Source organism: Streptomyces sp. NPDC043176 (assembly GCF_056436715.1).
This window is the reverse complement of record NZ_JBWKCA010000008.1, coordinates 114,205-227,484: the sequence shown is the minus strand read 5'-3', so window position 1 is coordinate 227,484 and position 113,280 is coordinate 114,205. Positions and strand designations below refer to the sequence as shown.

Annotated in this window: 102 protein-coding genes, 1 tRNA gene and 1 pseudogene (2 of these 104 cut by a window edge); 59 read left to right on the top strand and 45 right to left on the bottom strand. The window is 73.2% G+C overall.

Features of this window, described 5'->3' with window-relative positions; all coding sequences use genetic code 11:
* The 8 genes from hisB to AC067A_RS16090 form a co-directional block, all read left to right on the top strand.
* Positions 1-524: the 3' portion of an imidazoleglycerol-phosphate dehydratase HisB gene (gene hisB, locus AC067A_RS16125; RefSeq protein ID WP_017238764.1), read on the top strand. Its footprint begins 70 nt before the window's first position; the window shows 524 of its 594 coding nt (coding positions 71-594); its start codon lies off the left edge, out of view; it ends in the stop codon at positions 522-524.
* A gap of 2 nt (positions 525-526) precedes the next feature.
* Entirely contained in the window at positions 527-691 is a 165-nt protein-coding gene (locus AC067A_RS16120; RefSeq protein WP_367825727.1) for a hypothetical protein, read from the top strand.
* Positions 688-1,335 carry an imidazole glycerol phosphate synthase subunit HisH gene (hisH, locus tag AC067A_RS16115; RefSeq protein ID WP_478620141.1) on the top strand — a complete coding sequence of 216 codons (648 nt, stop codon included), beginning with the start codon at positions 688-690 and terminating at the stop codon, positions 1,333-1,335. The genes AC067A_RS16120 and hisH overlap by 4 nt, the downstream gene beginning before the upstream one ends.
* A 2-nt stretch (positions 1,336-1,337) precedes the next feature.
* Positions 1,338-2,075 (top strand): bifunctional 1-(5-phosphoribosyl)-5-((5-phosphoribosylamino)methylideneamino)imidazole-4-carboxamide isomerase/phosphoribosylanthranilate isomerase PriA, encoded by a 738-nt coding sequence (priA, locus tag AC067A_RS16110; RefSeq protein ID WP_478620138.1) that lies wholly within the window; start codon positions 1,338-1,340, stop codon positions 2,073-2,075.
* Positions 2,072-2,485, top strand: coding sequence for a RidA family protein (locus AC067A_RS16105; protein WP_478620136.1), 414 nt, complete (start codon positions 2,072-2,074; stop codon positions 2,483-2,485). Before priA ends, AC067A_RS16105 begins: the two co-directional genes overlap by 4 nt.
* Positions 2,482-3,237, top strand: a complete 756-nt coding sequence (gene hisF / locus AC067A_RS16100; protein WP_478620133.1) for an imidazole glycerol phosphate synthase subunit HisF — start codon at positions 2,482-2,484, stop codon at positions 3,235-3,237. Before AC067A_RS16105 ends, hisF begins: the two co-directional genes overlap by 4 nt.
* A gap of 118 nt (positions 3,238-3,355) precedes the next feature.
* Positions 3,356-3,943, top strand: a complete 588-nt coding sequence (locus AC067A_RS16095) for an ArsR/SmtB family transcription factor (protein ID WP_478620130.1) — start codon at positions 3,356-3,358, stop codon at positions 3,941-3,943.
* A 12-nt stretch (positions 3,944-3,955) separates the two neighbouring features.
* Positions 3,956-5,197 carry an MFS transporter gene (locus AC067A_RS16090; protein ID WP_478620127.1) on the top strand — a complete coding sequence of 414 codons (1,242 nt, stop codon included), beginning with the start codon at positions 3,956-3,958 and terminating at the stop codon, positions 5,195-5,197.
* A gap of 115 nt (positions 5,198-5,312) precedes the next feature.
* Here AC067A_RS16090 and AC067A_RS16085 read toward each other — a convergent pair whose 3' ends face one another.
* A complete protein-coding gene (locus AC067A_RS16085; RefSeq protein ID WP_478620124.1) occupies positions 5,313-5,948 on the bottom strand; it encodes a TIGR03085 family metal-binding protein in 636 nt (211 codons plus the stop codon).
* A gap of 84 nt (positions 5,949-6,032) precedes the next feature.
* On the opposite strand from AC067A_RS16085, the gene hisI reads away from it, so the two are divergent.
* From hisI to lgt, 11 genes are all read left to right on the top strand, one after another.
* A complete protein-coding gene (gene hisI, locus AC067A_RS16080) occupies positions 6,033-6,383 on the top strand; it encodes a phosphoribosyl-AMP cyclohydrolase (RefSeq protein ID WP_478620123.1) in 351 nt (116 codons plus the stop codon).
* Positions 6,384-6,394: 11 nt separating this feature from the next.
* The gene (locus AC067A_RS16075; protein WP_478620120.1) at positions 6,395-7,885 is read left to right on the top strand and encodes an anthranilate synthase component I; all 1,491 of its coding nucleotides are present in this window, start codon (positions 6,395-6,397) and stop codon (positions 7,883-7,885) included.
* Positions 7,886-7,899: 14 nt separating this feature from the next.
* Entirely contained in the window at positions 7,900-8,550 is a 651-nt protein-coding gene (locus AC067A_RS16070; protein WP_478620118.1) for a TIGR02234 family membrane protein, read from the top strand.
* A gap of 136 nt (positions 8,551-8,686) precedes the next feature.
* A complete protein-coding gene (locus tag AC067A_RS16065; RefSeq protein WP_478620116.1) occupies positions 8,687-8,941 on the top strand; it encodes an HGxxPAAW family protein in 255 nt (84 codons plus the stop codon).
* A gap of 77 nt (positions 8,942-9,018) precedes the next feature.
* On the top strand, positions 9,019-9,576 hold the full coding sequence (locus AC067A_RS16060; RefSeq protein ID WP_478620114.1) for a DUF2752 domain-containing protein: 558 nt from the start codon (positions 9,019-9,021) through the stop codon (positions 9,574-9,576).
* Positions 9,577-9,725: 149 nt separating this feature from the next.
* Positions 9,726-10,535, top strand: coding sequence for an indole-3-glycerol phosphate synthase TrpC (gene trpC, locus AC067A_RS16055; RefSeq protein WP_471168899.1), 810 nt, complete (start codon positions 9,726-9,728; stop codon positions 10,533-10,535).
* A gap of 7 nt (positions 10,536-10,542) precedes the next feature.
* On the top strand, positions 10,543-10,824 hold the full coding sequence (trpM, locus tag AC067A_RS16050) for a tryptophan biosynthesis modulator TrpM (protein WP_478620109.1): 282 nt from the start codon (positions 10,543-10,545) through the stop codon (positions 10,822-10,824).
* A 480-nt stretch (positions 10,825-11,304) separates the two neighbouring features.
* Positions 11,305-12,543 carry a tryptophan synthase subunit beta gene (gene trpB, locus AC067A_RS16045; protein ID WP_478620106.1) on the top strand — a complete coding sequence of 413 codons (1,239 nt, stop codon included), beginning with the start codon at positions 11,305-11,307 and terminating at the stop codon, positions 12,541-12,543.
* On the top strand, positions 12,540-13,361 hold the full coding sequence (gene trpA / locus AC067A_RS16040) for a tryptophan synthase subunit alpha (RefSeq protein ID WP_478620104.1): 822 nt from the start codon (positions 12,540-12,542) through the stop codon (positions 13,359-13,361). The genes trpB and trpA overlap by 4 nt, the downstream gene beginning before the upstream one ends.
* Before the next feature lie 63 nt (positions 13,362-13,424).
* Positions 13,425-14,246 (top strand): DsbA family protein, encoded by an 822-nt coding sequence (locus AC067A_RS16035; protein ID WP_478620101.1) that lies wholly within the window; start codon positions 13,425-13,427, stop codon positions 14,244-14,246.
* 84 nt (positions 14,247-14,330) lie between these two features.
* On the top strand, positions 14,331-15,326 hold the full coding sequence (gene lgt / locus AC067A_RS16030; protein ID WP_478620099.1) for a prolipoprotein diacylglyceryl transferase: 996 nt from the start codon (positions 14,331-14,333) through the stop codon (positions 15,324-15,326).
* 63 nt (positions 15,327-15,389) lie between these two features.
* On the opposite strand, the gene AC067A_RS16025 is transcribed toward lgt, so the two are convergent.
* The 7 genes from AC067A_RS16025 to AC067A_RS15995 are packed head-to-tail and all read right to left on the bottom strand — an operon-like array spanning position 15,390 to position 23,335.
* Positions 15,390-16,226: an HpcH/HpaI aldolase/citrate lyase family protein gene (locus AC067A_RS16025; RefSeq protein WP_478620096.1), complete on the bottom strand. Its 837-nt coding sequence runs from the start codon at positions 16,224-16,226 to the stop codon at positions 15,390-15,392.
* Positions 16,223-17,461, bottom strand: a complete 1,239-nt coding sequence (locus AC067A_RS16020; protein ID WP_478620094.1) for a CaiB/BaiF CoA transferase family protein — start codon at positions 17,459-17,461, stop codon at positions 16,223-16,225. Before AC067A_RS16020 ends, AC067A_RS16025 begins: the two co-directional genes overlap by 4 nt.
* Positions 17,458-18,378 carry a ribokinase gene (gene rbsK, locus AC067A_RS16015; protein WP_478620092.1) on the bottom strand — a complete coding sequence of 307 codons (921 nt, stop codon included), beginning with the start codon at positions 18,376-18,378 and terminating at the stop codon, positions 17,458-17,460. The genes AC067A_RS16020 and rbsK overlap by 4 nt, the downstream gene beginning before the upstream one ends.
* Positions 18,375-19,796 (bottom strand): ADP-ribosylglycohydrolase family protein, encoded by a 1,422-nt coding sequence (locus AC067A_RS16010; RefSeq protein WP_478620089.1) that lies wholly within the window; start codon positions 19,794-19,796, stop codon positions 18,375-18,377. Before AC067A_RS16010 ends, rbsK begins: the two co-directional genes overlap by 4 nt.
* A complete protein-coding gene (locus AC067A_RS16005) occupies positions 19,793-20,974 on the bottom strand; it encodes an ADP-ribosylglycohydrolase family protein (RefSeq protein ID WP_478620087.1) in 1,182 nt (393 codons plus the stop codon). The genes AC067A_RS16010 and AC067A_RS16005 overlap by 4 nt, the downstream gene beginning before the upstream one ends.
* Positions 20,925-22,340 (bottom strand): ADP-ribosylglycohydrolase family protein, encoded by a 1,416-nt coding sequence (locus AC067A_RS16000; protein ID WP_478620084.1) that lies wholly within the window; start codon positions 22,338-22,340, stop codon positions 20,925-20,927. Before AC067A_RS16000 ends, AC067A_RS16005 begins: the two co-directional genes overlap by 50 nt.
* A complete protein-coding gene (locus AC067A_RS15995; RefSeq protein WP_478620081.1) occupies positions 22,340-23,335 on the bottom strand; it encodes an ADP-ribosylglycohydrolase family protein in 996 nt (331 codons plus the stop codon). Before AC067A_RS15995 ends, AC067A_RS16000 begins: the two co-directional genes overlap by 1 nt.
* A 253-nt stretch (positions 23,336-23,588) precedes the next feature.
* Between AC067A_RS15995 and AC067A_RS15990 the strand changes: the two genes are divergently transcribed.
* The 3 genes from AC067A_RS15990 (at position 23,589) to AC067A_RS15980 (ending at position 30,930) form a co-directional block, all read left to right on the top strand.
* A complete protein-coding gene (locus AC067A_RS15990; protein ID WP_478620078.1) occupies positions 23,589-24,317 on the top strand; it encodes a VIT1/CCC1 transporter family protein in 729 nt (242 codons plus the stop codon).
* Between the two features lie 600 nt (positions 24,318-24,917).
* Positions 24,918-29,477, top strand: coding sequence for a glutamate synthase large subunit (gene gltB / locus AC067A_RS15985; RefSeq protein ID WP_478620075.1), 4,560 nt, complete (start codon positions 24,918-24,920; stop codon positions 29,475-29,477).
* Entirely contained in the window at positions 29,470-30,930 is a 1,461-nt protein-coding gene (locus AC067A_RS15980; RefSeq protein WP_478620073.1) for a glutamate synthase subunit beta, read from the top strand. Before gltB ends, AC067A_RS15980 begins: the two co-directional genes overlap by 8 nt.
* Positions 30,931-31,063: 133 nt before the next feature.
* Here the strand turns inward: AC067A_RS15980 and AC067A_RS15975 are convergent, their stop codons facing one another.
* A complete protein-coding gene (locus AC067A_RS15975; protein WP_478620070.1) occupies positions 31,064-31,516 on the bottom strand; it encodes a hypothetical protein in 453 nt (150 codons plus the stop codon).
* Complete coding sequence (locus AC067A_RS15970) at positions 31,513-31,839, bottom strand: hypothetical protein (protein ID WP_478620067.1); 327 nt, start codon at positions 31,837-31,839, stop codon at positions 31,513-31,515. Before AC067A_RS15970 ends, AC067A_RS15975 begins: the two co-directional genes overlap by 4 nt.
* A 462-nt stretch (positions 31,840-32,301) precedes the next feature.
* On the opposite strand from AC067A_RS15970, the gene AC067A_RS15965 reads away from it, so the two are divergent.
* The 4 genes from AC067A_RS15965 (at position 32,302) to AC067A_RS15950 (ending at position 36,481) form a co-directional block, all read left to right on the top strand.
* Entirely contained in the window at positions 32,302-33,021 is a 720-nt protein-coding gene (locus AC067A_RS15965) for a vWA domain-containing protein (RefSeq protein WP_478620064.1), read from the top strand.
* A 111-nt stretch (positions 33,022-33,132) separates the two neighbouring features.
* Entirely contained in the window at positions 33,133-33,513 is a 381-nt protein-coding gene (locus tag AC067A_RS15960; RefSeq protein WP_478620061.1) for a VOC family protein, read from the top strand.
* A 178-nt stretch (positions 33,514-33,691) separates the two neighbouring features.
* A complete protein-coding gene (locus AC067A_RS15955; protein WP_478620059.1) occupies positions 33,692-34,312 on the top strand; it encodes a TetR/AcrR family transcriptional regulator in 621 nt (206 codons plus the stop codon).
* 399 nt (positions 34,313-34,711) lie between these two features.
* The gene (locus tag AC067A_RS15950) at positions 34,712-36,481 is read left to right on the top strand and encodes a DEAD/DEAH box helicase (protein WP_478620056.1); all 1,770 of its coding nucleotides are present in this window, start codon (positions 34,712-34,714) and stop codon (positions 36,479-36,481) included.
* Here AC067A_RS15950 and AC067A_RS15945 read toward each other — a convergent pair.
* Positions 36,406-37,308 (bottom strand): tyrosine-protein phosphatase, encoded by a 903-nt coding sequence (locus tag AC067A_RS15945; protein WP_478620053.1) that lies wholly within the window; start codon positions 37,306-37,308, stop codon positions 36,406-36,408. The genes AC067A_RS15950 and AC067A_RS15945 overlap by 76 nt on opposite strands.
* Positions 37,309-37,686: 378 nt before the next feature.
* On the bottom strand, positions 37,687-38,193 hold the full coding sequence (locus AC067A_RS15940) for a MarR family winged helix-turn-helix transcriptional regulator (RefSeq protein WP_478620050.1): 507 nt from the start codon (positions 38,191-38,193) through the stop codon (positions 37,687-37,689).
* A 115-nt stretch (positions 38,194-38,308) separates the two neighbouring features.
* On the opposite strand from AC067A_RS15940, the gene AC067A_RS15935 reads away from it, so the two are divergent.
* A complete protein-coding gene (locus AC067A_RS15935) occupies positions 38,309-39,709 on the top strand; it encodes an MFS transporter (protein ID WP_478620047.1) in 1,401 nt (466 codons plus the stop codon).
* A 122-nt stretch (positions 39,710-39,831) separates the two neighbouring features.
* On the opposite strand, the gene AC067A_RS15930 is transcribed toward AC067A_RS15935, so the two are convergent.
* Together AC067A_RS15930 and AC067A_RS15925 are read right to left on the bottom strand one after the other, a co-directional pair.
* Complete coding sequence (locus tag AC067A_RS15930; protein WP_478620044.1) at positions 39,832-40,395, bottom strand: nitroreductase family protein; 564 nt, start codon at positions 40,393-40,395, stop codon at positions 39,832-39,834.
* A gap of 60 nt (positions 40,396-40,455) precedes the next feature.
* A complete protein-coding gene (locus AC067A_RS15925) occupies positions 40,456-41,925 on the bottom strand; it encodes an ankyrin repeat domain-containing protein (protein WP_478620041.1) in 1,470 nt (489 codons plus the stop codon).
* Positions 41,926-42,127: 202 nt separating this feature from the next.
* On the opposite strand from AC067A_RS15925, the gene AC067A_RS15920 reads away from it, so the two are divergent.
* Both AC067A_RS15920 and AC067A_RS15915 read left to right on the top strand, forming a co-directional pair.
* Entirely contained in the window at positions 42,128-42,427 is a 300-nt protein-coding gene (locus AC067A_RS15920; protein ID WP_478620038.1) for a hypothetical protein, read from the top strand.
* 349 nt (positions 42,428-42,776) lie between these two features.
* Entirely contained in the window at positions 42,777-42,995 is a 219-nt protein-coding gene (locus AC067A_RS15915; protein WP_478620035.1) for a hypothetical protein, read from the top strand.
* A gap of 53 nt (positions 42,996-43,048) precedes the next feature.
* Here AC067A_RS15915 and AC067A_RS15910 read toward each other — a convergent pair whose 3' ends face one another.
* Complete coding sequence (locus AC067A_RS15910) at positions 43,049-43,933, bottom strand: hypothetical protein (RefSeq protein WP_478620032.1); 885 nt, start codon at positions 43,931-43,933, stop codon at positions 43,049-43,051.
* 161 nt (positions 43,934-44,094) lie between these two features.
* Here AC067A_RS15910 and AC067A_RS15905 point away from each other — a divergent pair, with 161 nt between their 5' ends.
* Complete coding sequence (locus AC067A_RS15905) at positions 44,095-44,880, top strand: S1 family peptidase (protein WP_478620029.1); 786 nt, start codon at positions 44,095-44,097, stop codon at positions 44,878-44,880.
* A gap of 549 nt (positions 44,881-45,429) precedes the next feature.
* Here AC067A_RS15905 and AC067A_RS15900 read toward each other — a convergent pair.
* Positions 45,430-47,232, bottom strand: a complete 1,803-nt coding sequence (locus tag AC067A_RS15900; protein WP_478620026.1) for a glycoside hydrolase family 35 protein — start codon at positions 47,230-47,232, stop codon at positions 45,430-45,432.
* 79 nt (positions 47,233-47,311) lie between these two features.
* On the opposite strand from AC067A_RS15900, the gene AC067A_RS15895 reads away from it, so the two are divergent.
* From AC067A_RS15895 to AC067A_RS15870, 6 genes are all read left to right on the top strand, one after another.
* Positions 47,312-48,199, top strand: coding sequence for a helix-turn-helix domain-containing protein (locus tag AC067A_RS15895; protein WP_478620024.1), 888 nt, complete (start codon positions 47,312-47,314; stop codon positions 48,197-48,199).
* A gap of 11 nt (positions 48,200-48,210) precedes the next feature.
* A complete protein-coding gene (locus AC067A_RS15890) occupies positions 48,211-48,525 on the top strand; it encodes a chorismate mutase (RefSeq protein ID WP_017238715.1) in 315 nt (104 codons plus the stop codon).
* Positions 48,525-49,511 (top strand): asparaginase, encoded by a 987-nt coding sequence (locus tag AC067A_RS15885; RefSeq protein ID WP_478620020.1) that lies wholly within the window; start codon positions 48,525-48,527, stop codon positions 49,509-49,511. Before AC067A_RS15890 ends, AC067A_RS15885 begins: the two co-directional genes overlap by 1 nt.
* Before the next feature lie 245 nt (positions 49,512-49,756).
* Entirely contained in the window at positions 49,757-52,243 is a 2,487-nt protein-coding gene (gene pepN, locus AC067A_RS15880) for an aminopeptidase N (protein ID WP_478620017.1), read from the top strand.
* A gap of 206 nt (positions 52,244-52,449) precedes the next feature.
* Complete coding sequence (locus tag AC067A_RS15875; protein ID WP_478620015.1) at positions 52,450-53,928, top strand: pyridoxal phosphate-dependent decarboxylase family protein; 1,479 nt, start codon at positions 52,450-52,452, stop codon at positions 53,926-53,928.
* On the top strand, positions 53,925-55,340 hold the full coding sequence (locus tag AC067A_RS15870; protein ID WP_478620012.1) for a lysine N(6)-hydroxylase/L-ornithine N(5)-oxygenase family protein: 1,416 nt from the start codon (positions 53,925-53,927) through the stop codon (positions 55,338-55,340). Before AC067A_RS15875 ends, AC067A_RS15870 begins: the two co-directional genes overlap by 4 nt.
* A gap of 105 nt (positions 55,341-55,445) precedes the next feature.
* On the opposite strand, the gene AC067A_RS15865 is transcribed toward AC067A_RS15870, so the two are convergent.
* The 3 genes from AC067A_RS15865 to AC067A_RS15855 form a co-directional block, all read right to left on the bottom strand.
* On the bottom strand, positions 55,446-55,853 hold the full coding sequence (locus tag AC067A_RS15865) for an SgcJ/EcaC family oxidoreductase (RefSeq protein WP_478620009.1): 408 nt from the start codon (positions 55,851-55,853) through the stop codon (positions 55,446-55,448).
* A gap of 7 nt (positions 55,854-55,860) precedes the next feature.
* On the bottom strand, positions 55,861-56,472 hold the full coding sequence (locus AC067A_RS15860) for a hypothetical protein (protein WP_478620007.1): 612 nt from the start codon (positions 56,470-56,472) through the stop codon (positions 55,861-55,863).
* Between the two features lie 262 nt (positions 56,473-56,734).
* On the bottom strand, positions 56,735-58,534 hold the full coding sequence (locus AC067A_RS15855; RefSeq protein WP_478620004.1) for a bifunctional metallophosphatase/5'-nucleotidase: 1,800 nt from the start codon (positions 58,532-58,534) through the stop codon (positions 56,735-56,737).
* Between the two features lie 157 nt (positions 58,535-58,691).
* Here AC067A_RS15855 and AC067A_RS15850 point away from each other — a divergent pair, with 157 nt between their 5' ends.
* The gene (locus tag AC067A_RS15850; protein WP_478620001.1) at positions 58,692-59,375 is read left to right on the top strand and encodes an SIMPL domain-containing protein; all 684 of its coding nucleotides are present in this window, start codon (positions 58,692-58,694) and stop codon (positions 59,373-59,375) included.
* A gap of 146 nt (positions 59,376-59,521) precedes the next feature.
* Complete coding sequence (gene pyk / locus AC067A_RS15845; RefSeq protein WP_478619998.1) at positions 59,522-60,949, top strand: pyruvate kinase; 1,428 nt, start codon at positions 59,522-59,524, stop codon at positions 60,947-60,949.
* Positions 60,950-60,952: 3 nt separating this feature from the next.
* On the opposite strand, the gene AC067A_RS15840 is transcribed toward pyk, so the two are convergent.
* Together AC067A_RS15840 and AC067A_RS15835 are read right to left on the bottom strand one after the other, a co-directional pair.
* Positions 60,953-61,729: a helix-turn-helix domain-containing protein gene (locus AC067A_RS15840; protein ID WP_478619995.1), complete on the bottom strand. Its 777-nt coding sequence runs from the start codon at positions 61,727-61,729 to the stop codon at positions 60,953-60,955.
* 111 nt (positions 61,730-61,840) lie between these two features.
* A tRNA-Leu gene (locus AC067A_RS15835) sits at positions 61,841-61,915 on the bottom strand.
* A 111-nt stretch (positions 61,916-62,026) separates the two neighbouring features.
* Here AC067A_RS15835 and AC067A_RS15830 point away from each other — a divergent pair.
* On the top strand, positions 62,027-62,683 hold the full coding sequence (locus tag AC067A_RS15830) for an ANTAR domain-containing response regulator (RefSeq protein WP_017238705.1): 657 nt from the start codon (positions 62,027-62,029) through the stop codon (positions 62,681-62,683).
* Positions 62,684-62,773: 90 nt separating this feature from the next.
* Here AC067A_RS15830 and AC067A_RS15825 read toward each other — a convergent pair whose 3' ends face one another.
* The 9 genes from AC067A_RS15825 to AC067A_RS15785 form a co-directional block, all read right to left on the bottom strand.
* Entirely contained in the window at positions 62,774-63,490 is a 717-nt protein-coding gene (locus tag AC067A_RS15825) for an ABC transporter ATP-binding protein (protein WP_478619992.1), read from the bottom strand.
* Entirely contained in the window at positions 63,487-64,599 is a 1,113-nt protein-coding gene (locus tag AC067A_RS15820) for an ABC transporter ATP-binding protein (protein ID WP_478619990.1), read from the bottom strand. Before AC067A_RS15820 ends, AC067A_RS15825 begins: the two co-directional genes overlap by 4 nt.
* 5 nt (positions 64,600-64,604) lie before the next feature.
* Positions 64,605-66,344 carry a branched-chain amino acid ABC transporter permease gene (locus AC067A_RS15815; RefSeq protein ID WP_478620435.1) on the bottom strand — a complete coding sequence of 580 codons (1,740 nt, stop codon included), beginning with the start codon at positions 66,342-66,344 and terminating at the stop codon, positions 64,605-64,607.
* Positions 66,345-66,349: 5 nt separating this feature from the next.
* Positions 66,350-67,282 (bottom strand): branched-chain amino acid ABC transporter permease, encoded by a 933-nt coding sequence (locus AC067A_RS15810; protein ID WP_478619987.1) that lies wholly within the window; start codon positions 67,280-67,282, stop codon positions 66,350-66,352.
* Positions 67,283-67,395: 113 nt separating this feature from the next.
* Complete coding sequence (locus AC067A_RS15805; protein WP_478619984.1) at positions 67,396-68,634, bottom strand: branched-chain amino acid ABC transporter substrate-binding protein; 1,239 nt, start codon at positions 68,632-68,634, stop codon at positions 67,396-67,398.
* Positions 68,635-69,103: 469 nt separating this feature from the next.
* Positions 69,104-69,529: a hypothetical protein gene (locus AC067A_RS15800; RefSeq protein WP_478619981.1), complete on the bottom strand. Its 426-nt coding sequence runs from the start codon at positions 69,527-69,529 to the stop codon at positions 69,104-69,106.
* Positions 69,526-70,410 (bottom strand): trypsin-like serine protease, encoded by an 885-nt coding sequence (locus AC067A_RS15795; RefSeq protein WP_478619978.1) that lies wholly within the window; start codon positions 70,408-70,410, stop codon positions 69,526-69,528. Before AC067A_RS15795 ends, AC067A_RS15800 begins: the two co-directional genes overlap by 4 nt.
* A 366-nt stretch (positions 70,411-70,776) precedes the next feature.
* The gene (locus AC067A_RS15790; RefSeq protein WP_478619975.1) at positions 70,777-71,280 is read right to left on the bottom strand and encodes a PaaI family thioesterase; all 504 of its coding nucleotides are present in this window, start codon (positions 71,278-71,280) and stop codon (positions 70,777-70,779) included.
* An 82-nt stretch (positions 71,281-71,362) separates the two neighbouring features.
* Positions 71,363-73,645, bottom strand: a complete 2,283-nt coding sequence (locus AC067A_RS15785; RefSeq protein ID WP_478619972.1) for an FdhF/YdeP family oxidoreductase — start codon at positions 73,643-73,645, stop codon at positions 71,363-71,365.
* A 136-nt stretch (positions 73,646-73,781) separates the two neighbouring features.
* Here AC067A_RS15785 and polA point away from each other — a divergent pair, with 136 nt between their 5' ends.
* Positions 73,782-76,502, top strand: coding sequence for a DNA polymerase I (polA, locus tag AC067A_RS15780; protein ID WP_478619969.1), 2,721 nt, complete (start codon positions 73,782-73,784; stop codon positions 76,500-76,502).
* A gap of 481 nt (positions 76,503-76,983) precedes the next feature.
* Positions 76,984-78,183 (top strand): serine hydrolase, encoded by a 1,200-nt coding sequence (locus tag AC067A_RS15775; RefSeq protein ID WP_478619966.1) that lies wholly within the window; start codon positions 76,984-76,986, stop codon positions 78,181-78,183.
* Between the two features lies 1 nt (position 78,184).
* On the opposite strand, the pseudogene AC067A_RS15770 reads toward AC067A_RS15775, so the two are convergent.
* Positions 78,185-79,096: pseudogene (locus AC067A_RS15770) on the bottom strand (DUF4184 family protein); the annotation flags it as partial.
* 63 nt (positions 79,097-79,159) lie between these two features.
* On the opposite strand from AC067A_RS15770, the gene AC067A_RS15765 reads away from it, so the two are divergent.
* The 3 genes from AC067A_RS15765 (at position 79,160) to pgfA (ending at position 82,207) form a co-directional block, all read left to right on the top strand.
* Positions 79,160-80,911, top strand: a complete 1,752-nt coding sequence (locus tag AC067A_RS15765; protein ID WP_478619963.1) for a lytic transglycosylase domain-containing protein — start codon at positions 79,160-79,162, stop codon at positions 80,909-80,911.
* Positions 80,912-81,068: 157 nt separating this feature from the next.
* Positions 81,069-81,209, top strand: coding sequence for an SPW_0924 family protein (locus AC067A_RS15760; protein ID WP_478619960.1), 141 nt, complete (start codon positions 81,069-81,071; stop codon positions 81,207-81,209).
* Positions 81,210-81,220: 11 nt separating this feature from the next.
* A complete protein-coding gene (pgfA, locus tag AC067A_RS15755; protein ID WP_478619957.1) occupies positions 81,221-82,207 on the top strand; it encodes a cell envelope lipid trafficking protein PgfA in 987 nt (328 codons plus the stop codon).
* On the opposite strand, the gene hrpB is transcribed toward pgfA, so the two are convergent.
* Together hrpB and AC067A_RS15745 are read right to left on the bottom strand one after the other, a co-directional pair.
* Positions 82,191-84,755, bottom strand: coding sequence for an ATP-dependent helicase HrpB (gene hrpB, locus AC067A_RS15750; RefSeq protein WP_478619954.1), 2,565 nt, complete (start codon positions 84,753-84,755; stop codon positions 82,191-82,193). The two genes, pgfA and hrpB, sit on opposite strands and share 17 nt — an antisense overlap.
* Positions 84,756-84,823: 68 nt before the next feature.
* Entirely contained in the window at positions 84,824-85,654 is an 831-nt protein-coding gene (locus AC067A_RS15745; protein ID WP_478619950.1) for a class I SAM-dependent methyltransferase, read from the bottom strand.
* Positions 85,655-86,000: 346 nt separating this feature from the next.
* Here AC067A_RS15745 and rpsA point away from each other — a divergent pair, with 346 nt between their 5' ends.
* Positions 86,001-87,512 carry a 30S ribosomal protein S1 gene (rpsA, locus tag AC067A_RS15740; protein WP_478619947.1) on the top strand — a complete coding sequence of 504 codons (1,512 nt, stop codon included), beginning with the start codon at positions 86,001-86,003 and terminating at the stop codon, positions 87,510-87,512.
* A gap of 145 nt (positions 87,513-87,657) precedes the next feature.
* Here the strand turns inward: rpsA and AC067A_RS15735 are convergent, their stop codons facing one another.
* Positions 87,658-88,605 carry a right-handed parallel beta-helix repeat-containing protein gene (locus AC067A_RS15735; RefSeq protein WP_478619944.1) on the bottom strand — a complete coding sequence of 316 codons (948 nt, stop codon included), beginning with the start codon at positions 88,603-88,605 and terminating at the stop codon, positions 87,658-87,660.
* Between the two features lie 232 nt (positions 88,606-88,837).
* On the opposite strand from AC067A_RS15735, the gene AC067A_RS15730 reads away from it, so the two are divergent.
* The 3 genes from AC067A_RS15730 to AC067A_RS15720 all read left to right on the top strand — a co-directional run bounded on the left by AC067A_RS15730 (position 88,838) and on the right by AC067A_RS15720 (position 91,163).
* Positions 88,838-89,776, top strand: a complete 939-nt coding sequence (locus AC067A_RS15730) for a PAC2 family protein (RefSeq protein ID WP_478619941.1) — start codon at positions 88,838-88,840, stop codon at positions 89,774-89,776.
* A 200-nt stretch (positions 89,777-89,976) separates the two neighbouring features.
* Entirely contained in the window at positions 89,977-90,591 is a 615-nt protein-coding gene (coaE, locus tag AC067A_RS15725; protein WP_478619938.1) for a dephospho-CoA kinase, read from the top strand.
* A gap of 203 nt (positions 90,592-90,794) precedes the next feature.
* Positions 90,795-91,163, top strand: a complete 369-nt coding sequence (locus AC067A_RS15720; protein ID WP_478619935.1) for a tetratricopeptide repeat protein — start codon at positions 90,795-90,797, stop codon at positions 91,161-91,163.
* Positions 91,164-91,176: 13 nt separating this feature from the next.
* Here AC067A_RS15720 and AC067A_RS15715 read toward each other — a convergent pair whose 3' ends face one another.
* The gene (locus AC067A_RS15715) at positions 91,177-91,446 is read right to left on the bottom strand and encodes a DUF6343 family protein (protein WP_478619932.1); all 270 of its coding nucleotides are present in this window, start codon (positions 91,444-91,446) and stop codon (positions 91,177-91,179) included.
* A gap of 120 nt (positions 91,447-91,566) precedes the next feature.
* The gene (locus tag AC067A_RS15710) at positions 91,567-91,899 is read right to left on the bottom strand and encodes a hypothetical protein (RefSeq protein WP_478619929.1); all 333 of its coding nucleotides are present in this window, start codon (positions 91,897-91,899) and stop codon (positions 91,567-91,569) included.
* A 187-nt stretch (positions 91,900-92,086) separates the two neighbouring features.
* On the opposite strand from AC067A_RS15710, the gene AC067A_RS15705 reads away from it, so the two are divergent.
* The 3 genes from AC067A_RS15705 (at position 92,087) to AC067A_RS15695 (ending at position 97,088) form a co-directional block, all read left to right on the top strand.
* Entirely contained in the window at positions 92,087-94,909 is a 2,823-nt protein-coding gene (locus AC067A_RS15705; protein WP_478620432.1) for a DEAD/DEAH box helicase, read from the top strand.
* Positions 94,906-96,177, top strand: a complete 1,272-nt coding sequence (locus AC067A_RS15700; protein ID WP_478619926.1) for an SWIM zinc finger family protein — start codon at positions 94,906-94,908, stop codon at positions 96,175-96,177. The genes AC067A_RS15705 and AC067A_RS15700 overlap by 4 nt, the downstream gene beginning before the upstream one ends.
* Before the next feature lie 128 nt (positions 96,178-96,305).
* Entirely contained in the window at positions 96,306-97,088 is a 783-nt protein-coding gene (locus AC067A_RS15695) for a chaplin (protein WP_478619923.1), read from the top strand.
* Positions 97,089-97,135: 47 nt separating this feature from the next.
* On the opposite strand, the gene AC067A_RS15690 is transcribed toward AC067A_RS15695, so the two are convergent.
* The 3 genes from AC067A_RS15690 to AC067A_RS15680 all read right to left on the bottom strand — a co-directional run bounded on the left by AC067A_RS15690 (position 97,136) and on the right by AC067A_RS15680 (position 99,590).
* Entirely contained in the window at positions 97,136-97,825 is a 690-nt protein-coding gene (locus AC067A_RS15690) for a DUF2293 domain-containing protein (protein ID WP_478619920.1), read from the bottom strand.
* A 25-nt stretch (positions 97,826-97,850) separates the two neighbouring features.
* On the bottom strand, positions 97,851-98,309 hold the full coding sequence (locus AC067A_RS15685) for a hypothetical protein (protein WP_478619917.1): 459 nt from the start codon (positions 98,307-98,309) through the stop codon (positions 97,851-97,853).
* Positions 98,310-98,378: 69 nt separating this feature from the next.
* Positions 98,379-99,590 carry a pyridoxal phosphate-dependent aminotransferase gene (locus tag AC067A_RS15680; RefSeq protein ID WP_478619914.1) on the bottom strand — a complete coding sequence of 404 codons (1,212 nt, stop codon included), beginning with the start codon at positions 99,588-99,590 and terminating at the stop codon, positions 98,379-98,381.
* A 91-nt stretch (positions 99,591-99,681) separates the two neighbouring features.
* Between AC067A_RS15680 and AC067A_RS15675 the strand changes: the two genes are divergently transcribed.
* Positions 99,682-100,332 (top strand): winged helix-turn-helix transcriptional regulator, encoded by a 651-nt coding sequence (locus AC067A_RS15675; protein ID WP_478619911.1) that lies wholly within the window; start codon positions 99,682-99,684, stop codon positions 100,330-100,332.
* Between the two features lie 162 nt (positions 100,333-100,494).
* Here AC067A_RS15675 and AC067A_RS15670 read toward each other — a convergent pair whose 3' ends face one another.
* Complete coding sequence (locus AC067A_RS15670) at positions 100,495-100,857, bottom strand: MerR family transcriptional regulator (protein ID WP_478619908.1); 363 nt, start codon at positions 100,855-100,857, stop codon at positions 100,495-100,497.
* Between the two features lie 26 nt (positions 100,858-100,883).
* Entirely contained in the window at positions 100,884-101,636 is a 753-nt protein-coding gene (locus AC067A_RS15665) for an SDR family NAD(P)-dependent oxidoreductase (RefSeq protein WP_478619905.1), read from the bottom strand.
* 74 nt (positions 101,637-101,710) lie between these two features.
* Here AC067A_RS15665 and AC067A_RS15660 point away from each other — a divergent pair, with 74 nt between their 5' ends.
* Positions 101,711-102,361 (top strand): nucleoside/nucleotide kinase family protein, encoded by a 651-nt coding sequence (locus AC067A_RS15660; protein WP_478619902.1) that lies wholly within the window; start codon positions 101,711-101,713, stop codon positions 102,359-102,361.
* A gap of 181 nt (positions 102,362-102,542) precedes the next feature.
* On the opposite strand, the gene AC067A_RS15655 is transcribed toward AC067A_RS15660, so the two are convergent.
* On the bottom strand, positions 102,543-103,469 hold the full coding sequence (locus tag AC067A_RS15655) for a carbohydrate kinase family protein (protein ID WP_478619899.1): 927 nt from the start codon (positions 103,467-103,469) through the stop codon (positions 102,543-102,545).
* Positions 103,470-103,519: 50 nt separating this feature from the next.
* Positions 103,520-104,551, bottom strand: a complete 1,032-nt coding sequence (locus AC067A_RS15650) for a pseudouridine-5'-phosphate glycosidase (protein ID WP_478619896.1) — start codon at positions 104,549-104,551, stop codon at positions 103,520-103,522.
* 275 nt (positions 104,552-104,826) lie between these two features.
* Between AC067A_RS15650 and AC067A_RS15645 the strand changes: the two genes are divergently transcribed.
* From AC067A_RS15645 to AC067A_RS15630, 4 genes are all read left to right on the top strand, one after another.
* Positions 104,827-105,183 carry a cupin domain-containing protein gene (locus AC067A_RS15645; protein WP_478619893.1) on the top strand — a complete coding sequence of 119 codons (357 nt, stop codon included), beginning with the start codon at positions 104,827-104,829 and terminating at the stop codon, positions 105,181-105,183.
* A gap of 285 nt (positions 105,184-105,468) precedes the next feature.
* On the top strand, positions 105,469-106,806 hold the full coding sequence (locus AC067A_RS15640) for a discoidin domain-containing protein (RefSeq protein ID WP_478619891.1): 1,338 nt from the start codon (positions 105,469-105,471) through the stop codon (positions 106,804-106,806).
* Positions 106,806-108,110 (top strand): MFS transporter, encoded by a 1,305-nt coding sequence (locus AC067A_RS15635; RefSeq protein ID WP_478619888.1) that lies wholly within the window; start codon positions 106,806-106,808, stop codon positions 108,108-108,110. Before AC067A_RS15640 ends, AC067A_RS15635 begins: the two co-directional genes overlap by 1 nt.
* 4 nt (positions 108,111-108,114) lie before the next feature.
* Positions 108,115-109,104: a TolB family protein gene (locus AC067A_RS15630; protein ID WP_478619885.1), complete on the top strand. Its 990-nt coding sequence runs from the start codon at positions 108,115-108,117 to the stop codon at positions 109,102-109,104.
* A gap of 155 nt (positions 109,105-109,259) precedes the next feature.
* On the opposite strand, the gene AC067A_RS15625 is transcribed toward AC067A_RS15630, so the two are convergent.
* The gene (locus AC067A_RS15625; RefSeq protein WP_478619883.1) at positions 109,260-110,546 is read right to left on the bottom strand and encodes an MFS transporter; all 1,287 of its coding nucleotides are present in this window, start codon (positions 110,544-110,546) and stop codon (positions 109,260-109,262) included.
* A gap of 166 nt (positions 110,547-110,712) precedes the next feature.
* A complete protein-coding gene (locus AC067A_RS15620) occupies positions 110,713-111,279 on the bottom strand; it encodes a methylated-DNA--[protein]-cysteine S-methyltransferase (protein ID WP_478619880.1) in 567 nt (188 codons plus the stop codon).
* 267 nt (positions 111,280-111,546) lie between these two features.
* Between AC067A_RS15620 and AC067A_RS15615 the strand changes: the two genes are divergently transcribed.
* Positions 111,547-112,446: an MHYT domain-containing protein gene (locus AC067A_RS15615; protein ID WP_478619878.1), complete on the top strand. Its 900-nt coding sequence runs from the start codon at positions 111,547-111,549 to the stop codon at positions 112,444-112,446.
* A 71-nt stretch (positions 112,447-112,517) separates the two neighbouring features.
* Positions 112,518-113,280, top strand: partial view of an excinuclease ABC subunit UvrB gene (uvrB, locus tag AC067A_RS15610; protein WP_478619875.1) — the start only. 1,367 nt of this gene lie beyond the right edge of the window; 763 of the gene's 2,130 nt are visible here — the first part of the coding sequence; the start codon lies at positions 112,518-112,520; its stop codon lies off the right edge, out of view.

Genomic DNA, 113,280 nt, shown 5'->3' with positions numbered 1-113,280 from the left:
GCACCGGAAAGGTCGACGTGTCGACCGGGGTCGGCTTCTACGACCACATGCTCGACCAGCTCGGCCGGCACGGTCTGTTCGACCTGACCGTCAAGACCGACGGCGACCTGCACATCGACTCGCACCACACCATCGAGGACACCGCGCTCGCCCTCGGCGCCGCCTTCAAGCAGGCCCTCGGCGACAAGGTCGGCATCTACCGGTTCGGCAACTGCACCGTCCCGCTGGACGAGTCGCTCGCCCAGGTGACCGTCGACCTCTCCGGCCGCCCGTACCTCGTGCACACCGAGCCCGAGAACATGGCGCCGATGATCGGCTCGTACGACACGACGATGACCCGGCACATCTTCGAGTCCTTCGTCGCCCAGGCGCAGATCGCGCTGCACATCCACGTCCCGTACGGGCGCAACGCCCACCACATCGTGGAGTGCCAGTTCAAGGCCCTGGCCCGCGCGCTCCGCTACGCCGCCGAGCGCGACCCGCGCGCGGCCGGAATCCTCCCCTCCACGAAGGGCGCGCTCTAGTCGTGAACGGCCTCTCCACCATCCTGATCGTCGTCGGGCTCTTCCTGCTCGGCGGCATCTACTCCTTCGTCAAGCAGCAGATGCCCAAGGGCGTGATCGTGCTGGTCGCCCTCGGCGCCGCGATGTGCCTCGGCGCCGGCGTGCTGCGGCTGGACGTGTGGGCATGAGCGCGGCCTCCCCGAAGAAGGTCGTCGTCTTCGACTACGGCTTCGGCAACGTCCGCTCGGCCGAGCGCGCGCTCGCCCGGGTCGGCGCGGACGTCGAGATCACCCGCGACTACGACAGGGCGATGAACGCCGACGGACTCCTCGTCCCCGGCGTCGGTGCCTTCTCCGCCTGCATGAAGGGCCTCAGGGAGGCCCGCGGCGACTGGATCGTCGGCCGCCGCCTCGCCGGCGGCCGCCCCGTCATGGGCATCTGCGTCGGCATGCAGATCCTCTTCGCCCAGGGCATCGAGCACGGCGTGGAGAGCGAGGGCCTCGACGAGTGGCCGGGTACGGTCGAGCCGTTGAACGCCCCCGTCGTCCCCCACATGGGCTGGAACACGGTCGACGCGCCCGCCGACAGCCAGCTGTTCGCCGGCCTCGACGCCGACGCCCGGTTCTACTTCGTGCACTCCTACGCGGTGCGCGAGTGGACCCTGGAGGTCGGCAACAAGAACATCCGCGCTCCCAAGGTCACCTGGGCGACGCACGGCGAGCCGTTCGTCGCGGCGGTCGAGAACGGCGCCCTCTGGGCGACCCAGTTCCACCCCGAGAAGTCCGGCGACGCCGGAGCCCAGCTCCTCACCAACTGGATCGGAACCCTGTGACTGTGTCGTCCGACAGCGTGCTCGAACTCCTCCCCGCCGTCGACGTCCGCGACGGCCAGGCCGTCCGGCTCGTCCACGGCGAGTCCGGCAGCGAGACCTCCTACGGCTCCCCCCTGGAGGCCGCCCTGGCCTGGCAGCGGGCCGGCGCCGAGTGGCTCCACCTGGTCGACCTGGACGCCGCCTTCGGCACCGGCGACAACCGCGACCTGGTCCGCCAGGTCACCGAGGCCATGGACATCAAGGTCGAGCTGTCCGGCGGCATCCGCGACGACGCCTCGCTCGCCGCGGCCCTCGCCACCGGCTGCACCCGCGTCAACCTCGGCACCGCCGCCCTGGAGACCCCCGAGTGGGTCGCCAAGGTCATCGCCGAGTTCGGCGACAAGATCGCCGTCGGCCTCGACGTGCGCGGCACCACTCTGCGCGGCCGCGGCTGGACCCGTGACGGCGGCGACCTGTACGAGACGCTGGCCCGCCTCGACTCCGAGGGCTGCGCGCGGTACGTCGTCACCGACATCGCCAAGGACGGCACGCTGCAGGGCCCCAACCTGGAGCTCCTGAAGAACGTCTGCGCGGCCACCGACAAGCCCGTCGTCGCCTCCGGCGGCGTCTCCTCGCTGGACGACCTGCGGGCCCTGTCCGGCCTCGTCCCGCTCGGTGTCGAGGGCGCGATCATCGGCAAGGCGCTGTACGCCAAGGCCTTCACCCTCGAAGAGGCGATCGCGGCGGTGGCTGCCGTATGACCGACTCCGTGCGCAAGGTCGTCACCGGCGTGCCCTGGGAGGAGCAGTTCGGCTACTCCCGCGCGGTGGAACTGCCGGGCGGCCTGGTCCTGGTCTCCGGCTGCACGTCGGTGGTCGACGGCCAGATCGCCGACGGCGGGCCGTACGACCAGGCGATCAACTCCTTCGACGTGGCCCTCGGGGCGCTGAAGCAGCTGGGTCTGGGTGCCGAGCACGTCGTCAGGACCCGGATGTACCTCACCCACGCACGGGACGTGGAGGAGGTCGGCCGGGCCCACAAGGAGCTGTTCGACGCCGTCCGCCCCGCCGCCTCCATGATCATCGTCTCCGGCTTCGTCGACCCGCGCCTGGTCGTCGAGGTCGAGGTCGAGGCGTTCCGCCCCGGGGGACAGGGAGGCGGTGCCGCATGACACTCGCCGTACGCGTGATCCCCTGCCTGGACGTGGACAACGGACGGGTCGTCAAGGGAGTCAACTTCCAGAACCTCAGGGACGCCGGCGACCCCGTCGAGATGGCCAAGCTGTACGACGCCGAGGGCGCCGACGAGCTGACCTTCCTGGACATCACCGCCTCCTCCGGAAACCGGGAGACCACCTACGACGTGGTGCGCCGCACCGCCGAGCAGGTCTTCATCCCGCTCACGGTCGGCGGCGGCGTCCGGTCCGCCGAGGACGTCGACAAGCTGCTGCGGGCCGGCGCCGACAAGGTGGGCGTCAACACGGCCGCCATCGCGCGCCCCGAGCTGATCCAGGAGATCGCGGAGCGCTTCGGCCGCCAGGTGCTCGTCCTGTCCGTGGACGCGCGCCGCACCGAGTCCGGCTCCTTCGAGGTCACCACGCACGGCGGCCGCCGGGGCACCGGCATCGACGCCGTCGAGTGGGCGCACCGCGCCGCCGAGCTCGGCGCGGGCGAGATCCTGCTCAACTCGATGGACGCGGACGGCACGAAGGACGGCTACGACACCGAGATGATCGCGGCCGTGCGCAAGCACGTCACGGTGCCGGTGATCGCGTCCGGCGGTGCCGGCAAGCTCTCCGACTTCGCGCCGGCCGTGGCGGCGGGCGCGGACGCGGTGCTCGCGGCCTCCGTCTTCCACTTCGGCGACCTGCGGATCCCGCAGGTCAAGGAAGCGCTGAGGGAGGCGGGCCACCCAGTCCGCTGACCGGAGGTCCCGCTTCCGGGAAGGGCCCCCGCGGGGGCCCTCTCTCTTCCCCGAACGTGCAGGATTTTTTGTGCAAATTATGTTGCGCAAGTTTTCCTTTGTATCTACGGTCGTGGACATGACCTCGCAGGAGAACCGCCGCATCGACGACCTCGGCACCCTGAAGGCCATCGCGCACCCCCTGCGCATGCGCCTCTACCGGGCCCTGTTCGTGGCCCGCACCGCCACCGCCTCCCAGCTCGCCGAGCAGGTCGACGAGGCCGTCTCGCTCGTCAGCTACCACCTGCGCAAGCTCGCCGAGCACGGCCTCATCGAGGAGGCCGAGGCGCAGTCCGCCGACGGCCGCGAGCGCTGGTGGCAGCCGAGCTCGTACGGGGTGAGCATCCGCGACGAGGACGTCCGCGACAGCCCGGAACTGCTCGCCGCGAGCGACGCCGTCGGCCGGACCCTCGACGAACAGCGCACCGAGCTCCACCGCCGCTTCATGAACGAGCGGCTCACCTGGTCCGACGCATGGCGCTCGGCCGCGATCAGCTCCGAATGGCTGCCGCGCCTCACCGCCGGCGAGCTCGCCGCCCTGGGCGCGGAACTCGACGCGCTCCTCGAGAAGTACGACCAGCGGGCGCGCGCCGCCGAGGCCGCCGGCGACACCGAGGGCCGCGAGAACGTCGCCGTCCACCTCCACGGCTTCCCCTACCGAGGCTGAGGGGCGACGACCATGACCACGACCGCGACCGCCCCTGCCGCCGCAGGCCGCCCCGCCCACCGCAGCCCCCAGGTCCTGCGCTGGCTCGGCGCCTACACGGCCTCCACCCTCGGCGACAGCGTCTACTACCTCGCCCTCTCCTGGACGGCCGTCAGCAGCGGCACCCCCGCCCAGGCCGGGCTCGTCATGGCCGTCTCCGCCGTGCCCCGCGCACTGCTCCTGCTCGTCGGGGGAGCGATCGCCGACCGCCTCGGCCCCCGCCGGGTCGTCATCGCCTCCGACGCCGTCCGCGCCCTGGTCGTCCTCGGCCTCGCCGCGACGCTGTTCCTCACCAGGCCCGGCCTCGGGGCGCTCGCCGCCGTCGCCCTCGTCTTCGGCGTCGTCGACGCCCTCTTCCTGCCCGCCGTCGGAGCCCTGCCGCCCCGCATCGCCGACCACGACCAGCTCGCCCGCGTCCAGGGCATGCGCGGCCTCGCCCACCGGCTCGGCGCCGTCCTCGGCGCCCCGCTCGGCGGGCTCGCCGTCGCCCTCGGCGGCGCCGCCACCGCCTTCGGCATCGCAGGGATCCTCTTCGCCCTGTCCCTGCCCCTGCTCGGCGCGCTCGAGCTCCGCCCGCTGCCGCACGAGGAGCGGGCGCCCGGCAGCACCGCCCTGAGCGACCTCGCCGCCGGTCTGCGCCACCTTCGCGGCCACCGGACGCTCGGCCCGCTGATGATCGTCGTCCTCCTCGCCGACCTCGGCTTCGCCGGCCCCCTCAACGTCGGCCTCGCGGTCCTGTCCGACCAGCGCGGCTGGGGCGCCGCCGGCATCGGCTGGGTCCTCGCCGGCTTCGGCACCGGCGCCGGCAGCGCCTCCCTGCTGCTGACCGTCAAGGGCCGCGTCCCCCGCGCCGGCGCCGTCATGGGCTGGACCATGGTGCTCGGAGCCGTATCGATCGGCGCCCTCGCCCACGTACCCGGGTTGGCCCTCGCCGGCCTCGTCGCGGTCTCCATCGGCCTGCTCGCCGGACTCTCCGGAGCCCTCTGCAACGCCCTCGTCCAGACCGAGTGCGACCCCGCCTACCTCGGCCGGGTGAGCGCCGTCTCCAGCCTCGGCAGCCTCGGCATCGCCCCGCTGAGCTTCCCGGTCACCGGCGCGGCCGTCGGCCTCTGGGGCCCCGGCCCGGTCTTCGTCGTCAGCGCGGCGGTCTGCACCCTGTCCGGCGCGTACGCCCTTCTGGTCCCTGCCCTCCGCCGCGCGGAACTGCCGAAGTAGCCCCGAACCGCCGAAGCGGCCCGCTCCGCCGAGTAGCCCCGAACCGCCGAAGCGGCCCCGAGTGGCCGAGTGGCCCCGCGTGGCCGGGTGGCCCCGCTCCGCCGCAGCGGCCCGCTCAGATCCCCAACTGCTTCGTCTCCCGCAGCCGCTCGATCGCCTCCGGCTCCCCGTCCAGGGCCACCTTCGCCGAGTCCTGGCGCCCGTACAGGTACATCACGAGCTCGCCCGGCTCCCCGGAGGCCGTCACCACCGGGGTGCCGCGGTGGGCCACCACCGTCTGCCCGTCCGGACGGCGCAGGACCAGGCCGACGGGGGCCTTGCGACCCAGCAGGCGGGCCATCCGCTCCAGACGGGACCAGAGGGCGTCGGCGAAGACGGGATCCAGCTCGCGCGCCGACCACTCGGGCTGGGCCCGCCGCACGTCCTCCGCGTGGACGTAGAACTCGACGACGTTCGCCCCCTCGTCCACCTGCTTGATGGTGAACGGGGAGAACCGCGGCGGCCCCGTACGGATGAGCCGGATCAGCTCCTCGTACGGCTTGTCCGCGAACTCGGCCTGCACCCGGTCCTGCCGCTCCCGCAGCGCCGGTACCAGGGAACCGGCCGCCGCGTCCGGCCGCCGCTCGCGCACCACCACGTGGGCCGCGAGGTCCCGGGTCCGCCAGCCCTCGCAGAGCGTCGGGGCGTCCGGGCCCGCCGCCTCCAACAGATCGGCGAGCAGAAGCCGTTCACGTTTCGCATGGGTCGACATGCTCGCCAGCGTACGACCGGGACGCCCGGTCCGCCCAGTGGACGCCCGGCCGGACACCGCCCCGGACCACGGCACAATGACGCCATGAGCAGCAATCTCGACCCGGCCGTCTCCGCCCGGCTCAAGCGCAGCCCCGACGGGCTCGTCCCCGCCATCGCCCAGCAGTACGACACCGGCGAGGTGCTGATGCTCGGCTGGATGGACGACGAGGCCCTGCACCGCACCCTCACCACCGGCCGCGCCACCTACTGGTCCCGCAGCCGCCAGGAGTACTGGGTCAAGGGCGACACCTCCGGCCACGTCCAGCACGTCAAGGCCGTCGCCCTCGACTGCGACGCCGACACCGTCCTCGTCAAGGTCGACCAGATCGGGGCCGCCTGCCACACCGGCACCCGGACCTGCTTCGACACCGACGTGCTCCCCGTATCCCAGTAAGGTCTGGCGCCATGGATCTCGAGACGTTCCGCAAGCTGGCGGCCGACCGCCGCGTCATCCCCGTCAGCCGCAGGCTCCTCGCGGACGGCGACACCCCGGTCGGGCTCTACCGCAAGCTCGCCGCCGAACGGCCCGGCACCTTCCTCCTCGAATCCGCGGAGAACGGCCGCTCCTGGTCCCGCTACTCCTTCATCGGAGTCCGCAGCGACGCCACCCTGACCGTCCGGGACGGCGAGGCCCACTGGCTCGGCACCCCGCCCGTCGGCGTCCCCACGGACGGCGACCCCCTCGACGCCCTGCGCGCCACCGTCGAAGCCCTCCACACCCCCCGGGACCTCTCCGCCGGGATGCCCCCCTTCACCGGCGGCATGGTCGGCTACCTCGGCTACGACATCGTCCGCCGCCTGGAGCGGATCGGCGAGCACGGCCGCGACGACCTGGAGCTCCCCGAGCTCACCATGCTCCTCACCAGCGACCTCGCCGTCCTCGACCACTGGGACGGCTCGGTCCTGCTGATCGCCAACGCGATCAACCACAACGACCTGGAGACCGGCGTCGACGAGGCGTACGCGCACGCCGTCGCCCGCCTCGACGCCATGCAGGACGACCTCGCCCGCCCGGTCGCCACCGCGCCCACCGCCCTTCCGGCCTCCGAGCTCCCCCGGTTCTCCGCGCTCTGGGGCGGCCCGGCGTACCAGGCCGCCGTCGAGGACATCAAGGAGCGCATCCGCGCAGGCGAGGCCTTCCAGGTCGTGCCCTCGCAGCGCTTCGAGACCCCCTGCGCGGCCTCCGCGCTCGACGTCTACCGGGTCCTGCGGGCCACCAACCCCTCCCCGTACATGTACCTCTTCCGCTTCGAGAACGGCTTCGACGTCGTCGGATCCAGCCCCGAGGCCCTCGTCAAGGTCGAGGACGGGCAGGCGATGGTCCACCCCATCGCCGGCACCCGGCACCGCGGCGCCACCCCGCAGGAGGACCACGACCTCGCCGAGGAACTGCTCGCCGACCCCAAGGAACGCGCCGAGCACCTGATGCTCGTCGACCTCGGCCGCAACGACCTCGGCCGGGTCTGCGCGCCCGGCTCGGTGGAGGTCGTCGACTTCATGTCGATCGAGCGGTACTCGCACGTCATGCACATCGTCTCCACCGTGACCGGCCGGGTCGCCGAGGGGCGGACCGCCTTCGACGTCCTCACCGCCTGCTTCCCCGCCGGCACGCTCTCCGGAGCCCCCAAGCCCCGCGCGATGCAGATCATCGAGGAGCTCGAACCCTCCCGGCGCGGCCTGTACGGCGGCTGTGTCGGTTATCTCGATTTCGCCGGCGACGCCGACACCGCCATCGCCATCCGCACCGCCCTGCTCCGCGACGGCACCGCGTACGTGCAGGCCGGAGCGGGTGTCGTCGCCGACTCCGACCCCGTCGCCGAGGACAACGAGTGCCGCAACAAGGCCGCGGCCGTCCTCCGCGCCGTCCACACCGCCAACCGGATGAACGACAACTGAGGACGTAGGGGATAGTGGGGTACGTGAGTGCCGTACCCGTACCCCAGCCCCGGGCCGCCCGCGCGGCCGTCCCCACCGGCGGCCGCCGCAGCCTGGCCGCGGCCCTCCTCCTCGGCGCGCTCGGCGCCACCGTCGTCCTGATCTCCGCCGGCCAGATCTGGGCCGAGGGCACCGCGTCCGTCGGCGGCGGCAGCGTCCCCGTAGAGGCCGACGGCGGCGCCGTCACCGGCGTGCCGACCGCGCTCGCGATCGTCGGCCTCGCCGCCCTCTTCGCGGTCTTCGCCGTCCGCCGCACCGGCCGCACCCTCGTCGCCGCGCTCCTCGCGCTCAGCGGCGCCGGTGCCGCGCTCGCCGCGGTCCTCGGCGCCTCCGACAGCGCCGCCCTCGACGCCGAGGCCGCCCGCATCAGCGGCGACACCGCCGCCGCAGTGGCCGGCCTCACCCACACCGTCTGGCCGTACGTGACCGCCGCCGGCGCCGCCCTCATCCTGCTCGCCGGCCTCTTCGCCCTGCGCTTCGGCAAGAGCTGGCCGGCCATGGGCGGCCGCTACGAGCGCTCCGCAACCCCGCGCGGCGGCCGCACGGCACCCGCCACCGACCCCGACCGGCCCGAGGACCTGTGGAAGGCCCTCGACCGCGGCGAGGACCCCACGCACGGCGGCTGACAGGAGGACCGACCGCGACGCGTGATCGTCCCGGCACCCCCGATTCATCCTCGCGTGCCCACGTGCGGGACAATGAGCGCCGAGTGTCCGCGCACGCGAGACCTCACCATCGAGCAACTGCAACGAGGAGCAACTCATGGCGGGCAGCGCCCACGGACACACCCCGGCCGCCTGGACCGGTGTCATCATCTCCTTCATCGGCTTCTGCATCGCCGGCGTCTTCATGGTGGCCGCCAACCTGCCCGGTTTCTGGGCCGGCGTGGGTGTCATCCTCCTCGGCGGCATCGTCGGCGGCGCGATGAAGCTGGCCGGCCTCGGCATGCCGAAGGAGTCGGCGGCCGTCGCCGCCGCCCGCGAAGCGGCCACCGAGACCGCGCGGGCCCGTTCCTGACGCGACACGACGCACCCGAGGGCGCAGTCCGGCCGTGCCGGGCTGCGCCCTCGCGCGTCACGGGCGAGAATCACCGGGTGGACACGCACCCGACGGCCGGCGCCGCGACCGACGCTCCCCCCACCCGACCGGGTGAACCCACCCCACCGGGGGGCCCCGCAGCGGCGGGACCCGGGAGCGGGTGGCCCGGGAACGGGTGGTCCGCAGGTCCGGGTGATGCCGGGCCGGCGTCGTCCAGGCCGCTCGCGCGAAGGCTGCTCGCCCCGGTCGGGACGCTCGCGGGGGTCGCCGCCGCGTTCGCGTACGTCGGAGCCGTCGACCCCAACGAACCCGGGCACTACCCCGTCTGCCCGCTGCTCCGCTTCACCGGCCTGTACTGCCCCGGGTGCGGCGGACTCCGCAGCGCCCACGCCTTCGTCACCGGCGACCTGCCGGCCGCCCTCGGCGCCAACGCCCTGGCCGTCGTCGGCTACGGACTCTTCGCCGTCGTCATGGCCCTCTGGCTGATTCGTGCCGTCCGCGGGGTGCCGATGCGCCTCGCGATCGCCCCGGTCCGGTGGTGGGGGATCGGAGCCGTCCTCGCCCTCTTCACCCTGGTCCGGAACCTTCCCTTCGGCTCCGCGCTGGCCCCCTGAGCCCCGCCACAGGGCGCTCGGGGACCCCGACGGGAGTCCCAGCAGATGGGACGCCGCTCCGGCCGATGCGATTCCGGAGCCGTCCTGCGGATAGGATCGAAGTGGCTGAACCTGTTTCATCATCACCGTCCCGGAAGGGGGCCCCTCGCGTGAGTGTGCTCGACGAGATCATCGAAGGCGTACGCGCCGACCTCGCAGAGCGACAGGCGCGGGTCACCCTCGACGAGCTCAAGGAGCGCGCCGCCAAGGCGCCGCAGGCCAAGGACGGCGTCGCCGCACTGCGCGGGGACGGCGTCAAGGTGATCTGCGAGGTCAAGCGCTCCAGCCCGTCCAAGGGCGCACTCGCCGCGATCGCCGATCCGGCCGGACTCGCCGCGGACTACGAGGCGGGCGGCGCCGCCGTCATCTCCGTCCTCACCGAGCAGCGCCGCTTCGGCGGCTCGCTCGCCGACCTGGAGGCCGTCCGGGCCCGGGTCGACATCCCGGTCCTACGCAAGGACTTCATCGTCACCGCCTACCAGCTCTGGGAGGCCCGGGCGTACGGAGCGGATCTCGCGCTCCTCATCGTCGCCGCCCTGGAGCAGGAGGCACTCGTCTCCCTCATCGAGCGTGCCGAGTCCATCGGGCTGACCCCGCTGGTCGAGGTCCACGACGAGGACGAGGTCGAGCGCGCCGTCGACGCGGGCGCCCGGATCATCGGCGTCAACGCGCGAAACCTCAAGACCCTCAAGGTCGACCGCTCCACCTTCGAGCGCGTCGCCCCCGAGATCCCGGCGCACATCGTCAAGGTCGCCGAGTCCGGCGTCCGGGGCCCGCACGACCTCATCGCGTACGCCAACGCCGGCGCCGACGCGGTCCTGGTCGGCGAGTCCCTCGTCACCGGACGCGACCCGAAGGCCGCCGTCGCGGACCTGGTCGCCGCCGGCGCCCACCCGGCCCTGCGCCACGGCCGGAGCTGACCCCGCCATGACCCCCGTCCGCGCCACGCCGACCGCCCAGGGCCCCGCCCCGGGCGGCCCGGTCGTGCCCGCGGACGCCTCGGGCCGTCGCGGCCGGCTCCGTACCGCCGCGGCCCCCGTCTCCAAGCACGCCCCGCTGGCCAGGGGCTGCCGCCCGCGCGGCTGCCGCGCGCCCGCCCGCCGAGTCCACGGCCGCCGGGTCCGCTACGTCATCGGCTCCGAGCCGGGCCAGGTCAACGGCATGCGATGGCGCCCGCGCCTCGCGCGCACCTCTCTCCCCTCCGCCTAGCCACCCGTGGGCCCTCGCCCACGCCCTTGTGAGCCCGCGCCCCACCGTCGTGTGGGCCTTCGCCCGCTGCCGTGTGGGTGATCGTCCCGCTGGGCGGGACGGGTGGGCACACGGGACGGCGCCCTCGGCGGCGCCTCCGCCCCTCGTGCCCGGGCCCGCACCTTTGCGGCGTCGCACACCGGGCGCGGGTACAGGCCCGGAAGCCTGGGCCCGGCAAGGGGCGCCGCCCCGCTGTGCCCACCCGTTCCGCCCCAGCGGAACGACCGCCCACCACGGGCGGGGCACAAGGGCGGGCACCGCCCCGGCGGACCGCTCACCACGGGCGGGGCACAGCCCGGAGCGGCGGGCACGAGGGTGGGCACCGCCCCCGGCGGAACCGTCGCCGAGAACGTGGCGGGGCCGTACGCGAGGGGCTCGCGCGCATAACGTGACCACCGACCACACGTATCCCGGGGCGCCCGCCCCGCGAGGAGCATCCGCATGTCGAGCGAGTTCTTCATTCCGGACCTGGAGGGCCAGGTCCCCACCGTCGAGGGCTACTTCGGCGACTACGGCGGCAAGTTCATCCCGGAGGCCCTGGTCGCCGCCGTGGACGAGGTCGCCGTCGAGTACGACAAGGCGAAGGCGGACCCCGAGTTCGCGCGCGAGCTCAACGACCTGATGGTCAACTACACGGGCCGCCCGAGCGCCCTCACCGAGGTGCCCCGGTTCGCCGAGCACGCGGGCGGCGCCCGGATCTTCCTCAAGCGCGAGGACCTGAACCACACCGGCTCGCACAAGATCAACAACGTGCTCGGCCAGGCGCTGCTGACCAGGCGCATGGGCAAGACGCGGGTCATCGCCGAGACCGGCGCCGGACAGCACGGCGTGGCCACGGCCACCGCCTGCGCCCTGTTCGGCCTCGACTGCACCATCTACATGGGCGAGGTCGACACCCAGCGCCAGGCCCTGAACGTGGCCCGGATGCGCATGCTCGGCGCCGAGGTCATCGCGGTGAAGTCCGGCAGCCGCACCCTCAAGGACGCCATCAACGAGGCGTTCCGCGACTGGGTCGCGAACGTCGACAGGACGCACTACCTGTTCGGCACCGTGGCCGGCCCGCACCCCTTCCCCGCCATGGTCCGAGACTTCCACCGGGTCATCGGCGTCGAGGCCCGCCGCCAGATCCTGGAGCGCGCCGGACGCCTGCCCGACGCGGCGATCGCCTGCGTCGGCGGCGGCTCCAACGCCATCGGCCTCTTCCACGCCTTCGTACCGGACGCCGGCGTGCGCCTGATCGGCTGCGAACCGGCCGGCCACGGCGTCGAGACCGGCGAGCACGCGGCCACCCTCACCGCCGGCGAGCCCGGCATCCTGCACGGCTCGCGCTCGTACGTCCTCCAGGACGAGGAGGGCCAGATCACCGAGCCGTACTCGATCTCGGCCGGACTCGACTACCCCGGCATCGGCCCCGAGCACGCCTACCTCAAGGACAGCGGGCGCGGCGAGTACCGGGCCGTCACCGACGACGCCGCCATGCAGGCGCTGCGGCTGCTCTCCCGTACCGAGGGCATCATCCCGGCGATCGAGTCGGCGCACGCCCTCGCCGGGGCCCTGGAGGTGGGCAAGGAGCTCGGCAAGGACGCGCTGCTCGTCGTGAACCTCTCGGGGCGCGGCGACAAGGACATGGACACGGCCGCCCGCTACTTCGGGCTGTACGACGGGGAGGGCTCCAAGTGACGACCGGGAACATCCAGCTGCTGAGCGACACCCTCGCCAAGGCGAAGGCCGACAACCGGGCCGCGCTCATCGCGTACCTGCCGGCCGGCTTCCCGACCGTCGACGGCGGCATCGCGGCGATCAAGGCGGCCTTCGACGGCGGCGCCGACGTGGTCGAGGTGGGCCTCCCGCACAGCGACCCGGTCCTCGACGGGCCGGTCATCCAGACCGCCGACGACATCGCCCTGCGCGGCGGCGTCAAGATCGCCGACGTCATGCGGACGGTCCGCGAGGCCCACGAGGCCACCGGGAAGCCGGTCCTCGTCATGACCTACTGGAACCCGATCGACCGGTACGGCATCGAGCGCTTCACCGAGGAGCTCGCCGCGGCCGGCGGCGCGGGCTGCATCCTGCCCGACCTGCCGGTCCAGGAGTCCGCGGTCTGGCGCGAGCACGCCGACAAGCGCGGTCTCGCCACCGTGTTCGTCGTCGCGCCCAGCAGCAAGGACGAGCGCCTCGCCACCATCACGTCGGTCGGCTCCGGCTTCGTCTACGCCGCCTCGCTGATGGGCGTCACCGGCACCCGCGAGTCGGTCGGCGAGCAGGCCGCGGACCTGGTCCGCCGTACCAGGGCCACCGCCGAACTGCCGGTCTGCGTCGGGCTCGGCGTCTCCAACGCCACCCAGGCCAAGGAGGTCGCCGGCTTCGCCGACGGCGTCATCGTCGGCTCCGCCTTCGTGCAGCGCATCCTCGACGCGGACGGCGACGAGGCCGCCGGACTCGCCGCCGTAAGGGAACTGGCGGGCGAACTCGCCGAGGGTGTCCGCCGCGTTTCGTAACCCGTATGGGTGGATCTGAGACCGGGGAGGCACGTACGTGCCTCCCCGGTTCGTTCCTGAGGCGTGAGCGAGAAGAACCGTGGTGACGGTAACCGGAGCGCGCGGGAGCGCCTCCAGCAGCAGCGCGAGCGCGACAAGGCCCGCGAGAAGCAGCGGCGCGTCCTGATCGTGTCGGCGGCGGTGGTCGGAGTGCTCGGCCTCGCCGCGGTCGTCGGGGTGATCGCCGCCAGCGGCGACAAGGACGGCGGATCCGACAAGGCGGGCCCGGTGGTCGCGCCGACCGGATCGATCGAGGGCGACAAGCCCGCGATCCCCACGGGCCGGACGGACGCCCCCTCGACGCTCGCGATCTGGGAGGACTTCCGCTGCCCCGCGTGCGCCCAGTTCGAGAACGTCATGCGGGGCGCCATCCACGAGCTGGAGGCCTCCGGCGCGCTCAAGGCCGAGTACCACCTCGCCACCCTCATCGACGGGAACATGGGCGGCAACGGCTCGCTGCGCGCGGCGAACGCGGCCGCGTGCGCGCAGGACGCGGGGAAGTTCACCGCGTACCACGACACGCTCTACACCAACCAGCCCCCGGAGACGGACGACGCCTTCGGGAACAACGACAAGCTGGTCGAGCTGGCGGCGAAGGTGCCCGGGCTCGACACGCCGGCCTTCCGCAGCTGCGTCCAGGACGGCACGCACGACAGCTGGGTCGTGAAGTCGAACGAGGCCTTCCAGAACGGCGGCTTCCGCGGCACGCCCACGGTCCTCCTCAACGGCGAGTCGATCTTCCCGACCAAGGGGAACGAGCAGATCTCCCCGGAGAACCTGAAGAAGTGGGTGGCCGAGGCCAACAAGGGCAAGAAGCCCGGCACGGCCTCTCCCTCGGCCGGCTGAGCCGCTCCCGGCGGGGTTAGTTACCCATACGTTGCCGGGTGGGCTGCCGTCCCGCCCGCCCGGCAGGGTAGCGTCGGTCCTGCCATGGACCTTGCCTACATTCCCAGCCCGTCGACCGGCGTGATCCACCTCGGACCGATCCCGCTGCGCGGCTATGCCTTCTGCATCATCATCGGTGTCTTCGTCGCCGTCTGGTACGGCAACAAGCGCTGGATCGCCCGGGGCGGCACCGCCGGCACCGTGGCCGACATCGCCGTCTGGGCGGTGCCCTTCGGCCTCGTCGGCGGACGCCTGTACCACGTGATCACCGACTACCAGCTGTACTTCAGCGAGGGTGAGAACTGGGTCGACGCCTTCAAGATCTGGGAGGGCGGCCTCGGCATCTGGGGCGCGATCGCGCTCGGCGCCGTCGGCGCCTGGATCGGCTGCCGCCGCCGGGGCATCCCGCTCCCCGCGTACGCCGACGCCATCGCTCCCGGCATCGCCTTCGCCCAGGCCATCGGCCGCTGGGGCAACTGGTTCAACCAGGAGCTCTACGGCCGGCCGACCGACCTGCCCTGGGCCCTGAAGATCACCGAGGGCACCAACCGCGAGGCCGGGCTCTACCACCCGACCTTCCTGTACGAGTCGCTCTGGTGCGTCGGCGTCGCTCTCCTCGTCATCTGGGCCGACCGCCGCTTCAAGCTCGGCCACGGACGGGCCTTCGCGGTGTACGTCGCCGCGTACTGCGCCGGCCGCGGCTGGATCGAGTACATGCGCGTCGACGAGGCGCACCACGTGCTCGGCCTGCGGCTGAACGTGTGGACGGCGATCGTCGTCTTCGTCCTCGCGGTGGTCTACATCGTCGTCTCGTCGCGCCTGCGGCCGGGCCGCGAGGAGATCGTGGAGCCGAGGGCGGCCGAGAAGGACGCCAGGGCCGCCACGGAGGTCACGGACGCCACGGACGAGAAGTCCGGGCAGGACGCCGCCGCCGCGGACGGGCCGGTGGACGGCGAGTCCGAGGACACCACCCCGCACGAAGCCGCCGACAACGAGGAACACGGTGCCGACAACGGCGCCGGGTCGGCCGCCAAGGGCTGATCCTTCCGCTGCCGAGAGGGCCGCCGGGACCGACAGGTTCCGGCGGCCCTCTCGCGTGCCGGGTCAGACGGCGCGGGACGCGAGGGCGAGGACGCGGTGGGCGCCCTCCACCACCGCGGCGTCGACGAACCGGCCGTCGGGCAGGGCCAGGGCGCCCTGGTCGGTCACGGCCGCCGCGACGACCTCCCGCGCCGCGTCGACCTCCTGCGCGGTGGGCAGATAGGCCCGCTCGATGACCGGGAGCTGCCGGGGATGGATCGCCGCCCGGCCGAGGAAGCCCATCGCACGGCCCCGGGCGCAGCCGGCGGCCAGGGCGTCCAGGTCGCCGATGTCGGGGTGGACCGACTGGGCCGGGGGCGGGAGGGCGGCAGCGCGGGCGGCGACCACCACCCGGCCGCGCGACCAGTCGAGTCCGGCGTCCTCCCGCACCCCCAGGTCGACGCGGAGGTCGGCCTCGCCGAGGGCGACGCCGCGCACGGCCGGGTGGGCGGCGGCGATGGCGTACGCGTGCTCCACGGCGAGGGCGCTCTCCAGGAGCGGGTAGAGGGGGAGGCCGGGGGCCAGGCCGGCGATCCGGTGGATGTCAGTGGCGTGTGTCACCTTGGGTACACGGAGACCGCGGAGGCCGGGGAGGGGGGCCAGGGTGGGGATGTCGCGCCAGGAGTGGACGCGGACGTGCACCGGGACGGGGTGGGCGTCGGCGAGCAGATCGGCCGTGGCGTCGAGGGCGTACGCCTTGCGGTGCGGGGCGACCGCGTCCTCCAGGTCGACGATGACGACGTCGGCGCCGGACGACAGGGCCTTGGCGACGACCTCGGGCCGGTCGCCGGGGGCGTACAGCCAGGTGAGGGGCGTGCGGGTCCGGGCGAGACGGTCGACGCCGACGGTGCCGCCGCTCATACCGCACCCCGTTCCCGCAGGTCGTCGATCTCGGCGGGGGTGAGGCCGAGTTCGGTGAGGACGTCGGTGGTGTCCGCGCCGTGGGGACGGCCGGGCCAGCGGATGGCTCCGGGGGTCTCGGAGAGCCGGAAGAGGACGTTCTGCATCTTGATCGGGCCGAGCTCGGGGTCCTGCACCTCGGTGACCGTGCCGAGGGCCTGGTACTGCGGGTCGGTGACGACGTCCCGGACGTCGTAGACGGGGGCGATGGCCGCCTCCGCCTTCTCGAAGGCCGCCATCGCCTCGTCGCGGGTGTGGCGGGCGATCCAGGAGCCGACGGCCTCGTCCAGGACGTCCGCGTGCGCCGCCCGGCCCGTGCCGTCGGCGAACCACGGCTCGTCGATCAGCTCCGGGCGGCCGACCAGACGCAGCACGCGCTCGGCGATCGACTGGGCGGAGGTGGAGACGGCGACCCAGGAACCGTCGGCGGTCCGGTACGTGTTGCGCGGGGCGTTGTTGCGCGAGCGGTTGCCGGTCCGGGGCTGGACGTAGCCGAGCTGGTCGTACCAGAGGGGGTGGGGTCCGATGACGGAGAGCATCGGTTCGATGATCGCCATGTCGACGACCTGGCCGCGGCCGGTCGTGTTCCTGGCGGTGAGCGCGGTCATCACCGCGTACGCGGTGGCGAGGGCGGCGATCGAGTCGGCCAGGCCGAAGGGGGGCAGGGTGGGCGGGCCGTCGGGCTCGCCGGTGATGGCGGCGAAGCCGCTCATGGCCTCGGCGAGCGTGCCGAAGCCGGGACGGTGGGAGTACGGACCGAACTGGCCGAAGCCGGTGACCCGGGCGAGGACCAGCCGCGGGTTGACGGTGGAGAGCTCCTCCCAGCCCAGACCCCAGCGCTCCAGGGTGCCGGGGCGGAAGTTCTCCACGATCACGTCCGCGTCGGCGGCCAGCGCGAGCAGGGTGTCGCGGCCGCCGGCGGACGACAGGTCCAGGGTGATCGTCCGCTTGTTGCGGCCGAGGACCTTCCACCAGAGACCGACGCCGTCCTTGGCGGGGCCGTGCCCACGGGACGGGTCGGGCTTGCGGGGGTGCTCGACCTTGACGACGTCGGCGCCGAAGTCGCCGAGCATCATGGCCGCGAGCGGGCCGGCGAAGAGGGTGGCCAGGTCAAGGACGCGCAGCCCGTGGAGCGGCGCTCCGTCGGTGGGGGAGGCGGGGCTCGCCGGTGTGGCGGCCGGTGCGTGGACGGTCATGCGGAGTCGACCTCCAGGATGTCGGGGGAGAGGAAGGCCGCCTCGATCTCGACGCGGTACGGCATCGAGGTCGACGCGCCCTCGCGCTGGACGGAGAGCGCGGCGGCGGTCTGCGCCCAGGCGAGCGCCTCCGGGGCGGGCCTGCCCTCGCCGAGGGCGACCGCGAGGGCGCCGACGAAGGTGTCGCCGGCGCCGGTGGTGTCCACCGCGCGGACCCGGGGGGCGGGCACGGTGACCGGCTCGGCGTCGCGGGCCGCGTACAGGCTGCCGGCCGCGCCCAGGGTGATCACCACCTCGGGGACGTACCGCAGCAGGGCCTGGGCCGCCGCGTGGGGGTCGGTGAGTCCGGTGAGGGTGGCGGCCTCGTGCTCGTTGGGCACCAACAGGTCGGTGGCGGCGAGGAGTTCCGGAGGGAGCGGTTGGGCCGGGGCGGGGGTGAGGACCGTGCGGACGCCGAGCCGGCGGGCGGTGACGGCGCCCTCGACGACGACGGGGAGGGGGAGTTCGAGCTGGAGGAGCAGTGTGTCGGCGGTGCCGATGAGGGCCTCGTCGCCGTGGCTGAGGGAGGTGACGGCGCCGTTGGCGCCGGGGACGACGACGATCGCGTTGCCACCCTCGTCGTCGACGACGATGTGGGCCGTGCCGGAGGCGCCCTCGGCGGTGCGCAGGAGGTCGGTGTCCACCGCGCAGTGCTCCAGCGTGGCGCGGAGCCGTACTCCGAAGTCGTCCGCGCCGACCGCGCCGATCATCGCGACCTCGGCGCCCGCGCGGGCGGCGGCGACGGCCTGGTTGGCGCCCTTGCCGCCGGGGATCGTGCGGAACGCGCGGCCGGTGACCGTCTCGCCGAGGGCTGGGGCCCTCGGCACGTAGGCCACCAGGTCCATGTTCGTGCTGCCGAGCACGACGATGCTGGTCATGGGCGTACTGCCTCCGTGTGTGTCAGTTCGGCCAGCGTGTCGAAGCCGATGCCGTCGAAGGACGGGACCGACGTCGCCAGTCGGTTCTTGAGGGGAGTGGTCCACCGCTCCGGCAGCCGGTCGGGGTGCCCGGCCAGGAGGCCGGCGACCGAACCGGCGGTGGCGCCGTTGGAGTCGGTGTCCCAGCCGCCCGACACCGCCGCGCAGATGGTGCGGGAGAAGTCGCCGTCGCCGTGGGTGAGGGCGGCGGCGAGCACGGCGGCGTTGGGGACGGCATGCACCCAGTGGTACCCGCCGAGTTCGGTGTGCAGCCGGTCCACGACGGCGTCGAAGTCGGGTGTGGCGCGGGCCGTCGCGATGCCCAGCCGGACGGCCGCCGCCAGCCGCGAGCGCGGCGGGATCACCGCCAGGCCGGCGTCGAGCGCCCGGTGCACGTCGGCGGTGCCGGCCGCCGCCGTGGCCAGGGTCGCGGCGACGAACATGGCGCCGTACACCCCGTTCCCCGTGTGGGTGAGGGCCGCGTCCCGGTAGGCCTGCTCCGCGGCGGCCACCGCGTCGCCCGGGTGGGTCCAGCCGTGCACGTCGGCACGGATCTGGGCGCCGATCCACTCGCGGAAGGGATTGCGGTGGACGGCGGTCAGCGGGGGTTCGATCCCGTCGAGGAGGTTGCGGTAGGCGACGCGCTCGGCCGTGAAGGTGCGGCCCGCGGGGAGTTCGTCGAGCCAGAGGCGTGCGACGTCGGTGGTGGTGAAGCCGCGGCCGTGGCGCTGGAGGAGGAGCAGGTTGAGGAGGGGGTAGTTGAGGTCGTCGTCCTCGGGCATGCCGTCGATGTTCTCGGCCAGCGAGCAGGCGGCCGAGCGGCGGTTCCAGGGATGGGCGGCGAGCAGCTCCGGCGGGACGCCGCGGGCGGTGAACCAGGTGGTGAGGGGCCAGTTGCCGGCGGCGCGGGCGAGCGCGCGGATGGCGGGGAGGGGGAGCTTCTCGACGGGCTTGCCGAGGAGACAGCCGGCGGCGCGGCCCAGCCAGGCGGCGTGCAGGCGGCCGAGGAGCGCGGCGTCCGGCGCCGTGGGCCCGACGTCCCGTGGTGCCGCGGGCCCACCGCCCCGTGCCGCGGGCCCGGCACCCGGTGCCGTGGGGCGGCCGGTCGCAGCCAGGGCCCGGATGCCGGAGAGCGAGGCGGGCTCCCGCTTCGCGAGGGGGGAGGGGAGGGCCGCCAGGGCGTCCAGGAGGTCCTCGGCCAGGAGACGGAGGTGCGGGCGGGAGGTCTCGGAGGCCCCGGCGGACTCCGGGGCCGGCGGGCCCCCCGCCGCCGTCCAGCGGGCCGCGAGGGCGCGGGCGTCGCGGCCGTCCTCCGCGGCCTGCCGCAGTTCGTGGCCCACCAGGTCCTCCGGCTGGACCCAGGTCAGGCGGAGGCTCACCGGTCCGCGCTCGTCAGCGTCGCGAAGGCCGACTCGTGGGCGCGCCGCAGCGCGGTGTCGCGGGCGAAGATCTCGCGGGCCACCGTGGTCAGCGCCCTCGCCGGGGCCTGCAGGTCGAGTCGGCTGGCCTCCGCCACCCGCTTCGCCCACTCGGGGGGCACGGCGGACTCGCCGTGCAGGGCGCCGACGATCGCGCCGGCCATCGTGGCGATCGAATCGCAGTCACGGCCGTAGTTGACGGCGCCAAGGACCGTACGCCGGAAGTCGCCCTCGCCGACGAGCAGCATGCCCAGGGCGATCGGGAGTTCCTCGATGGAGTGGAGGCGGGAGGGACGGCGGGCACCGAGCGAGGGGGAGCGGTAGTCGGGGCCGACCGAGTCGAAGGGGGCCACGGCCCTGCGAAGGGGGGTGAGGGCGGATTCGAAGTCCGTGTGGCCGTCGGCGACTTCGGCGACCGCCTCGATCGCCGCGCGCGTTCCGTCCTTGGCGAGCGAGAGGGCCGCGCCGACCACCGAGGCCGGGGTGGCGCCCGGGGAGCAGGCCGCCGCGACGGCGGCCGCGAAGACACCGGCCGCCTCCCGGCCGTACGAGGACTGGTGGGCGCCGGCGAGGTCGATCGCCTCGGCGTAGGCGGCGGCGGGGTGGCCGGCGTTGACCAGGCCGACGGGCGCCATGTACATCGCGGCGCCGCAGTTGACGACGTTGCCGGCGCCCGCCTCGCGCGGGTCGACATGGCCGTAGTGGAGCCGGGTCACGATCCACTTCTCGGCGAGGAAGATCCGCTGGAGCGGGAGCGCCTCGGCCTCCAGCTCGGGGATCCAGACGGGGGAGCCCATCAGTTCGGGCACGAGGTGGTCCGCGACCGCGTACGCGTCGAGGTGGCCGCGGACCTTCTCGTACACCCTGATCAGGGCGTGGGTCATCAAGGTGTCGTCGGTGACGTGCCCGTCGCCCTTGTGGTACGGGGCGATGGGGCGGGCGGTGCGCCAGTCGCCGCCGTTCCAGGGGCCGACGATCCCGGTGACGCGGCCGCCGTGGCGTTCCAGGATCTGTTCCGGCGTGTAGCCCTCGACGGGGCCGCCGAGGGCGTCGCCGACGGCGGCCCCGACGAGGCTTCCGGTGATCCGGTCATCCAGTGTGGGTCCGTCCGGCGCGAGCACGTCCTGTGTGGGTGTCATGTCGGAATTGTCCACCTGGGATGTCCGGTTCCGTGGCTCCGAGCAGCCCGGCGAGTTCCACCAGGTCCGTACCCGCGAGCCTGGGGAGCGCGCAGCCCGCCAGCGTCCGGCAGGCCTCCCGCCAGCTCGGCGGGACCGAACGGCCGCCGCCCAGCGCGCCGGTGAGCGCGCCCGCGAGCGCCGGCGCCGAGTCGGCGACCCGGGAGAGGCAGGCGGCGGCCGGTACCGCCGACGTCATCTCGCCCCGGGCGGCGGTCGCGAGGGCCAGGGCGACGGGGACGGTCTCGGCGGCGGCGATGCCGTAGCTGTAGACGTGGTCCACGATCTGGTGCTCCAGGAGCGGGACCAGCTCGAACGCCGAACCGGCGGTCTCGGCCAGCTTCAGCGCGTGCCGGGCGTTGCGGCCGATCTCGGTGACCGGCGGGAGTTCGGCGATCGCCGCCCCGACGGCCTCGTCGACCGACGCCCCGCCCAGCGCCGCCGCGACGGCCGCCGCCGTCGCGCGGGCGCCGTGCACGCCGTCGCCGTCCTGCGTGTACCGGGCGTCGAACTCCGCGAGTTCGGCGGCGGCGCGGGGGTCGCCGGGGTGGACGACCGCGAGGACCGCGGCGCGGACGCAGGCGGCGTCGTCGAAGAAGTGCGGGTTGTCGTGACCGGTGGCGGGCGGGCGCAGACCGGTGGCGAGGTTCCCGAGGCCCGCGCGGACCGAGATCCGGGCGCGGAGGGGGAGCACGGCCGACTCGACCTCGGGCGCGCGCTCGGCCGCGGCGGCGACCTGGCCCGCGAGGGCGTTCCACGCCAGGTCCACGGCGGCCCGCAGCCGGCGCTCCGGGGGGAGGCCCGCGAAGACCGGTCCCGCCGAGGCGAGGACCGCCTCGGCCGTGAACACCGCCCACTCGGCGTCGTCCGATGGGCCGAGACGGAGCGGCTCGGGGGGCTGGTTGAGGGCGATGGGCACGGGGAGGGTCGTCGTCGCGTTCTGCTCCGCGAAGGTGTCGAGTTCGCGGGTCAGACGGCGGGTCCACTCCGGCATGCGGGCGGCGCGGTGGCGGGCGGCCGGCCATCCTGCGGCGTCGCCCGCGGCGATCCCCAGGAGGAGGCCCTCGACTGCGTCGCGGGCGGGGCGGTGCGGGGCCTCGGGGCGGTGCGGGCCCTCTTGGGGGCCGCCCCATGAGCCGGTGCCGCGGACGGGGGCGGCGGGAGGCGCGTCCTGTGGGACACCGAGCACGGGGCCGGGTCCCGGCGACGCGGGCTGTGCCCACCCGCCCCGCCCTGGGGGGCGATGGTCCACAGCGGGGTCGGGGGCGGTGTCGGCGGCAGTGGCCGAGGTGGGGGCAGAGGTGGCGTTCGTCAGGTCTGCGCTCATCAGGCGTCTGCTTCCGGGGTGAGGAGGTCGGCGATGTCGAGGACGTGGTAGCCGCGCATGGAAGGGAGGCAGCTGCCCGTCACGGGCGCGATGGCGGAGGCCCAGTCGTGCGGGATGGAGCCCAGGCCGCCGGCCGCACCGGCGAGGGCGCCGGCCACGGCGGCCGTGGTGTCGGCGTCGCGGCCCATGTTGACGGCGGTGAGGACGGCCGTGCGGAAGTCGCCGCGGGCGGCGGCGAAGGCGCCGAATGCGAGGCCGACCGCCTCCGGGGCGAGGTCCGTCCAGGGGTAGCCGCCGATGACGACGGCGGAGCGGACCTGGCGTTCGCGGGTGAGGGGGTCGGGCTGGACGCGCTGGGCGGCGACGACCGCGCGGCGCAGGGAGCGCGCGGTCCAGGAGTCCATCGGTACGACGGAGAGGGCGGCGGCGATGACGGAGGTCACGCCCGCGCCGCCCATCGCCGCGGCGACGCCCGCCGCGACCGCCTGGCCGCCGTAGATGCCCTCGCCGTCGTGGCTGACGCTGCCGTCGATGGCGACGAGGCGGGCGGCCTCCGCCGGGCGGCCGGCGGCGAAGACGCCGAAGGGCGCGGCGCGCATGGCGAGTCCGTCGCTCCAGGCGTGCCGGTGCTGGGCGGAGATGGGGGCGGCGAGCCCCCGGCGGAGGTTCTCCAGGGTGCCGCGTTCGGAGAACCCGGCGCCGCGGAAGGGGCCTTCGTCGAGGTCGGCGATCCAGTGGTGCCAGGCCCGTTCGACGTGCTGGACGGTGAGGGCCGAGCCGTGGCGGGCGAGGAGGAGGGCGGAGAAGACCGCGTACTCGGTGTCGTCGGTGCCGGCCGGGCTGTCCGTGACGAAGCCTTCGATGCGGCCCCAGCGGCGGCGGATCTCGGAGGGGCGCATGTTCTCGGCGGGCGCGCCGAGCGCGTCGCCGACGGCGAGGCCGAGGAGCGCCCCCCTCGCCCGTTCGCGCGTGTCGCATGCCGTGGTGGTCACCATCTCGCGGCCCCTTCCTCGGGTGGGGCGCGCGGTCGGCGCCCCGATGCCTGCATCTGTGCCACCGCGGGCCGCGAACTCGCCGAAGAAACGTCTCTGTCACCCGGCTGACACCGCGCCAGAATCCGGTACCCCAGGTGAGGGCGGCCTTAGTAAGTACGGCCTGCCTTGCTGGCGGACCCCTTACATCGGGCGTATTTTCGAGGGTGTTGGGGGCGGCGGGTGTATCCCTGCCCGCCGGAACGAGGGGAGAGCCATGTCCATCATCGAAGCTCAGGCGCCACTGCACGAGGCCCACCGGGACAACCACACCCACCGGGACGTGAACGGCGGCTGGCTGCGCCCGGCGGTGTTCGGCGCGATGGACGGACTCGTCTCCAACCTCGCCCTGATGACCGGTGTCGCGGGCGGTTCGGTCTCCTCGCAGACCCTCGTCATCACCGGCCTGGCCGGACTCGCGGCCGGCGCCTTCTCGATGGCCGCCGGCGAGTACACCTCCGTCGCCTCGCAGCGCGAGCTCGTCCAGGCGGAACTGGACGTCGAGCGCCGCCAGTTGCGCAAGCACCCGGTCGACGAGATGGAGGAGCTCGCCGCGCTCTACGTCTCGCGCGGCGTCGAGCCCGCGCTCGCCCGCGAGGTCGCGATGCAGCTGTCGAAGGACCCCGAGCAGGCGCTGGAGATCCACGCCCGCGAGGAGCTCGGCATCGACCCGGACGACCTGCCGTCGCCGATGGTCGCCGCGGTCTCGTCCTTCGGTTCCTTCGCGCTCGGCGCGCTGCTCCCCGTGCTGCCGTACCTGCTCGGCGCGACCGCTCTGTGGCCCGCCGTGCTGCTCGCGCTCCTCGGCCTCTTCGCCTGCGGGGCGCTGGTGGCGCGGGTGACCGCCCGCGGCTGGTTCTTCAGCGGAATGCGCCAGCTCGTCCTCGGCGGCGCCGCCGCGGCCGTCACGTACGGGCTCGGCATGCTCTTCGGGGCGGCCCTGTAGCCGCGCCCGCCCGGCGTCCGCCCGGCGCCCGCTCCGTGCCTGTGCGGGCCCGGTGCGGATTCCGTGGCGGGGTGGATCCCGTATCCGCGGCGGCGCGGATTCCGTACCCGTACAGAAGACCGAGGGGCCCCCTGGAGGGGCCTTTCCGTCATTTCGGGGCGACTTTTCCGGGCGTAGGGGGCGGATCGGCTGTGACGTATCTCCCTGGTCCGATCCCCCGCAGCGATGAGACACTATGCGGGACGCCACATATGTAGCCGGTTACCCGGCGGTTTCGAACTCGTGACCAACGGGAATGAGGCATGAGCGTCAGTGGGGCAACGATGCCCCCGTGAGCGGGCAACGATGCCCGCCCAGTGACGGACCGCCGGAGCCTCCGGAGATCCTCCGACTCCATCGATCCGTCCCCGCGGGACAGTCCCTGCCCCCGCACCCCACAGGTGAACCCACACCACCGCTCCGTATCGGCGGTGTCCGCATGCTGGAATGCGCTATCCGCTTCGCGAGAAGCCAGCCATCATGTAACCTGCACGAAATTTCGCGGAGGGCCAACGTCGTCCCTCGGCATCTGCATATGCCACGACGACGACGGGAGAGCCGATGCGTTCCGACGCCTGGTCGCCCATGGACGGTCGCCCCGCTCCGCAGGGGATGTACGACCCCCGTAACGAACACGACGCCTGTGGTGTCGGGTTCGTGGCCACCCTCACCGGTGTAGCCAGCCACGCGCTGGTCGAGCAGGCGCTGACCGTACTGCGCAACCTCGAGCACCGCGGCGCCACCGGCTCCGAGCCCGACTCCGGTGACGGTGCCGGCATCCTGTTCCAGGTCCCGGACGCCTTCCTCCGCGAGGTCGCCGGATTCGAGCTCCCCGAGGCCGGCGCGTACGCCGTCGGCATCGCCTTCCTCCCCGAGGACGGCACCGACGAGACCGCCGCGAGGATCGAGACGATCGCCGCGGAAGAGGGCCTCACCGTCCTCGGCTGGCGCGAGGTCCCCGTCGCCCCCGAGCTGCTCGGCGCCTCCGCCCGCGCCACCATGCCGGTCTTCCGCCAGCTCTTCGTCGCCGACGGCGAGAACACGGGCATCGCGCTGGACCGCAAGGCGTTCGTGCTGCGCAAGCGCGCCGAGCGCGAGGCCGCGACCTACTTCCCGTCGCTCTCCGCCCGCACCATCGTCTACAAGGGCATGCTGACCACCGGCCAGCTCGAGCCCTTCTTCCCGGACCTGTCGGACCGCCGCTGCGCCACCGCCGTGGCCCTGGTCCACTCCCGGTTCTCCACCAACACCTTCCCCAGCTGGCCGCTGGCCCACCCGTACCGCTTCGTCGCCCACAACGGTGAGATCAACACCGTCAAGGGCAACCGGAACTGGATGACCGCCCGCGAGGCCCAGCTCGAGTCCACCGCCTTCGGCGAGGGCGCGCTGGAGCGGATCTTCCCGATCTGCACCCCGGACGCCTCCGACTCGGCCTCCTTCGACGAGGTCCTGGAGCTGCTCCACCTCGGCGGCCGCTCGCTGCCGCACGCGGTCCTGATGATGGTCCCGGAGGCGTGGGAGAACCACGAGACCATGGACCCGGCCCGCCGCGCCTTCTACCAGTACCACTCCACGATGATGGAGCCCTGGGACGGCCCGGCCTGCGTCACCTTCACCGACGGCGTCCAGGTCGGCGCGGTCCTCGACCGCAACGGTCTGCGCCCCGGCCGCTACTGGGTCACCGACGAGGGCCTCGTCGTCCTCTCCTCCGAGGTCGGCGTCCTCGACATCGACCCCGCCAAGGTCGTCCGCAAGGGCCGCCTCCAGCCCGGCAAGATGTTCCTCGTCGACACCGCCGAGCACCGCATCGTCGAGGACGACGAGATCAAGGCCGCCCTCGCCGCCGAGCACCCCTACGCGGAGTGGCTGGAAACCGGCGAGATCGAGCTCTCCGACCTCCCCGAGCGCGAGCACATCGTGCACACCCACGCCTCGGTCACCCGCCGCCAGCAGACCTTCGGCTACACCGAGGAAGAGCTCCGCGTCATCCTCGCGCCGATGGCACGCACCGGCGGCGAGCCGCTCGGCTCCATGGGCACCGACTCGCCCATCGCGGCCCTGTCCGCCCGCCCGCGGCTGCTCTTCGACTACTTCACGCAGCTGTTCGCGCAGGTCACCAACCCGCCGCTGGACGCCATCCGCGAAGAGCTGGTCACCAGCCTCCGCTCCTCCCTCGGCCCCGGCAGCAACCTGCTCGAGCCCACCTCCTCGTCGTGCCGCAGCGTCACCCTGCCCTTCCCGGTGATCGACAACGACGAGCTGGCCAAGCTCATCCACATCAACGCCGACGGCGACATGCCCGGCATGAAGGCCGCGACGCTCTCCGGCCTCTACCGCGTCTCCGGCGGCGGCGACGCCCTCGCCGCACGCATCGAGGCCATCTGCGCCGAGGCCGACACCGCCATCGAGGGCGGCGCCCGCCTCATCGTGCTCTCCGACCGGCACTCCGACGCCGAGCACGCGCCGATCCCCTCGCTGCTGCTCACCGCGGCCGTCCACCACCACCTCATCCGCACCAAGCAGCGCACCAAGGTGGGTCTGCTCGTCGAGGCCGGCGACGTCCGCGAGGTCCACCACGTCGCCCTGCTCATCGGCTACGGCGCCGCGGCGGTCAACCCGTACCTCGCCATGGAGTCCGTCGAGGACCTGGTCCGCGCCGGCACCTTCATCGAGGGCCTGGAGCCCGAGCAGGCCATCCGGAACCTGATCTACGCCCTCGGCAAGGGCGTCCTCAAGGTCATGTCCAAGATGGGCATCTCCACCGTCGCCTCCTACCGCGGCGCCCAGGTCTTCGAGGCCGTCGGCCTCGACGAGACCTTCGTCGCCACGTACTTCAACGGCACGGCCACCAAGATCGGCGGCGCCGGTCTCGACGTCGTCGCCAAGGAGGTCGCCGCCCGCCACGCCAAGGCGTACCCCGTCTCCGGCGTCCCCTCGGCGCACCGCGCCCTGGACATCGGCGGCGAGTACCAGTGGCGCCGCGAGGGCGAACCGCACCTGTTCGACCCGGAGACCGTCTTCCGTCTCCAGCACGCCACGCGCACCAAGCGGTACGACATCTTCAAGAAGTACACGGAGCGGGTGAACGAGCAGTCCGAGCGCCTCATGACGCTCCGCGGCCTCTTCGGCCTCACCTCGGACCGCCCCTCGATCCCCCTCGACGAGGTCGAGCCGGTCTCCGAGATCGTCAAGCGCTTCTCCACCGGCGCCATGTCGTACGGCTCCATCTCCCGCGAGGCGCACGAGACCCTCGCCGTCGCCATGAACCAGCTGGGCGCCAAGTCCAACACCGGTGAGGGCGGCGAGGACCCGGACCGCCTCTACGACCCGGCCCGCCGCTCCGCGATCAAGCAGGTCGCCTCCGGCCGCTTCGGCGTCACCAGCGAGTACCTGGTCAACGCGGACGACATCCAGATCAAGATGGCCCAGGGCGCCAAGCCCGGCGAGGGCGGCCAGCTGCCCGGCCACAAGGTCTACCCGTGGGTCGCCAAGACGCGTCACTCGACGCCCGGCGTCGGCCTCATCTCGCCGCCGCCGCACCACGACATCTACTCCATCGAGGACCTGGCCCAGCTGATCCACGACCTCAAGAACGCCAACCCGGTCGCCCGCATCCACGTGAAGCTGGTCTCCGAGGTCGGCGTCGGCACGGTCGCCGCCGGTGTCTCCAAGGCCCACGCGGACGTCGTCCTCATCTCCGGCCACGACGGCGGAACGGGCGCCTCCCCGCTGACCTCGCTCAAGCACGCGGGCGGCCCCTGGGAGCTCGGCCTCGCCGAGACCCAGCAGACCCTGCTGCTCAACGGCCTGCGCGACCGGATCGTCGTCCAGACCGACGGCCAGCTCAAGACCGGCCGCGACGTCATCATCGCCGCCCTCCTCGGCGCCGAGGAGTTCGGTTTCGCGACCGCGCCGCTCGTCGTCTCCGGCTGCGTCATGATGCGCGTCTGCCACCTGGACACCTGTCCGGTCGGCATCGCCACCCAGAACCCGGTCCTGCGCGACCGCTTCTCCGGCAAGGCCGAGTTCGTCGTCAACTTCTTCGAGTTCATCGCCGAAGAGGTCCGCGAGCTCCTCGCCGAGCTGGGCTTCCGCACCCTCGAAGAGGCCGTCGGCCACGCCGAACTGCTCGACACCAGCCGCGCCGTCACCCACTGGAAGGCGCAGGGTCTCGACCTGGAGCCGCTCTTCTACGTGCCGGAGCTGGCCGAGGGCGCTGTCCGCCACGCCCGGATCGAGCAGGACCACGGCTTGGAGAAGGCCCTCGACAACGAGCTGATCCAGCTCGCCGCCGAGGCCCTGAACGCGGCCACCGCCGAAGAGGCCCAGCCGGTCCGCGCCCAGGTCGCCATCCGCAACATCAACCGCACGGTCGGCACCATGCTCGGCCACCACGTGACGAAGAAGTTCGGTGGCGCCGGCCTCCCGGCCGACACCATCGACATCACCTTCACCGGCTCCGCCGGCCAGTCGTTCGGCGCCTTCCTGCCGGCCGGTGTCACCCTCCGCCTGGAGGGCGACGCCAACGACTACGTCGGCAAGGGCCTCTCCGGCGGCCGCGTGATCGTCCGCCCGGACCGCGGCGCCGACCACCTGGCCGAGTACTCGACCATCGCGGGCAACACCATCGGATACGGCGCGACCGGCGGCGAGCTCTTCCTCCGCGGGCGCACCGGCGAGCGCTTCTGCGTCCGCAACTCCGGCGCCCTGGTCGTCTCGGAAGGCGTGGGCGACCACGGCTGCGAGTACATGACCGGCGGCACGGCGGTCGTCCTCGGCGAGACCGGCCGCAACTTCGCGGCCGGCATGTCCGGCGGTGTCGCCTACGTGATCGACCTCGACCGGGACAACGTCAACTCCGGCAACCTGGAGGCGATCGAGGCCCTGTCGGACACCGACAAGACCTGGCTGCACGACGTCGTGCGCCGCCACTTCGAGGAGACCGCCTCCACGGTCGCCGAGAAGCTCCTCGCCGACTGGGACGCCGCGGCGGCCCGGTTCAGCAAGATCATCCCCGCCACGTACAAGGCAGTGCTCGCCGCCAAGGACGCCGCTGAGCTCGCCGGTCTCTCCGAGACCGAGACCACCGAGAAGATGATGGAGGCTGCGTCCCATGGCTGACCCCAAGGGCTTCCTGACCACCGGGCGCGAAGTCGCCCAGACCCGACCGGTGGGCGAGCGCGTCAGGGACTGGAACGAGGTCTACGTCCCCGGCTCCCTGCTGCCGATCATCAGCAAGCAGGCCGGCCGCTGCATGGACTGCGGCATCCCGTTCTGCCACAACGGCTGCCCCCTCGGGAACCTGATCCCCGAGTGGAACGACTACGCCTACCGCGAGGACTGGTCGGCGGCGCAGGAGCGCCTGCACGCCACCAACAACTTCCCGGAGTTCACCGGCCGCCTGTGCCCGGCTCCGTGCGAGTCGGCGTGCGTGCTCGGCATCAACCAGCCGGCCGTCACCATCAAGAACGTCGAAGTCTCCATCATCGACAAGGCCTGGGACGCCAACGACGTCAAGCCGCAGGCGCCCGAGCGCCTCTCCGGCAAGACCGTCGCCGTCATCGGCTCGGGTCCGGCCGGTCTCGCCGCCGCCCAGCAGCTCACCCGGGCCGGCCACACCGTCGCCGTCTACGAGCGCGCCGACCGCATCGGCGGCCTCCTCCGGTACGGCATCCCCGAGTTCAAGATGGAGAAGCGGCACATCAACCGCCGCATCGAGCAGATGCGCGCGGAGGGCACCAAGTTCCGCACCGGCGTCGAGATCGGCCGCGACATGCCGGCCACGGCGCTCCGCAACCGCTACGACGCGGTCGTCATCGCCGCCGGCGCCACCGCCGCCCGCGACCTGCCCGTCCCGGGCCGCGAGCTGAACGGCATCCACCAGGCGATGGAGTACCTGCCGCTGGCCAACAAGGTCGTCGAGGGCGACTTCGTGGCCCCGCCGATCACCGCCGAGGGCAAGCACGTCGTCGTCATCGGCGGTGGCGACACCGGCGCGGACTGCGTCGGCACGGCCCACCGCCAGGGCGCGGCCTCGGTCACGCAGCTGGAGATCATGCCCAAGCCGGGCGAGGAGCGGAACCCCGGCCAGCCCTGGCCGACCTTCCCCATGCTCTACAAGGTCACCTCCGCCCACGAGGAGGGCGGCGAGCGGGTCTACTCCGTCTCCACCACCCACTTCGAGGGCGACGAGGACGGCAACGTCCAGTCCCTCCACCTCGTCGAGGTCGAGTTCGTCGACGGCAAGCTGACCCAGAAGCCGGGCACCGAGCGCAAGATCCCCGCCCAGCTGGTCACCCTCGCCATGGGCTTCACCGGCACCGACGTGGAGAACGGCCTCGTCTCCCAGTTTGGTCTGGACCTCGACGAGCGGGGTAACATCGCCCGTGACGCGGACTTCGCCACCAACGTCGATGGCGTCTTCGTCGCCGGTGACGCCGGCCGCGGCCAGTCCCTCATCGTCTGGGCCATCGCCGAGGGCCGCTCCGCCGCCCGCGGCGTGGACCGCTACCTGACCGGAGCCAGCTCCCTGCCGGCCCCGATCCGCCCGACGGACCGTTCCCTGATGGTCTGATCGGTCCCCACAACGTCCCGTACAACGACGTGCGGAACTGAGCGCGGCGCCCCCCGAATGTCCCCGACCGGACGACTGGGTGGGCGCCGATGCGCGTCCTCAGCCCTTCCGGCTCTCGGCTCTTCTCCCGCGCTCAGCTCTTCCCGGGGAAGATCCACGTGATCAGCGACGCCGCCGACACCGCGAGAACCCCCACGAGACCCATCCACCGCGCCCACCCGGTCATCCGGCGCACGGCCCTGGCCCGCCGCTTCTCGTACCGCAGCAGATCCTCCGCACCCGACCGCAGCTTCCGCCCCGGTCGCTCGTGCACGGCCGACACCATCAGCCACGACGCCAGAACGAGCAGCAGGAACGCCCCGGTGAGTAGACCGATCACCCACCACCTCGGCCCGGTGGTCATCCTGCTCAGGTTCTCCTGGCCCTTCAGCACGAACACCACCGTCAGCAGCCCGGTCAGCGTCGTCAGGAAGTTCCGGTACCCCTCCGCCTGCGCGAGCGCCGCCCTCAGCTGCTCCTCCGGCTTCGCCATCGCCAGCACGCGCTCGTCGGCCTCCCGCAACTCCGCGGGCGTGAACTCGCTCACCGCGCGGCCCCCCGCGGCGGCGGCGCGATCCAGAACGACGCACCGCACCCCTGCTCGACCCCCGTCGGCCGGTCCACGTGCCACGTCCCGCACGCGCACCGCGCGTACCGCGGCGCGGCGTCCTCCACCGCCGGCCCCCGCGACGACCCCGGCCCCTTCGTCACGTACTGCACGTCCTCCCAGACCCGCACCGTCACACACCGGCACTCCGGACACTCACCCGACGCCTCCACCCGCCCCTCCCCCCGCGACTCCCACAGGAACGTGGTGACGGGCGAGGTCAACGGCCGGTCGGTGACGCGGTAGGGAACGGTGGAACTCATGTGCGCGGGCCTCCTGCGGTGGTGGGAAGGGTGAGCTCGAAGAGTCGTCCGTACCTGCGCAGCCGGTCCCGGCGCGGCGGCGGGCTCTTCGGTCGTGTCCGCGCCCGTGTCCGCGCACATGTCCGTGGTCGGGTTCACCCGTACCCCCCAACTCCCCTGAACGGCACCCCTGGACGTCCATGATTTCAGAACGCCCCTGCCGTTCGGCGCTGTTGGGGCGAGAGCATGCCGGTGTGGTCCTCGTTCTCGGCGTGGCCGTCCTGCCTGATCGGAACACTTCCCGCAGTCACCGGCGGGGGAGGGAAGGGTCGTAGACTGCCCAGCCGGTCGCCGGGAGGCCCGGCACGGTCTCTTCGTCCGCCACGGACGGCACCCTCAGCTGGGCGGGCGGTACCGCGCGGCCGAGCGCGACCTGGCCGACGCCATGCTCGCGGACATCGAGGAGTGGGAGAGGGAACGTCCATGGCACTGAGCCTGCGGAAGGTCGAGGAGACCGCGCCCGCGCTGGTCAGTCTCTACAAGTCGGCCGGGGACTCGCTCCAGCGGCACGGGATCAGCGGGCAGCGGGTCGCGGTCTACCTGGTGGTCGACTACTCGGGGTCGATGAAGCCGTACTACAACAACGGGAGCGTGCAGGCGCTCGCGGACCGGGTGCTGGGACTCTCCGCGCACTTCGACGACGACGGCCGGGTGCCGGTGGTGTTCTTCTCCACCGACATCGACGCCGAGACCGACATCCGGCTGGACGACCACGCGGGCAGGATCGACCGGATCGTCTCCGGGCTCGGCCACATGGGCAAGACGAGCTACCACCTCGCCATGGACGCCGTCATCGACCACTACCTGGACAGCGGTTCCACCGCCCCCGCGCTCGTCGTCTTCCAGACCGACGGGGGGCCGATCAACAAGCTGGCGGCCGAGCGGTACGTCTGCAAGGCGGCCCGGCTGCCGATCTTCTGGCAGTTCATCGGTTTCGGCGACCCCGCGAGCCGGCAGTTCGAGTTCCTGCGCAGGCTCGACGAGCTGGCCGTGCCGGCGAAGCGACCCGTCGACAACGCAGGCTTCTTCCACGCGGGGCAGGACCCCCACCGCGTCCCGGACGCGGAACTGTACGACAGGATCGTCTCCGAGTTCCCCGCCTGGCTCGCCGCGGCCCGGGCCCAGGGCATCGTCCGTTCGTGAGCCGGCCGGGCACGGCCTCGTCGCGGCGAGCGACGGCGGGAACCGGACTTCACCGGCGGAGAGGCGGGAATCCGGTGGCCCGCCCGCATGGTCGCGGGCGAGCATGAGGCCATGAGTTCTCTCGTGCGACACGTGACCATCGACTGCGCCGACGCCTACGCCCTCGCGACCTTCTGGGCCGGCGTCCTCGACTCCAAGGTCTCCGACGACGACCGGCCGGGAGACGAGGAGGCGCTCGTCGAGTCGGCCGGCGCGGGCCTCCTCTTCATCCAGGTGCCCGAGCCCAAGGCGGTGAAGAACCGCGTCCACCTCGACCTCCAGCCGCAGGACCGCACCCGCGACGAGGAGATCGAGCGGCTGCTCGCCCTCGGCGCGACCCTCCTCGACGACCGCAGGAACCCGGACGGCACCGGCTGGGCGACCCTGGCCGACCCGGAGGGCAACGAGTTCTGCGTCGAGCGCAGCTCGGCGGAGCGAGCGGCCACCGCCTGACCGCACTGGCTCACTGACCGCCTGACCCACTGGCCGCACTGACCGCCCGGGCCGTCCGGTGCAGGCGGTGCGGGCGGTGCGGCCGGTCCGCCGCACCGGGGCCGGCCGGTGGACGGCCCACAGGCTGCCCGCGGACGGCCGGGCGCCGGTCCGGCCCGCGGGGGACCAGAATGGGCACGTGCCGAACACTGCCAGCAAGAAGAAGACTCAGGTGAGCGGCGGGCCCGAGCGGCGCCGTGAACTCCTCGACACGGCGGCCGAGGTGTTCGCCGCCCAGGGGTACAACGCCACCACCGTCCGCAAGATCGCGGACGCCGCCGGGATGCTCGCCGGCAGCCTCTACTACCACTTCGACTCCAAGGAGTCGATGCTCGACGAGATCCTCTCCAGCTTCCTGAACGAGCTGTGGGAGGGGTACGACGCCGTCCTCGCCGCCGGCCTCGGACCCCGCGAGACCATCGAGGCCCTCGTCACCGAGTCCTTCCGCGAGATCGACCGGCACCGCGCCGCCGTCGCCATCTACCAGAAGGAGTCCCGGCACCTCACCGACCAGCCCCGCTTCCAGTACCTCGCCGACTCGCAGCGCAGGTTCGAGAAGGCCTGGCTCGGCACGCTGGAGCGCGGTGTCTCGGCCGGGGTGTTCCGCGCCGACCTGGACGTCCGTCTCACCTACCGGTTCGTCCGCGACACCGTCTGGGTCGCCGCCTCCTGGTACCGGCCCGGCGGCCGCCACAGCCCCGAGGAGATCGCCCGCCAGTACCTGTCGATGGTCCTGGACGGGATCGCCGTACAGCCCTAGATTTCCGGTCCCCGCGATCCGTCGTGCACCCTGGGTCCCCTCGACCCGTCGTCGTATGCCCTGGGTCCCCGTGGTCCCCGGACGGTCGCCGTACGGCCCCGGCCCCGCCGGGCGGGCGTCTTTCCGGCGGGGCCGGGGCGTCACGGGTGGGGGTGGCGCTGTGAAGTGGGACACGTCGGGCGGCTCTGGCCCGGTCTGATCCGTCCGGGCATCGGCTGGGCGGGGCGGGAAGGTCCTGAGGCGCACTATTGTTCCGGTAGAGACGTCCGGGGCTCGTTTCGATCGCCCCGGGAGAGACAGCCGGGGCCCGTATCGCGTGTTCCGGGTAGAGCAGCCGGGGCCCGCACCGTGCAGGTGCGGGCCCTGGCTGTGCCGTGAGCACCGGCCAGGAAGGCACGCATGACCCGCTCCGAACGCTCCAAGCGCAGCCCCCGCAGCACCCAGACGAAGTCCACGTCGCAGCCGAAGGGCTCCCGCGGCGGCCGCCGTCCCACGGCACCCCCGCCGCCGAGCGAGTTCACGCCGCCGGAGACGGTGACGCCCGCGCTGCCCGCGGTGGCCTCCTTCGCCGACCTCGACATGCCCGAGGGCCTGCTGCGGATCCTCGGCGAGCAGGGCGTGACGGAGCCGTTCCCGATCCAGGCGGCGACGCTGCCGAACTCGCTGGCCGGCCGTGACGTGCTCGGCCGGGGACGCACCGGCTCCGGCAAGACCCTCGCCTTCGGGCTCGCGCTCCTCGCCCGCACCGCGGGTCGCCGCGCCGAGCCGACCGCGCCCCTCGCGCTGGTCCTGGTGCCCACCCGCGAGCTCGCCCAGCAGGTGACCGACGCCCTCACCCCGTACGCCGGGGCGCTGCGGCTGCGGCTCACCACGGTCGTCGGCGGCATGTCGATCTCCCGGCAGTCGTCCGCGCTGCGGCGCGGCGTCGAGGTCCTCATCGCCACCCCCGGCCGGCTCCACGACCTCATCGAGCGGGGCGACTGCCGGCTCGACCAGGTCGCGATCACCGTCCTGGACGAGGCCGACCAGATGGCCGACATGGGCTTCCTGCCGCAGGTCACGAAGCTGCTGAAGCAGGTCGAGCCCGGCGGTCAGCGGCTCCTGTTCTCGGCCACGCTCGACCGGAACATCGACAAGCTCGTCAAGATGTTCCTCGACGACCCGGTCGTGCACTCCGTCGACCCGTCGGCCGGCGCGGTCACCACGATGGAGCACCACGTCCTGTACGTGGCCGACGAGACCGACAAGAAGGCCGTCACGCTGCGGATCGCGGCCCGCGACGGCCGGACGATCCTCTTCATGGACACGAAGCGGTCCGTGGACCGGCTGGTCAAGCGGCTCCTCGCCAACGGCGTCCGCGCCTCGGGCCTGCACGGCGGTCGTTCGCAGCCGCAGCGCAACCGGACCCTGGACCAGTTCAAGACCGGTCAGGTCACCACGCTCGTCGCGACGAACGTGGCGGCGCGCGGCATCCACGTCGACGACCTCGACATGGTCGTGAACGTCGACCCGCCGATCGACCACAAGGACTACCTGCACCGCGGCGGCCGCACCGCCCGTGCCGGCGAGTCCGGCAGTGTCTTCACCCTGGTCCTGCCCGAGCAGAAGCGCGACATGGGCCGGCTGATGTCGAACGCGGGCATCAGCCCCCGCACGGCGCAGATCAAGTCCAGCGACGAGGAGCTGGTCGAGCTGACCGGCGCCCGGGAGCCCTCGGGCGTCCCCGTCGTCATCGAGACCCCGCAGCCCACCCCGCCGCGCTCCGCGGCCGGGTCCGGCAGCGGTGGCGGCCGTCGCCGCCGCGGCGGGTCCGGCGGTACGGCCGCGGGTGCGGGCCGCCCCGCCGGTTCCGGTACGGCCGCGGGCCGGGGTTCCGGCGCCACGGGCGGCTCCGGGCGCGGCGCGTCCGGAGCGGGCCGTACGGCGTCCGGCGCGGGCCGCGGCACCGGCACCGGCTCGGGCCGGGGCGCGGGCGCGGGTGCGGGTGCGGGCCGGGGTTCCGGCGCGGGAACCGGGCGCGGTGCCGCCTCCGGCGCCGGCGCGGGTGCCGGCAGGGCCGCCGCCTCCGGCGCCGGTGCGGGGCGTGGTGGGCGTCAGGCGCCGAGCACGAGCCGTTCGCGGAGCGCCGGCAGCTCGCGCGGGTCGAGGCCGAGGCCGACCGACACGTAACGGAAGAGGCTCCCGTAGGAGGTGCGGACCTGGTCGAGGGCGGCGTCCAGATACTCCGTCCGCACCTCCTGGAGCGGCACGATCAGCTCCGGGTTCTGCATGAGCCCGCCCTGCTTGAGTCCCTCCCGCACCCGCGCGTCGTACGCGGCGCGGAAGGTGTTGGAGGCCAGGTAGTCCGCGCGGGCGGAGCTCGCGGGCACCCCGAGCAGGGTCAGCAGCAGCCAGCTCGTCCAGCCGGTGCGGTCCTTGCCCGACGTGCAGTGCACGAGCAGCGGACCCCGGCGGGGATCGGCGAAGTCCCGCAGGGTGGTCGCGAGGGCCGCCCGGTTCGCGGCGTCGGTGACGAAGGTCCGGTAGACGCCGGTCATGAACGCGGCGGCCCGCCCGCCGCCGAGCATCTCCTCCTGCCGCACCGGGTCGCGTGAGCCGATCGCTGCGAGCAGCTGCCCGAACAGGCCGTTGTCGGTGACGGGCCGGGCCACCGGGACCGTACCGGCCGGCAGCCGGTCCGCGCCGTCGTACCCGACCTCCAGCGGGATCCGCAGGTCCACCACCGAGCCGAGGCCGAGCCCGCCGAGCGTGGCGACGTCGGCGTCGGTGAGTCTGCCGAGGTGGTCGCCCCGGAAGGCGAGCCCGTGACGGACCCGGGCGCCGTCGTAGGTGAGGTGTCCGCCGAGGTCGCGGACGTTGACCGCGCCCTGGAGCGGGACGTGCCGGATGGAGCTCGCGGCCCGGGGGCCGGGGCGCGCGGTCGCGGGGGCCGGGGCGGCCGCGAGCAGGGCGGCGGCGCCGCCGGCGGTGAGCAGCGCGCGTCGGGACAGGGGCATGGCTGGACTCCCTTTACGGACTGACGGACGTACGGAACGAGGGCGTACGACTGACGGACTCGGGTGGGGCAGCCGTGGGCGGACGGGCCCGCGGAGGCGAGGGGGTCACCGGCCCGAGGAGGCCGGGACCCACGGGTGCGCGGGCAGCCGACCTTCGACCAAATGTTTGTTAGGTGGCTGCTCGAGGAGGAAGGTAGCAGCCCGCGGGGCAGGAGGGGAGTGCCGTGCGCGCCCCGCCCGAGCCGGCGCGCGCGGGGCGCGCGGAAGTCCCCCGGCGGGCGGTCTCCTCGCGGCCTCTGCGGTGTTCCGGGAGGCCGCGCGGACGGCCCGCCGTGTTCCGGGAGGCCGCGCGGACGGCCCGCCGTGTCCGGCCGGGTCCTACGGCGTGTCCGGCGATTCCTCGGCGAGGCGTCGGGTCGCGGCCCGCTGGCGGGCGGTGGCGCCGGTCAGGAAGCGGGTCACCGTGGCCAGCTCCTCGGTCGTGAACTCGCCGTACAGCTCGTGCACCTCGCGGGCCCAGTCGTCGAAGAGGGGGGCGAGTTCGGCCAGCTTCTCGGGGCGGGGCTCGACGAGTACCCGGCGCTTGTCGGTGGGGTGCTTGACCCTGCGGACGAAGCCCTTGCGTTCGAGGCGGTCGACGAGACCGGTGACGGAGGCGGGGGCGAGGCCCGAGTGTTCGGCCAGCTCCTTGGCGGTGAGGGGGCCGTGCCGTTCGAGCAGGTCGAGCGTCTTGGTCTCGGTGGCCCCCAGGTCCTGCTGCGCCGCGATCGCCGAGTGGAAGGCGACGGAAGCGGCGCTGGAGTCCCGGCCGGCGGCGGTGAGGGCGGCGACGACCTCGGCGCGTCGCGCGGTGTCCTGGTCGGTCGGCTGCTCGCTCGTGGGCATGGCGGCAGCCTAACAAAATTCATTTCGTTCGGCCGAACGAAAGACTTGCGATCAGAGGCGCGGTCGTGCCACTTTTTATTTCGTTAGGCCGAACGAAATAAAAGGAGGGGTCGAGATGTCCACGACCGCCACGACCGTCACCACCGCCACGGGCGACCCGTACACCGTCCACCCGCGCCGCTGGGCCGCCGCCGTCGTCATGATGGTCGCCGCACTGATGGACCTGGTCGACGTCACCATCGTCAACGTCGCCCTGCCCTCGCTCGGCCACGGACTCGGCGCCTCCGAGAGCGCCCTCCAGTGGACCGTCTCCGCCTACCTCCTGGGCTTCGCCGCGACCCTCGTCGTCGCCGGCCGGCTCGGCGACCGGTACGGCCGCAAGGCGCTCTTCCTCGCCGGCACGGCCGGATTCGGCCTCGCCGGCCTCGCCTGCGGCCTCGCGCAGAGCCCCGGCCAGCTGATCGCCGCCCGTGCCGTGCAGGGAGTGACCGCCGCCGTCCTCATGCCGCAGGTGCTCGGCTCCTTCCACAGTCTGTTCCGGGGCAAGGACCGCGGCAAGGTCTTCGGGATGTACGGGGCGGTGGCCGGCTTCGCCTCGGCGATCGGGCTGCTGCTCGGCGGTCTCCTCACCGACGCCGACCTCTTCGGGCTCGGCTGGCGCAGCGTCTTCCTCGTCAACGTGCCGGTCTCGCTCCTCACCCTGGCCGCCGCCGTCGTGCTCGTCCCGGCCACCCGCGAACACACCGCCGCCCGGCCCCCGCTGGTCGGCAGCCTCGTCCTCGCCGCCGGACTCGTCGCCGTCGTCCTGCCGCTCGTCCAGGGCCGCAGCTGGGGCTGGCCGCTCTGGGGCTGGGCCCTCCTCGCCGCCGGCGCGGCCGCGGTGACCGGGGTCGCCGTACGCGGATCCGTGCTGCCCCGGCGGATGTTCACCGTCCCCGCCTTCTCGTACGGCCTCGCCGTCCAGCTCCTCTTCGCCTTCGGCATGCAGGGCTTCTTCCTGGTCCTCGCGATCTGGCTCCAGGGCGGCCAGGGCTACACCCCGACCCAGGCGGGCGTCCTGATGGCCGCCTTCTCCGCCGGCGGCTTCCTCACCGCACCGGCCGCCGAGCCGCTCGCCGTCAGGCTCGGCCGGTACGTGCCCACCGCGGGCGCCCTCCTCATGGCGGCCGGCTACGGCTGGGTCTGGTACGCCATGGAGGCCGCCGCCCCCGTGCACACCGGCGCCTGGCCCCTGGCCCCCGGCCTCGTCGTCGCGGGCGCCGGCCTCGGCCTCCTCGTCGTCCCGCTCGTCGGCATCGTCCTCTCGGCCGCCCCCGCCGAACTCGCCGGCGGAGCCTCGGGCGTCTTCACCACCGCCCAGCAGTTCGGCGGAGCCCTCGGCGCCGCCGCCATCGGCACCGCCTGGTTCGCCGACCTCTCCCTGAAGGCCGCCATGCCCTGGGTCCTCGCGGCCTACGCCCTGTGCGCCGTACTCAGCCTGCGCCTTCCCCGTACGGCGGTCACCGAGGGGGAGTGACGTACGGCCTCCGTCGGGAGGGTCCGCCGGGGCGCGTCACCGGACCGCCTCCGTAGAGAGGGTCCGCCGGGGTGCCGCGTCACCGGACCGCCTCCGTAGGGAAGGTCCGCCGGGGTGCCGCGTCACCGTTCCGATGACGACCAGGGAGCGGACAGCAGATCGGCGACGCTGCGCCGCTCGCGGGCCTCCGGCGGCTCCCCGGCGGCCCTTCCCACGGCGGCCATGCAGACGATCGCCCATCCCGGGTCCGGGTCCAACTCCTTGGTGAGGCCGTCCATGTCGAAGGCCCGGAACTGGTGGGCGGCCAGCCCCATCGCCTGGGCCTGGACCGTCATGTGGGCCATCGCCTGGCCCAGGTCGTAGTCGGCGAACTCGGAGTACTGCAGCTCCGTGTCGTCGACACGGCGACGCGCCAGCGTCACGACCAGCAGCCCCGCGTCCTTCGCCCACCGGGCCGAACTGGGCGCCAGGTGCGGCACCACCCGCTCGTGCCCCGGCTCACCGGGCCGGCTCGCGAAGAAGCCCCACGGCTGGGAGTTCCCCGCGGACGGCGCCCACCGGGCGGCTTCCAGCAGCAGGTCCAGGGAACGATCGTCGACAGCGGCCGACGGGTCGAACCGGTAAGGGCTGAATCGTTCCGCCAGGAGGGGATGGAGGCCGCCGGTCTGTTCCGGATCAGGTCGCATATCCGGGTGCAACCCACCGCCGCAGAGGCCTATTCCGGCCGGGAGGCGGCCCCGCGCCGGTCACCCCCGCCGAGGCGTCGTCCACTCCAGACGGGTCCTGACCCTCGGATCGTGGACGTACTCCAGGGCGGCGAGCGCGGTCTCACGCGCCGCGCCGTCGGCGGCGCCGTCCGCCAGGATCGACGACAGGGCGTCGACGGCCCGCGGATCCTGGCGGATCGCCAAACCCCGCGCCGCCTCGGCCGCCGTCTCCGGATCGTCGTCGGCGAGCCGCTCCGCCAGCCCCTCCCGTACGAGCGGGGTGTCGTCCGGCAGCTCGGCCAGCGCCAGCGTCGCCCAGTCCCGTACGCGGATGTCGCCGTCCCGGCTGAGCGCGAGGAGCACCCCGACCGCCTCGCCGTGCCCGATGGGGACGATCCCGGTGAGCGCGGCCGCGACCGCCCGCCGTACGGCCGCGCCGGGATGCCCCGCCGCGGCGAGCAGTTCGGGCACGGCGGCCGGGTCCCCGCACGCGCCCAGCGACAGGACCGCCGACAGCAACGGCTCACGGGCCGGCGGCACGGCCTCCGCCGCGACCCGCCGCAGCACCGGGACCGCGCTCGCACGGAAGCCGGGCAGCGCGCCGAGGACCCGCGCGCCCAGTGCCCGGCGCAGCGGGTCCCGGTACGCGCACCAGCCCGTCGCCGCCGTGAACGTCTCCTCGTCGGCCCGCCCCGCCAGCTCCTCCACCGCCGTCGTCCAGTCGTCCAGCTCCGGATCGCCGCAGCGCAGCGCCCGCGCCGCCAACTCCTCGTGCGGGGTCCGCAGACCGAGCGCCGACTCCAGGAGCGTCGCGATCGCCGCATGGCCGGTGTGCCGGTCGTCGCCGCGTCCCGGAGCGCCGTTCTCCCGCAGCAGCTCGACGCACACCGTCACGCCGCCGTCCTCCCGGACCCGCCGGACCACCGCCTCGTACGTCTCCCCGCCCTCGTTCCCCGCGACCAGACCACGCCGCAGCTCGGCCGCCATGTCGACGCCGATCCACCGTCGCGCCTCCCGCAGCGCCGCCTCCCGCGACTGCGCCCCGTGGTCGAGCAGCGCCCGCACACACGCGGAGGAACCGCGCCTCGCCGCCGCCACGAGCGGGACGAGCCCGTCGGGGCCGCACCGGTCGGGATCGGCCCCGTGCTCCAGCAGCACCCGCGCCGTGTCGGCGTGCCCGAGCCGCAGCGCCCAGGTGAGGGCCGTGAACCCGTACGACTCCTCCTGATCGGGCTCCGCGCCCGCCGCGAGCAGCGCCCGCACCACCTCGGCGTGCCCACCGCACGCCGCCCCGCACAACGGCAGATCACCGTCGTCCTCGCCGCTCCGCCGTCCCGGGTCCGCCCCGGCGGCGAGGAGCAAGCGGACGATGCCGGCCCCGCCGTCGACGGCCGCCCGGTACAGCGCGCTCTCCCCGTCCTCCCGGTCCTCGGGCGTGGCCCCGCCCCGCAGGGCCCGTACGACCCCGTCCTCGTCCCCGTCCCGAATGGCGTCGAACAACGTGCTCATGCCCCGACCCTGACCCGCCGTCGGCGCTTGGCGCAAATCGTTTCGCTCGGGCCCCCGGCCCGGAGCCCGCCCGCGTCCTCACCTTGAGGAGGCGGCGGAGTCCGGTCGACAGGCGGTCGTGGAACACCGTGGGGGCAGCGCGCTCGGGAGCGTCCCGGAGGAGACGGACGCGGCGCATCTTCGCCCGGACCGTGGGGTCGGTGTGGGCAGGGACGGCGTCGAAGCGGTCGCGTACCGCCCGTTCCTCGAAGAAGCGACGGCTCCGCGCGTCCGGGTACGCCCGCAGCAGGTGGTCGAGGGCCTCGTCGCGTACGCCTGGCGCGGGATCGTGGGCGGCACGGCTCCCCACGAACGAGCGCGGCTCCGCTTCCGGTCGGCCGTCGGTGGCCCGGAGCGTCAGGGCGGACAGAGCGGCTCCGCGTACGGCCGCCTGCTCGTCGTGCACGGCACAGGCCGTGATCGCCTGTGTGACCGAGGGGTCGTCCCGCCACCGCTCGCGTAGGACGGCGAGGGCCGCGATCCGGCTGTCGGGCGACCGGACGAAGCGCGCGTACGCGAGGACGGCGGCGACGTCACGGTGGAGCGCGCAGGCGAGCCGGGTGGCGGTGTCGCGCCTCGTTCCCCTGGTCCACGGCACACCCTCCCGGTGGCGACCCGGCGGCCGGGTCCTCACGGTGCCCGGGCGTACCCCAAGTCACCCCGGATCGCCCCGGATTCCGGCCCCAGGCCATGCCGTGGCCTGCGGCGACGGGGCGGGTCCGGCACTTTCCCCCGGTTCCCACCGCCGCTTCTGAACGCGGCGGAGGGTGCTCCCGTATCTCCTGTGACGCACGAACGAAGGGAGTGTCCGCATGTCGACCGAGACCCGGACCGGGACGAGCGCGTCCCCGCTGAGCGAGGTGATCGACCTTCTCGGGCCCGTGGGCCTGCTGGTGGCGCTCGCTGTCCTGCTGGTGTTCGTGGGGGTGGTGCTGCCGACGATCTGGTCGCGCCACGCCTACCGAAGGACGGCCGCCCGCAGCACCCTGGACACCCTGCTGAAGGCGGTGAGGCGGCTGTATCCGTTCTGACGGGGCGTCATCGTTCGGCGGATGCCCGGAATCCCCGGGCATCCCGGGCACCGTCAGGTCGCGCAGTCGAGCACGGTGCGGCACACCCCGCACCGGGCCCGCAGGGTCCGTCCCGCCGGGACGCGCAGCCGCTGGCAGCAGACCGGGCAGGGGAACGTGACGCCGGTGGCGGGGGCGCCGCCGTCGAAGGCGTAGGGGGCGCCGGTGGAGGCGCGGCCCCGGCGGCGTTCCCAGTCGTAGCGGCGGCGGTCGAGCCGCCGGGCGTCGGCGAGCGGGGGCGGGGTGCGTTCGCGGTGCGCCTGCGCCCGGCCGCGTACCCACGCGTCGTACGCGACGGCACTGGTGAACCAGGGGGAGGGGTCCTCGGCGAAGACGTCGGCGCGTTTGGCGAGGACGTAGCCGAATTCCTCCGGGGTCAGGTAGCCGAGCTTCTGGCTCTCGACGCCGTCGCGGCGGTAGGCGTCGAGAAGGAGCCAGCCGGCGCCGAGGTAGGCGGCGACGACGTCGGTGAGGACCTCGTTGTCGGCGGTGCGGGGGAAGCCGAGGTCGAGGCGGTGCAGCAGGACGTGGGTGATCTCGTGGGCGAGGGCCGCGCCGATGTCCCTGCGGCGGGTGCGGAAGCGGTCGTTGAGCTCCACGAAGTACTCGGGCCCGGCGGTGAGCTCGACGGTCGCGGCGTGCTCCATGGGCCGGAAGCTCACCACCATGCGGGCCTCGGGCAGCTGCAGGTGGCGGACGAGGGCGTGGGCCACCCGCTGGGTGCCGAGGTGCAGGTCCTCGTCGTCGCCGAGGGCGACGGCGGCGGCCGGCACGCTCGCCGGGTAGCGGTGCACGCCGTCGGGGGAGAGGCGGCGGTAGAGCGCGGTGAGCGAGGCGCGGACGGTGGCGCGGTGCGGGAAGCCGTGGGTGACACGGTCGGCCTCGTGACGGTTCGGCATACCGGATTCTCCCTTGTTTCCACTGTACGTTCCCTGCGGCGGTGCTGGCCGAAAAGGCTTTCTTGTGGCGGCAGTTGGGCGCTGTCCATAATCCGGACATGCCTTGACGGGCGCATGTCAGCGTTCGCCGAGGGCAACCCCCCACGAGAGAAGGCAGGCACATGAAGCAGAACCGCGTGGTTCGCACGCTCCAGAAGCTGGCCGCCGCCGGCGCCGTCGTCCTGGCGGCCGTCAGCCTCCAGCCCACCACGTCCGCCTCCGCCGCACCCGCGCCCGTCGTCGGCGGCACGCGCGCCGCCCAGGGCGAGTTCCCCTGGATGGTCAGGCTGTCCATGGGCTGCGGCGGCTCCCTGATCACCCCCCAGGTCGTCCTCACCGCCGCCCACTGCGTCAGCGGATCGGGCACCAACACCGGCATCACCGCCACCGCCGGGGTCGTGGACCTCCAGTCGAGCAGCGCCATCAAGGTCAGGTCCACCAAGGTCTACCAGGCCCCCGGCTACAACGGCACGGGCAAGGACTGGGCCCTCATCAAGCTCGCCTCGCCGATCACCTCGCTGCCCAACCTGAAGATCGCCGAGACGACCGCGTACAACAGCGGCACGTTCACCGTGGCCGGCTGGGGCGCCACCCGCGAGGGCGGCGGCCAGCAGCGCTACCTGCGCAAGGCGACCGTCCCGTTCGTCTCGGACGCCGAGTGCCAGGCCGCGTACGGCGGCTCCCTCGTCCCCGGCGAGGAGATCTGCGCCGGCTACAACGAGGGCGGGGTCGACACCTGCCAGGGTGACTCCGGCGGCCCCATGTTCCGCAAGGACAACACCGGTGCCTGGATCCAGGTCGGCATCGTGAGCTGGGGCGAGGGCTGCGCGCGGGCCGGCTACCCCGGCGTCTACACGGAGGTCTCGACCTTCGCCGCCGCGATCAAGTCGGCCGCGGCCACGCTGTAACCCGACGACGGCAGTGCCCCGGGGCGACCACGTCCCGGGGCACCCCCTCGTCCCGGGACACCCCCTCGTCCCGGGACACCCCCTCGTCCCGGGACACCCCCTCGTCCCGGGACACCCCCTCGTCCCGCACCCGGACCAGGGCCCCGTCCGGCCAGGCCCTGAGGCCCGGCCGGAAAGTGCAGCCAGGCGGGACTTTCCGCACCACGAGGCCCAACGGAGCGCGTTCGCCGTGGCGTCCACCTCCGGGACCCTGACAAGGGCCGCGGGAAACCCCGGGCCCGTATCAACCCCGGTGGTCGGATCGCGCTGGGTGTGCGGGGCTCTGCTGCGACCCGGGCCATGGCCCGAAGTCCCGCACAGCAGGAGGCGCGGTACTCCTCGTCGCCCGAAGGCCGTCGGTGCCGTCGGATTCACTCGGGGCGGTCGCCGAGCCGCCCGTCGCCGCTGACCCGGGCCGACCCCGAAGAGCGAGCCGAGGCCCCGGCGACCCCGCCGCCCGTCCGCGCTGCCCGCGGGTGACCCGCCGGACGATCCGGGGCCGCTCCCGGCTCAGGCAGGCTCCGCCGAGAGCGCTGCCGCCGGTTCCCGCGGCCCGGCCGCCGCCGCCACCGCCGACAGCTCCACCGACACCGCGGCGCCCTCCACCTCCAGGACCCACACGTCGTTCGCGCCCTCCCGCAGCACCGGGCCCGGCACGAAGAGGGCGTCCTGAGGACCGGCCGACCAGTAGCGGCCCAGACAGAAACCGTTCACCCAGACGAAGCCGCGGGTGGCGCCCGGCAGCCGCAGTTCGGCGTCGCCGGCGCCCGCGACCCCGATCGTCACGCGGTACAGACCGGGGCCCGGGGCGGCCGGCAGCGGCCCGAAGGGCACCTTGTCGACCGCCGCCGCCTCGAAGGCGTCGAGGCGCAGGCCCCGCGCCCGTACCCCGTGCAGGTACTGCCGCTCGTGCCGGACGCCGCCGGTGATCCCCTTCGGCTCGGCGAGCCGCGGCCCGTAGTTGACCCGGCCGAGGGACTCCACCCACAGGTCGACGACCGCCGGACCCGCCACGGGTTCGGCCAGCCGCGCCTCCTCGCCGTCGAGCACCCCCGCCGGAACCCCGTCGACGTACACCACCGCCCGGTCCCGCAGCCCCGTGACGCCCAGCGGGTACGGCTGCCGGGGCCCCGGCACGGACACCCGGTAGCGGACCAGGCCCCGGTCCACCCCCAGCTCCTCGAACGTCGGCGGCACCGGGGTGAGCGACTCCTCGCCGCCGAGGACCTCCAGGACCGCGTCCGGCGGCGCCCAGCCGTCGAAGAGGCCGGCCACGGGGGCGGCCAGCCGGGCCGGCGGCTCCGGGACCTCCGGCAGCGGCCCGTCCGCGTACGCGGCGAGCACCTCGCGGAAGCGGCGGTACTTCTCCGTCGGCCGGCCCGCCTCGTCGACCGGGGCGTCGTAGTCGTACGAGGTCACCGTCGGCCGCAGCACCCCGTCGTGCAGCCCGCCGGTCCGGTTCGCGCCCGCCCAGCCGGCGAAGTTCGTGCCGCCGTGCGCCATGTACAGGTTGACCGAGGCCCCGCACTCCAGGATCTCCCGCAGCTCGTCCGCCGCGTCCGCCGCGTCCCGCGCCGTGTGCTCCGTACCCCAGTGGTCGAACCAGCCGCACCAGAACTCCATGCACATCAGCGGCCCCGACGGCCGATGGCGCCGCAGCGTCGCGAAGCCCTCCCGCGCCCCCGAACCGAAGTTCGCCGTCGCGAGCACCCCCGGCACCGACCCGCCCGTCAGCATGTGGTCCTCGGGCCCGTCCGAGGTGAACAGCGGCACAGCGACGCCGCGGTCCCGCAGCAGCCGCGCCATCCACTCCAGATAGCCCCGGTCGCTGCCGTAGCTCCCGTACTCGTTCTCCACCTGGACCAGGATCACCGGGCCGCCCCGGTCGACCTGGCGCTCCACCACCTGCGGGAGCAGCCGACGGAACCAGGCCTCCACCGGCGCCAGGAACCCCGGGTCCAGCGTCCGCACCCGCCGCCCGAGCGGACCGGTCAGCCAGTGCGGCAGGCCGCCGTTCTCCCACTCGGCGCAGATGTACGGCCCCGGGCGCACGATCGCCCACATCCCGGCCCGCCGCACCGCGTCCAGGAACCGGCCGAGCTCCGCCACGTCCCCGTACCGGCCGGGCTCCCGCTCGTACAGGTTCCAGGGGACGTACGTCTCGACGCAGTTGAGGCCCATCGCGCGCAGCATCCCGAGCCGGTGCTCCCAGTGCCCCTCGTGCACCCGGAAGTAGTGCAGCGCCCCCGAGAGCAGCCGCACCGGCCGCCCGTCGAGCAGAAAGTCCTCGTCACCCACAGCGAACGTGCTCATGGCCTCACCCTCGCCCCCTGGCGGCGAGCCGGTCCATGGACAAAGATCGTCGCAGTTTGGACGTTACGGAGGCCCGGCGATGTACCACACCTGGATGCGCTACTTCACGCCCGGCCCCGTCCACCACCGGCTCGGCCTCGTCTGCCTCGGCGTCGGGCTCCAGCACGGCACCCTGCCCACCGTCGGCCCGCGCACCCTCGACCACCACGTCGCCGTCGTCGTCTCCGCGGGCGGCGGCTGGTACCTGGGCGCCGACGGCCGCCGCGCCACCGTCACCGCCCCCGCGCTGCTGTGGCTCACCCCCGGCGTCCCCCACCACTACGGCGCCGACCCCGGCACCGGCTGGGACGAGGCCTTCGTCGACTTCTCGGGACCCGCCACCGCCACGTACACCGAACTCGGCTACATCGAACCCGACCGGCCCGTCGTGCCCCTCTCCGACGCCGCCCCCGCCCGCGCCGCCATCGGCCGGATCGCCCGCGCCGCCCGCCCCGGCAACCCGCTCCTGGAAGTCGAGACCGGGGCCGCCGTCCACGAACTCCTCGTCGCCCTGCGGCGCGCCCGCGCCGACACCAACGCCGACGGCGACCCCGTCCTCGCCGCCCTCGCCCGCGACGCCTTCCAGCCCCTCTCCGTCGCCGACCACGCCACCCGGCACGGCATGACCCCCGCCGAGCTGCGCACCGCCGTCCGCCGTGCCGCCGGGTGCAGCCCCAAGGACTACCTGCTCACCGTCCGCCTCGGCCGCGCCAAGGAACTCCTCGCCGCCACCGAGCTGCCCGTCGCCGCCGTCGCCCGGCGCGTCGGATACGACGACCCCGCCTACTTCTCCCGGCTCTTCACCCGCCGCGTCGGCACCGCGCCCATCCGCTTCCGCGAGCAGCAGGGACGTTCCGTGCACGGCGGCTGGAGCGACCGCGTTCCGGATCCCGAACACCCGCCCACCATCCTGCCGAGATCCGTCTAAGCTCGCAGATCATGAGCGACACCAGCGAGATCGACCCGACCGTCACCGCCGAGCTGACCCGGCTGCGCGAGAGCATCGACAACATCGACGCGGCGGTCGTGCACATGCTCGCCGAGCGCTTCAAGTGCACCCAGCAGGTCGGCGTCCTCAAGGCCGAGCACCAGCTGCCGCCCGCCGACCCCGCCCGCGAGGCCCGCCAGATCGCCCGGCTGCGGGAACTCGCCGAGAGCGCCAAACTGGACCCGGCCTTCGCGGAGAAGCTCCTCAACTTCATCATCGCCGAGGTCATCCGCCACCACGAGACGATTGCGGACGGAGCACGCTGATGGCCCGCGTCACGGTCTTCACCCTCGGAGGGACCATCTCGGCGCGCGGCGGTGACGCGGCCCGGATGACCGGCCGGGAGGTCCTCGCCGAACTCGGCGCGCCCGAGGACGTCGTCGTCCGTGACTTCCGCCGCGTCCCCAGCTCCTCCGTCACCCACGAGGACCTCGCCGACCTGGCGGAGGAGGTCCGCAAGACCGTCGCCGACGGCTCCGGCGTGGTCGTCGTCCAGGGCACCGACACCCTGGAGGAGACCGCCTTCCTCCTCGACCTGCTCTGCACCACCGAGCAGCCGATCGCCGTCACCGGCGCCATGCGCCGCCCCGACCTGCCCGGCGCCGACGGCCCCGCCAACCTGGCCGCGGCGCTCGCCGTCGCCGCCGACCCCGCCTGCCGGAACCTCGGCGTCCTCGTCGTCCTCGCCGACGAGATCCACACCGCCCGCCTCGCCCGCAAGACCCACACCACCTCCGTCGCCGCCTTCGCCTCGCCCGGCGCGGGACCGATCGGCAGCGTCGTCGAGGGCGAGCCCCGGATCCTGCTCCGCCCCGCCGCCCCCGCCGCGCTCTGCCCGCTGCGGTTCGACCCGTCCGTACGGGTGGCCCTCGTGACGCTCTCCCAGGGCGACCGCGGCGAACTCCTCGAAGCCGTCGACGACCGCTTCCAGGGCCTCGTCGTCGCCGCCTTCGGCGCCGGCCACGCCCCCACCTGGCTCGTCGACCCGCTGGCCGACATCGCCCGCCGCATCCCGGTCGTCCTCGCGTCCCGTACGGGCGGCGGCACGACGCTCTCGCACACCTACCGCGGCCCCGGCTCGGAACACGACCTGCTGCACCACGGACTGATCCCGGCCGGCCCCCTCGACCCCGCCAAGGCCCGCGTCCTGCTCCACACCCTGCTCTCCAGCGGCGTGGCGGGCCCCGCGGGCTACGACCGCCCGCGGATCACCGCCGCCTTCGCCCACCTGAACGGCACGGGACGCGCCTGAAGCCGGCGACCGGCACGGGTACCCGCCCGAGGCCGGTCAACGGCACGGGACTCGCCTGAAGCCGGCGACCGGCACGGGTACCCGCCCGAGGCCGGTCAACGGCACGGGACTCACCTGACGCCGGTGACCGGCACGCGTACCCGCCCGAGGCCGGCGCATCAGCACCATCGGCCCGGGACGCGCCTGTTGAGCCGATAGCGCACCACCCCTGCCCCAGGCGGGAGGCATCGGGCAGCATAGGGCCCATGTCCGTACTGACGCGCGACGAAGCGCAGACCCGTGCCCAGCTCCTCGACGTCCACCACTACCGCGTGGACCTCGACCTCACCACCGGCGACGAGACCTTCGCGTCACAGAGCCTGATCCGCTTCACGGCCCGCGCCGCGGGGAACACCTTCGTCGAACTCAAGCCGGAGACCCTCCACTCCGCCCTCCTCGACGGCGAGCCCCTCGACGTCGCCGCCCTCGACGGCAACCGGCTCCCGCTGAGCCTCACCGAGGGCGAGCACACCCTGAGCGTCGCCACCACCATGCGGTACTCCCGCACCGGCGAGGGCATGCACCGCTTCAAGGACCCGACGGACGGCGAGTCGTACGTCTACACCCAGCTCTTCATGGAGGACGTCCAGCGCGTCTTCGCCGCCTTCGACCAGCCCGACCTGAAGGCCGTCTTCGAGATCGGCGTCACCGCCCCCGAGGGCTGGACCGTCCTCTCCAACGGCATCACCGAGCAGCAGCCCGACGGCAGCTGGCAGGCCGCCGCCACCCCGCTGCTCTCCACCTACTTCGTGTGCGTCGCGGCCGGCCCCTGGCACAGCGTCCGCACCGAGCACGCCGGCCTCCCCTTCGGCATCCACTGCCGCCGCTCCCTCGCCGCCCACCTCGACGCCGACGCCGACGAGATCCTCGCCGTCACCAAGGCCTGCTACGACCGCTACCACGAGAAGTTCGACGAGCCCTACCCGTTCGACTCGTACGACCAGGCCTTCGTCCCCGAGTTCAACGCGGGCGCCATGGAGAACCCCGGACTCGTCACCTTCCGCGACGAGTTCGTCTTCCGCTCCGCCGTCACCGTCACCGAGCGGCAGACCCGCGCCATGGTCATCGCCCACGAGATGGCCCACATGTGGTTCGGCGACCTCGTCACCCTGCGCTGGTGGGACGACATCTGGCTGAACGAGTCCTTCGCCGAGTACATGGGCTTCCAGACCGTCAACGAGGCCTGCTCCGACCTCTTCCCCGACACCTGGGTCGACTTCGGCATCGCCCGCAAGGCCTGGGGCTACGAGGCCGACCAGCGGCCCTCCACCCACCCCGTCGCCCCCGACCCGGAGGCCGTCCCCGACACCGCCTCCGCCCTCCTCAACTTCGACGGCATCTCCTACGCCAAGGGCGCCTCCGCACTCCGCCAGCTCGTCACCTGGCTCGGCGAGAAGGACTTCCTCGCCGGCATCAACATCCACTTCAAGCGCCACAGGTTCGGCAACGCCACCCTCGCCGACTTCATCGACAACCTCGCCGCCGCCACCGACCGCGACGTCCACGGCTGGGCCGAGCAGTGGCTCCGCACCACCGGCGTCGACACCCTCACCCCCCGCCTCGACGGCGCCGGCACCAGCTGGCAGCTCACCGTCGACCGCGCCGGCAGCCGCCCGCACCGCATCGCCGTCGGCGTCTACGACCGGGACCCCTCCGGCGACCTCGTGCCGCGCGAGCGCCGCGAGATCGACGTACCGCAGGAGGCGCCCACCGAGCTGACCGGCCCGCGCCCCGCCCTCGTCGTCCTCAACGGCGAGGACCTCACCTACACCAAGCTCCGCTTCGACGACGTGTCCGAGGAGTCCGCCCTGCGCGGCCTCTCCCGCATCCCCGACGCGCTGACCCGCGCCGTGATCTGGAACGCCCTGCGCGACATGGTCCGCGACGGCGACCTCGCCCCCGCCACGTACCTGGACACCGCCCTCGCGCACCTGCCCGAGGAGACCGAACTCGCCCTCCTCCAGGGCGTCCTCGGCTTCGCGCGGACCCAGATCGCCGACCGGTACGTCACCGAGGACGAGCGCCCCGCCGCCCTCGCGAAGATCGGCGAGATCGCCCGCGCGCTGCTGCGCCGCACCGAGGACGGCGAGTCCCCCGGCCTCCGCCTCACCGCCGTACGGACCTTCATCGACAGCGCCACCACCCCCGAAAAGATCGCCTCCTGGCTCGAGGAGGGAACCGTCCACGGCGGGCCCGAACTCGACCCCGAGCTGCGCTGGCGCATCCTCGCCCGGCTGGCCGTCCTCGGCGCCACCGACGAGGCCGCCATCGCCGCCGAACTGGAGCGGGACCCGAGCGCCACCGGCGAGGAAGGCGCCGCCCGCTGCCGCGCCGCCCTCCCGGACCCGGCGGCGAAGGCCGCGGCCTGGGCGGCCCTCTTCGACACGGACGACCTGTCCAACTACCTCTTCACCGCCACCGCCCAGGGCTTCTGGCAGCCGGAGCAGGCCGAACTCGTCCGCGCGTACGTGCCCCGCTACTACGCCGACGCCACCGCGCTCGGCGCCCGCCGCGGCCCCGCCATGGCCGAAGCGGCCGGCCGCTACGCCTTCCCGTTCCACGCCGTCGACGCGGAGTCCCTCGCCCTCGGCGAGTCCCACCTCGACGACGACACGGTGATCCCCGCCCTGCACCGCAAGCTCGTCGACCAGCTCGACGACCTGCGCCGCGCCCTCGCGGTCCGCACGGCCTGACGTCACCACCCCCCGGCGCCCGGCGCGCTGCCCGGGCGCCGGGGGACAGCACGACCAGCGGCTCGGAAGGACCTCGTCCTCCCGAGCCCTACGCGTACCTCCGACCAGGGGGTACGCCCTCCACGCGCCAGGGCCGTGTCCCCCGTTCGGGTCACAACCGCGGACTCCCGGGACAGGCCCCACCGGGGCCCGCCACGCTGTCGTCCATGCGTGCCGCACCCCCACCCCTCGCCGGAGGCAGCTCCGGCGCCGAGGCCCTCCGCCCCCTCCTGGACACCGTGCTCGACGCCCTCCACGACGGAGCGCGGGCCAGGGGCGGCCCCCTCCCGTCCGGCGGCCCGGAGGCCGTGGCGGCACGAACGGCGGCCCTCGGACCCGTCCTCCCCGAGCACGGCACCGGTGCGCACGAGGCCCTTCGCACCCTCGTCCGCGCCGTCGCCGAAGGCGCGGCCGACCCGGCCCACCCGCTCTGCGCCGCCCACCTGCACACCCCGCCCCTGGCACTCGCCGTCGCCGCCGACCTGGCGGCGTCCGCGCTCAACCCGTCGATGGACTCCTGGGACCAGGCGCCCGCGGCCTCCGCCCTCGAAGCGGAGGTCACGGCCGCGCTGGCCGCCGAGGTCTACCCGGCGGCCGGCCGCCCCGACGCGCTCGTCACCACCGGCGGCACCGAGTCCAACCAGCTCGCCCTGCTCCTGGCCAGGGAGCGGCACGGCCGCGTCCGCACCGTCGTCGGGGCCAACGCCCACCACTCCTTCCACCGCGCGGCCTGGCTCCTCGGCCTGCCCGAACCGGTCACCGTGCCCACCCCGACCGGCACCCTCGACCCCGCCGCCCTAGCCGAGGCCCTGCGGAGCCTCGACGGCCCCGTCCTCGTCGCCGCCACGGCCGGCACCACCGACGAGGGGCTGATCGACCCGATCCCGGCCCTCGCGGACGTGTGCGCGGCCCACCGGGCCGAGCTCCACGTCGACGCCGCCTACGGAGGCCCCGTCCTCTTCAGCCGGACGCACCGCCACCTCCTCGACGGCCTCGACCGGGCCCGCACCGTCACGGTGGACCTGCACAAGCTCGGCTGGCAGCCGGCCGCCGCAGGACTCCTCGCCGTACGGGACACGGCCGACCTGGCCGTACTCGGCCACACCGCCGACTACCTCAACGCCGACGACGACACCGAGGCCGGCCTGCCCGACCTCCTGGGCCGCTCCCTGCGCACCACCCGCCGCCCCGACGTCCTGAAGACCGCCGTCACCCTCCGCGCGCTCGGCCGCGACGGCCTCGGCGCGCTCGTCGACGCCTGCATGGAGCGCGCGCAGGACCTCGCCGACCTCGTGGAGAAGACCCCGGGCCTGGAACTCCGCGCCCGCCCCACCCTCACCACGGTCCTCTTCCGCCCGGCCACCGCCCCCGGACCCGCCGGCGACGCCGGCGTCCCGGAGCCCACCGGCGGCGGTCGCCGCCCGGGGCCCCCCACCGCGGCGACCGCCGCCGGGGCCGGCGTCACCTCCACCGACGGGGGCCCCGCCGCGATCCGCCGCACCCTCCTCGCCGAGGGCCGCGCCGTCCTCGGCCGCGCCGGGGCGGACGGACGCCTCTGGCTGAAGGCCACCCTGCTCAACCCCCACGCCACCCCCGGCGACCTGGCTCGACTCATCACCCTCGTGGAAGGCAGCACGCACCGATGACCGGCAGCACCCCTCAGCAGGACCTCGACCAGCCCCACGACCTGGTGGGCGTCGGCATCGGCCCCTTCAACCTCTCGCTCGCCGCCCTCGCGCACGGCGTGCCCGGTGGCCTCGCCGCCGCCTTCTACGAGCAGAAGCCGTCCTTCCAGTGGCACCCCGGCCTCCTCATCGAGGGCGCCACCCTCCAGGTCCCGTTCCTCGCGGACCTGGTGACCCTCGCCGACCCGGCGAGCCCCTGGACGTTCCTCAACTACCTGAAGAGCCGCGAACGCCTCTTCCCCTTCTACTTCGCCGAGAAGTTCCACATCCAGCGCGCCGAGTACGACGCCTACTGCCGCTGGGCCAGCGAGCGGCTCCCCGGCCTCCACTTCGGCCACCAGGTCGACTCGGTCCGCTGGAACCCCGAGCGCCGCCTGTTCGAGGTCGACTTCACCCAGGTCGACCCGGACGGCGGGGCCGAGGCCCTGGGGCGCGCCTACACCCGGAACGTCGTCCTCGGCGTCGGCACCGAGCCGTACGTCCCCGAGCCGCTCAAGCCCCTCGCCGACGCCCCCGGCGTCCCCGTCTTCCACTCCGCCGACTACCTCGCGCACCGCGACACGCTCCTCGCCGCCGGGCACGTCACCGTCATCGGCTCGGGGCAGTCGGGCGCCGAGGTCTTCCTCGACCTGCTGCGGTCGCGCCCCGCCGGGGCCGAGCGGATCCACTGGCTGGCCCGTACCGAGGCCTTCGCCCCGATGGAGTACTCCAAGCTCGGCCTGGAGCACTTCACCCCCGACTACACCCGCTACTTCCACGCCCTGCCCGAACCGGTCCGCGGCGACCTCGTGCCCCGGCAGTGGCAGCTGCACAAGGGCATCGACGCCGACACCATCGCCGCCGTCCACGACGAGCTGTACCGCCGCACCCTGCACGGCGGCTGGCCCGACGCCGTCCTCACCCCGGGGGTGCGGGTCCGCACGGCCGGGCGGGTGGCGACCACCCAGGTCGAGCTCCATCTGGAGCACCTGCAGCAGGGCACCCGCTCCCGGCTCACCACCGACGCCGTCGTGCTGGCCACCGGCTACCGGGAGCGCCCGGTGGACCGGATGCTCGCCGGGCTCGACCCGTACCTGCGCCACGACTCGGCCGGGCGCGCCCGGGTCGACGAGCACTACCGGCTGGTCCTCGACCCGTCCGTGACCGGCTCCGTCTTCGTCCAGAACGCCGAGAAGCACACGCACGGCGTCGGCGCCCCGGACCTGGGTCTCGCGGCCTGGCGCAGCGCGACGATCCTCAACGCGGTCAGCGGCAAGGAGCCGTACCCGCTGCCGCGCCGCACCGCCTTCACCAGCTTCGGCCTGGAGCCGCGGGAGGCACCGAGCATCCCGGCGCAGGACCGGAAGCTCACGCCCCTCACACAGAACGTGTGACGGGGGCAATCGCGGACGCGGGCCACGCCCGGCGACGGACCTCCGTGCCGGACGGCGAGGACGCCCGGAAGCACTGACCGGCCGCCGCCAGGGCGCCCTCCGACATCATCCGGCGGCGGCCGGGATCATGTTGTGGAAGGCGATGATCCGCCAGGCGGGGCCGTCGCCGCGGTCGGTCCGCTCGACGACGGCCAGGGCGTGCGTGGTGGCGAGCACGGCTTCGTCGGCGCCGGTGATCGTGGACTCGGCCTCGACGGTCGCCACGTCGGGCCGCAGGTACCGGATGGCGCGGATCCGGGCGTCGAGGAGGGTCGCCGCGTACGACGTCCGGAAGAGCCGGTCGTGACCGGCTTCGATGCCCGCGCGGCCGGCCGGCTTGTCTCCTCGTACGGTGGTGAAGTCGCAGTCCTCGGCGAAGCCCGCCGCGAAGAGCGTGGCGTCGCCCGCGGCCCAGCCGCTGGTCATGTCGGCCCACAGGGCCCGGATACAGGCGTCGTCGTCATGGGTGGTCATGGTCGGATCACATCCCCACGGGGGTTCGGGTGCGGACACGCAGCGGGATCTCGGCGCACTGGTTCCCCGTGGTCGGCGGGGCCCAGGCCGCGAGGGCGTGATAGAAGACGTCACCGCGGCGTTCGAGGTAGCAGATGATGTTGAGGGGCCAGGCGGTGTTGCCGAAGACGTACTGGTCCATGGGCGTCGGCTGCTCGCTGAGGACGCACGCGCGTTCTCCCGGCGGGCCTATCCGGTGCCAGTCCGGATGCATGTGGATGGAACCGAGCAGGTCGAGTCCGAGGGCGTCGGCCTTCTTCGAGATCCTGAGCAGATCGGCGGAGTCGACCCACCAGCCCCGGTGCTCGTTCTCGTAGGCGGACCCGAATCGGGGCACGATCGCGTCGCTGAACTCCCTGCGGGCCGCCGGGTCCGAGGTGCGCGCGTTGCGGCCGAAGGCGACGTGCTCGACGTTCAGCGTGGCGCCCTCGGCGCTGCCGAGGAGGAGCGCGAAGCAGGGAAGGGGAGCCTCGGGAGTGATGAGCTGGTACTGCCCGACGGCGACGGTGATGAACTCGTCGAGCGCCTGGTGACACATCAGGACGGTGGGGTCACTGCGGAATTCGTCCGGTTCGGACACGGTCGGGTGGTCTCCGTTCCTCGCTGAGTGATGTCCGTTCAAAGCGAGTTGGAGCGTATGGACCCCGGGTCTCTACCCGGTCTCGGTCGAATCCCGCCCGGCTGTGGGCAGAGTGGTCGCCGTCGGGAATGTGGCGACCTTTCCGGTCGGGGCAGGGGCCGTGACGTGCGGGACCGGCTCCTGCCCCGACGGCGGGACCGCGCGGAGGACCGCGGTGGGCGATCCTCCTGTACGACGCACGCGGACCCGCCGCCGAGAGGTGCTAGAACACCGGCACGCCGTCCCGGGTCAGCTTCCAGCCCACCGACGCGAAGAGGGCCGGGTCGACCGTGCCCTTCGCCTTCACCCACTGGATGATGGTGTTGCGGATCTCGTCCGAGTTCGCCCACAGCTGCTGGGCGCCGGCGACGTGCGGGAACGCGCCGCCGCCGCTCGCCCGGTAGTTGTTGACCGCGAGGACGAACCTCGCGGCCGGGTCCAGCGGCTTGCCCTCGAAGGACAGGCCGGTGATGCGCTGCCCGGCCGGCTTCGCGATGTCGATCTCGTACGTCAGACCCGACACGGCGTCGTAGTTGTAGTCCGGCGTCCCGCCCGCGTTCGTCAGCGCCGCCGTGTCCACCGGCGCGCCGGCCGCGGTCTGGACGTAGTACCTCGCGGAGTACTCCAGGTAGTCCTTCAGCTGCGCGCCCGTCAGGAGACGCGCCTCCAGGGTGTTCTCGAAGGGATACAGGCCGGCGGCGTCCTTGATGCTGATCTCGCCGGCCGGGATCCGGGCCGTGCGGGAGAAGCAGGAGGCCTGCGAGAGGACCGGGAGACCGGCGTACGCGCCGCCGGCGAGGGCCGCCTTCACGGTGTCGGCCTGGACGACGTTGATCAGGTCGATGATCGGTTCGTCCTTCCACGGCGCGTCGGCCGTGGTCATGGCCGTCGTCGAGGTGCCGATGACCTGGTTGACGTACGCGACGACCTTCTTGTGCTCGTCCGCGAGCAGCCCGGTGATCTCCGGGTCCTCCGCCACCGTGTTGGAGTTGAGGACCTGCGCCCCGACCTTCTCGACGGTCCAGCGGCCCTTCTCCCAGACCAGGTCGAAGTCGAAGAGGGTGAGGCGCTGGCCCCACTTCAACGGCTCGGAGAGCACGACCTCCTTGCCGGTCTCCTTGTTGGTGACGCGGTACTCGGGGATCTCGGTGTGCGCGTGGCCGACGAGGATGGCGTCGATGCCCGGGACCTGCTCGGCGACGAGCCCGGCCGCGTTCTCGATGTGCGGCAGCTGGTCACCGTACGAGGAGGTGCCGCTGGAGCCGGAGTGCGCCGAGACGACGACCACGTCGGCGCCCATCGAGCGCAGCTTCGGCACCCACTTCGCGGCCTGCTCCTCCAGGCCGGGGAAGACCATCCTGCCGGTGACGTTCGCCTTGTCCCAGATGGCGATGCCCGGGTTGGTCAGGCCCAGTACGGCGACCTTGACGTCCTTGCCGTGCGGGGTGCACAGGCGGTGCATGCTGTACGGGGCGAACGCCGGGCGCAGGGTCTTGGCGTCGAGGGCGTTGGCGCCGAGCAGCGGGAAGTCGCACTGCTCCTCGAACTTCCGCAGCACCGGGATGCCGTAGTTGAACTCGTGGTTGCCGAGCGCGGCGGCGTCGTAGCCGATGGCGTTCATGGCCTGGGCCATGGGGTGGACCGGGCCGCCGGTCCGGGTGATCGGGTCGACCTTGGCGTAGTAGTAGGACAGCTGGGTGCCCTGGATGGTGTCACCGGCGTCGATGAGGAGGGTGTTGCGGCGGCCCTTGGCGGCGCGGACCTGCTCGACGAGGGTGGAGATCTTGGCGAGGCCGATGTCGTTGTGGGCCTTGTCGTCGAACTCCTTGTCCGTGAAGTAGTCCCAGTTGAAGACGTTGCCGTGCAGGTCGGTGGTGCCCATCACGGTGAAGGAGTACCGCTTGCGGGGACGCGGGCGGTCGGCGCCGTGGGCCTCGGCGGGGGCGGCGACGGCTCCGGCGATGGCCACTCCGGCCCCGGCGGCGGCCGAGCGCTCCAGGAACGTCCTGCGGTTCAGCGGCATGTGTTTCTCCCCTTTGGTTCTGTGGCGTCCGCGCCGAACGCGGCGCACAACGCGCGTAGATTCTGGCCCAGACGCCCACACCGACAACAGACCTTTCGGGTTACGGAGTGGGAAAGTGTTCGGTGGACGATCGTGACCGAATACGGAGGATCAGGACGTGACGCAGGAACACGCGACCCCGGAAGCACCGCAGGTGACGGTCCGCGGCGAGGGACGCCTCGACGTCGACCCGGAGCTCGCCCGGATCTGGCTGACCGTCTCCGCGCGCGGCACGGACCGGGCGGCGACGCTCGCGGACCTGACCCGACGCAACGCGCAGGTCATCGACCTGGTCAAGGCGGCGGGGGAGGCGGTCGAGAAGCTGGAGACGGGCCGGCTGACGATCGCGCCGGAGCTCGGCAGGCGCGGCCGCGGCGAGCGCGTGCACGCCTACGCGGGCCGGGTGCGGGTGACGGCCGAGCTGACCGACTTCACGGTGCTCGGCGAGCTGGTGACCCGGCTCGCCGACCTGGAGATGACGAGCGTCGACGGTCCCTGGTGGGCGCTCAGACCGGAGTCGCCGGCGTACGCGGAGGCGCGACGGCTCGCCGTGACGGAGGCGGTGCGGCGGGCCCGCGCGTACGCGGAGGCGCTGGGCACCTCCCTCTCCTCACTCCTCGAACTGTCGGACGCCGGGGTCGGCGGGCCCGGACTGCCGAGGTCCGCCGGATTCGCCGGCGCGCCGGTCGCGTTCGCCGCCGAGGGGGTCGGCGAGGCCCCGCCGCTGGACCTCGAACCGCAGCGGCAGACCGTGACGGCCGAGGTCGTGGCGCGCTTCACGATGCGACCGCCCGCACTCTGAGACGGGAGCTCCGGGGGCGCGGAAATCGCTCATCGGAGCACCCCCGCGCACAGATTCAAGACTTGTCAACAAGCTTTCACGGAAAGGTTGTTGAGTAGTCATGCCGAGCCAACTTCCTACCCGTGGGTAAGCCCTAGGCTCGACCCATGCGCCGAGCGAAAATCGTTTGTACCCTTGGGCCCGCCACCGAAACATACGACCAGATCAAGGCGTTGGTCGAGGCCGGAATGGACGTGGCCCGCTTCAACCTCAGCCACGGCGGCTACGCCGAGCACGAGGGGCGTTACCAGCGCGTCCGCAAAGCCGCCGACGAGACCGGCCGCAGCGTCGGCGTCCTCGCCGACCTTCAAGGCCCGAAGATCCGCCTCGGCCGGTTCCGTGAAGGTCCCGTACTCCTTGAACGCGGCGACGAGTTCACCATCACCGTCGAACCGACCGAGGGCGACCGCCACTGCTGCGGCACGACCTACCCCGGCCTCGCCGCGGACGTGACCCCCGGCGAGCGCATCCTCGTCGACGACGGCCGCGTCACCCTGGAGGTCACCTCCGTCGACGGCCCCCGGGTGAACACCCTCGTCGTCGAGGGCGGCATGGTCTCCGACCACAAGGGCCTCAACCTGCCCGGCGTCGCCGTCTCCGTCCCCGCGCTCTCCGAGAAGGACGTCGAGGACCTCCGCTGGGCGCTGCGCATCGGCGCCGACGTCATCGCCCTGTCCTTCGTCCGCAGTGCCCGCGACATCGAGGACGTCCACCGGATCATGGACGAGGAGGGCCGCCGGCTTCCCGTCATCGCCAAGATCGAGAAGCCCCAGGCCGTCGAGAACATCGAGGAGATCGTCGCCGCCTTCGACGGGATCATGGTCGCCCGCGGCGACCTGGGCGTCGAGATGCCCCTGGAACAGGTTCCGATCGTCCAGAAGCGGGCGGTCAAGCTGGCCAAGCGCAACGCCAAACCGGTCATCGTCGCGACCCAGATGCTCGACTCGATGATCGACAACTCCCGGCCGACCCGCGCCGAGGCCTCCGACGTCGCCAACGCCGTCATCGACGGCACGGACGCCGTCATGCTCTCCGGCGAGACCAGCGTCGGCCGCTACCCGATCGAGACCGTGCGCACCATGAGCCGGATCGTCGAGGCCGCCGAGGAGGACGTCCTCGCCAAGGGCCTGCCGCCGCTCACCGAGCGCAACAAGCCCCGGACCCAGGGCGGCGCCGTCGCCCGCGCCGCCGCCGAGATGGGCGACTTCCTGGGGGCCAGGTTCCTGGTGGCGTTCACGCAGTCGGGCGACACGGTCAAGCGGCTCTCCCGCTACCGCTCGCCGATCCCGCTCCTGGCCTTCACCCCGGATCCGGCCACCCGCTCCCAGCTCAACCTCACCTGGGGCGTCGAGACCTTCCTCGGTCCGCACGTCGACTCCACGGACGCGATGGTGGCCCAGGTCGACGAGGAACTGCTGCGGATCGGGCGCTGCCGGAAGGGCGACATCGTGGTCATCACGGCGGGCTCCCCGCCGGGTGTCGCCGGCTCGACGAACCTCGTCCGGGTCCACCACATCGGAGACCCGCTGACCTAGGGGTCAGTGCTTGGGGCCGACGTGCCGGTCCATGAGCGCGACGGAGGTCTTGCGGGCGACGGAGATGTTCTGCGCGGTGCGCGACTGGTTCGCTGGCTTCCACTCGACGTTCACGCGGTCCAGGGCGTCGGTGAACAGTCCGATGATGTCGGCGGACGAGTTGGTGAAGAAGTAACGGGGGTACTCGTACCGCTTCCGCTCGCCGCCGATGAGCCGGGTCGTCCAGTTCGTGATCCGGCTCCCGTCGGAGTGGATGAGTCCTCGGATGAAGTCCCACGAGTGCAGGTCGACGATCTCCTGCTGCCAGGCTTCGAGGGCGATGCGACGCTCGTGCTTCTTGCCCGGCCCGTGCTGCGGGAAGAGGCAGGTGAGGTGCTTGGAGTACACCTTGAGGTCATGGCACCCGACCTTCCGGACCCAGCAGATCGAGTTGCCCGGAAGCACCGCATGTAAGGACGCCTGGGCTTCTTGCTGCACGCCGGGCCAGGCGTCGTCGAGAGTGATCCGCAGGCTCGCAACACGGTGTTGGCGGGGCTGACTGATGTATCCGTCGCCGAGATAGAGTCCGAGGAGGTAGGCGTACGCATCAGCGGCGTCCGGCGGGCCCGGCAGCGAACGGCACCGTACGCAGGGCGCGAATACACGGGAGCGAGGTTCGATACGCCCTTGCCAACTGCGGATGGAGGCGCGGGAGATCCCCGTCTCCTTGCTGACGGAATTGAGGCTCCGGCCTTGGGCGACAAGAGCCAATGCCTGCTTACGGGTTTCGACGTCGTACATGTGGGCGATCGTGGCCGCTTCGTTCCAGCCGTACGGCGTAGATGATTAGGCTTCACGCATGTGGGTGACGATCACTTCCCACCCTGTCGACCTTCGAATCGAAGGAAAAAGTGCCCCGGGTCGGACTCGAACCGACACTGTGTGGGTTTTGAATCCACTGCCTGCTGCCAATTGGGCTACCGGGGCCCGCGGAATCAAAGGTTTCCCCTGACCCTCTGCGCGTCCACCATACCGCAGCTAGGTAGGCTCTTGGTGAGCTGTATCCGCCTTGGAAGAGGCCTTGAACGAGGAGCCCCCGTGACCGCCCCCGAGTCGCCCCAGCCCGCCGACGACGCCGAGGCGTCGCACGTCCCGCCGCTGACGACCCGCGTCGTCATCGCCGAGGACGAGGCCCTCATCCGCCTCGACCTCAAAGAGATGCTGGAAGAAGAGGGCTACACGGTCGTCGGTGAGGCCGGGGACGGCGCCACGGCCGTCGAGCTCGCCCGCGAGCACCGCCCCGACCTCGTCATCCTCGACGTCAAGATGCCCGTCCTGGACGGCATCTCCGCCGCCGAGAAGATCGCCGGCGAGTCCATCGCCCCGGTCCTCATGCTCACCGCCTTCTCGCAGCGGGAGCTCGTCGAGCGGGCCCGGGACGCCGGCGCCATGGCGTACCTGGTGAAGCCCTTCAGCAAGAGCGACGTGGTGCCGGCCATCGAGATGGCCGTCTCCCGCTTCGCCGAGCTGCGCGCCCTGGAGAAGGAGGTCGCCGACCTTTCCCAGCGCCTGGAGACGCGCAAGCTGGTGGACCGCGCCAAGTCCGTCCTCCAGACCCAGTACGGCCTGACCGAGCCGGCCGCGTTCCGCTGGATCCAGAAGACCTCGATGGACCGCCGCATGTCGATGCAGCAGGTCGCCGAGGCCGTCATCGAGGACGCCGAGGAGAAGAAGGCGGCCCGGGAACAGCAGTAGTCCCGCCGCATCCCTCGTACGGCCGCACGAAGAAGGCCCGCCCCACAGCACTGTGGGGCGGGCCTTCCGTCATGAGCGGATCGGAGGTGCTCAGTCCTCGCCGAGGTACGTCTTGCGCACCTCGTCGTCGACCAGCAGGTCCTGACCGGTGCCGGACAGCTTCACGTGTCCGACCTCCATCACGTACCCGTAGTCCGCGAGGGAGAGCGCGGCCTGCGCGTTCTGCTCGATGAGCAGGATCGTCATGCCCTCGGACTTCAGCGCCTGGATGGTCTCCATGATCTTCTGCATCATGATCGGGGAGAGGCCCATCGAGGGCTCGTCCAGCATCAGCAGCTTGGGCTGGGACATCAGCGCCCGGCCCATCGCCAGCATCTGCTGTTCACCGCCGGAGAGGGTGCCCGCGGCCTGCTTGCGACGCTCGCCCAGGATGGGGAAGAGGTCGTAGGCCTTCTGGATGTCCTTCTCGATGCCGGCCTTGTCGCTGCGGAGGAAGGCGCCGAGCTGGAGGTTCTCCTCGATGGTGAGCCGGGGGAAGATGTGCCGGCCCTCGGGGGAGTGCGCGAGTCCGAGCGAGACCACCTTGTGGGCCGGGATGCCGTTGAGCACCTGGCCGTCGAAGGTGACCGTGCCGCCGGTGGGCTTGAGCAGACCCGACAGGGTGCGCAGGGTCGTGGTCTTGCCGGCGCCGTTGGTGCCGATCAGGGCGACGACCTGGCCCGCCTCGACGGAGAAGGAGATGCCCTTGACGGCCTCGATCTTGCCGTAGGCGACCCTGAGGTCCTCGACCTCCAGAAGTGCGGTCACTTGGAGTCTCCTTCGGTGGTGCTGTCCGCGTCGGCGGCCGGAGCCCCGTCGGCGGGGGTGTCGTCGGCCTCGGGAGCCTCGTCGGCCTCGTCGGCAGCCTCGACCTCGGCTTCCTCGACCTCGGCCGCAGCTTCGACCTCGACCTCGGCTTCCGCAGCCTCGACCTCGGCTTCGGCTTCCTCGGCCGCAGCCTCGACCTCGGCCTCGTCGGCCGCAGTGTCGGTCTCGGCCTCGGCGGCTCCGGCGGCCTCCGCCGCCACCTCGGCGGCCTCGACCTCGGCGGCCTCCTCCGCGCCGGGCGCGCCCTCGTACGGGGTGCCCAGGTAGGCGGCGACGACGCGCTCGTCGCCCTGGACGACCTCGGAGGTGCCCTCGACGAGCTTCTCGCCCTGGACGAGGACGGCCACGCGGTCACAGAGCTTGAAGATGAACTTCATGTCGTGCTCGATGACCAGGACCGCGATGCCGCGGTCGCGGATCGCGAAGACCAGTTCCTCGGTGGTGCGGGTCTCGCTCTGGTTCATGCCGGCCGTCGGCTCGTCGAGCAGCAGCAGACCGGGGTCGCTGGCGAGCGCGCGGGCGATCTCCAGCTTGCGCTGCTCGCCGTACGGCAGGTTGCGCGCCAGGTGGTCCGCCTTCTTGGCCAGACCCACGAACTCCAGGAGCTCCATGGCCCGTTCGCGGGACGCGGCCTCGGCCCGCTTGAAGCCCGGACCGCGCAGCAGCGCGGACCAGAGGCCCTCCTTGGTCCGGGTGTGACGCCCGACGAGGACGTTCTCCAGGACCGTCATGTTGGAGAAGAGGCGGATGTTCTGGAAGGTACGCGCGATGCCGGCCTGGGTGACCAGGTGCGGCTTCGGCGGCAGGACCGTCCCCTTGTAGCTGACCTTGCCCTCGGTGGGGACGTACAGACCGGTCAGGCAGTTGAAGAAGGTCGTCTTGCCGGCGCCGTTAGGGCCGATCAGACCGACGATCTCGCCCTCGCGGACGGTCAGGTCGACATCGCGGACGGCGGTCAGGCCGCCGAACCGCATGGTGACGCCGCTGGCTTCCAGGACCGGCGCGGCCGTGACGGTGCCGGTGGCGGTTTCCGTGGTGGTGGTCGTCATGGCTCTCACGCCCCTGCCTTCGCCGTGCCGGCGTCAGCGCCCTCGTCCTCGGACTGTCGCTGTTCCGGTACGGCGACCTGGTCGTCGTTCTCGTGGAATTCCAGCTGCGCCCGCTTGTTGGCGATGAGGCCCTCGGGGCGGAAGCGCATCAGCAGGATCAGGGCGAGGCCGAAGCCGAGCAGCTGGTAGTCCTGCATGAACTGCAGCTTCGCCGGGATCAGGAAGAGCAGCGCGGAACCGACGATCGGGCCGCTGATCGTGCCCATGCCGCCGAGGATGACGGCCGCGAGCAGGAACGCGGAGTTCGGCGGGACGGGGCCGGCGAACACGTAGTTCTCCGGGACCACCGTCGTGTTGACGTGCGCCTGCACCGTGCCCGCGAGGCCCGCGAGGGCCGCGCCGAGGGCGAAGGCGATCAGCTTGACCCGGAAGCCGTTGATGCCCATGGCGGTGGCGGCGGTCTCGTCCTCGCGGATCGCGACCCAGGCGCGGCCGATGCGGCTGTTGCTCGCACGGGCGAAGACCAGCACGACCAGCGCCATGATGAGGATCATGAGCAGGTAGTAGTTGGCGTACGCGCCCAGCTCGACACCGAGGACGGTGTGGGGCTTGCCGAAGTTGTACCCGAAGAACTCGAGGTGCGGGATGTTCGGGATGCCGTTCGGGCCGTTGGTGATCTTCGGGCCCGAGGTGCCGTCGAGGTTGCCCATGGCGATGCGGAAGATCTCTCCGAAGCCGAGGGTCACGATGGCGAGGTAGTCGCCGCGCAGTCGCAGGGTCGGCGCGCCGATGACGACGCCGAAGACCAGCGAGGCCGCCATGCCCGTCAGCGCCGCCGCCCAGAAGGGGAACTGCACGCCGAAGGCGGAGGAGGTGGCGCCGGAGACCAGGGCCGCGGTGTACGCGCCGACGCCGAGGAAGGCGACGTAACCGAGGTCGAGCAGACCGGCGAGGCCGACGACGATGTTCAGGCCGAGCGCGACCGTCGCGAAGATCAGGATGTTGACCGCGATCAGCGTGTACGTGTCGCCGCTCTGCTGCAGGAACGGGAAGGCGATCGCGGCGACCAGCGACGAGGTCACGGCCACCTGGCGGTTCCGTGCGGTGATCGCGGAAAGCCGCTGGGTCAGACCGGACTTGATCAGCGCGACGGCGGAGAAGGAGACCAGGATCAGGTACGCGATGAAGAGCTGCGGCTCCGAGTCGTCGGTGTCGATGCCGAACGTGACGACGAACAGGCCGAGCGCGAAGACCGCGACGATGATCAGGATCTCGACCCACGAGGGCAGCTGCTTGGCGGGAGCGGCCTTGCGGGAGTCGTCCTGCAGGAGGTACGCGGCGATCGCCGGGACGGCGGAGGCGACGACGGCGACACCGGCACCGGGCTCCAGGTCCACCAGGAGGCCGAGCTCCACGACGATCGCGATCGTCGTGAAGAGGGTGGTGGCGAAGGTGCCGAGGGCCATGATCCACAGCGCCTTGCGGGCGCCGGCCGGGGTCAGCCAGCCGAGGCCCTTCACACCGAGTGCGGAGAGCGCGTGGAGGGCGGTGAGGACCGCTCCCACCAGGGTGAGGAGCTGGAGCGGCGCGGGGTTGCCGTAGATCGTGAGGTTGCCCGGGAAGGCGGTGGTCCACGTCCAGGCGAGGAAGGTGCTGGCGACCGTGGCGACGGAGCCGCCGACGGCCGTCCAGAGCAGCGCGGCGCGGTTCGGCGCGGCCTTGGTCTTGGTCAGGTTCTCGGTCATGGTGCTCACGCCCTGTCCGCGACGCGCTCGCCGAGCAGGCCCTGGGGCCGCACGAGGAGTACGAGGATGAGGAGGACGAAGGCCCACACGTTGGACCAGGCACCGCCGCCGAGCTGCTGCATGCCGGGGATGTCCTCGATGTAGGCGATGGACAGGGACTCGGCGAGACCGAGGACCACACCGCCGACCATGGCGCCGTAGATGTTCCCGATGCCGCCGAGGACGGCCGCGGTGAACGCCTTGAGGCCGAGGACGAAGCCCATCTCGAAGCCGATCTGACCGCGCTCCAGGCCGTAGGCGACGGCGGCGACGGCGGCGAACGCGGCACCGATGGCGAAGGCCATCACGATGATGCGGTCGGTGTTGATGCCCATCAGCTTGGCGGTGTCCGGGTCCTGCGCGGTGGCCTGCATGGCGCGGCCGCTGCGGCTCTTGGAGACGAAGACGCCCAGGGACAGCATGCAGAGCGGGGCGAGGACCAGGATGAAGAGGTCGGCGCGCTGGATCTGCAGGCTTTCGGTGATCTTGAAGGCCTCGCCGGTGAACTCGGGGAAGCTGCGCTTGTCCTTGGCGTTCGGGTAGAAGCCCCAGACGAGCTGCTGGAGGGCGATCGACAGGCCGATGGCCGTGATCAGCGGAGCGAGCTTGGGGGCGGTGCGCAGCGGTCGGTACGCGAACCGTTCGGCGGCGGTCGCGACGGCCACGGAGGCGATCGCGCCACCGATGATCATGAGCGGTATCGCCACCAGGAGCGGGGTCCCGCCAGGGAGCGCCAGATAGGTGGTGAGGGCGCCGAAGCCGCCGATCATGAAGATCTCGCCGTGGGCGAAGTTGATGAGCTGGACGATGCCGTACACCATGGTGTAGCCGATGGCTACGAGGCCGTAAAGGGCTCCCATGGACAGGCCGTTGACCAGCTGTTGCGGCAGTTCGTTCACCGCAGGCCTCCGATGAGCTTGTCGGATAAGACTCCGCGCGAGGGCGCTGTTTGCGCCCTCGCGCGGCTTGGTTCAAGTGGTGCGGGGTTCCCGGACGGGTACCGGGGTGGCGACTACTGGTTGAAGGTGTCGCTCTTGACGTCGATCCACTTGCCGCCCTCGACCTTGTAGACCGTGAGCTGCTTGTTCGTGGTGTCGCCGAACTCGTCGAAGGAGACCTTGCCGGTCACACCGTCGAAGGAGACCTTGCCCAGGGCCTCGGTGACCTTGGCGCGGGCGTCGGACGGCAGCTTGCCGCCGTTGGCCTGGACGACGGCCTTGACGGCCTGGATGATCGCCCAGCCGGCGTCGTAGGAGTAGCCGCCGTAGGCCGCGTACGGGTCCTTGTAGCCGCCCGCGTTGTAGTCCGCGATGAACTTCTTGGCGGTGTCGAGCTTCTCGACCGGGTAGCCGATCGAGGTGGCCAGGTCACCGTCGTTGGCCTCGGCGGAGGCGCTGATGAAGGCCGGGTCGTAGATGCCGTCGCCACCCATGACGGGGATCTTGGCGCCGGTCTTCTTGATCTGGTCGGAGAGCAGGCCGCCCTCGGGGTACTGACCGCCGAAGTAGACGGAGTCGGCGCCGGAGGCCTTGACCTTGTCGGCGGTGGAGGAGAAGTCGGTCTCCTTCACGGTGACGTGGTCGGTGCCGAGGACCTGGCCGCCGAGACGCTTGAACTCGTCCGAGAAGATCGCGGCGAGGCCGGCGCCGTAGGTCTGCTTGTCGTCGACGACGAAGACCTTCTTCTTGCCGGCGTCCTTGAAGAGGTACTGGGCGGCGAACTTGCCCTGGACCACGTCGGTGGCGGCGGTGCGGAAGTAGGTCGGGAAGGGGCGCTTGAAGTCGCCCTTGCCCCAGTTGTCGCCCTGGCTGAGCGCCGGGTTGGTGTTGGCCGGGGAGACCTGGGCCAGGTTGGCGGCGGCGAAGACACCCTGCATCTGCTGGGAGACGCCGGAGTTCAGCGGGCCGACGACGCCGAGGACGTCCTTGTTGCCGACGAGCTTGGTGGCGTTGGCCTGGCCCGAGGCGGGGACGGCCTGGTCGTCGAGACCCTCGATCTTGAAGGTGACGCCCGGGACTTCCTTGTTCTTGTTGGCGGTCTTGGCCGCCAGGTCCACGGAGTTCTTGATGCCCTGGCCGAGCGCGGAGAGGGAGCCGGTCAGCGGTGCGTCGACGCCGATGACGACGGTCACGCCGCCACCGTCGGCGTTGTTGTCGCTGCCGCCCTTGTCGTCACGCGAACCGCATGCGGTGAGAGTGAGCGCTCCCGTGGTGAGCACGCTGGTGAGGATGAGCAAAGAACGGTGTCGCACGAAGAATCCTTTCCCTGGCGCGGCCCCCTCAAGCTGAGGCGGTGCCGTGAAGCTGTGTAGCTAGAGGTGCCGTTTTCGATGCCGGGCCGTACGGGGTCGAGCAGGGCCGTGCAGTGGAAGCGCCCGGCGGCGCGGTGACTGGCCGTGACTCTAGGCGCAGGTGGGGAGGGTCGGGGAGCGCCGAGGTCAGGATGTGACTGTCTTGTTATGCCGACGGGTGGAGACGGTGTGCAGCGGGTGGGCAAACTCGGGCACACCGGTCGGTTGGGCGGTGTTCACATCGTGAGAATCCCCAGTTCCGCTAAGGGGCTTGAGAGGATCACGGTCCTGACCGCGGCCTCGTGAGGGTCTCCGGATAGCGGATATGGCCTCTGATCTGAGCGGACGAAGATCCGACGCCGCCCCGGGGCGGTTTCGGCCCCGAACATTGCGCGGATGTTACGCAGGGTGACGGCAGGTCCGGCGGATATCAGCCACCCGGGGAGACCGGGGGAGTCGTCCCTTCCCCCGGCGGGCGCCAGTTCTCCGAACTTCCGGTGGCCCCCTTCGCCGCCTCGCAGCGCCGCCGCGACTCCCGGTCGGCGAGCCCGGCCGCCGCCTCGCGACCGGCGCGCCGCTCCTCGGCCCTGGCCGCCACGAGCACGTCGTCGTGGATCTCGTACTGCTCGTTGGAGAGCCCCTTCTGCTCCCAGTCAAGTCCGGCCCACACACTGCCCCTGAGGGCCTCCTTCACCCAGTACGACACCAGGCTCGTGCAGATGTCCGCGGGAGTGCTCGCGCGGGGCGCGGGCGCCGGACCGGGCGCCCGGCCGTCGCCCGCGGCGAGGGCCAGCGCGCACCCGGCCAGGACCGCGGCGAGCGCGGCCCCGGCCGGGCGAAGTCGCCTGGGGATCACGGGAGTCGGACGTACGGCTTCAGGAAGTCACGCGCGCCGGGGGTGTCCAGGCGGTACGTGACGTTGGTGGCGTAGCAGGGGGTGTCGCCCGTGATCGTGGTGGCGACCAGGGTCAGCCTGCCGTCCAGCGTCGCGAAGTTGGGGCCGCCCGAATCGCCGTAGCAGGCACCGCCGTTGCCCTGGGGCGCGGTCATGGCGAGCCGGATCCAGGCGTCGTTGAGCGCGTCGAACGACACCGGCGCCTTCATGCGGACCCCGCCGCCCGGATGGGTCTGGCCGCCCGGCCCCCGCTCCGCCTCCTGCGTGCCGTAGCCGGCGACGAGGAACGAGGTGGAGTTCAGCCCCTGCGGACCGAGGGCGGACAGCGAGCCCGCCTTCGGGAGCGCCGCCGGGGTGAAGGACCAGCGGGCCTTCACGGCCTTCGCCGGCAGTTCGATCACGGAGATGTCGTGGGTGTCGGAGGCCGGGCCGGGGTAGGCGGGGTGGCTGATCGCGGTGCCCTCGACGGCCACGCTCCGTGCAACGGCGGCGGGGTCGCCCGGGTGCTCGGCGGCGGCCCGGTCGAGACCGGCCTGCACGTCCTGGTCGAGCGACACGTAGAACCGCACGTTCTCCGGCCAGTCCGTCGTGCAGTGGGCGGCCGTGAGGAAGGTGTCCGCGTCGATCATGGTGCCGGAGCAGACCCAGTCGACGCGGTCGGGCGTCGCGGGGTCGTCGTCGGCGTCCCAGGTCGCGACGAGCGCGCCGACCTCGGTGCGCTCCGGGGCGGGCGCCGCGTTGTACGAGTTGATCGCCGACGACGGGATCGCGGTGGCGAGCACGACGGCGCAGGCGGCGGCGGTGACGGCGGTCATCGCGGTGGTGGTGCGAACGGCGGTCACGAAGAAACCCCTCGGTGTGTGAACGGATCGGATGATCGGTGTTCTCCTGTGGGGGGAGGTTCGCCAGTGAAGCGGCTGCGCCCGCGTGCGACAAGAGGACGAAGGGGGCGGAACGCGATCGCGTTCCGCCCCCTTCGTGGGTGCGCTCACCGGGTGCCCCGGGGCCCGTCCGTCCGGCCCGGACGCCGTGCGGGCCTCAGGAGCGGTCCGGGTCCCGGCCGCAGCCCGGCCCGGACCCCGTCCGGTCTCGGGCGCCGTTCGGCACAGGGTCCCGCTCGGTCTCGGGCGCCGTTCGGCACAGGGTCCCGCTCGGTCTCGGGCGCCGTTCGGCAGCAGGCCTCGTTCGCTCTCAGGCGCCGCTCGGCCTCAGGCGCCGTTCGCCCGGCCCGCGTGCGGCAGGTTGCCCGCGTCCTGCGGGTTGACGTCGCGCAGCATGCAGGTCAGTCGCGCGGAGCAGACCCGCTTGCCCTGCTCGTCGGTGATCACGATCTCGTACGTGGCCGTCGAGCGCCCGCGGTGCACCGGGGTCGCCACGCCCGTCACCAGACCGCTGCGCGCGCCGCGGTGGTGGGTGCAGTTCAGGTCCACGCCGACCGCGATCTTCGAGACGCCGCCGTGCAGCATGGAGCCGACGGAGCCCAGCGTCTCGGCGAGGACCGCGGACGCGCCGCCGTGCAGCAGCCCGTACGGCTGGGTGTTCCCCTCCACGGGCATGGTGCCGACGACCCGCTCGGCCGAGGCCTCCACGATCTGGACGCCCATCCGGTTCCCGAGGTGACCGGCCGAGAAGAGCGCCGGGAGGTCGACGCCCAGCGCCGCGTACTCGTCGACGACCTCCTGCGGGAACTTCACGTGCTGCTGCTCACCCATGGTCCGGCTCCGTTCGTCTTCGTACGGCTCTGATCGCGTGATCGCGCGTCGCGTGATCACGCGAGGGCGCCTGAGCAAACGCTTAGGCGGAAGGCGATTGTTCCAGACGGATGATGACGGACTTGCTCGCGGGGGTGTTGCTGACGTCGGCCGTCGACTCCAGCGGGACCAGGACGTTCGTCTCCGGGTAGTACGCCGCCGCGCACCCGCGGGACGTCGGGTAGTGCACCACCCGGAAACCGGGGGCCCGGCGCTCGGTGCCGTCCGTCCACTCGCTCACCAGATCCGCGTACGCCCCGTCGGCCAGGCCGAACGACGCCGCGTCCTCAGGGTGCACCAGGACGACCCGGCGGCCGCCCTTGATGCCCCGGTAGCGGTCGTCCAGACCGTAGATCGTGGTGTTGTACTGGTCGTGCGAGCGGAGCGTCTGGAGCAGCAGCCGGCCCTCCGGCACCCTCGGGTACTCGACGGGCGCGGCCGTGAAGTTGGCCTTGCCGGTCGCCGTGGGGAAACGGCGCTCGTCGCGCGGGCCGTGCGGCAGCGCGAAACCGCCCGGGTCCGCCGCGAGCCGGGCGTTGAAGTCCTCGAAGCCGGGCACCACGCGCGCGATCCGGTCACGGATCGTGGCGTAGTCGGCCTCGAACGCCTCCCACGGCGTGGCCGACTCCCCGCCCAGGACGGCCCGCGCCATCCGGGCCACGATCGCCGGCTCCGACAGCAGGTGCGGGCTCGCCGGCGGCAGGTTGCCCCGCGAGGCGTGCACCAGACTCATCGAGTCCTCGACGGTCACGATCTGCCGGCCGCTCTTCTGCACGTCCTTGTCCGTGCGGCCGAGCGTGGGCAGGATCAGGGCGCGCCGGCCCGTCACCGCGTGTGAGCGGTTCAGCTTCGTCGACACGTGGACGGTCAGCCGCGCGTTGCGCATGGCCGCCTCCGTCACCTCCGTGTCGGGCGTCGCCCCCACGAAGTTGCCGCCCATCGCGAAGAACACCTTCGCCTCGCCGTCCCGCAGCGCCTGGATCGAGCGCACCACGTCGAACCCGTGGTGGCGCGGCGAGACGATCCCGAACTCCTTGTCCAGGGCGTCCAGGAAGGCGGCCGCCGGCCGCTCGAAGATCCCCATCGTCCGGTCGCCCTGCACGTTCGAATGCCCGCGCACCGGGCACACGCCCGCGCCCGGCCGCCCGATGTTGCCGCGCAGCAGCAGCAGGTTGACCACTTCGCGGATGGTCGGCACCGAGTGCTTGTGCTGGGTGAGGCCCATCGCCCAGCAGACGATCGTCCGCTCCGAGGCGAGCACCATCTCCAGGGCCCGCTCGATCTCCGAGCGGTCGAGACCGGTCGCGGCGAGCGTCTCGTCCCAGTCCGCCGCCCGCGCCGCCGCGGCGAAGTCCTCGTAACCGTGCGTGTGCTCCCGCACGAACTCCTCGTCGACCGCCCCGGCCGTCTCCAGGACCAGCCTGTTCAGCAGCCGGAAGAGGGCCTGGTCGCCGCCGATCCGGATCTGCAGGAAGAGGTCCGTGAGCGCCGCGCCCCTGAGCATGCCCTGCGGGGTCTGCGGGTTCTTGAACCGCTCCAGACCGGCCTCCGGCAGCGGGTTCACCGAGATGATCCGCGCGCCCGCCGCCTTGGCCTTCTCCAGGGCCGACAGCATCCGCGGGTGGTTCGTGCCCGGGTTCTGCCCCGCCACGATGATGAGGTCGGCCCGGTGCAGGTCCTCCAGGGAGACACTGCCCTTGCCGATCCCGATCGTCTCGGTCAGCGCCGAGCCCGAGGACTCGTGGCACATGTTGGAACAGTCCGGCAGGTTGTTCGTGCCGAACTCCCGCGCGAAGAGCTGCAGCAGGAACGCGGCCTCGTTGCTGGTCCGGCCCGACGTGTAGAAGAGCGCCTCGTCGGGGGAGGCCAGGGCCCGCAGCTCCTCGGCGATGATCGCGAAGGCCCGCTCCCAGGTCACCGGCTCGTACCGCTCGCCGCCCTCCGCGAGGAGCATCGGCTCGGTGATACGGCCCTGCTGCCCCAGCCAGTAACCGCTCCGGGTCGCCAGGTCCGCCACCGGGTGCGCGGCGAAGAACTCCGGGGTCACCCGGCGCAGCGTCGCCTCCTCGGCGACGGCCTTCGCGCCGTTCTCGCAGAACTCCGCGACGTGCCGCTTGTCCTCCTCCGGCCACGCGCAGCCCGGACAGTCGAAGCCGTCCTTCTGGTTGACCTTGAGCAGGGTCCGCGCGGTGCGGCCGAGCCCCATCTGCTCCCGCGCGATCCGGAGGGTGTGCCCGATGGCGGGCAGGCCGGCTGCGGCGTGCTGCGGCGGCGTGACCTGCGGTGCGTCCTGGACCGGGTCACCGGCAGGCGGCTTGCTGACCATCGCGCTCTCCCTTGAGCGGTAGACCTGTGGCGTACGTCTCCGATCCTGTCACGCCCCACCGACAGCGTGGGCGGCCGGGCGGCCCGGGGGAGGCGGGGCGACCGGGAATGTCAGTGGGCCGTGGGAGGATCGTTCCGTGGCCGAGACAGCATCGAAGAAGACCGAGACGACCGAAGCGGACCGCCCGCGACTCCTCCTCATGGACGGGCACTCCCTGGCGTACCGCGCGTTCTTCGCGCTGCCCGCGGAGAACTTCACCACCGCGACCGGGCAGCCGACGAACGCCATCTACGGGTTCGCCTCGATGCTGGCGAACACCCTGCGCGACGAGGCGCCCACGCACTTCGCCGTCGCGTTCGACGTGTCCCGCAAGACCTGGCGGTCCGAGGAGTTCCCGGAGTACAAGGCGAACCGCTCCAAGACCCCCGACGAGTTCAAGGGCCAGGTCGAGCTGATCGGCGAGCTCCTCGACGCGATGCACGCCCCGCGCTTCGCCGTCGACGGCTTCGAGGCCGACGACGTCATCGCGACCCTCGCCACCCAGGCCGAGGCCGAGGGCTTCGACGTCCTGATCGTCACCGGCGACCGCGACTCCTTCCAGCTGGTCACCGACCGCACCACCGTGCTCTACCCGACCAAGGGCGTCTCCGAGCTCACCCGCTTCACGCCGGAGAAGGTCCAGGAGAAGTACGGCCTGAGCCCCTCCCAGTACCCCGACTTCGCGGCCCTCCGCGGCGACCCGTCCGACAACCTCCCCGGCATCCCCGGCGTCGGCGAGAAGACCGCCGCCAAGTGGATCAACCAGTTCGGCTCCTTCGCCGAGCTCGTCGAGCGCGCCGACGAGGTCAAGGGCAAGGCCGGGCAGAACTTCCGCGACCACCTGGAGTCCGTCCGGCTCAACCGCCGCCTGACCGAGATGGTCCGGGACGTCGAGCTGTCGAAGACCGTGACGGACCTCGCCCGCGCGCCGTACGACCGCGCGGCCGTCGCCCTCGTCCTCGACACCCTGGAGATCCGCAACCCCTCGCTGCGCGAGCGGCTCCTCGCCGTCGACCCCGGCGCCACCGAGGAGGCCGCCCCGGCGCCCGCCGCGGGCGTCGAGCTCGACGGCACCGTCCTCGGCGCCGGCGAGCTCGCACCCTGGCTCGCCGAGCACGGCGGCCGGCCCCTCGGCATCGCCACCGTCGACAGCTGGGCCCTCGGCACGGGGAACGTCAGCGAGATCGCCCTCGCCGCCGCCGACGGAGCCGCCGCCTGGTTCGAGCCCAGCGCCCTCGACGAGGCCGACGAGCAGGCGTGGGCCGCGTGGATCTCCGACCCCGCCCGCCCCAAGGTCATGCACAACGCCAAGGGCGCCCTGCGGGTCTTCCCCGAGCACGGCTGGAGCATCGAGGGCGTCACCATGGACACCGCCCTCGCCGCCTACCTCGTCAAGCCCGGCCGGCGCTCCTTCGCCCTCGACGCCCTGGCCGTCGAGTACCTCGGCCGCGAGCTCGCCCCGGCGGCCGCCACCGACGGGCAGCTCGCCTTCGGCGCCGACGACACCGCGGAGGCCGAGGCCCTCATGTCCCAGGCCCGCGCCGTCCTCGACCTCGGCGAAGCCTTCGACGCGCGGCTCGCCGAGGTCGGCGCCCGCGAGCTCCTCCACGACGTCGAGCTGCCCACGTCCGTCCTCCTCGCCCGCCTGGAGCGGCACGGCATCGCCGCCGACCGCGACCACCTGGAGGCCATGGAGCAGCAGTTCGCCGGCGCCGTGCAGCAGGCCGTGAAGGAGGCCCACGCCTCCGTCGGCCACGAGTTCAACCTCGGCTCGCCCAAGCAGCTCCAGGAGGTCTTCTTCGGCGAGCTCAACCTGCCGAAGACCAAGAAGACCAAGACGGGGTACACGACGGACGCCGACGCGCTCGCCTGGCTGGCCGGCCAGACCGAGCACGAGCTGCCGGTGATCATGCTCCGCCACCGCGAGCAGGCCCGCCTCCGCTCCACCGTCGAAGGCCTGATCAAGACGGTCGCCGCCGACGGCCGCATCCACACCACCTTCAGCCAGACCGTGGCCGCCACCGGACGTCTCTCCTCCACCGACCCGAACCTGCAGAACGTGCCGGTGCGCACCGACGAGGGCCGGGCCATCCGGCACGGCTTCGTCGTCGGCGAGGGCTTCGAGGCCCTCATGACCGCCGACTACAGCCAGATCGAGCTGCGCGTCATGGCCCACCTCTCCGAGGACGAGGGGCTCATCGAGGCCTTCTCCTCCGGCGAGGACCTCCACACCACGGTGGCCTCCCAGGTCTTCGGCGTCGAGCGGTCCGCCGTCGACGCCGAGATGCGCCGCAAGATCAAGGCCATGTCGTACGGCCTGGCCTACGGCCTGTCCGCCTTCGGGCTCGCGCAGCAGCTGAACATCGACCCGGGCGAGGCCCGCGGCCTGATGGACACCTACTTCGAGCGCTTCGGCGGGGTGCGCGACTACCTCCGCCGGGTCGTCGACGAGGCCCGCGCCACCGGGTACACCGAGACGATGCTCGGCCGCCGGCGCTACCTGCCCGACCTCAACAGCGACAACCGGCAGCGCCGCGAGTCCGCCGAGCGGATGGCGCTCAACGCGCCGATCCAGGGCACCGCGGCCGACATCGTGAAGGTCGCCATGCTCAACGTCGACCGCGCGCTGACCGAGGCCGGCCTCACCTCCCGGATGCTCCTCCAGGTCCACGACGAAATCGTCCTCGAACTCGCCCCCGGCGAGCGCGACCAGGTCGAGGCACTGGTCCGCGAGCAGATGTCCGCCGCCGCCGACCTCCGCGCCCCCCTCGACGTCTCCGTCGGCGTAGGCCCCGACTGGGACTCCGCCGCCCACTGACCCGACCCCGTACGTCGGCCCGCCGCCCCACCCCAGTGCGGGCGGCCCGCCCCCCACCCGCAGGGGCGCCCCCACCTGCGGGGCGCCTATCCGCGGGGGCGCCCACTCGCGGGGGCGCCTCTCCGCGAGACCCTCCGTCCGCGTGGGCGCCGCGCCACCAGCTCCCCCCGTGTGGGCAATCGTCCCGCTGGGGCGGGACGGGTGGGCACACGGGACGGCGCCCCCTGCCGCGCCAAGGCTTCCGCGCCCGACCCCGCACCCGAGGCAGCGGCACGACATCCGCCCCCGCACCAACGGGCCCGGCACCGGCCCCCGCACCGGAGGTCGCGGCACGACAGCGAATCCGCACCAAGGGGATCCCGCATCAGCGCACCCCGCACCAACGGGCCCGGCACCGGCCCCCGCACCGCAGGTCGCCGCGTGCCGCCAGGTGGACCAGCCGGGGCGCGCCCCCACGCCCCCGCTCCCGACACTGGGGAGCATGATCACGCGCCGCCGCCCCCGCCTCCGCACCTGGGCCCTCCTCGGCACCCTCCTCGGCGCCTCCGTCACCCCCGGCGCCCCCGGCATCGCCCGGTCCGCCGAGGCCCCCCGCCCCCACCGGGCCCCGGCGCTCTGCACGTCGTCCCGCGAACCCACCCTCGCCGCCCGGCTCTCCCAGGACATCGCGGCGGCGCTGAAGGAGCGCGACGGCACCGTCTCCGTCGCGGTGCACGACGTCCGGCGCGGACTGCGCTGCCGGCTCGGCGACACCCGGGCGTACGACTCCGCCAGCATCGCCAAGGTGCTGATCATGCAGGCCGTCCTCGGCCGCGCCGAGGAGCTCGGCCGGGCGCCCACCCGCATGGAGGCCCGGCGGATGAAGGCGATGATCACGCGTTCCGACAACACCGCGGCCAGTGACCTCTGGCAGGGCCTGTCCCGCGCCCGGCTGAACCGGGTGCTGCGCGAGGCCGGAGCCCAGGACACCGTCCTCGGTCACGACCGTTACTGGGGTCTCACCCGGACCACCGCCCGGGACCAACTGGCCATGCTCGCCGCGGTCTCCCGCCGTACCGAGGCACTGACCCTGATGGGCCAGGTCGTCCGTGACCAGGCCTGGGGCGTCACCGCGGGAGCGCCCCGCACGGTCAAGGTCCACCTCAAGAACGGCTGGCTGCCCCGCACCACCCACGGCTGGCGCGTCCACAGCGTCGGCATCGTCCGCCCGGCCGTCGCGGCCAAGGGCGAGGACGCCCCGGCGATCGACTACCGGATCGCCCTCCTGAGCCACGACAACCCCACCATGCGGTACGGCGTCCGCACCCTGGAGGGGATCGCGCTCGCCGTGCACCGCAGGCTCGCGGCCGGCACGGCCGCCCGTGGCTTCACCCCGCCCGAGAAGATCAGCGAGATCCCTGACGGGAGCGTTCCGAGCGAGGCGCCGAGTGCCCTCCACCCGGGGCCGTCTCCCCAGAGACCCCTTCCCCAGAGACCCCTTCCCCAGAGACCCCTTCCCCAGGGGCCCCTTCCCCAGGTACCCGTTCCCCAGCATCCTCTTCCGGCGTCGGGACCGTCGTGGCCGCGGCCCGGCCCTCCGTCGAGGGAGCAGGTGTCCCTCCCCGCAGCCGCGCCACCGTCCCGTACAGCACGAGCCCGACGGCGAGCCCCGCGCCGGCCCCGAAACAGGCCGTCGGGATGATGTCCAGGGGCGTCTCGATGCGGTCCCAGCCCCAGAACGCCGCCCAGCGCACCACCCGGTGGACGACGCCCGCGAGGACGCAGCAGCCGATCAGACCGATCGCGACGAGCCACCCGTTCCGGTTCGGGATGGGCACACGGGCCGGCAACTCCGCACCGGGACCGGCGGAGCGCAGCGCCCGCGCCGTGAACCAGCCCAGCAGGCCGAGCGCCAGCGCCGAACCCCCGTACTGCGCGTAGAGGTAGACGGGGAACCCGGCCACGATCTCACCGAGGAAGGGGATGGCCCGGGTGCCCCAGCGGTCCAGGTGGGTGAAGGAGTCCCACACCACGTGGGTCGTCGAGCCGATCACCGCGGAGAGGAAGAACCAGCCGGTGAGCGCCGCCGCCTGCCGGTCCCGCCAGGGGCGGCCCCGGACCAGTCCGTACACCGGCCCGCGCCACCGGGCGGGCAGCAGCGCCACGAGCGGTTCCCGGACGGTCAGCCAGAGACCCACGAGCACGGCGGTGATGAGCACGTCGGCCGTGACGATCCCGACCGGGGAGTGGGTGACGTCGCCGAGGTCCATCGCCTCCGGGACCGCGGTGGCGGCGAAGTAGGTCATGTCGGGGGCGAAGGAGCCCGCCACGAGCGCGGACGCGACCAGGGGGCCGCGCGCGGTCCCGTTCCGACGCAGTCCGGGCAGCACGGCAGCGGCATGACTCAGCGTGAACGGCAACGGGAGGTCCCCTCGGTTCCGGTGGTGACGGCCGGAGAGCAGGAGCGGCCGCAGTGCAAGAGGGATCCCGGGCGTCGGTCGGTTCCCGCCCGAGGCCGCCCCGGATCGAAAGGCGGCTGTTCGTAAGGGGGCGCAGAGGTGACGAAACCGTGAAACCCGGTCAGACGCCGGTGTCCGGCGGTCGGGAGTTGGCATAGGGTCGCCAGAGGTCACGCGCGGGGAGCGTGGGACGGAGTCGACGGGGAGGGGACCACGGGTATGGCAGCGCACATCGGCCATCGACTGCGCAAGGGGGCCACCAGCGGTGTGGTGATGGCCGCGGCTGTCGCCGCGCTCGCGGCCTCGCAGGCGCCGGAGGTCGTTCAGCCGCCCGCGGACAACACCGGTGGGGACCGCGCGATCGGAGCCGGTGACACGGTGCCGCCGAAGGGCGACGGCTCCGCGACCGGCAATTCCCCGTACTACACCGAACTGCCGCCGCTGAACACGCCGAACAAGCCCGGCGCGAGCGCCAACCTGCCGGTGATCACCGGCCCGGCCGAGGCCGGCATACCCGCGTCCGTCCTCGCCGCGTACAAGCGCGCCGAGCAGTCGATACGTTCGACCACCCCCGGCTGCAACCTGCCCTGGCAGCTGCTCGCCGGTATCGGCAAGGTCGAGTCCGGCCAGGCGCGCGGCGGTCGCGTCGACGCCAACGGCACGACGCTCTCCCCGATCCTCGGCCCCGTGCTCAACGGCGTCGGCTTCGCGAACATCTCCGACACCGACGACGGCGCCTACGACGGCGACAGGGTCCACGACCGCGCCGTCGGGCCGATGCAGTTCATCCCGTCGACCTGGGCGACCTGGGGTCAGGACGCCAACAGCGACGGCAAGAAGGACCCGAACAACATCTACGACGCCGCGCAGGCCGCCGGTCTCTACCTCTGCGCGAACGACCGGAACCTCGCGCTCAAGGCCGACCTCGACCGGGCGATCCTCAGCTACAACCACTCGACCGAGTACCTGAACCTGGTCATGTCCTGGGTCACGTACTACCAGCGCGGCACCCACCAGATCCCGGACGGCACGGGAACGCTCCCGGTCGACCGCAGCGACGACCCGGGTCGGGGCAACCGCCCCTTCGTACCGTCCTCGCCCGCGCCGACGACCCCGGCGCCGGTCACGCCGAAGCCGAAGCCGCCGGTGACGAGTCCCGCGCCGGTCACCCCGACCAAGCCCCCGGTCACCCCGCCCACCGTCACGCCCGCCGCCAAGGTCGTACGCCTCACGATCGTGGCCAACGGCCGGCTGACCACGACCACCCGCAGCGACTTCACGGGAGCCCCCCGGGTCGTGGCGCTCGACGCCGCGGGCAAGCCGGTCGCGGGAGTCGGCGTCCGGTTCGAGATCGCCGGGACCACCGACGCCCGCTTCACGGGCGGCGCGACGGCCGTCACCGTCACCACGGGCTCGGCCGGCCTGGCCTCCTCTCCCCACCTCCGGGCCGGTGCGCAGACGGGCACCTTCACCGTGCGCGCCACCGTCGTGGGCCGGGCCCTGGCCGCGGCCGACTTCGCCGCGACCGTCACCGAGCGCCAGGCGGACACCCTCACCCGAGTCGGCGAGGGGGTCCCGACGGCCGCCACCGGCACCGCCTTCACCCAGCAGATCCAGGTGAAGGCCACCGACAAGGGCGCCCTCGCCCCCGGTGTGGCCGTCACCGCGACGATCGTCACCTCTGACACGGACCCCCGGGAGAGCACCGAGGGCCCGTACTTCAAGCAGGAGGACGAGACCGTCCGCACGGTCACCCTCACGACCGGGGTCGACGGACTGCTCACCATCGCCCCCGACACCCTGCTGGCGGGCGACAAGGCGGGCACCTTCTTCCTCCGGCTGACCACGCCCGGTGGCGGCGAGGTCTTCGTCGAGCTCACGGTCCAGGCGCCGCCGACGCCGGAGCCGTCGCCCTCCGAGAGCGGATCGACCGAGGCCACTCCGTCTCCCACCTCCTCTCCCACGGCCTGACCCGCCGGCGTTCTCCTCCGCGCCGCCCCGTCGTCCCCACCGGACGGCGGGGCGGCGCTCCGCGTCACCCGGGTGCAACGTGTTCTCATCTCGCGGTCGCGTTGCTACGGTGCCCCCGCCCTGACGATGCATCAGATCGCAACCCGGGAGGCCGACCATGCGTGCCCTCGTCGCCGCCGCCATCGGACTCGCCCCAGTCCTCCTGCTCGTCCTCCTCGTGTCCCTCGTCGAACTGCCGCCCGACGGCCCCACCTCGCCCAAGCCCCTGCTGACCGCCGACCCCGGCCCCAAGAAGTAGAGGGGGCGACCGTGCGCCGCCCGGCCGGCCTCGTCCTGCTCGCCCTCGCCGTCTTCTGCGCCGCGATGGCCCCCTTCCTGCGCTGGTACGCCTTCCCCCGCCTGGCGAAGATCCCGCCGAACCAGTACCAGGAGACCGTCCTCGAGGCCCGGCCCGCGACCCTCCTCAACTACTCCACCCTGCGGGCCGAGAAGGTCGAGAAGATCACGATCATCCAGACCCTCAAGGGCAACGTGGAGGAGTCCCGGCGCATCGAACGCGACGCAGGACGCGACGTCGTCGTCTGGGACGCCCTCGCCTACGTCACGGGCCCCGACGGCAAGATGGTCTCCCAGGTCCCCGAGCGGTACATCTTCGACGCCCACACCCAGGCCCCCGTCCACGCCACCGGCGAGACGGTCGACGGCGACCCGGTCCGGCGCGAGGGCATCGAGTTCAAGTTCCCCTTCCTGACCGAGAAGCGGGACTACCAGTACTTCGACGCCCAGACCCGCACCGCGGCCCCCATCCACTACAAGGGCACCCGCACCTTCCGCGGCATGGAGGTCTACTACTTCGAGCAGACCGTCCCCTGGACCAAGGTGCCCATGCCCAAGTCCATGCCGGTCAAGGGCATCACCCCCGAGGTCCTCGCCGACTCCGGCCTCACCCGCTGGTACACGACCAAGCGCATGTTCTGGATCGAACCGGTCACCGGCGCCCCCGTCAACGGCGAGGAGATCCACAAGGAGGAGCTCCGCAACGCCCGGGCGCTGATGGGCCGGGACACCCTCACCGTCTTCGAGGGCCACGTGAAGATGCGCGAGGACTACCTCCAGAGCGTCGGCGAACTGGTCTCCGCCAACCGCCTCTCGGTGCTGATGCTCGTCTCCTACGGCCCCTGGAGTCTCACGATCCTCGCCCTCGCCCTCCTCGCCCTCTCCCTCTGGCTGGAGGCCCGGTCCCGCCGGTCGGCGCCGGGAGCCCCGGCCGCCACCCCGGTCACCCCTCCCGTCTGAGCCGCGCGCTCGTGTGCCGGGTCGGCTCCGCCCGCGACGGGTCCTCCGGCCACGGGTGCTTCGGGTACCGCCCCCGCAGCTCCGCCCGCACCGCGCGGTAGCCGTCCCGCCAGAACGACGCCAGGTCCGCGGTCACGGCCGCCGGCCGTCCGGCGGGGGAGAGCAGATGGACCAGGACCGGCACGCCCGCCACCCGGGGCGTCTCGGCCAGACCGAACATCTCCTGGAGCTTCACCGAGAGCACCGGCCGCCCGTCCCCGTACTCGACCCGTATCCGCGAACCGCTCGGCACCTCGATCCGCTCCGGCGCGAGCTCGTCCAGCCGGCCCGCCTCGCCCGTCGCCCAGGGCAGCAGCCGCCGCAGGGCCTGCCCGGCGTCGATCCTCCCCAGATCGGCCCGGCGCGCGGCCCGGGACAGCTCGGGCTCCAGCCACTCCTCGGCACGGTCGACCAACGCCCCGTCCGCCACGTCGGGCCAGGGCGCGCCCAGCTCCCCGTGCAGGAACGCGAGCCGCTCGCGCAGCTCCGAGGCGTCTCGGCTCCACCGCAGCAAGCCGAGCCCCTCCCGCCGCAACCCGTCGAGCAGTGCCTCCCGCACGAGAGCGGGCCCGGCCCCGGACCCCAGGGGCCGCACGGTCAGCTCGACCGCGCCCAGCCGGTCCACCGAGCGCGCCACCACGTCGCCGCCCTCCCAATAGACCTCCTCGCCCGTGGCCCGTAGATGCCCCGCCGCCCAACGGGCCGTGCCCTCGTCGACCACGGCCGCCAGCCGCACCCGTGCCGTGGCGTCCCGCGCCGTACGGTCCGCCACCGCCACGGCCAGCCAGGGGGTGGACCGCAGCCCCGAACCCTCGGAGAGCCGGGCCCCGCTGCCCGACACCATCAGATAGCCGCCCTGCTCCCGGGCCCTCGCCACCCGCTCCGGAAAGGCCAGCGCCGTCACCAACCCGGCCACGGCGTCCTCACCGCCTGCCCGCGCGCCGGGCCCTGCCTTTCCCCGGCTTCCCGCCGGTTCGGCCACCTCGCCGGCCGAACGCTCCAGGCGCCGCGCCTCCGCCTTCCACCGGGCCGCGTACCCGTCCCCGCCCCGCCGCGCCGACCGCCACGCCGCCGTCAGATCGTCCCCGTACTCCCGGGGAGGCTCCTCGCTCAGCAGTGCCACCACCTCCGCCGCCCGCCGGACACCCACCTCGGCGGCGCCGTCCAGGAGAGCCCGCCCCAGCCGGGGGTGGAGCCCGAGCCGCGCCAGCCGCCCGCCACGCTCGGTCGCGCGGCCGTCCTCGTCCACCGCGCCCACCGCCGCCAGCACGGAACGGGCCGCCGCCATCGCGCCGACGGGCGGCGCGTCGAGCAGGGCGAGCCCCTCCGCCGTCGGATCGCCCCAGCACGCGACCCGCAGGGCGAAGTCCGAGAGGTCGGCGATCCTGATCTCGGGGGAGGGAAAGCGCGCCCGGCTGCCGTCCTCGGCCTCCGCCCAGCACCGGTAGACGGTGCCGAAGGCCTCACGCATCGAGCGGCCTGACCGCTGGGCCGCCGCAGCGACCGACACCGGCACCGTTGCCAGCGACTCCAGCCCCCGCGCGTGGTCCATCCGGGGCTCCCGCGCGAGCCCCGAGTCCACGACGATCCGCACACCGGGCACCGTCAGGCTCGACTCCGCCACCGAGGTCGACAGCACCACCCGCCGTCGCCCGCCCGGCCCGGCACCCCGCAGGACCGCGTCCTGCACCGCCGCCGGCGCCCGGCCGTGCAGCTGGAGCACCTCCGCGTCGAGACCGGCGAGCAGCCCCGCCGTCCGCGCGATCTCCCCCGTGCCGGGAAGGAAGCAGAGGACGTCCCCCTCGTGCCGCTCCATCGCCAGCCGGACCGTCGCCGCCACATGGCGCAGCAGCGCCGGGTCCACCCAGGTGCCGTGCGCGGGCCGGATCCCGGCGGGGGGAGCCGCGAACCGGACCGCGTATCCGTGCCCCTCGCCCTCGCTCCGGACGATCGGCGCGGGCCCGCTGCCGTCCACGACCGTGAGGAGCTCCGCCCACGCCTCCGCGTCGCTCGTCGCCGAGGCCGCGATCAGCTTCAGCTCCGGCCGCAGGGCCGCGCGCACGTCCACCAGGAAGGCCAGGGCCGTGTCGGCGTCCAGGTGCCGCTCGTGGCACTCGTCGAGCAGCACCACGTCCACGCCCGCCAGCTCGGGGTCGCGTTGCAGCCGCTGGAGCAGGAGACCCGTGGTCACCACCTCGACCCGGGTCGAGGGCCCCACCCGGCGCTCACCGCGCACCGAGAAGCCGACGGTCCCGCCGACCTCCTCGCCGAGCAGCCAGGCCATCCGCCGGGCCGCCGCGCGCACCGCCATCCGGCGCGGCTCGGCCACCAGCACCCGCCGCTCCGGTCCGTCCCCTGTGAGCCCCGCGAGCGCGAGCGGCACCAGCGTGGTCTTGCCGGTGCCGGGCGGCGCGTGGAGCACCGCCGTGCCGCGCTCCGCGAGCGCGGTCAGCAGCTCGGGGACGGCATGGCGGACGGGAAGCAGGTCGAGTGCGTCGTTTCGGATCACGCACTCAGTCTCGTACGCGCCGAGAAGAGGTGGGTCCGGCCGTCCACAGGACCCACCTGTCAATAGGACTAATCCTGGCGTTCGCAGACGAAGATCGCCGTCCCCGGGATCAGGTTCCCCCGCAGCGGGGACCACCCGCCCCACTCCTGGCCGTTCCACGCCGGCCACTCCGGCTCGACCAGGTCCACCAGCCGGAACCCGCCGGCCACCACGTCCCGCACCCGGTCCCCGATCGTCCGGTGGTGCTCCACGTACACGGCCCGGCCCCGCTCGTCCTGCTCGACGTACGGCGTCCGGTCGAAGTAGGAGGCCGCCACCGACAGGCCCTCCGGCCCCGGCTCGTCCGGGAAGGCCCAGCGGATCGGGTGCGTCACCGAGAACACCCAGCGCCCGCCCGGCCGCAGCACCCGCCGCACCTCGCGGAAGACCCGCACCGGATCGGCCACGAACGGCACCGCGCCGTACGCCGAGCACGCCAGGTCGAAGGAGCCGTCCCGGAAGGGGAGCACCCCGGCGTCGGCCTCCACCAGCGGCACGTCCCCGCCGATCCGCAGCGCGTGCTGGAGCTGCCGGTGCGAGAGGTCGAGCGCGACCGGCCGCGCACCCTGCGCCGCGAGCCACCGCGAGCACTGCGCCGCGCCCGCGCCGATCTCCAGGACGTCGAGGCCCTTCAGTGAGGCGGCGGGCCCCAGCAGGCCCGCATCGGCCTCGTCGAGCCCCTCGGGACCCCACACGAACCGGTCGTCGCCGAGGAAGGAACCGTGGTCGCTCTGGTACTCGTCGGCGTTCCGGTCCCACCAGCCGCGACTCGCGCGGCTGCTCTCCGCTTCCCCCGCGTCACGCCGGGTCGCCTCCGCCTCGTCCTCGACCGCGTCTTCGTGTTCGTACTCTTGGTTCATCTCGCCCGCCGATGTAGTTTGCGCTCAGTGCCGCGGTGCGGCGGATCCCGCCGATGCGGCGTGGGAGGCATGAGTAGTGCCGGAATTGTGGTGATCTGCCCAGGGTGCGCGCTTCGCGCATTGACCCTGTCCGGCCGTCCCCGTATGCTAAAGGTTGCGCTGCGGGCCTGCGCGCCTCAGACGGAGCAGGCCGCGCTCGTACCTGTTGTATGTCCCCTCGGTTCTCGAGGCTTCCCCCCGTCCGCGGGAAGGGTGCCTCATTGGCTGTCCGGCTTCTTGGTGCGATACGGGCTCTCGGCGTAGCAGTACCTACGACTTTCTGTCCGTAACCGGAGCCCTTTCCCACATGACGAGCAGCACCGAGACCACCGCCACCAGCACCACCCCGCAGGTTGCGGTCAACGACATCGGTAACGAGGAAGCCTTCCTCGCCGCGATCGACGAGACGATCAAGTACTTCAACGACGGCGACATCGTCGACGGCGTCATCGTGAAGGTCGACCGGGACGAGGTCCTGCTCGACATCGGTTACAAGACCGAAGGTGTCATCCCGAGCCGCGAGCTCTCGATCAAGCACGACGTCGACCCGAACGAGGTCGTCAAGGTCGGCGACGAGATCGAGGCCCTGGTTCTCCAGAAGGAGGACAAGGAAGGCCGCCTGATCCTCTCGAAGAAGCGTGCCCAGTACGAGCGCGCCTGGGGCACCATCGAGAAGATCAAGGAAGAGGACGGCATCGTCACCGGTACCGTCATCGAGGTCGTCAAGGGTGGTCTCATCCTCGACATCGGCCTCCGTGGCTTCCTGCCGGCGTCCCTCGTCGAGATGCGTCGCGTCCGCGACCTCCAGCCCTACGTGGGCAAGGAGCTCGAGGCGAAGATCATCGAGCTGGACAAGAACCGCAACAACGTGGTCCTGTCCCGCCGTGCCTGGCTCGAGCAGACCCAGTCCGAGGTCCGCCAGACCTTCCTCACGACCCTGCAGAAGGGTCAGGTCCGCTCCGGCGTCGTGTCCTCGATCGTCAACTTCGGTGCCTTCGTGGACCTGGGTGGCGTCGACGGCCTCGTGCACGTCTCCGAGCTGTCCTGGAAGCACATCGACCACCCCTCCGAGGTTGTCGAGGTCGGCCAGGAGGTCACCGTCGAGGTCCTCGACGTCGACATGGACCGCGAGCGTGTCTCCCTGTCGCTGAAGGCGACGCAGGAGGACCCGTGGCAGCAGTTCGCCCGGACCCACCAGATCGGCCAGGTCGTCCCGGGTAAGGTCACCAAGCTGGTTCCGTTCGGTGCGTTCGTCCGCGTGGACGAGGGCATCGAGGGTCTGGTCCACATCTCCGAGCTGGCCGAGCGCCACGTGGAGATCCCGGAGCAGGTCGTCCAGGTCAACGACGAGATCTTCGTCAAGGTCATCGACATCGACCTCGAGCGCCGTCGCATCAGCCTCTCGCTGAAGCAGGCCAACGAGTCCTTCGGTGCCGACCCGGCCTCGGTCGAGTTCGACCCGACCCTGTACGGCATGGCCGCGTCCTACGACGACCAGGGCAACTACATCTACCCCGAGGGCTTCGACCCCGAGACCAACGACTGGCTCGAGGGCTTCGAGACCCAGCGCGAGGCCTGGGAGACCCAGTACGCCGAGGCGCAGACTCGCTTCGAGCAGCACCAGGCTCAGGTCATCAAGTCCCGCGAGGCCGACGAGGCCGCCGCTGCCGAGGGTGCTGCCGCCCCGGCCGCCGGCAACGCCGGTGCGGGCATCTCGGGTGGTTCGTACTCCTCGGAGTCGGACGACAACTCCGGCGCCCTGGCGTCGGACGAGGCGCTCGCCGCCCTGCGCGAGAAGCTGGCCGGCGGCCAGAGCTGAACAGGCTCTCCGCTGAGCGCTAGCCGCTAGCGAAACGAGGCCCGCTTCCCTTCGGGGGAGCGGGCCTCGGTCGTTTCCGGAACCCGGCCCCCTCTCCCTGAGCGGGCCCGTGGCCCCCTCTCGGGTCTCGGGCCCGCGCCCCGCTTCAGGGCGTGACGGCGATGTTCGTCAGGCCGTACCCGCCGGTCACCGTGTTCGAGGCGTACACCGTGGTCCCGCAGGTGCCGCTCCGGTTGGTGACGTTGATCGCGAGCCGCTGGGGACCGGTCGCGCCCGCCAGGTTCGCGTGGTTGTCCCGGAAGACCGTCCCGCAGCCCCAGCCGCTCTGCTGGCTGTGGGTCTCGAAGCCGTTGTTCGTCGTGTTCACGCCCGTGTTGCCCTCCACGAGGACGTCGTTGCCCTTCACGTCGACCCAGGAGTCGTCGTAGTTGGCGCCGGTCAGACCGCGCCCGTCGAAGGTGTTGCCGACGATGCGCGCACCGGTGGTGCCCTCCTTGATGTCGACGCTCTCGCCGCCGACGTCCGGACCGATGACGTTGTCCAGGATCTGCGCGTTGTCGCTGCGGTCCGTGAGGGTGTTGGCGGTGCCGACGTACACCCCCTCGCCCATGCCCCGGCCGTCGTTCCCCGTGTCGTAGATCCGGGAGTTCCTCAGGACGCCGTTCCTGCTGGAGTTGCGGAAGTGCACGCCCTCCATGTCCAGGTCGTGCACGGTGACCCCGTCGATCACCACACCGTCCGCGGCGTCCGCCATGATCCCCTTCTGCCCTCCGGTCACGGTGATCCCCGCGACCGCCCAGTACGAGGCGCCGTCGAGGTGCAGTCCGTAGCCGCCGCCGGCCGTCAGCACCGCGCGCGAGGAGCCGGTCAGGATGATCCGGGCCGTGGCGGTGCCCGGGACGGTGGCCTTGAAGTTGCCGGTGTACGTGCCGTCCGCGAGGTGGATCGTGTCGCCGGGACGGGCGCCCGCGAGCGCCGTCTTGAGCTGGGCGGCGGTCGAGACCTCGATGGTGGCCGCCGCGGCGGGCGTTCCGACGAGGGGGACGGCGAGGAGCGCCGGGAGCAGGGGGAGGAGCAGCGTTCGGGTGCGCATGGGGGTGCCTTCCGGACGGGAACAGGGGTGTTCCTGTATGTGCACAGTGGTCGGGGCCGTGAACGCGATGCTGTCCCGAGACGGTAGGGAGGGGCCGTGACCCTGTCAAGGTCTGGACCAGTGGGCCGCCCGGGCCGCTCCCGGCCGTAACTCCGCCGGAAGATCGCCCCGCACGGGAATGGGGGTGCCGCGCAAGGCGTTTCCAGAGAGAACACGAGGAGGAGCGGTAATCGTGCTTGATCCCCAGGATTTGTACGAATGGGACGCGAAGGGCCTGGCCGTCGTCGACCTCGCCCTGGCGCAGGAGTCGGCCGGGCTGGTCATGCTGTACCACTTCGACGGCTACATCGACGCGGGCGAGACCGGTGAGCAGATCATCGACCGCCTGCTCGACACCCTTCCGCACCAGCTGGTGGCCCGTTTCGACCACGACCGGCTCGTGGACTACCGTGCGCGCCGACCGCTGCTCACCTTCCGGCGCGACCGCTGGACCGCGTACGAGACGCCGTCCATCGAGGTCCGTCTCGTCCAGGACGCCACCGGCGCACCCTTCCTCGTCCTCTCGGGTCCCGAGCCCGACGTGGAGTGGGAGCGGTTCGCGGCCGCCGTCCGGCAGATCATCGAGCGTCTCGGCGTGCGCCTCTCCGTGAACTTCCACGGCATCCCCATGGGCGTCCCGCACACCCGCCCCGTCGGACTCACCCCGCACGGCAGCCGCACCGACCTCATGCCGGGCCACCGCAGCCCGTTCGACGAGGCCCAGGTCCCCGGCAGCGCCGAGTCCCTCGTCGAGTACCGGCTCACCGAGTCCGGACACGACACCCTCGGTGTCGCCGCGCACGTCCCGCACTACGTCGCCCGCTCTCCGTACCCGGACGCGGCCCTGACCGCACTCGAGGCCATCACCGCCGCCACGGGCCTCGTCCTTCCCGGCGTCGCCCACTCCCTCCGGACGGAGGCCCGCCGCACCCAGACCGAGATCGACCGCCAGATCGGCGAGGGCGACGAGGAGCTGGTCGCGCTCGTGCAGGGCCTTGAGCACCAGTACGACGCGGTGGCCGGCGCCGAGACGCGCGGCAGCCTGGTCGCCGAGCCGGTCGACCTGCCGTCGGCCGACGAGCTGGGCCGCGAGTTCGAGCGCTTCCTCGCCGAGCGGGAGGGCGACTCCTAGGGCCGGCGACCGCTGAGGCCTGCGACTTCCGGGACCTGTGACTCCTGGGGCCGGTGAGCGCTGGGACCTGCGACCGCTGAGGCCTGCGACTCCTGGGACCGGCGTTTCAGGGCCGGTTCGACGGGTCGGACAAGGCGGTCGCTGTCCGTGGGACGGGCCCGCGGCGTGCCGCTCCCGGGGCAGGCCCTAAGCTGCCGCTCATGCTGAAGGTGGGCCTGACCGGCGGGATCGGCGCCGGCAAGAGTGAGGTGTCACGGCTTTTCGTCTCGTACGGAGCCGTGCTGATCGACGCGGACCGGATCGCCCGCGAGGTCGTCGAGCCCGGCACCCCGGGCCTCGCGGCCGTCGTGGAGGCCTTCGGGGAGGGCATCCTCACCGAGGAGGGGACGCTCGACCGGCCCAGGCTCGGGTCCATCGTGTTCGCCGACCCCGACCGGCTCGCCACCCTCAACGCCATCGTCCACCCCCTGGTGGGGGCCCGGTCGGCGGAGCTGGAGGGCCGGGCGGGCGCCGACGACGTCGTCGTCCACGACGTGCCCCTGCTCACCGAGAACGGCCTCGCGCCGCTGTACGACCTGGTGGTCGTCGTCGACGCGTCGCCGGAGACCCAGCTCGACCGGCTGGTACGCCTCCGTGGCATGGCCGAGACCGAGGCCCGGGCCCGGATGGCCGCCCAGGCCACACGGGAGCAGCGGCTCGCCGTCGCCGACCTGGTGATCGACAACGACGGACCGCTCGACGCGCTCGCGCCGCAGGTCCGGAAGGTCTGGGACGAACTGGAGCGCCGGGCCGCGGCTCCCGCCCAGAACGGCTAGGGCCCGCCGGGCCCTGATCGGCCGGCCCCACGGCTCTCCGGCTCTGATCAGCCGGGCCGGCACCACGGCTCTCCGGCCGTGATCCGCCGGGCCGGCTTCGCGGCCTCTTGGGTCGTGCCCGACGGCAGGCTCTGAGGCGTGTCGGCGGAATGCGGTCGCGGCGTCCGGTGTTCAACCACCGGATGGAGGGGAAGGATGCCATCGTGGCCGACAGCAACCCGGAAACGCACGTCATCGACTTCCGCGCCGCCGAGCACCTGCTGGCCGCCCGGGACCCGCGTGGTGCCGTCAAGCTCCTCGACTCGGTGATCGCCGCCCACCCCGAGAACACGGCCGCGCGCCTGCTGCGCGCGAGGGCGTTCTTCGCGGCCGCCCAGCTGCGACCCGCGCAGCTGGAGTTCGAACTCGTCCTGGAGCGGGAGCCCGACAACGCGTTCGCCCACTTCGCGCTGGCCCGCACCTACGAGCGCTCCGGCCAGACCGCCCAGGCCACCCGGCACTTCCGGCTCGCCGCCGCTCTCGACCCGAAGCCGGAGTACCTCCAGGCCGCGGACTTCGACACCGGGAACTGAGGGAGGCGCCGGGTCAGCGCCGCGGGCCGCCGTGATCGGGTTCGTACGGCGGGATGTTCCGGCCCGGCTGCCAGTGCGAGCCCTGGTGGATGCGGTGCAGCACCATCGCCAGGTCGACCGCCACCACCAGGAACAGCACGCCGCAGGCCGCCGCCCAGCCGGGACGGCCGAGCAGGGAGAACACGGTCGTGCCGAAGGCCGCCCACAGCAGCCCCCACACGCTCAGCCAGAACCGCAGCCGCAGTGCGCTGCGCGCGGTGGCCGGTTCGTTGCCGCTCCGCATGACGGTCACATCCCCCGTACGGGTTTGTGAGGGGTACCACCAGCATGTACCCGCGGCGGGGGAATGTGAACGGCGTTCTTGCGGGCTTCCGGGCAGACGACGCCGGGATCCGGACGCTCCCTAGTGCACGACGGTGTAGCTGCGCCAGGGCAGGGTGTCCGGCACGATCTCGTTGCTGGTGTTGGTGGACAGGTAGGTGGACGGGCCCCGGCAGTCCCGGGTGGGGTAGAGCACGATGTCGTTCAGGGTGTTGTTCTCGACCTTGGTCACACCGGCCGGCGCCAGCCGGTGGCAGCCCTTCACGGAGGGGCTGGTCACGGTCACCAGGAACTCGCGTTCCGTCTCGTACGAGAGCGTGCCCACCGCGCTGCGGCCGAGGCCCGAGCAGCCGGCGACGGCGAGAGTGAGCAGCACGGCCCCGGTGGCGGTCGTGAGACGCCGACGAACGGACATGGCGGATCCTCTTCTGTCGTGTCGTTTCAGGCCACCATGACGCCCCCGGAGCCCGGTGTCATGCGTTGCTGGGCCAGCCGGGGGAACCACCTGACGGCCGTTGTCAGACCCCACCCGTAAGGTCGGAGGTCCACTGGGGGATCACGACGTGCACCGGGAGGAGGGCCGAGCCGTGACACACACCTGGATGGCCAGCGCAGCCGTGTTCCTGCCGGCGGCCCTTCCCAGGGAGGGCCGGATCGCGTTCTGGGCACCCGACGGGGGCACACTGCCCGAGCCCGTGGGGAGCGGTGCCGAGCGCGTCGAGCTGACCGTGGCCCGGCGGCACGGCGGCGGGGCGACGGGGCGTCCGGTGCCCGCGGTCACCCTGCCGATCGAGACCGCCCTGCCCCATCTCGTCGCGGCCCGGCACCATCCGGCGGCCCACCCCGCGACCGCCGGCTGGGGAGCCGCCGCCCTGCACGCCCTGCACCTGGCGGCCCGCGGCCGCCTGCTGCCCGGACTCACCGCGGACGACCTGGACGCCTGGCGGGCCGGGCCCCTGGACGCCGAGGACATCGCGCATCTGCGGGCCGTCGCCGCGGCCCTGCCGTACGAGGCGCACGCCGTGCCCGTCCCGGGGCGCGGGGCGCTGCGACTGCCCGAACCCGAGGCCCTCGTGCGCGCCTTCCTGGACGCGGTCGCCGACACCCTGCCCCGGACCCCGGCCGCGGCCCACGCGGTCGGGGCGCCGTTCGCGGCCCGTGCGCCCCAGCGCCTGCCCCGCGCGCGTGCCTGGGCGGCCGAGGCGGCGGCCGGGATGGACGCGGGCGTGCGCGTCTCGCTCCGTCTCGACCTCTCGGGGTACGAACTCTTCGACGTCGCGGCCGACGGGGACGGCGACGAGCGGCACGCGGCCGCCGCGCTCCTCCAGATCCACAGCCTCGCCGACCCCACCCTCGTCATCGACGCCGCGGACCTGTGGGCGGGCGACGGCGAGCACTTCGGGCCCCGCGCCCGCATCGACGCCGTCCTGGCGCTGCGCCGGGCCGCCCGTGTCTGGCCCCCGCTCTCCCGTCTCATGGAGCGGGACGTGCCCGACGTCCTCGCGGTCACCGAGAGCGAGCTGTACGAGCTCCTCGGCCCGGCCGCCGCCCGGCTCGCGGACGCCGGGGTCGCCCTCCACTGGCCGCGCGAGCTCGCCCGCTCGCTGAGCGCCTCCGCCGTCGTCCGGCCGGCCCACGCGGCGCCCGGCTCCGCGACCGACGGCACCGGCTTCTTCGACAGCGAGGAGCTCCTGCGGTTCAACTGGCAGCTCGCCCTCGACGGTGATCCGCTCACCGAGCGCGAGATGGACCTGCTGGCCGAGTCGCACCGGCCCATCGTGCGGCTGCGCGACCAGTGGGTCGTCGTCGACCCCGCGCTCGTCCGCAAGGCGCGCAAGCGGGAACTGGGCCTGCTCGAACCGGTCGACGCCCTGTCCGTCGCCCTCACCGGCACCGCCGAGGTCGACGGGGAGACCGTGCCCGCCGTCCCGGTCGGGGCGCTCGCCGCGCTCCGCGACCGCCTGCTGGCCGGCCCCGAGGACGTGCAGGCCCCGCCCGGCCTCACCGCCACCCTGCGGGACTACCAGCTCCGCGGGCTCGCCTGGCTCGACCTCATGACCTCGCTCGGCCTCGGCGGCTGCCTCGCCGACGACATGGGCCTCGGCAAGACCGTCACCCTCATCGCCCTCCACCTGCGCCGCGCCCGCCGCGCCCCCACCCTCGTCGTCTGCCCGGCCTCGCTGCTCGGCAACTGGCAGCGGGAGGTGCGGAAGTTCGCCCCCGACGTGCCCGTCCGCCGGTTCCACGGCGCCGACCGCGACCTGACCGGCACCGCGGGCGGCTTCGTCCTCACCACCTACGGCACCCTGCGCACCAGCGCCGCCGAACTGGCCGCCCGGGAATGGGGAATGGTCGTCGCCGACGAGGCGCAGCACGTCAAGAACCCGTTCTCCGCGACGGCCAGGGCGCTGCGCGAGATCCCCGCCCCCGCACGCGTCGCCCTGACCGGCACCCCCGTGGAGAACAACCTCTCCGAACTCTGGGCGCTCCTCGACTGGACCACCCCCGGACTCCTCGGACCGCTCAAGGCGTTCCGGGCCCGTCACGCCAGGGCCGTCGAGAACCACGAGGAGATCGAGCACGAGGAGGCCGTCGAGCGGCTCGCCCGGTTGGTGCGGCCCTTCCTGCTGCGCCGCCGCAAGTCCGACCCCGGCATCGTTCCCGAGCTGCCGCCCAAGACGGAGTCCGACCACCCCGTCTCCCTCACCCGGGAACAGGCCTCGCTGTACGAGGCGGTCGTCCGCGAGACCATGGAGCGGATCGAGGCGGCCGAGGGCATGGCCCGCCGGGGCCTCGTCATGAAGCTGCTGACCTCGCTCAAGCAGATCTGCAACCACCCCGCCCAGTACCTCAAGGAACAGGCCCCGCGCGGCAGCGGCACGGCCCGGCTCGCCGGCCGCTCGGGGAAGCTCGCCCTGCTCGACGAACTCCTCGACACGATCCTCGCCGAGGACGGCTCCGTGCTCGTCTTCACCCAGTACGTGTCGATGGCGAGGCTCCTCTCCGACCACCTCGCCGCGCGCGGCATCCCCGCCCAACTGCTGCACGGCGGCACCCCGGTGGCCGAGCGGGAGCGGATGGTCGACCGCTTCCAGGCCGGGGAGATCCCCGTCTTCCTGCTCTCCCTCAAGGCCGCGGGCACGGGCCTCAACCTCACCCGGGCCGGGCACGTCGTCCACTACGACCGCTGGTGGAACCCGGCCGTCGAGGAGCAGGCGACCGACCGTGCCTACCGCATCGGGCAGACCCAGCCGGTGCAGGTGCACCGGCTCGTCGCCGAGGGCACGGTCGAGGACCGCATCGCCGAGATGCTCCGCGCCAAGCGTGCCCTGGCGGACGCCGTCCTCGGCTCCGGCGAGGCCGCCCTCACCGAACTCACCGACCGGGAGCTGGCCGACCTGGTGTCCCTGAGGAGGCCCGCGTGAACCACGCCCGGGGCGCGCGCGGAGCCGCCCCCCGCCACGACGACCGCCGCCGCAGCTTCCCGCAGGTCGCACCCCGCGACGTGCCCGACGGCCGGTTCGCCGCGACCTGGTGGGGGAACGCCTGGGTCGAGGCCCTGGAGGACACCGCGCTCGACGCGGCCCGCCTCGCCCGCGGCAAGGCGTACGCCGGACGCGGGCACGTCGACGCGATCACGGTCACCCCCGGCCGGGTCGTCGCCTACGTCCACGGCAGCCGGGCCCGCCCGTACCGCACCGAGATCAGGATGCGCACGCTCGGCGACGACGGCTGGGAGCGGTTCCTCGACGAGGCCACCGCCCGGCCCGACCACATCGCCGCCCTGCTCGACAAGGACGTGCCGCACGCCCTGGAGGCGGTCACCGGACTGCTGCCCGCGGTGGGGGACCTCGTCCCCGACTGCTCCTGCCCCGACGACGGCTACCCCTGCAAGCACGCCGCGGCGCTCTGCTACCAGGCGGCCCGGCTCCTCGACGAGGACCCGTTCGTCCTCTTCCTGATGCGCGGCCGCGGGGAGCAGGAACTCCTCGCCGAACTCACCCGGCGCAACGCGGCCCGCTCCGCCGCCGAGACCACCGCGGCCGCGCCACCGATGCCCACGGTCCTCGCCCGGACCGCGCTCGCCACGCCCCCCGGTGCGTGGAGCCCGCCGCTGCCTCCCGAACTGCCGGTCCCGGACCGGCCCGGCCGGCCGGCCGTCTTCCCGCCGGACCCGCACGCCCCCGACCCGCTCGCCCTCGACCTGCTCGCCACCGAGGCCGCCGCCCGCGCCCACGTCTTCCTCGCCACCGGCCACGATCCGGTCGCCGCGCTCACCCCCTGGCAGGACGCGGTCCGGCTGGCCGCCGCGCACCCCGGTTCGGGGCTCACCGCCTCGACCCGCGCGCTCTACCGCGACCTGGCGTACGCCCTCGACCGCACGCCCACGGACCTGGCGCGCGCCGTCGCCGCCTGGCGGCAGGGCGGCGCCGCCGGCCTCGTCGTCCTGGAGGAGCCGTGGGACCCTCCGGCCGGGCCGTTCGACCGCGCCAGACCCGCGCTGATCGCCGCCGACTTCCCCGCCTTCCGCCCCTGGCGCAACCGGCTCTCCACCGAATCCCTCCAGCTCCGCCTCGGCAGGGACGGCCTCTGGTACGGCTACGAGTCGGACGCCGGGCGCGAGGACTGGTGGCCGCGCGGCGCCCCCGACCCGGACCCGGTCGGTGCCCTCACCGACCTCCTGGGGCGATGACCGGACACGCGAACGGAATCCCACTCGATGGAGTGAAACCCGTCAACGGCCGGATCCGGCGCACCCGTTTGTCGCGTTGATTCCGGTACGGGCACTCGCCCGTGTACACCTCCGGAAGGCAGGAAGCCATGAGGCAGATTCGCCGAAGTGGTCTGGCCACACTGTTGGTCACGGGTGGGGCGCTCGCGCTCTCGGCGGGCGCGGCGCACGCCGACTCCGGCGCACAGGGCGCCGCGGTCGGTTCGCCGGGCGTCGGCTCCGGCAACACGCTTCAGCTGCCGGTGCACGTGCCGGTCAACGCCTGCGGGAACACGGTCAACGTCGTCGGCCTGCTCAACCCGGCCTTCGGCAACCGCTGTGCCAACCGCTCCGCCGAGCCCGACGGGTACGGCGCGGACGAGAACGGCGGCGGCCATTCCCACAAGGACGAGGCCGCCACCCCGCGCGGCGGGGAGCAGGCCGGCGGTTCCCACGGCGGCGGGGGCGGTGCCTCCAACGGCGGCGGGGCCAACGCCGAGAGCAGCGCGGTGGGTTCCCCCGGCGTGCTCTCCGGGAACGGCCTCCAGCTGCCCGTCGACCTGCCCGTGAACCTCAGCGGGAACTCGGTCAACGTGGTCGGCATCGGCAACCCGGCCTTCGGCAACACCGCGGTCAACGGCCCCGGCAAGCCCCAGCAGCCGATCGAGGTCCCGACGCCGCGCCCGCAGACCCCCGTCCGGAACGTGCCGGTCCCGCAGGCCGAGACCGAGACCCCGCCCCCGGCCCCCGCGCCGCAGGGTGAGACGAGCTCGGTCGCGCTGGCCGCCACCGGTTCGGACGCCATCGGGTACGCCGTCCCCGCCAGCGCCGCGCTGCTGCTCGGCGGCGCCCTGATGTACCGTCGCGCGCGCCGCGCCGGAGACGGGGCCTGAGGGTCCGCCCCTCGCGGACCGGCAGCCGCGTGCCGGCGCCCGAGCCGTCAGCCGCGTCCCCGGCCGCTGGCGTCCCCCACGCCGTGACGCCAGGCCCGGAGCACCGCCTCGATGGCGGGAGCGACCCTCGTCCGGGCCTGGTGCCGGGGAACCCCCTGCATCAACAGGGTGTCGTACGGGGTGTCGACATGGCGTACGGAAGCGCGCACCGCGGCGGTGACGGCGCCGCGGTCGAGCGAGCGGCCCGCGGCCGTGCGGCCCACCCGCCCGCTTCCCTTCGCCGACGCGTGGACGGCGATCTCCGTGACCCGGTCGTCGGGGCAGGACGGGAAGAGCCGCTGGATCTCGGCCTGGAGCAGCGCGGTGATCTCGGTGTCGAGTGCCGCGCGCCGCACCGCGTCCCGGGCCCGCCGTCTGGCCCGCGCCTCGGCGTCCGCCAGGCAGGCGAGTTCCGCCCGGGCGAGCGCCGCCTCCTCGACGAGCAGGCCCTGGCGCTCGTACCGTGTCCGGCGCCGGTTGTGCCGTACCACCACGGCCCAGAGGCCGCTGTTCTCGCGGGCGCGCCGGGTGAGCGCGGTGTCGCCCCGGCGGAGGAAGACCAGGTGCCCGAGGTCGGCGCAGTCCAGGCAGACCGGTGCGTTGAACTCGACGATCATCCGCTCCAGCGGCCCCTGCCGGCACTCCGAGCAGCGGCGGCGTTTCAGCGGTTCGACGACGACGGGTGCGACGAGGTCCATGGCCGGTGCTCCCTCCGGTGCTTCCTCAGCGGACGCCGGGCGCGGCGGCGGCGATGAACGCGGCCAGCGCTTCCTTCGCCCGCTCCGAGCGACGGGCGCGGTCGGCCTCGTCCACCGCCTCGTGCATGCAGTGGGAATCGACGAAGGCCGCCTCGGCCAGCCGGCGGACCTCCGGGTCGTCGCACACCAACTGGACGCGGAAGAGTGCCTGTCGGGCGGCGGTGCGCTGCCGGTAGGAGGCGTGACGGGACTCCTCCGCCTCCTCCGATCCGGGCAGTTGGAGCGCCCGGAACCAGCGGTCGTTCTGGCTGTGCCGGTAGTCGACGACCGCGCCCGCGAAGGCGCTGTAGGTCGCGATCCGTTCCTGCCGCAGTTGTTCGGTGCGGGCGAGCGCGGCCGTGCGCTCGGTGGCCCGCCCTTGGAACCAGTGGGTGAAGACGGCACCCAACAGGGTTCCCGCCACGGCTATCAGTGCCGCATCCATGACCGGCCGCCCTCCCCGAATCGTTCGGCCTCCAGACCCGTAGATCATGACAGCAGGGAGGGCGGGGCGTCACTGGCGGTAGCTGCTCAGGAAGCGGCCGATGCGGCTGATCGCGGCGTCCAGGTCGTCGGCGTGCGGCAGGGTCAGGATGCGGAAGTGGTCCGGGCGCGGCCAGTTGAAGCCCGTCCCCTGCACGACCTGGATCTTCTCCCGCAGCAGCAGGTCGAGGACGAACTTCTCGTCGTCGTGGATCCTGTGCACGGCGGGGTCGAGGCGGGGGAAGGCGTACAGCGCCCCCTTCGGCTTCACGCAGGAGACGCCCGGGATCTCGTTGAGCTTCTCCCAGGCGCGGTCGCGCTGCTCGCGCAGCCTGCCCCCCGGCGCCGTCAGTTCGTGGATCGACTGCCGGCCGCCGAGCGCGGCCTGGATGGCGTACTGGGCGGGGGCGTTGGGGCAGAGCCGCATGGAGGCCAGCATGGTGAGGCCCTCCAGGTAGTTCCTGGCGTGCTGCCTGGGGCCGCTGACGACCAGCCAGCCGGAGCGGAAGCCGGCCACCCGGTAGGTCTTGGAGAGGCCGCCGAAGGTGAGGACGACCAGGTCGGGGGCGAGGGTGGCGGCGGGGTGGTGGACGGCGTCGTCGTAGACGATCCGGTCGTAGATCTCGTCGGCGAAGACCATCAGGCCGTGGCGCCGGGCGAGTTCGAAGATCCCTTCCAGGACCTCCTTGGGGTAGACGGCGCCCGTGGGGTTGTTGGGGTTGATGACGACGATGGCCTTGGTGCGGTCGGTGATCCTCGACGCCATGTCGTCGAGGTCCGGATACCAGTCGGCGGCCTCGTCGCACAGGTAGTGCACGGGCCTGCCGCCCGCGAGGGTGACCACCGCCGTCCACAGCGGGTAGTCCGGGGCGGGTACGAGGACCTCGTCGCCGTCCTCCAGGAGGGCCTGGACGGCCATCGAGATCAGCTCGGACACGCCGTTGCCGAGGAAGACGTCGTCGACGTCCACGTCCGGCAGGCCCATGGACTGATAGCGCTGGGCGACCGCGCGGCGGGCGGAGAGGATGCCGCGGGAGTCCGTGTAGCCGTGGGCCTTGGGGAGCATCCGGATCATGTCCTGGACGATCTCCTCGGGCGCCTCGAAGCCGAAGAGCGCCGGGTTGCCCGTGTTGAGGCGCAGGACGCTGTGGCCCGCCTCCTCCAGGGCGTTGGCCTGCTCGATCACCGGGCCGCGGATCTCGTAGCAGACCTCGTTCAGCTTGCTCGACTGCCGGAACTCCATGTCCGACCTCCCCAGGTCCCCGGAATCAGTGTTGCTTGGTTTTACCAAGTTCGAGCTTGGAAAGTCCAACAACATGTCTAGACTGCGTCGCATGCCACGTCAGCAACGCCGCCGCAGCTACGACCAGCACTGCGCCGCCGCGCGCGCCCTCGACCTCGTCGGCGACCGCTGGACCCTGCTCGTCGTCCGCGAACTCCTCGCCGGGCCGCGCCGCTACACCGACCTCCACGCCGACCTGCCCGGCGTCAGCACCGACATGCTCGCCGGCCGCCTCAAGGACATGGAGGCCGCCGGACTCGTCACCCGGCGCCGGCTGCCCCCGCCCGCCTCGGCGTACGTCTACGAACTCACCCCCCGTGGCAGGGACCTGCTGCCCGTCCTGCGCGCACTCGCCGCCTGGGGGGCACCGGACCTCGGCGAGCCGCGGCCGACCGACGCCGTCCGCGCGCACTGGTACGCCGTCCCGCTGCTCGGGGTCCTCGCCGAGCTCGGCGAGGGCGTCGTCCAAGTGACGCTGGACGAAGGCGAGTTCCACGTCCGCATCGCGGCCGACGGCAGCGCGGCCCACGGTGACGGCGTATACGGCGACGGCGCCGCCGAACGTCCCGACGCCCGGCTCAGGACCGACACGGCGACCCTCCGGGCCCTGGCCTGCGGCGACACGACCCTCGCCGAGGCCCTCGCGTCGGGGCACGCCGGCCTGGAACGGACCACGTCGGCCGCGGGGACGCGCACGTGCTGAGAGCGGACGGGGTGCGCTCGCGCTGGGCCCGGCCCGTGGCGCGCCCGCGCTGAGACCGGACGGGGAGGCCTCGCGCCGGGGCCCGGCCCGGGGGCCCGGCCCGTGACGCGCCCGCGCCGGGAGCGGTCGGGGAGCGGTCGGGCGGAGAAGGCCGGGGTGCCTTCAGGGGCGCGTTGCCGCCGGTGCCGCCGCCAGGGCCTGCGCGAGGCGGTCGCGCGCCGCCGTCTGCGCCGCGATGCGGGCGTCGAGCACGGCCAGTCGCTCACGGGCGATCTCCAGGCCGCGCGCGGACGGCGGAGCCGCCGAGACGTCCCCGTCGAGGCAGGAGCGGAAGGCGGACACGTCGTCCAGGGTCAGCCCGGCGACGAGGAGGTACCGGATGTTCGTCACCCGTGCGACGGCGCCCTCCCCGTACACCCGGTAGCCGTTGGCCGCACGGGTCGACGTGATCAGCCCCGCCGACTCGTAATGGCGCAGGGCGCGGGCCGACACCCCCGTCCGGCGGGCCAGTTCACCGATGCGCAAGGGCGCCACCTCCTCGCGCAGTCGTATCACGAGACCAGCGCGCCCCCGTCGACGGGCAGCACGGTGCCCGTCACGAAAGAGGCGTCGGGGGCGGCGAGCGCGGTGATCGCCCAGGCGACCTCCTCGGGCCTGCCGATCCGGCCCAGCGGCGTGTGCGCGAGCTGCCAGGCCCGCAGCGCCGCCCGCCGCTCGGGTGAGAGCCCCATGTGGTCGGCGATGGGGGTCTCGATCGCGCCGGGAGCGACCGCCACGACCCGGACGCCGTCCGGCGCGAGCTCCACCGCCCAGCAGCGGGTCAGCGTCTCCAGGGCGCTCTTGGTCGCCGGATAGAGGGAGTTGGCTGGCCAGCCCCGCTGCCCGACGGTCGTCGACACGTTCACCACCACGCCCCGGGACGCCCGGAGGGCGGGGACGGCGGCCTGGGTGAGCAGCACGGGGGCGACGAGGTTCGTCTCCAGGAGCGGGGTGACGACGGAGCGGTCGAGCGTGCCGAGCGGCCCGCCGGTGGAGATCCCGGCGTTGTTGACGAGGACGTCGAGGCGGCCGTGGGTGCCGACGGCGGCGCGCACGATCTCCTCGGCCGCCCCCTCGGCCGTGATGTCGGCGACGAACGGGTGGATTCCGGCGTGTCCCTCGGCGGCCTCCCGCAGCGGCGCCTCGCGGCGGCCGACGGCGACGACCGTCGCCCCCCGCCCGGCGAAGGCCCGCGCGGTGGCCCGGCCGATGCCGGTGCCCGCGCCGGTGACGACGACGACCCTGGTGGATGTGGTGGTGTCCATGCGTGCGATGGTCGAACGGTGACGCCAGTGGCAAGGTCAAGCGGGACGCGCGAACGGCGGGCAGGATGAGCGGGATGCGATACGAGGCGATCACCTGGGACCGACTGGCCGAGGCCCTGGCCGGGCGCGTCGACCCGGCCACCCCTTCCGACGGCGGCGAGTGGCTCAAGGTCGGCATCGACGGGCCGCCGGCCGCGCCCGGCGGCGAGCTGGCCGACCTGCTCGCCGAGGCGCTGCGGGCCCGCGGGCGCTCCGTCCACGTGGTCGGGACCGGCGGGTTCCTCCGCCCCGCGTCCCTCCGGTTCGAGTACGGGAAGCGGGACCCCGACGCGTACTACGACGGATGGGTCGACAACGGGGCCCTGTGGCGGGAGGTCTTCGGACCGCTCGGGCCCGGCGGCACCGGCCGCGTGCTGCCCGACCTGTGGGACCCGGTCAAGGACCGGGCGACCCGCAGCCCGTACGTGACGCTGCCGCCCGGCGGCGTGCTCGTGGTGCACGGGCCCTTCCTCCTCGGTCACTGGTTCCCCTTCGACCTCACCGTGCACCTGCGCCTGTCACCCGCCGCCCTCGCCCGGCGCACCGAGGAGCAGTGGACCCTCCCCGCCTTCGCCCGCTACGAGTCGGAGGTCGACCCGACCGGGACCGCCGACGCCGTCGTACGCGCCGACGACCCCCGCCACCCGGCCTGGACCGGCCTCGGCGGGGGCCGGGACGCGGGCTAGACGAGTAAGTCCGAAGTAGTTCGGCGCATGGAACGAGGGTCTCGTCGGTTCGTGTGTGACGACAAACCTCAAGGGCCGGTCCGGAAAGTGGAGCCGGGCGGGACTTTCCGGACCGGCCCAGGGGAGTGTCCCGTCGACCGGGCCGGAGCGGGGAGGCCCCGCGAGCCGGTCCGTTCGGCGATCAGGGACGGTAGGGTCCCCTGTCCGGCGGCCTGCCGCCCACGACCGTGACCGCCTCCGCGCCCGCGCGGCAGCCCGCCCCGGCGGCGCGCACGGGGTCCGCGCCGGCGAGCAGGGCCGCGAGGAAGGCGCCGGTGAACGCGTCGCCCGCGCCCGTCGAGTCCACGCGCCGCGCCGGGGGCACCGGGGGCGCCGCGACCCGTGCCGTGACCGCGCCGTCCTGGGCGACGACGGCGCCGGCGGCACCGAGGGTGACGACGACGAGAGGGAAGGTCCGGCTCAACTCCGCCGCCGCCGCGTCCGGTTCGGCGCCGCCGGTGAGGAACCGGGCCTCGTCGGCGTTGGGCAGCAGCACCTCCGTGCCCTTCGCGGCGGCCAGGAACCGTTCCGTGCCCAGCTGCTCCAGGAAGCCCGCAGAGGCCGGGTCGACGCTCACCGGGACGCCGGCCGCCCGGGCGTCCCGCAGGGCTCGGCGGGCCGTCTCGCGACTGGGGTCGGCGAAGAACAGGTAACCGGAGAGGTGCAGCCGGGCCGCGCCGTCGAGCAGCCCGGCGGACCAGTCGGCGGGGGAGAGGCGGAGGGCGGCGCCGCTGTCGGTCAGGAAGGTGCGCTCCGAGGTGGCGTCCACGAGCGCGATCACCGTCGCCGTGGCGGTCTCCTCGTCCGGTACGAGGAGGGGCCGCACGCCGGCCCGCCGCAGCGCCCGCTCGTGCCAGCCGGCCGCGTCGGTGCCCACCCGGCCGAGGAGCCGCACCTCCGCGTGACCGGAACGGGCCGCCCAGCAGGCGGCGTTGGCTCCGGCGCCGCCGGGGAGCGTCCGGATCTCGGCCGCCGTGTCCGTCGCGGGAGCGAGGGGCGACCTGTGCCGGGCGACGACGTCCGTGACCACGTCCCCGACGACGAGCAGCGCGCCTTCGGAGGTGCTCACCGGGCGGGGGAGGGGTGTGTCACCCGGGTGCGCGTCCCCGGCGGCTGACCTCACCGGCCGGCCGGGCCGCGCGTCCCCGCCCCTGCCGCTCCCGAGTCCGCCCCTGCCGTCCCGGTCCCTGCCGCTCCCGAGTCCGCCGTTCCCGCCCCTGCCGCTCCCGTTCCCGTCCCGCCCGTACCCGCGCCGTACGCGCCCGCGATGCTCGCCGCGAGCCGCACGTTGCCCCGTACCGCCGCGAGGTTCGCCTCCAGGGACGCCCCCTCGGTGTGCACCGTCAGGTGTTCGAGCAGGAACGGGGTCACCGCCTGGCCCGTGATGCCCTTCTCCTTCGCCGCCGCGAGGGCCTGGGCCAGCACCCGGTCGTGCAGGGCGGGGTCCAACTGCTCGGCCTCCGGGACCGGGTTGGCGACGACGAGCGCCGCCGGGGGGCCGCCGAGCGCGTCCTGGGACCGCATGACCGCCGCCACCTCGGCCGGGGTGCGCAGGGTCCAGTCGACGGGTTCGCCCGAGGAGGAGAGGTAGAAGCCGGGGAAGCGGTCCGTGCCGTACCCGACGACCGTCACGCCGAGCGTCTCCAGGCGCTGGAGCGTCGCGGGCACGTCGAGGATCGACTTGACCCCGGCGCACACGACGGTGATCCCGACCCGGGCGAGCAGTCGCAGGTCGGCGGACTCGTCCTGCGTCTCGCTCCACTCCCGGTGCACCCCGCCGAGGCCGCCGGTCGCGAACACCCGTATGCCGGCGGCGGCCGCGAGCCAGGCCGTCGCCGAGACCGTGGTCGCCCCGGTGGCGCCGGCCGCCAGGGCCGGGGCCAGATCGCGGTGCCCCAGCTTCCGTACCGCCGGGTCCTCGGCGATCCGGGTCAGGGCCGTCCGGCCGAGGCCCACTCTGGCCGTGCCGTCGACCACCGCGACGGTGGCCGGGACGGCGCCCCCGGCGCGTACCAGCTCCTCCAGCTCCAGCGCCACGGCGAGGTTGCGCGGGCGCGGCAGGCCGTGGGCGATGATCGTCGACTCGAGCGCGACGACGGGGCGGCCCTCGTGGAGCGCCTCCCGTACCTCTTCGGACACCTGTGTGGACATGTCCCATTCCTTGGCGCGCCCACGGGCCGCGCAAACCTCGTGGGCGACCTCTCGCCACGGAGTGGCCGGTGCCTGCGGAATCCGTCACGGGCGGCCCGGCGCGACCGGCGGCGGGGTCCGCCGCACCCACCGGACGCTGCGCCGAAGGCCGTCTGCGGATTTCGTCGTCGCGTCGGTGTTCGGGCATCACTCCTGGTGAGAGACGAAACGGAGGGTGTTATTCCAGCCGGTCCCGGCCGTGGGGCGGCCGTGGACCCCCGCTACAGTCACCGCCCATGACCACACATGACCTGCCTTCCTTCGCCGTGCACGTCCCTGACGCCGAGCTCGAGGCGGAGCCGCTGGACCCCGGCCAGATCGTCTCCGGCACGCCCGAGGTGACCGGCAAGGTGCTGTGGGAGTCGGCGGACGGAAAGCAGCTGCGCGGCATCTGGCAGATCACCCCCGGCGTCGTCACCGACACGGAGGCCGACGAGCTGTTCGTGGTGGTCTCCGGGCGTGCGACCGTCGCCGTCGAGGGCGGCGAGACGATGGAGATCGGCCCCGGCGACGCCTGCGTGCTGCGCGAGGGCGACCGGACCACCTGGACCGTGCACGAGACCCTTCGCAAGGCGTACCACATCAGCCTCTGAACCGCCGGGGCCGCCGGGCGGTCAAGAGTCTGGTAGGAAACCTTCCTATCCGATAGCATCCCCGGCGGCGGCTTGGCGCGGCGCCCGATCCAGGGGCGTGACGCGCTCAGCGAGAGCTCTGACCCGGCCGCCGAGCACCACCCCACCGCGTGGCGCCCGAATCGCCACAGGCCGGCCGCCCGCGCCCGCGATCCCCGCGGGACGGGCGCCGGCCCGCGCGGACGGGCCGTGGTGCGCCGCACCGGTGTCCAGCTCTCGCCACCCCTCAGGCCAGGGAGCCCAGGTATGCGCCTGTACGCCTCCGCCCCACCCCTCCGCCCCGCCAACCGCCTCGGCCTCGTCCTCGCGGCCGTCCTGCTCCTCGTCGGCGGGCTCGTGCTCGCCCTCCCGGACCGGGCCGCCGCGGCCGACTCCCTGATCTCCCAGGGACGGCCCGCCACCTCCTCCTCCGTCGAGGACTCCACCTTCGGCCCGGAGAAGGCCTTCGACGGCATCTCCACCACCCGCTGGGCCAGCACCGAAGGCGTCGACCCCCAGTGGATCAAGGTCGACCTCGGTCCCTCGGCGACCGTCTCCCGCGTCAAGCTCGTCTGGGAGGCCGCCTACGCCAAGGCCTACCGCGTCGAGATCTCCGCCGACGGCAGCACCTGGACCCGTCTCGCCACCGAGACCGCCGGGAACGGCGGCACCGACGACTGGACCGGCCTCACCGGAACCGGCCGCTACCTCCGTGTGTACGGGACCGCCCGCGGCACCTCGTACGGCTACTCGCTCTACACGGTGGAGGTCTACGGCACCACCTCCACCACGCCCCCGCCCGGCGGCGCCTTCACCGTCGTCGCGGCCGGCGACATCGCCGCCCAGTGCACGGCCTCCAGCAGCTCCTGCGCCCACCCCAAGACCGCCGCACTGGCCCAGCGGATCGCGCCCTCCTTCTACCTGACGATGGGCGACAACCAGTACGACGACGCCCTGCTCTCCGACTTCCGCGCCTACTACGACAAGACCTGGGGCGTCTTCAAGGCGAAGACCCGGCCCGTCCCCGGCAACCACGAGACCTACGACCCCGCCGGCCCGCTCGCCGGCTACAAGTCCTACTTCGGCGCGATCGCCTACCCGCAGGGCAAGCCCTACTACAGCTACGACCAGGGCAACTGGCACTTCGTCGCCCTCGACTCCAACTCCTTCGACGACGCCGCCCAGATCCAGTGGCTCAAGGACGACCTCGCGCGGAACACCAAGGGCTGCATCGCCGCCTACTTCCACCACCCGCTGTACTCCTCCGGCGGCCACGGCAACGACCCGGTCTCCAAGCCCGTCTGGCAGATCCTGTACGGCGCCAAGGCCGACCTCGTCCTCAACGGGCACGACCACCACTACGAGCGCTTCGCCCCGCAGGACCCGAGCGGGCGGGCCACCGCCGACGGCATCGTCGAGATCGTCGGCGGCATGGGCGGCGCCGAACCCTACGACATCGAGACGGTCCAGCCGAACAGCCAGAAGCGGATCAGCGGCCCCTACGGCGTCCTGAAGCTGGACCTCACCGACACCACCTACACCTGGCAGTACGTCGGCACCGACGACCAGGTCAAGGACTCCGGCCCGACCTACACCTGCCACTGATGTACCTCGCGACCACCGGTCGCCGCGACGCGCCGCCCGCCCCTTCGGGGGTCCGGCGGCGCGTCCCCGGCACCGTCCTCGCCCTCGGCGCGGTCAGCCTGGTCACCGACGTCTCCTCGGAGATGGTGACCGCCGTCCTGCCGCTGTACCTGGTCCTCGGACTCGGCCTCTCCCCCCTCCAGTTCGGGCTGCTCGACGGCCTGTCCACCGGCGCCACCGCGCTCGTACGGCTCCTCGGCGGGGCCACCGCCGACCGCGGCGGCCGCCACAAGCTCGTCGCCGGGCTCGGCTACGCCCTCTCCGCCTGCTCCCGGCTCGGCCTCCTCCTCGCGGGCGCCGCGACCGGGGGGATCGCCACCGCGCTCGCCGCGGACCGGCTCGGCAAGGGCGTGCGGACCGCGCCGCGCGACGCGCTCATCACCCTGCACAGCCCGCCGGAGGACCTGGGCCGCGCCTTCGGCACGCACCGCGCCATGGACACCACGGGCGCGCTCCTCGGCCCCCTCGCCGCGTTCGCCCTCCTGTCGGCGACGGCCGAGGCGTACGAGGCCGTCTTCGCCGTCAGCTTCTGCGTCGGCGCGTTCGGCGTCCTGCTGTGGCTGCTCCTGGTCCCCGGACGGCGAAGCACACCGCCCCGCCCCGATCCGCCCGGCCCGGCGGGCACGCGCACCGCTCCCGCCCCGCCACGCGCGCGTGGCGGCCTCCTCGCCGCGCCGCGCTCGCCCGCGTACCGCCGGATCGTGCTCTGCGCCGCCCTCCTCGGGGCCGCCACCGTCGGCGACTCCTTCCTCTACCTGCTCCTCCAGCGCCGGCTCGACCTCGACGCGACCTGGTTCCCGTTCCTGCCGCTCGGCGCGGCCGCCGTCTACCTGCTGCTCGCCGTCCCGGCCGGACGTCTCGCCGACCGCACGGGACGCCGCCGACCACTCCTGTACGGCCACGGGGCGCTGCTCCTGGCCTACGGGCTGCTCCTGGCGCCGCTGCCCGGCGGCGCGGTCCTGGCCGGCGTCCTCGGGCTGCTCGGGGTCTTCTACGCCGCCACCGACGGCGTCCTGATGGCCCTGGCCGGGCCCTTCCTCACCGAGGGGCGCCAGGCCGGCGGCCTGGCGCTCGTCCAGACCGCCCAGGCGCTCGCCCGGGTCGGCGCCGCCGTCGCCTTCGGGGCCCTGTGGACGGCGCGCGGCCCCGAGACCGCCCTCGTGGTCGCGCTCGTCGCCCTCGCGGCCGCCCTGTGCTGCGCCGCCCGCCTCCTGCCCGAGGCGCCCCGGGCCCCCGCCGACCCCACGCCCCTCCGAGAGGACTGACCCCATGAACGCCCCGACCGGTGACCGCCTCTCCGCACGCGCGCGCGTGGGCGTCATCGTCCTCGCCCTCCTCCTGCTGGGCGGCGGCGCCACGGCCTACACCCTGCGGGCGGCCTCCGGGCGGCAGGCCGCCACCGGCACCGCCGACGCCGGCTTCACCCTCGACGGCGGCGCGGCGCTCTACGCCCGGGACACCGCCAGCGGGCGCATCGCGCGCGTGGACCCGTCCGCGCCAGGCGGGCGGGTCGCCGGCGGCCCCTCCTGCGACCGCTTCCACGCCGCCGGCCCCACCGCCCTCTGCCTCCAGCGACGGCCGGGCGTACCGGCCCGCTCGTACGTCCTCGTACTCGACCGGCACCTGCGCGAGCTGCGCCGCATCGCCCTGCCCGGCATCCCCAGCCGGGCCAGGGTCTCCGCCTCGGGACAGATGCTCTCCTGGACGATGTTCGCGACCGGCGACTCCTACGCGCGCTCGTCGTTCTCCACCCGCACCTCGATCCTCGACCTGCGCACCGGCTACCTGGTGAAGAACATCGAGCAGATCCCGCTCACCCTCGGCGGGCGCCGCCACCACGCCCCGGACGTCAACTACTGGGGCGTCACGTTCGCCGCCGACGACAACCGCTTCTACGCCACGGTGTCCACCGGCGGCCGCACCCACCTCGTCGAGGGGGACATGCGGTCCTGGTCGGCACGGGCGCTGCGGGAGAACACCGAATGCCCGTCACTGTCCCCGGACGGCACCCGCATCGCCTTCAAGAAGCGGGTCTCGGACGGTCCGCGCGAGCCGTGGCGGCTGTACGTGTACGACCTCCGCTCCGGCCGCGAGCACCCGGTCGCCGAGCGGCGCGGCATCGACGACCAGGCCCTGTGGACGGACGGGGAGACCCTCGCGTACGGCTACGGGGGAGGGGTCTGGTCGGTTCCCGCGGACGGCTCGGGCGCCCCGCGCCGGCTCGTGAGCGGTGCCTCCTCCCCGGCGGCCCCGCGCTGAAGGGCCGGGCCGGGCCGGGGCACGGCGTGCCCGGCGGGGCTGCCACGGCGCGCCCCGGTGTGCCACGTCGTGCTGTGCGGTGTCGTGTCGTCCCGCGTCACGTCGTGTCGTGCCGTCCGGCCCGGTTCGTCGCCCGGGCCGTACGGCGGACGGTCTCAGGCCTTCCGGAGCACGTTCCGCACCGCGAGCGCCGCCATCGGCAGGAGCAGGCAGGCGGCGATCGCGTTCAGCGGACCGTAGCCCGCCTGCGAGACGATCAGGCCCGCGGCGAGTCCGCCGAGGCCGGCGGCGGTGTTCATGACGAAGTCGGAGAGTCCCTGGACCGCGGCCCGCGCCTCCTGCGGCACCGAGTCCGTGAGCAGGGCCGAACCGGACACCAGCCCCGCGGACCAGCCGAGGCCCAGGACGAAGAGCCCCGCGGCGGTCCGGCCGTGACTCGGCCCGGCGGTGCCCGCGACGAGGGCGGCGACACCGAGGAGCCCGACGGCGAGGCCGATGACGGACAGCCGGCCGAGCCGGTCGGACAGCCAGCCCATCACGGGAGAGAAGGCGTACATGCCCGCGATGTGGCCGCTGATGACCAGCCCGATCAACTGGATGTCCGCGCCGTGGTGGGTGAGGGCCACCGGCGTCATCGACATGATCGACACCATCGCGGTGTGCGAGACGGCGACGGTGACCAGCGCGAGGCGGGCCGTCGGCGACTCCCGCACCGCCCGCATGCCGGCGCGCAGCGACCGGCCCTCCGCGGCCTTGCCCGCCTCGGCGCCGCTCAGCGCGCGGGCGGTGAGGAGCGGGTCGGGCCGCAGCAGCAGGGCGACCAGGGCCGCCGCGACGACGAAGACGCCGGCGGCCCAGACGAACGGGCCCGCCGCGGCCGGGATGCCGAGACCGGAGACGCTCTCCCCGGCCGGTGCGGCGATGTTCGGACCGAGCACCGCCCCGATGGTCGTCGCCCACACCACGGTGGAGATGGCCCGTGCCCTGCGGTCCGGTTCGGCCAGGTCGGCCGCGGCGAAGCGGGCCGCCAGGTTGGCCGAGGACCCGGCCCCGAAGCCGACGAGGCCCACGAGCAGCAGGGGGAAGCTCTCGACGACCGCCCCCAGCACCGCGACCCCGGCACCGACGGCCCCGAGGAGGTACGCGAGGACGAGCCCGGCCCGGCGTCCGCGCGAGGCCATCAGGGACGCCAGCGGCATCGCGAGCAGGGCGGGTCCCGCCACGGTCGCCGTCGAGGCGAGCCCGGACAGCGCCTCGGAACCGCTCACGTCCCTGGCCAGGACGGCGGCGAGCGCGATGCCGGTGGCGATGCCGAGGCCGCCGAGGATCTGGGTGCCGATCAGTACCGCCTGGATGCGACGGCGCAGCGCCGGCAACTCGGCGTCGGTGACGGGTATGTGCTCGGGCAGCGTGGCTTCGGGAGCATCGGAGGTGTGGGTCACTCGCGTGAGTGTGCCAGCCGTCTCACCCGAGGGGAAAGGTCCGCCCTCTCGACCGGATCTCCGCCCGGAAGCACGGGACCCCGACCGGATCTCCGCCCGGAAGCGCGAGACCCCGACCGGCTCCCCCCCCGGAAGCGCGGGCCCCGGGGCTCGGGCGGGCTCCCGCTCAGAACAGGGGTGTGGGCAGCACGCCCTCCAGGGCCAGCAGCTGCCGCTTGGTCTCCAGGCCGCCGCCGAAACCGCCGAGCCCGCCGTCGCTCTCCACCACGCGGTGGCACGGCACGACGAGGGGCAGCGGGTTGGCGCCCATCGCGGCTCCGACCGCCTGGGCCGCGCCCGGCTGCCCCACCCGCCGGGCCAGCTCGCCGTACCCGACGACCGTCCCGTACGGCACGGTCGCCGCCAGCTCGCGCAGCACCTGCCGGTGGAAGCCGGTCGTCAGGCTCCAGTCCAGCGGCAGGGCGAGGTCGTCCGGTTCGCCGCCGAAGTAGCGGTCGAGCCGGCGTATCGCCTCGGCGAGCAGTCCCGAGGCGCACTCCACCGGCTCCGCGCCGAGCTGCCCGGTCAGCCGGTCGAGCGTCCGCGACCGCCGTGCCGGGTCGGCGTGGAACTCGACCCGCACGAGCCCCCGCCCGGTCGCGGCGAGGAAGAGCGGCCCGATGGCGCTCTCCACGACCGTCCACTCCGCCGGGACGTCCCGCGCCCCGCCCGTCGGCCCCGCTTCGATGTCCATGCCGCCCACGGTACGGCCGGGCACCGACAACGGGGTCCGGCCCGGTCCGCCGACCGGGTCGAGCGGCCCAGGCCGCGGGTCCGGCGGGGGACGCCCGGCGCCGGGTCCAAGATCACGGACCGGTCTCGCTCCGGTCTCACCACCGGCAATTACCCGGTCACGTGGTCGCCGGAGGCCCGGGGCGCCATAATCTCGCCCCGGTAGTACTACCCAGCGGTACCGACTGTTTTCGGACGACGTGGCACCAGGGGTGGAGGACACACGCTCATGCAGGGCACGGTCGACGGATTCAGCTACGGGCTCGTCACGCCGGTGGCCGCCTTTCTCATGGCGTGCCTCGGCGGCGCCCTCGGGCTGAGGTGCACCACCAGATCGCTCCGCCACCGCGACAGCTTCAAGGCGGGCTGGCTCGCCCTCGGCGCCACCTCGATCGGCACCGGCATCTGGACGATGCACTTCATCGCCATGATGGGCTTCTCGGTCCAGCAGGCGCCCGTCGGTTACGACCGCCCCATCACCTTCGCCAGCCTGGGCGTCGCCGTCGTCATGGTCGGCATCGGCATCTTCATCGTCGGCTACCGCGGCGCGACCGCCCTGACCCTGGTCACCGGCGGCACCATCACCGGCCTCGGCGTCGCCACCATGCACTACCTCGGCATGGCCGGCATGCGCCTCCAGGGCCGCGTCGAGTACGACACCCTCACCGTCGCCGTCTCCGTGGTCATCGCCGTCGTGGCCGCCACCGCGGCCCTCTGGGCGGCCGTCTCCGTGCACGGGTTTCTGGCCAGCCTCGGTGCGAGCCTGGTGATGGGCGTCGCCGTGAGTGGTATGCACTACACCGCCATGGCCGCCGTCAGCGTCCACCTGCACGGGACCGGGCCCCGCACCGGGACCGGCGACACCGCCACCTCGCTCCTCCTGCCCATGCTGATCGGCCCCGCGGTCTTCCTGATCCTCGCCGCCGTCGTCGTCATGTTCGACCCGCTGCTCGTGATGGGCGACCCGGACTGGCAGCGTCCCGACACCCGGAGCGTGCACCGCCCCGGGGTGCCCGCCCCCCGCCACGTGCCGTCCTACGGCGAGCCCGCCAACTGGACGGCGCGCCCCTCCGGACGCGCCGCCCGCCGGAGCGTCCCGCGGGGCGGCCACCGTTCCCAGGACTGGTGACGGGACACCCGCGCACCGGGCGGTGAGCCGATCACCGCCCGACTGTCAGTGCCGGGTCGTACGGTGGTTGCATGCGGCCCGTTTCCAAGATCGAACGTTCGGTGGCGCCCTTCGAGGTCGTCAGCTCCTACCAGCCCAGCGGGGACCAGCCCGCGGCCATCGCCGACCTCGAGCGGCGCATCCGCGCGGGCGAGAAGGACGTCGTGCTCCTCGGCGCGACCGGCACCGGCAAGTCGGCGACCACCGCCTGGATGATCGAGAAGCTCCAGCGCCCCACCCTCGTGATGGCGCCGAACAAGACGCTGGCCGCCCAGCTGGCGAACGAGTTCCGCGAGCTCCTGCCGAACAACGCGGTGGAGTACTTCGTCTCGTACTACGACTACTACCAGCCCGAGGCGTACGTCCCGCAGTCGGACACGTACATCGAGAAGGACTCCTCCATCAACGAGGAGGTGGAGCGGCTGCGCCACTCGGCGACGAACTCCCTGCTCACCCGCAGGGACGTCATCGTGGTCGCCTCCGTCTCCTGCATCTACGGCCTCGGCACGCCCCAGGAGTACGTCGACCGCATGGTCCCGCTCAAGGTCGGCGAGGAGATCGACCGGGACCAGCTGCTCCGCCGCTTCGTCGACATCCAGTACACCCGGAACGACCTGGCGTTCACCCGCGGCACCTTCCGCGTCCGCGGCGACACCATCGAGATCTTCCCGGTGTACGAGGAGCTCGCCGTCCGCATCGAGATGTTCGGCGACGAGATCGAGGCCCTCTCCACCCTCCACCCGCTCACCGGCGAGGTCATCAGCGAGGACCGCGAGCTGTACGTCTTCCCCGCCA

Excerpts from the sequence above, each read along its gene's own strand:
- hisH (WP_478620141.1), top strand. The coding sequence starts at position 688 with ATGAGCGCGGCCTCCCCGAAGAAGGTCGTCGTCTTCGACTACGGCTTC.
- AC067A_RS16105 (WP_478620136.1), top strand. The coding sequence starts at position 2,072 with ATGACCGACTCCGTGCGCAAGGTCGTCACCGGCGTGCCCTGGGAGGAG.
- hisF (WP_478620133.1), top strand. The coding sequence starts at position 2,482 with ATGACACTCGCCGTACGCGTGATCCCCTGCCTGGACGTGGACAACGGA.
- AC067A_RS16095 (WP_478620130.1), top strand. The coding sequence starts at position 3,356 with ATGACCTCGCAGGAGAACCGCCGCATCGACGACCTCGGCACCCTGAAG.
- AC067A_RS16090 (WP_478620127.1), top strand. The coding sequence starts at position 3,956 with ATGACCACGACCGCGACCGCCCCTGCCGCCGCAGGCCGCCCCGCCCAC.
- AC067A_RS16085 (WP_478620124.1), bottom strand. The coding sequence starts at position 5,948 with ATGTCGACCCATGCGAAACGTGAACGGCTTCTGCTCGCCGATCTGTTG.
- hisI (WP_478620123.1), top strand. The coding sequence starts at position 6,033 with ATGAGCAGCAATCTCGACCCGGCCGTCTCCGCCCGGCTCAAGCGCAGC.
- AC067A_RS16075 (WP_478620120.1), top strand. The coding sequence starts at position 6,395 with ATGGATCTCGAGACGTTCCGCAAGCTGGCGGCCGACCGCCGCGTCATC.
- AC067A_RS16065 (WP_478620116.1), top strand. The coding sequence starts at position 8,687 with ATGGCGGGCAGCGCCCACGGACACACCCCGGCCGCCTGGACCGGTGTC.
- trpM (WP_478620109.1), top strand. The coding sequence starts at position 10,543 with ATGACCCCCGTCCGCGCCACGCCGACCGCCCAGGGCCCCGCCCCGGGC.
- trpB (WP_478620106.1), top strand. The coding sequence starts at position 11,305 with ATGTCGAGCGAGTTCTTCATTCCGGACCTGGAGGGCCAGGTCCCCACC.
- lgt (WP_478620099.1), top strand. The coding sequence starts at position 14,331 with ATGGACCTTGCCTACATTCCCAGCCCGTCGACCGGCGTGATCCACCTC.
- AC067A_RS16025 (WP_478620096.1), bottom strand. The coding sequence starts at position 16,226 with ATGAGCGGCGGCACCGTCGGCGTCGACCGTCTCGCCCGGACCCGCACG.
- AC067A_RS16020 (WP_478620094.1), bottom strand. The coding sequence starts at position 17,461 with ATGACCGTCCACGCACCGGCCGCCACACCGGCGAGCCCCGCCTCCCCC.
- rbsK (WP_478620092.1), bottom strand. The coding sequence starts at position 18,378 with ATGACCAGCATCGTCGTGCTCGGCAGCACGAACATGGACCTGGTGGCC.
- AC067A_RS16005 (WP_478620087.1), bottom strand. The coding sequence starts at position 20,974 with ATGACACCCACACAGGACGTGCTCGCGCCGGACGGACCCACACTGGAT.
- AC067A_RS16000 (WP_478620084.1), bottom strand. The coding sequence starts at position 22,340 with ATGAGCGCAGACCTGACGAACGCCACCTCTGCCCCCACCTCGGCCACT.
- AC067A_RS15995 (WP_478620081.1), bottom strand. The coding sequence starts at position 23,335 with ATGGTGACCACCACGGCATGCGACACGCGCGAACGGGCGAGGGGGGCG.
- AC067A_RS15990 (WP_478620078.1), top strand. The coding sequence starts at position 23,589 with ATGTCCATCATCGAAGCTCAGGCGCCACTGCACGAGGCCCACCGGGAC.
- gltB (WP_478620075.1), top strand. The coding sequence starts at position 24,918 with ATGCGTTCCGACGCCTGGTCGCCCATGGACGGTCGCCCCGCTCCGCAG.
- AC067A_RS15980 (WP_478620073.1), top strand. The coding sequence starts at position 29,470 with ATGGCTGACCCCAAGGGCTTCCTGACCACCGGGCGCGAAGTCGCCCAG.
- AC067A_RS15970 (WP_478620067.1), bottom strand. The coding sequence starts at position 31,839 with ATGAGTTCCACCGTTCCCTACCGCGTCACCGACCGGCCGTTGACCTCG.
- AC067A_RS15965 (WP_478620064.1), top strand. The coding sequence starts at position 32,302 with ATGGCACTGAGCCTGCGGAAGGTCGAGGAGACCGCGCCCGCGCTGGTC.
- AC067A_RS15960 (WP_478620061.1), top strand. The coding sequence starts at position 33,133 with ATGAGTTCTCTCGTGCGACACGTGACCATCGACTGCGCCGACGCCTAC.
- AC067A_RS15950 (WP_478620056.1), top strand. The coding sequence starts at position 34,712 with ATGACCCGCTCCGAACGCTCCAAGCGCAGCCCCCGCAGCACCCAGACG.
- AC067A_RS15945 (WP_478620053.1), bottom strand. The coding sequence starts at position 37,308 with ATGCCCCTGTCCCGACGCGCGCTGCTCACCGCCGGCGGCGCCGCCGCC.
- AC067A_RS15940 (WP_478620050.1), bottom strand. The coding sequence starts at position 38,193 with ATGCCCACGAGCGAGCAGCCGACCGACCAGGACACCGCGCGACGCGCC.
- AC067A_RS15935 (WP_478620047.1), top strand. The coding sequence starts at position 38,309 with ATGTCCACGACCGCCACGACCGTCACCACCGCCACGGGCGACCCGTAC.
- AC067A_RS15930 (WP_478620044.1), bottom strand. The coding sequence starts at position 40,395 with ATGCGACCTGATCCGGAACAGACCGGCGGCCTCCATCCCCTCCTGGCG.
- AC067A_RS15925 (WP_478620041.1), bottom strand. The coding sequence starts at position 41,925 with ATGAGCACGTTGTTCGACGCCATTCGGGACGGGGACGAGGACGGGGTC.
- AC067A_RS15915 (WP_478620035.1), top strand. The coding sequence starts at position 42,777 with ATGTCGACCGAGACCCGGACCGGGACGAGCGCGTCCCCGCTGAGCGAG.
- AC067A_RS15910 (WP_478620032.1), bottom strand. The coding sequence starts at position 43,933 with ATGCCGAACCGTCACGAGGCCGACCGTGTCACCCACGGCTTCCCGCAC.
- AC067A_RS15905 (WP_478620029.1), top strand. The coding sequence starts at position 44,095 with ATGAAGCAGAACCGCGTGGTTCGCACGCTCCAGAAGCTGGCCGCCGCC.
- AC067A_RS15900 (WP_478620026.1), bottom strand. The coding sequence starts at position 47,232 with ATGAGCACGTTCGCTGTGGGTGACGAGGACTTTCTGCTCGACGGGCGG.
- AC067A_RS15895 (WP_478620024.1), top strand. The coding sequence starts at position 47,312 with ATGTACCACACCTGGATGCGCTACTTCACGCCCGGCCCCGTCCACCAC.
- AC067A_RS15890 (WP_017238715.1), top strand. The coding sequence starts at position 48,211 with ATGAGCGACACCAGCGAGATCGACCCGACCGTCACCGCCGAGCTGACC.
- AC067A_RS15885 (WP_478620020.1), top strand. The coding sequence starts at position 48,525 with ATGGCCCGCGTCACGGTCTTCACCCTCGGAGGGACCATCTCGGCGCGC.
- pepN (WP_478620017.1), top strand. The coding sequence starts at position 49,757 with ATGTCCGTACTGACGCGCGACGAAGCGCAGACCCGTGCCCAGCTCCTC.
- AC067A_RS15875 (WP_478620015.1), top strand. The coding sequence starts at position 52,450 with ATGCGTGCCGCACCCCCACCCCTCGCCGGAGGCAGCTCCGGCGCCGAG.
- AC067A_RS15870 (WP_478620012.1), top strand. The coding sequence starts at position 53,925 with ATGACCGGCAGCACCCCTCAGCAGGACCTCGACCAGCCCCACGACCTG.
- AC067A_RS15865 (WP_478620009.1), bottom strand. The coding sequence starts at position 55,853 with ATGACCACCCATGACGACGACGCCTGTATCCGGGCCCTGTGGGCCGAC.
- AC067A_RS15855 (WP_478620004.1), bottom strand. The coding sequence starts at position 58,534 with ATGCCGCTGAACCGCAGGACGTTCCTGGAGCGCTCGGCCGCCGCCGGG.
- pyk (WP_478619998.1), top strand. The coding sequence starts at position 59,522 with ATGCGCCGAGCGAAAATCGTTTGTACCCTTGGGCCCGCCACCGAAACA.
- AC067A_RS15840 (WP_478619995.1), bottom strand. The coding sequence starts at position 61,729 with ATGTACGACGTCGAAACCCGTAAGCAGGCATTGGCTCTTGTCGCCCAA.
- AC067A_RS15820 (WP_478619990.1), bottom strand. The coding sequence starts at position 64,599 with ATGACGACCACCACCACGGAAACCGCCACCGGCACCGTCACGGCCGCG.
- AC067A_RS15815 (WP_478620435.1), bottom strand. The coding sequence starts at position 66,344 with ATGACCGAGAACCTGACCAAGACCAAGGCCGCGCCGAACCGCGCCGCG.
- AC067A_RS15790 (WP_478619975.1), bottom strand. The coding sequence starts at position 71,280 with ATGGGTGAGCAGCAGCACGTGAAGTTCCCGCAGGAGGTCGTCGACGAG.
- AC067A_RS15785 (WP_478619972.1), bottom strand. The coding sequence starts at position 73,645 with ATGGTCAGCAAGCCGCCTGCCGGTGACCCGGTCCAGGACGCACCGCAG.
- AC067A_RS15775 (WP_478619966.1), top strand. The coding sequence starts at position 76,984 with ATGATCACGCGCCGCCGCCCCCGCCTCCGCACCTGGGCCCTCCTCGGC.
- AC067A_RS15765 (WP_478619963.1), top strand. The coding sequence starts at position 79,160 with ATGGCAGCGCACATCGGCCATCGACTGCGCAAGGGGGCCACCAGCGGT.
- AC067A_RS15760 (WP_478619960.1), top strand. The coding sequence starts at position 81,069 with ATGCGTGCCCTCGTCGCCGCCGCCATCGGACTCGCCCCAGTCCTCCTG.
- AC067A_RS15745 (WP_478619950.1), bottom strand. The coding sequence starts at position 85,654 with ATGAACCAAGAGTACGAACACGAAGACGCGGTCGAGGACGAGGCGGAG.
- rpsA (WP_478619947.1), top strand. The coding sequence starts at position 86,001 with ATGACGAGCAGCACCGAGACCACCGCCACCAGCACCACCCCGCAGGTT.
- AC067A_RS15735 (WP_478619944.1), bottom strand. The coding sequence starts at position 88,605 with ATGCGCACCCGAACGCTGCTCCTCCCCCTGCTCCCGGCGCTCCTCGCC.
- coaE (WP_478619938.1), top strand. The coding sequence starts at position 89,977 with ATGCTGAAGGTGGGCCTGACCGGCGGGATCGGCGCCGGCAAGAGTGAG.
- AC067A_RS15715 (WP_478619932.1), bottom strand. The coding sequence starts at position 91,446 with ATGCGGAGCGGCAACGAACCGGCCACCGCGCGCAGCGCACTGCGGCTG.
- AC067A_RS15710 (WP_478619929.1), bottom strand. The coding sequence starts at position 91,899 with ATGTCCGTTCGTCGGCGTCTCACGACCGCCACCGGGGCCGTGCTGCTC.
- AC067A_RS15705 (WP_478620432.1), top strand. The coding sequence starts at position 92,087 with ATGGCCAGCGCAGCCGTGTTCCTGCCGGCGGCCCTTCCCAGGGAGGGC.
- AC067A_RS15695 (WP_478619923.1), top strand. The coding sequence starts at position 96,306 with ATGAGGCAGATTCGCCGAAGTGGTCTGGCCACACTGTTGGTCACGGGT.
- AC067A_RS15690 (WP_478619920.1), bottom strand. The coding sequence starts at position 97,825 with ATGGACCTCGTCGCACCCGTCGTCGTCGAACCGCTGAAACGCCGCCGC.
- AC067A_RS15685 (WP_478619917.1), bottom strand. The coding sequence starts at position 98,309 with ATGGATGCGGCACTGATAGCCGTGGCGGGAACCCTGTTGGGTGCCGTC.
- AC067A_RS15680 (WP_478619914.1), bottom strand. The coding sequence starts at position 99,590 with ATGGAGTTCCGGCAGTCGAGCAAGCTGAACGAGGTCTGCTACGAGATC.
- AC067A_RS15675 (WP_478619911.1), top strand. The coding sequence starts at position 99,682 with ATGCCACGTCAGCAACGCCGCCGCAGCTACGACCAGCACTGCGCCGCC.
- AC067A_RS15665 (WP_478619905.1), bottom strand. The coding sequence starts at position 101,636 with ATGGACACCACCACATCCACCAGGGTCGTCGTCGTCACCGGCGCGGGC.
- AC067A_RS15660 (WP_478619902.1), top strand. The coding sequence starts at position 101,711 with ATGCGATACGAGGCGATCACCTGGGACCGACTGGCCGAGGCCCTGGCC.
- AC067A_RS15650 (WP_478619896.1), bottom strand. The coding sequence starts at position 104,551 with ATGTCCACACAGGTGTCCGAAGAGGTACGGGAGGCGCTCCACGAGGGC.
- AC067A_RS15645 (WP_478619893.1), top strand. The coding sequence starts at position 104,827 with ATGACCACACATGACCTGCCTTCCTTCGCCGTGCACGTCCCTGACGCC.
- AC067A_RS15640 (WP_478619891.1), top strand. The coding sequence starts at position 105,469 with ATGCGCCTGTACGCCTCCGCCCCACCCCTCCGCCCCGCCAACCGCCTC.
- AC067A_RS15635 (WP_478619888.1), top strand. The coding sequence starts at position 106,806 with ATGTACCTCGCGACCACCGGTCGCCGCGACGCGCCGCCCGCCCCTTCG.
- AC067A_RS15630 (WP_478619885.1), top strand. The coding sequence starts at position 108,115 with ATGAACGCCCCGACCGGTGACCGCCTCTCCGCACGCGCGCGCGTGGGC.
- AC067A_RS15620 (WP_478619880.1), bottom strand. The coding sequence starts at position 111,279 with ATGGACATCGAAGCGGGGCCGACGGGCGGGGCGCGGGACGTCCCGGCG.
- AC067A_RS15615 (WP_478619878.1), top strand. The coding sequence starts at position 111,547 with ATGCAGGGCACGGTCGACGGATTCAGCTACGGGCTCGTCACGCCGGTG.